At 72.3% G+C, this 115,089-nt stretch carries 99 protein-coding genes and 1 riboswitch (2 of these 100 running past the window's edge); of the genes, 56 read left to right on the top strand and 43 right to left on the bottom strand.

Features of this window, described 5'->3' with window-relative positions; genetic code table 11:
• Nucleotides 1–1,115, bottom strand: the beginning of a protein-coding gene (gene pepN / locus HJC40_RS20925) for an aminopeptidase N (protein WP_250002949.1). The gene continues 1,306 nt to the left of window position 1, outside the view; only the first 1,115 of its 2,421 coding nucleotides appear in the window; its start codon is at nt 1,113–1,115; its stop codon lies beyond the left edge, outside the window.
• A gap of 180 nt (nt 1,116–1,295) precedes the next feature.
• On the opposite strand from pepN, the gene HJC40_RS20920 reads away from it, so the two are divergent.
• Nucleotides 1,296–3,086, top strand: a complete 1,791-nt coding sequence (locus tag HJC40_RS20920) for an MDR family MFS transporter (protein WP_250002948.1) — start codon at nt 1,296–1,298, stop codon at nt 3,084–3,086.
• Nucleotides 3,087–3,114: 28 nt separating this feature from the next.
• Here the strand turns inward: HJC40_RS20920 and HJC40_RS20915 are convergent, their stop codons facing one another.
• The gene (locus HJC40_RS20915) at nt 3,115–3,945 is read right to left on the bottom strand and encodes a hypothetical protein (RefSeq protein WP_250002947.1); all 831 of its coding nucleotides are present in this window, start codon (nt 3,943–3,945) and stop codon (nt 3,115–3,117) included.
• A 316-nt stretch (nt 3,946–4,261) separates the two neighbouring features.
• Here HJC40_RS20915 and HJC40_RS20910 point away from each other — a divergent pair, with 316 nt between their 5' ends.
• A complete protein-coding gene (locus HJC40_RS20910; protein WP_374272313.1) occupies nt 4,262–6,223 on the top strand; it encodes a cellulase family glycosylhydrolase in 1,962 nt (653 codons plus the stop codon).
• Nucleotides 6,224–6,277: 54 nt separating this feature from the next.
• The gene (locus HJC40_RS20905; RefSeq protein WP_250002946.1) at nt 6,278–8,065 is read left to right on the top strand and encodes a glycoside hydrolase family 15 protein; all 1,788 of its coding nucleotides are present in this window, start codon (nt 6,278–6,280) and stop codon (nt 8,063–8,065) included.
• Here HJC40_RS20905 and HJC40_RS20900 read toward each other — a convergent pair.
• Entirely contained in the window at nt 8,025–9,818 is a 1,794-nt protein-coding gene (locus HJC40_RS20900) for an ATP-binding protein (protein WP_250002988.1), read from the bottom strand. The genes HJC40_RS20905 and HJC40_RS20900 overlap by 41 nt on opposite strands.
• A gap of 78 nt (nt 9,819–9,896) precedes the next feature.
• On the opposite strand from HJC40_RS20900, the gene HJC40_RS20895 reads away from it, so the two are divergent.
• Nucleotides 9,897–11,006 (top strand): Ku protein, encoded by a 1,110-nt coding sequence (locus tag HJC40_RS20895; protein ID WP_250002945.1) that lies wholly within the window; start codon nt 9,897–9,899, stop codon nt 11,004–11,006.
• Nucleotides 11,007–11,032: 26 nt separating this feature from the next.
• Here the strand turns inward: HJC40_RS20895 and HJC40_RS20890 are convergent, their stop codons facing one another.
• The 5 genes from HJC40_RS20890 to HJC40_RS20870 all read right to left on the bottom strand — a co-directional run bounded on the left by HJC40_RS20890 (nt 11,033) and on the right by HJC40_RS20870 (nt 14,024).
• On the bottom strand, nt 11,033–11,413 hold the full coding sequence (locus HJC40_RS20890; protein WP_250002944.1) for a hypothetical protein: 381 nt from the start codon (nt 11,411–11,413) through the stop codon (nt 11,033–11,035).
• Nucleotides 11,410–12,648: a WXG100 family type VII secretion target gene (locus tag HJC40_RS20885; protein ID WP_250002943.1), complete on the bottom strand. Its 1,239-nt coding sequence runs from the start codon at nt 12,646–12,648 to the stop codon at nt 11,410–11,412. Before HJC40_RS20885 ends, HJC40_RS20890 begins: the two co-directional genes overlap by 4 nt.
• Entirely contained in the window at nt 12,645–12,962 is a 318-nt protein-coding gene (locus tag HJC40_RS20880; RefSeq protein WP_250002942.1) for a type VII secretion target, read from the bottom strand. Before HJC40_RS20880 ends, HJC40_RS20885 begins: the two co-directional genes overlap by 4 nt.
• A complete protein-coding gene (locus HJC40_RS20875; RefSeq protein WP_250002941.1) occupies nt 12,952–13,344 on the bottom strand; it encodes a YbaB/EbfC family nucleoid-associated protein in 393 nt (130 codons plus the stop codon). Before HJC40_RS20875 ends, HJC40_RS20880 begins: the two co-directional genes overlap by 11 nt.
• Before the next feature lie 77 nt (nt 13,345–13,421).
• Nucleotides 13,422–14,024, bottom strand: a complete 603-nt coding sequence (locus tag HJC40_RS20870) for an acyltransferase (RefSeq protein ID WP_250002940.1) — start codon at nt 14,022–14,024, stop codon at nt 13,422–13,424.
• 298 nt (nt 14,025–14,322) lie between these two features.
• On the opposite strand from HJC40_RS20870, the gene HJC40_RS20865 reads away from it, so the two are divergent.
• The 8 genes from HJC40_RS20865 to HJC40_RS20830 are packed head-to-tail and all read left to right on the top strand — an operon-like array spanning nt 14,323 to nt 25,118.
• Nucleotides 14,323–15,393 carry a Gfo/Idh/MocA family protein gene (locus HJC40_RS20865; protein ID WP_250002939.1) on the top strand — a complete coding sequence of 357 codons (1,071 nt, stop codon included), beginning with the start codon at nt 14,323–14,325 and terminating at the stop codon, nt 15,391–15,393.
• Entirely contained in the window at nt 15,390–16,364 is a 975-nt protein-coding gene (locus tag HJC40_RS20860) for an NAD-dependent epimerase/dehydratase family protein (protein WP_250002938.1), read from the top strand. The genes HJC40_RS20865 and HJC40_RS20860 overlap by 4 nt, the downstream gene beginning before the upstream one ends.
• Nucleotides 16,361–17,482, top strand: coding sequence for a DegT/DnrJ/EryC1/StrS aminotransferase family protein (locus HJC40_RS20855; protein WP_250002937.1), 1,122 nt, complete (start codon nt 16,361–16,363; stop codon nt 17,480–17,482). Before HJC40_RS20860 ends, HJC40_RS20855 begins: the two co-directional genes overlap by 4 nt.
• Complete coding sequence (locus HJC40_RS20850; RefSeq protein ID WP_250002936.1) at nt 17,479–18,117, top strand: acetyltransferase; 639 nt, start codon at nt 17,479–17,481, stop codon at nt 18,115–18,117. Before HJC40_RS20855 ends, HJC40_RS20850 begins: the two co-directional genes overlap by 4 nt.
• Before the next feature lie 3 nt (nt 18,118–18,120).
• A complete protein-coding gene (locus HJC40_RS20845; RefSeq protein ID WP_250002935.1) occupies nt 18,121–19,206 on the top strand; it encodes a DegT/DnrJ/EryC1/StrS aminotransferase family protein in 1,086 nt (361 codons plus the stop codon).
• A 12-nt stretch (nt 19,207–19,218) separates the two neighbouring features.
• Complete coding sequence (locus HJC40_RS20840) at nt 19,219–22,857, top strand: DUF4082 domain-containing protein (protein WP_250002934.1); 3,639 nt, start codon at nt 19,219–19,221, stop codon at nt 22,855–22,857.
• Between the two features lie 15 nt (nt 22,858–22,872).
• Nucleotides 22,873–24,102, top strand: coding sequence for an MFS transporter (locus HJC40_RS20835; RefSeq protein ID WP_250002933.1), 1,230 nt, complete (start codon nt 22,873–22,875; stop codon nt 24,100–24,102).
• Nucleotides 24,099–25,118, top strand: coding sequence for a hypothetical protein (locus HJC40_RS20830; protein ID WP_250002932.1), 1,020 nt, complete (start codon nt 24,099–24,101; stop codon nt 25,116–25,118). The genes HJC40_RS20835 and HJC40_RS20830 overlap by 4 nt, the downstream gene beginning before the upstream one ends.
• On the opposite strand, the gene HJC40_RS20825 is transcribed toward HJC40_RS20830, so the two are convergent.
• A complete protein-coding gene (locus HJC40_RS20825; protein ID WP_250002931.1) occupies nt 25,111–26,265 on the bottom strand; it encodes a glycosyltransferase family 4 protein in 1,155 nt (384 codons plus the stop codon). The genes HJC40_RS20830 and HJC40_RS20825 overlap by 8 nt on opposite strands.
• Before the next feature lie 135 nt (nt 26,266–26,400).
• On the opposite strand from HJC40_RS20825, the gene HJC40_RS20820 reads away from it, so the two are divergent.
• A complete protein-coding gene (locus HJC40_RS20820; protein WP_250002930.1) occupies nt 26,401–27,465 on the top strand; it encodes a glycosyltransferase in 1,065 nt (354 codons plus the stop codon).
• On the opposite strand, the gene HJC40_RS20815 is transcribed toward HJC40_RS20820, so the two are convergent.
• From HJC40_RS20815 to HJC40_RS20785, 7 genes are read right to left on the bottom strand one after another with little or no spacing between them, the layout of a single operon-like run.
• Complete coding sequence (locus HJC40_RS20815; protein WP_250002929.1) at nt 27,462–28,562, bottom strand: glycosyltransferase family 2 protein; 1,101 nt, start codon at nt 28,560–28,562, stop codon at nt 27,462–27,464. The genes HJC40_RS20820 and HJC40_RS20815 overlap by 4 nt on opposite strands.
• A gap of 1 nt (nt 28,563) precedes the next feature.
• On the bottom strand, nt 28,564–30,036 hold the full coding sequence (locus HJC40_RS20810) for an oligosaccharide flippase family protein (RefSeq protein WP_250002928.1): 1,473 nt from the start codon (nt 30,034–30,036) through the stop codon (nt 28,564–28,566).
• Nucleotides 30,037–30,043: 7 nt separating this feature from the next.
• Nucleotides 30,044–31,222, bottom strand: coding sequence for a glycosyltransferase (locus HJC40_RS20805; RefSeq protein WP_250002927.1), 1,179 nt, complete (start codon nt 31,220–31,222; stop codon nt 30,044–30,046).
• Between the two features lie 59 nt (nt 31,223–31,281).
• A complete protein-coding gene (locus HJC40_RS20800; RefSeq protein WP_250002926.1) occupies nt 31,282–32,652 on the bottom strand; it encodes an O-antigen ligase in 1,371 nt (456 codons plus the stop codon).
• Nucleotides 32,649–33,584 carry a hypothetical protein gene (locus HJC40_RS20795; protein WP_250002925.1) on the bottom strand — a complete coding sequence of 312 codons (936 nt, stop codon included), beginning with the start codon at nt 33,582–33,584 and terminating at the stop codon, nt 32,649–32,651. Before HJC40_RS20795 ends, HJC40_RS20800 begins: the two co-directional genes overlap by 4 nt.
• A gap of 20 nt (nt 33,585–33,604) precedes the next feature.
• Nucleotides 33,605–35,467, bottom strand: a complete 1,863-nt coding sequence (locus tag HJC40_RS20790; RefSeq protein ID WP_250002924.1) for a DUF4082 domain-containing protein — start codon at nt 35,465–35,467, stop codon at nt 33,605–33,607.
• A gap of 22 nt (nt 35,468–35,489) precedes the next feature.
• Nucleotides 35,490–36,377, bottom strand: coding sequence for a glycosyltransferase (locus HJC40_RS20785; RefSeq protein WP_250002923.1), 888 nt, complete (start codon nt 36,375–36,377; stop codon nt 35,490–35,492).
• A gap of 130 nt (nt 36,378–36,507) precedes the next feature.
• Between HJC40_RS20785 and HJC40_RS20780 the strand changes: the two genes are divergently transcribed.
• The 3 genes from HJC40_RS20780 to HJC40_RS20770 are packed head-to-tail and all read left to right on the top strand — an operon-like array spanning nt 36,508 to nt 41,478.
• A complete protein-coding gene (locus HJC40_RS20780; RefSeq protein ID WP_250002922.1) occupies nt 36,508–37,320 on the top strand; it encodes a WecB/TagA/CpsF family glycosyltransferase in 813 nt (270 codons plus the stop codon).
• Complete coding sequence (locus tag HJC40_RS20775) at nt 37,317–38,294, top strand: glycosyltransferase family 2 protein (RefSeq protein ID WP_250002921.1); 978 nt, start codon at nt 37,317–37,319, stop codon at nt 38,292–38,294. The genes HJC40_RS20780 and HJC40_RS20775 overlap by 4 nt, the downstream gene beginning before the upstream one ends.
• A 13-nt stretch (nt 38,295–38,307) precedes the next feature.
• The gene (locus tag HJC40_RS20770) at nt 38,308–41,478 is read left to right on the top strand and encodes a N,N-dimethylformamidase beta subunit family domain-containing protein (RefSeq protein WP_250002920.1); all 3,171 of its coding nucleotides are present in this window, start codon (nt 38,308–38,310) and stop codon (nt 41,476–41,478) included.
• Between the two features lie 68 nt (nt 41,479–41,546).
• Here the strand turns inward: HJC40_RS20770 and HJC40_RS20765 are convergent, their stop codons facing one another.
• The 4 genes from HJC40_RS20765 to rfbA all read right to left on the bottom strand — a co-directional run bounded on the left by HJC40_RS20765 (nt 41,547) and on the right by rfbA (nt 45,892).
• Entirely contained in the window at nt 41,547–42,425 is an 879-nt protein-coding gene (locus HJC40_RS20765; protein ID WP_308200922.1) for an FAD-dependent monooxygenase, read from the bottom strand.
• Between the two features lie 192 nt (nt 42,426–42,617).
• Complete coding sequence (locus tag HJC40_RS20760; RefSeq protein WP_250002919.1) at nt 42,618–44,114, bottom strand: sugar transferase; 1,497 nt, start codon at nt 44,112–44,114, stop codon at nt 42,618–42,620.
• Nucleotides 44,115–44,393: 279 nt separating this feature from the next.
• Nucleotides 44,394–45,023, bottom strand: coding sequence for a dTDP-4-dehydrorhamnose 3,5-epimerase family protein (locus tag HJC40_RS20755; RefSeq protein WP_250002918.1), 630 nt, complete (start codon nt 45,021–45,023; stop codon nt 44,394–44,396).
• On the bottom strand, nt 45,020–45,892 hold the full coding sequence (gene rfbA / locus HJC40_RS20750; protein WP_250002917.1) for a glucose-1-phosphate thymidylyltransferase RfbA: 873 nt from the start codon (nt 45,890–45,892) through the stop codon (nt 45,020–45,022). The genes HJC40_RS20755 and rfbA overlap by 4 nt, the downstream gene beginning before the upstream one ends.
• 46 nt (nt 45,893–45,938) lie before the next feature.
• Here rfbA and rfbB point away from each other — a divergent pair, with 46 nt between their 5' ends.
• From rfbB to HJC40_RS20735, 3 genes are read left to right on the top strand one after another with little or no spacing between them, the layout of a single operon-like run.
• Nucleotides 45,939–46,901, top strand: coding sequence for a dTDP-glucose 4,6-dehydratase (gene rfbB / locus HJC40_RS20745; RefSeq protein ID WP_250002916.1), 963 nt, complete (start codon nt 45,939–45,941; stop codon nt 46,899–46,901).
• The gene (gene rfbD / locus HJC40_RS20740) at nt 46,901–47,725 is read left to right on the top strand and encodes a dTDP-4-dehydrorhamnose reductase (RefSeq protein WP_250002915.1); all 825 of its coding nucleotides are present in this window, start codon (nt 46,901–46,903) and stop codon (nt 47,723–47,725) included. Before rfbB ends, rfbD begins: the two co-directional genes overlap by 1 nt.
• A 59-nt stretch (nt 47,726–47,784) precedes the next feature.
• Complete coding sequence (locus HJC40_RS20735; protein WP_250002914.1) at nt 47,785–49,029, top strand: hypothetical protein; 1,245 nt, start codon at nt 47,785–47,787, stop codon at nt 49,027–49,029.
• 4 nt (nt 49,030–49,033) lie between these two features.
• Here the strand turns inward: HJC40_RS20735 and HJC40_RS20730 are convergent, their stop codons facing one another.
• Entirely contained in the window at nt 49,034–49,834 is an 801-nt protein-coding gene (locus tag HJC40_RS20730; RefSeq protein WP_250002913.1) for a hypothetical protein, read from the bottom strand.
• A gap of 198 nt (nt 49,835–50,032) precedes the next feature.
• On the opposite strand from HJC40_RS20730, the gene HJC40_RS20725 reads away from it, so the two are divergent.
• The 6 genes from HJC40_RS20725 to HJC40_RS20700 all read left to right on the top strand — a co-directional run bounded on the left by HJC40_RS20725 (nt 50,033) and on the right by HJC40_RS20700 (nt 58,591).
• A complete protein-coding gene (locus HJC40_RS20725; protein ID WP_250002912.1) occupies nt 50,033–52,288 on the top strand; it encodes an ATP-dependent Clp protease ATP-binding subunit in 2,256 nt (751 codons plus the stop codon).
• Between the two features lie 60 nt (nt 52,289–52,348).
• Complete coding sequence (locus HJC40_RS20720) at nt 52,349–53,227, top strand: patatin-like phospholipase family protein (protein ID WP_250002911.1); 879 nt, start codon at nt 52,349–52,351, stop codon at nt 53,225–53,227.
• 197 nt (nt 53,228–53,424) lie between these two features.
• Nucleotides 53,425–54,396, top strand: coding sequence for an HIRAN domain-containing protein (locus tag HJC40_RS20715; RefSeq protein ID WP_250002910.1), 972 nt, complete (start codon nt 53,425–53,427; stop codon nt 54,394–54,396).
• Nucleotides 54,397–54,450: 54 nt separating this feature from the next.
• A complete protein-coding gene (locus HJC40_RS20710) occupies nt 54,451–56,118 on the top strand; it encodes a sulfate permease (RefSeq protein WP_250002909.1) in 1,668 nt (555 codons plus the stop codon).
• Nucleotides 56,115–57,506, top strand: a complete 1,392-nt coding sequence (locus tag HJC40_RS20705; RefSeq protein WP_250002908.1) for an alpha-amylase family glycosyl hydrolase — start codon at nt 56,115–56,117, stop codon at nt 57,504–57,506. Before HJC40_RS20710 ends, HJC40_RS20705 begins: the two co-directional genes overlap by 4 nt.
• A gap of 8 nt (nt 57,507–57,514) precedes the next feature.
• Entirely contained in the window at nt 57,515–58,591 is a 1,077-nt protein-coding gene (locus tag HJC40_RS20700; protein ID WP_284043516.1) for an aminopeptidase P family protein, read from the top strand.
• On the opposite strand, the gene HJC40_RS20695 is transcribed toward HJC40_RS20700, so the two are convergent.
• Complete coding sequence (locus HJC40_RS20695; protein WP_250002906.1) at nt 58,588–58,854, bottom strand: hypothetical protein; 267 nt, start codon at nt 58,852–58,854, stop codon at nt 58,588–58,590. The two genes, HJC40_RS20700 and HJC40_RS20695, sit on opposite strands and share 4 nt — an antisense overlap.
• Before the next feature lie 138 nt (nt 58,855–58,992).
• On the opposite strand from HJC40_RS20695, the gene HJC40_RS20690 reads away from it, so the two are divergent.
• From HJC40_RS20690 to HJC40_RS20645, 10 genes are all read left to right on the top strand, one after another.
• A complete protein-coding gene (locus HJC40_RS20690; RefSeq protein WP_250002905.1) occupies nt 58,993–59,688 on the top strand; it encodes an alpha/beta fold hydrolase in 696 nt (231 codons plus the stop codon).
• Between the two features lie 49 nt (nt 59,689–59,737).
• Nucleotides 59,738–61,528 (top strand): thiamine pyrophosphate-requiring protein, encoded by a 1,791-nt coding sequence (locus tag HJC40_RS20685; RefSeq protein WP_250002904.1) that lies wholly within the window; start codon nt 59,738–59,740, stop codon nt 61,526–61,528.
• Nucleotides 61,529–61,537: 9 nt separating this feature from the next.
• On the top strand, nt 61,538–62,596 hold the full coding sequence (locus tag HJC40_RS20680; RefSeq protein ID WP_250002903.1) for a winged helix DNA-binding domain-containing protein: 1,059 nt from the start codon (nt 61,538–61,540) through the stop codon (nt 62,594–62,596).
• Between the two features lie 16 nt (nt 62,597–62,612).
• A complete protein-coding gene (locus HJC40_RS20675; RefSeq protein ID WP_250002902.1) occupies nt 62,613–63,797 on the top strand; it encodes a cytochrome P450 in 1,185 nt (394 codons plus the stop codon).
• A gap of 48 nt (nt 63,798–63,845) precedes the next feature.
• Complete coding sequence (locus HJC40_RS20670) at nt 63,846–64,193, top strand: hypothetical protein (protein ID WP_250002901.1); 348 nt, start codon at nt 63,846–63,848, stop codon at nt 64,191–64,193.
• A 491-nt stretch (nt 64,194–64,684) separates the two neighbouring features.
• Nucleotides 64,685–65,644, top strand: coding sequence for a glycosyltransferase family 2 protein (locus HJC40_RS20665; protein ID WP_250002900.1), 960 nt, complete (start codon nt 64,685–64,687; stop codon nt 65,642–65,644).
• 66 nt (nt 65,645–65,710) lie between these two features.
• Nucleotides 65,711–66,895, top strand: coding sequence for an esterase-like activity of phytase family protein (locus HJC40_RS20660; RefSeq protein WP_250002899.1), 1,185 nt, complete (start codon nt 65,711–65,713; stop codon nt 66,893–66,895).
• 442 nt (nt 66,896–67,337) lie between these two features.
• Nucleotides 67,338–67,898 carry a TetR/AcrR family transcriptional regulator gene (locus HJC40_RS20655; protein ID WP_250002898.1) on the top strand — a complete coding sequence of 187 codons (561 nt, stop codon included), beginning with the start codon at nt 67,338–67,340 and terminating at the stop codon, nt 67,896–67,898.
• Between the two features lie 65 nt (nt 67,899–67,963).
• Complete coding sequence (locus tag HJC40_RS20650) at nt 67,964–69,304, top strand: AMP-binding protein (protein ID WP_250002897.1); 1,341 nt, start codon at nt 67,964–67,966, stop codon at nt 69,302–69,304.
• A complete protein-coding gene (locus tag HJC40_RS20645; protein ID WP_250002896.1) occupies nt 69,301–70,044 on the top strand; it encodes a Pr6Pr family membrane protein in 744 nt (247 codons plus the stop codon). The genes HJC40_RS20650 and HJC40_RS20645 overlap by 4 nt, the downstream gene beginning before the upstream one ends.
• Here HJC40_RS20645 and HJC40_RS20640 read toward each other — a convergent pair.
• The gene (locus HJC40_RS20640; RefSeq protein ID WP_250002895.1) at nt 70,019–70,531 is read right to left on the bottom strand and encodes a C40 family peptidase; all 513 of its coding nucleotides are present in this window, start codon (nt 70,529–70,531) and stop codon (nt 70,019–70,021) included. The genes HJC40_RS20645 and HJC40_RS20640 overlap by 26 nt on opposite strands.
• 5 nt (nt 70,532–70,536) lie before the next feature.
• Nucleotides 70,537–70,686, bottom strand: a riboswitch (cyclic di-AMP (ydaO/yuaA leader).
• Between the two features lie 362 nt (nt 70,687–71,048).
• Between HJC40_RS20640 and HJC40_RS20635 the strand changes: the two genes are divergently transcribed.
• From HJC40_RS20635 to HJC40_RS20605, 7 genes are all read left to right on the top strand, one after another.
• A complete protein-coding gene (locus HJC40_RS20635; RefSeq protein ID WP_250002894.1) occupies nt 71,049–71,924 on the top strand; it encodes a xanthine dehydrogenase family protein subunit M in 876 nt (291 codons plus the stop codon).
• 4 nt (nt 71,925–71,928) lie between these two features.
• A complete protein-coding gene (locus tag HJC40_RS20630) occupies nt 71,929–72,420 on the top strand; it encodes a (2Fe-2S)-binding protein (RefSeq protein WP_250002893.1) in 492 nt (163 codons plus the stop codon).
• Nucleotides 72,417–74,810 carry an aerobic carbon-monoxide dehydrogenase large subunit gene (locus HJC40_RS20625; protein WP_250002892.1) on the top strand — a complete coding sequence of 798 codons (2,394 nt, stop codon included), beginning with the start codon at nt 72,417–72,419 and terminating at the stop codon, nt 74,808–74,810. Before HJC40_RS20630 ends, HJC40_RS20625 begins: the two co-directional genes overlap by 4 nt.
• A gap of 9 nt (nt 74,811–74,819) precedes the next feature.
• A complete protein-coding gene (locus HJC40_RS20620; RefSeq protein ID WP_250002891.1) occupies nt 74,820–75,824 on the top strand; it encodes an XdhC family protein in 1,005 nt (334 codons plus the stop codon).
• Nucleotides 75,825–75,866: 42 nt separating this feature from the next.
• On the top strand, nt 75,867–76,688 hold the full coding sequence (locus tag HJC40_RS20615) for a MoxR family ATPase (protein WP_250002890.1): 822 nt from the start codon (nt 75,867–75,869) through the stop codon (nt 76,686–76,688).
• Entirely contained in the window at nt 76,685–77,806 is a 1,122-nt protein-coding gene (locus HJC40_RS20610) for an SRPBCC domain-containing protein (protein WP_250002889.1), read from the top strand. Before HJC40_RS20615 ends, HJC40_RS20610 begins: the two co-directional genes overlap by 4 nt.
• A gap of 127 nt (nt 77,807–77,933) precedes the next feature.
• Nucleotides 77,934–79,205 carry a VWA domain-containing protein gene (locus tag HJC40_RS20605; RefSeq protein ID WP_250002888.1) on the top strand — a complete coding sequence of 424 codons (1,272 nt, stop codon included), beginning with the start codon at nt 77,934–77,936 and terminating at the stop codon, nt 79,203–79,205.
• Between the two features lie 55 nt (nt 79,206–79,260).
• Here the strand turns inward: HJC40_RS20605 and HJC40_RS20600 are convergent, their stop codons facing one another.
• Both HJC40_RS20600 and HJC40_RS20595 read right to left on the bottom strand, forming a co-directional pair.
• Nucleotides 79,261–80,220: a LysR family transcriptional regulator gene (locus HJC40_RS20600; protein WP_250002887.1), complete on the bottom strand. Its 960-nt coding sequence runs from the start codon at nt 80,218–80,220 to the stop codon at nt 79,261–79,263.
• A gap of 133 nt (nt 80,221–80,353) precedes the next feature.
• A complete protein-coding gene (locus HJC40_RS20595) occupies nt 80,354–80,740 on the bottom strand; it encodes a YbaB/EbfC family nucleoid-associated protein (protein ID WP_250002886.1) in 387 nt (128 codons plus the stop codon).
• Between the two features lie 112 nt (nt 80,741–80,852).
• Here HJC40_RS20595 and HJC40_RS20590 point away from each other — a divergent pair, with 112 nt between their 5' ends.
• The gene (locus HJC40_RS20590; RefSeq protein WP_250002885.1) at nt 80,853–81,497 is read left to right on the top strand and encodes a GntR family transcriptional regulator; all 645 of its coding nucleotides are present in this window, start codon (nt 80,853–80,855) and stop codon (nt 81,495–81,497) included.
• A complete protein-coding gene (locus HJC40_RS20585) occupies nt 81,487–82,503 on the top strand; it encodes a 1-aminocyclopropane-1-carboxylate deaminase (RefSeq protein ID WP_250002884.1) in 1,017 nt (338 codons plus the stop codon). Before HJC40_RS20590 ends, HJC40_RS20585 begins: the two co-directional genes overlap by 11 nt.
• On the opposite strand, the gene HJC40_RS20580 is transcribed toward HJC40_RS20585, so the two are convergent.
• The 3 genes from HJC40_RS20580 to HJC40_RS20570 all read right to left on the bottom strand — a co-directional run bounded on the left by HJC40_RS20580 (nt 82,482) and on the right by HJC40_RS20570 (nt 86,426).
• Nucleotides 82,482–84,326: a HAMP domain-containing sensor histidine kinase gene (locus HJC40_RS20580; RefSeq protein WP_250002883.1), complete on the bottom strand. Its 1,845-nt coding sequence runs from the start codon at nt 84,324–84,326 to the stop codon at nt 82,482–82,484. The genes HJC40_RS20585 and HJC40_RS20580 overlap by 22 nt on opposite strands.
• Complete coding sequence (locus HJC40_RS20575) at nt 84,323–85,036, bottom strand: response regulator transcription factor (protein WP_250002882.1); 714 nt, start codon at nt 85,034–85,036, stop codon at nt 84,323–84,325. Before HJC40_RS20575 ends, HJC40_RS20580 begins: the two co-directional genes overlap by 4 nt.
• A 76-nt stretch (nt 85,037–85,112) precedes the next feature.
• On the bottom strand, nt 85,113–86,426 hold the full coding sequence (locus HJC40_RS20570) for a GH1 family beta-glucosidase (protein WP_250002881.1): 1,314 nt from the start codon (nt 86,424–86,426) through the stop codon (nt 85,113–85,115).
• A 109-nt stretch (nt 86,427–86,535) separates the two neighbouring features.
• Between HJC40_RS20570 and HJC40_RS20565 the strand changes: the two genes are divergently transcribed.
• Nucleotides 86,536–86,898 carry a nuclear transport factor 2 family protein gene (locus tag HJC40_RS20565; RefSeq protein ID WP_250002880.1) on the top strand — a complete coding sequence of 121 codons (363 nt, stop codon included), beginning with the start codon at nt 86,536–86,538 and terminating at the stop codon, nt 86,896–86,898.
• Nucleotides 86,899–87,028: 130 nt separating this feature from the next.
• Nucleotides 87,029–87,400: an ATP-binding protein gene (locus HJC40_RS20560; protein WP_250002879.1), complete on the top strand. Its 372-nt coding sequence runs from the start codon at nt 87,029–87,031 to the stop codon at nt 87,398–87,400.
• A gap of 84 nt (nt 87,401–87,484) precedes the next feature.
• On the opposite strand, the gene HJC40_RS20555 is transcribed toward HJC40_RS20560, so the two are convergent.
• The 3 genes from HJC40_RS20555 to HJC40_RS20545 form a co-directional block, all read right to left on the bottom strand.
• Nucleotides 87,485–88,285: a SigB/SigF/SigG family RNA polymerase sigma factor gene (locus HJC40_RS20555; RefSeq protein WP_250002878.1), complete on the bottom strand. Its 801-nt coding sequence runs from the start codon at nt 88,283–88,285 to the stop codon at nt 87,485–87,487.
• Between the two features lie 214 nt (nt 88,286–88,499).
• On the bottom strand, nt 88,500–89,291 hold the full coding sequence (locus tag HJC40_RS20550) for an inositol monophosphatase family protein (RefSeq protein ID WP_250002877.1): 792 nt from the start codon (nt 89,289–89,291) through the stop codon (nt 88,500–88,502).
• Between the two features lie 30 nt (nt 89,292–89,321).
• Nucleotides 89,322–89,801 (bottom strand): isoprenylcysteine carboxylmethyltransferase family protein, encoded by a 480-nt coding sequence (locus HJC40_RS20545; RefSeq protein WP_250002876.1) that lies wholly within the window; start codon nt 89,799–89,801, stop codon nt 89,322–89,324.
• A 54-nt stretch (nt 89,802–89,855) separates the two neighbouring features.
• On the opposite strand from HJC40_RS20545, the gene HJC40_RS20540 reads away from it, so the two are divergent.
• On the top strand, nt 89,856–90,491 hold the full coding sequence (locus HJC40_RS20540; RefSeq protein WP_250002875.1) for a TetR/AcrR family transcriptional regulator: 636 nt from the start codon (nt 89,856–89,858) through the stop codon (nt 90,489–90,491).
• 184 nt (nt 90,492–90,675) lie between these two features.
• On the opposite strand, the gene HJC40_RS20535 is transcribed toward HJC40_RS20540, so the two are convergent.
• Entirely contained in the window at nt 90,676–91,506 is an 831-nt protein-coding gene (locus tag HJC40_RS20535) for a hypothetical protein (RefSeq protein ID WP_250002874.1), read from the bottom strand.
• A 232-nt stretch (nt 91,507–91,738) separates the two neighbouring features.
• Between HJC40_RS20535 and HJC40_RS20530 the strand changes: the two genes are divergently transcribed.
• Together HJC40_RS20530 and HJC40_RS20525 are read left to right on the top strand one after the other, a co-directional pair.
• A complete protein-coding gene (locus tag HJC40_RS20530) occupies nt 91,739–92,272 on the top strand; it encodes a sigma-70 family RNA polymerase sigma factor (protein WP_250002873.1) in 534 nt (177 codons plus the stop codon).
• Entirely contained in the window at nt 92,269–92,985 is a 717-nt protein-coding gene (locus tag HJC40_RS20525) for an anti-sigma factor (protein ID WP_250002872.1), read from the top strand. Before HJC40_RS20530 ends, HJC40_RS20525 begins: the two co-directional genes overlap by 4 nt.
• A gap of 41 nt (nt 92,986–93,026) precedes the next feature.
• Here HJC40_RS20525 and HJC40_RS20520 read toward each other — a convergent pair whose 3' ends face one another.
• Both HJC40_RS20520 and HJC40_RS20515 read right to left on the bottom strand, forming a co-directional pair.
• Nucleotides 93,027–93,644 carry an NADPH-dependent F420 reductase gene (locus HJC40_RS20520; protein ID WP_250002871.1) on the bottom strand — a complete coding sequence of 206 codons (618 nt, stop codon included), beginning with the start codon at nt 93,642–93,644 and terminating at the stop codon, nt 93,027–93,029.
• A gap of 124 nt (nt 93,645–93,768) precedes the next feature.
• The gene (locus tag HJC40_RS20515) at nt 93,769–95,043 is read right to left on the bottom strand and encodes a polysaccharide lyase family 1 protein (RefSeq protein WP_250002870.1); all 1,275 of its coding nucleotides are present in this window, start codon (nt 95,041–95,043) and stop codon (nt 93,769–93,771) included.
• Nucleotides 95,044–95,798: 755 nt separating this feature from the next.
• Here HJC40_RS20515 and HJC40_RS20510 point away from each other — a divergent pair.
• Entirely contained in the window at nt 95,799–97,958 is a 2,160-nt protein-coding gene (locus tag HJC40_RS20510; protein WP_250002869.1) for a hypothetical protein, read from the top strand.
• A 70-nt stretch (nt 97,959–98,028) separates the two neighbouring features.
• Entirely contained in the window at nt 98,029–98,775 is a 747-nt protein-coding gene (locus tag HJC40_RS20505; protein ID WP_250002868.1) for a hypothetical protein, read from the top strand.
• A gap of 19 nt (nt 98,776–98,794) precedes the next feature.
• On the opposite strand, the gene HJC40_RS20500 is transcribed toward HJC40_RS20505, so the two are convergent.
• Nucleotides 98,795–99,793 (bottom strand): LacI family DNA-binding transcriptional regulator, encoded by a 999-nt coding sequence (locus HJC40_RS20500; protein WP_250002867.1) that lies wholly within the window; start codon nt 99,791–99,793, stop codon nt 98,795–98,797.
• 133 nt (nt 99,794–99,926) lie between these two features.
• On the opposite strand from HJC40_RS20500, the gene HJC40_RS20495 reads away from it, so the two are divergent.
• Genes HJC40_RS20495 through HJC40_RS20480 form a run of 4 tightly spaced genes read left to right on the top strand, consistent with a single transcriptional unit; the run spans nt 99,927 to nt 103,712 of the window.
• Entirely contained in the window at nt 99,927–101,078 is a 1,152-nt protein-coding gene (locus HJC40_RS20495; protein WP_250002866.1) for a Gfo/Idh/MocA family protein, read from the top strand.
• The gene (locus HJC40_RS20490) at nt 101,075–102,178 is read left to right on the top strand and encodes a DUF993 family protein (RefSeq protein WP_250002865.1); all 1,104 of its coding nucleotides are present in this window, start codon (nt 101,075–101,077) and stop codon (nt 102,176–102,178) included. Before HJC40_RS20495 ends, HJC40_RS20490 begins: the two co-directional genes overlap by 4 nt.
• On the top strand, nt 102,175–102,978 hold the full coding sequence (locus HJC40_RS20485) for a sugar phosphate isomerase/epimerase (protein ID WP_250002864.1): 804 nt from the start codon (nt 102,175–102,177) through the stop codon (nt 102,976–102,978). The genes HJC40_RS20490 and HJC40_RS20485 overlap by 4 nt, the downstream gene beginning before the upstream one ends.
• Nucleotides 102,975–103,712 carry a PmoA family protein gene (locus HJC40_RS20480; protein ID WP_250002863.1) on the top strand — a complete coding sequence of 246 codons (738 nt, stop codon included), beginning with the start codon at nt 102,975–102,977 and terminating at the stop codon, nt 103,710–103,712. Before HJC40_RS20485 ends, HJC40_RS20480 begins: the two co-directional genes overlap by 4 nt.
• Here the strand turns inward: HJC40_RS20480 and HJC40_RS20475 are convergent.
• The 8 genes from HJC40_RS20475 to HJC40_RS20440 all read right to left on the bottom strand — a co-directional run bounded on the left by HJC40_RS20475 (nt 103,709) and on the right by HJC40_RS20440 (nt 113,841).
• On the bottom strand, nt 103,709–104,623 hold the full coding sequence (locus HJC40_RS20475; protein WP_250002862.1) for an endonuclease/exonuclease/phosphatase family protein: 915 nt from the start codon (nt 104,621–104,623) through the stop codon (nt 103,709–103,711). The two genes, HJC40_RS20480 and HJC40_RS20475, sit on opposite strands and share 4 nt — an antisense overlap.
• Nucleotides 104,624–104,661: 38 nt before the next feature.
• The gene (locus tag HJC40_RS20470; protein WP_250002861.1) at nt 104,662–105,048 is read right to left on the bottom strand and encodes a hypothetical protein; all 387 of its coding nucleotides are present in this window, start codon (nt 105,046–105,048) and stop codon (nt 104,662–104,664) included.
• Between the two features lie 304 nt (nt 105,049–105,352).
• The gene (locus tag HJC40_RS20465) at nt 105,353–107,251 is read right to left on the bottom strand and encodes a S41 family peptidase (RefSeq protein ID WP_250002860.1); all 1,899 of its coding nucleotides are present in this window, start codon (nt 107,249–107,251) and stop codon (nt 105,353–105,355) included.
• Between the two features lie 51 nt (nt 107,252–107,302).
• Complete coding sequence (locus HJC40_RS20460; protein WP_250002859.1) at nt 107,303–108,430, bottom strand: Gfo/Idh/MocA family protein; 1,128 nt, start codon at nt 108,428–108,430, stop codon at nt 107,303–107,305.
• Nucleotides 108,430–109,878 (bottom strand): mannitol dehydrogenase family protein, encoded by a 1,449-nt coding sequence (locus HJC40_RS20455; RefSeq protein WP_250002858.1) that lies wholly within the window; start codon nt 109,876–109,878, stop codon nt 108,430–108,432. The genes HJC40_RS20460 and HJC40_RS20455 overlap by 1 nt, the downstream gene beginning before the upstream one ends.
• A complete protein-coding gene (locus HJC40_RS20450; RefSeq protein WP_250002857.1) occupies nt 109,869–111,155 on the bottom strand; it encodes an enolase C-terminal domain-like protein in 1,287 nt (428 codons plus the stop codon). The genes HJC40_RS20455 and HJC40_RS20450 overlap by 10 nt, the downstream gene beginning before the upstream one ends.
• Nucleotides 111,152–112,558, bottom strand: coding sequence for a glucuronate isomerase (gene uxaC, locus HJC40_RS20445; protein WP_250002856.1), 1,407 nt, complete (start codon nt 112,556–112,558; stop codon nt 111,152–111,154). The genes HJC40_RS20450 and uxaC overlap by 4 nt, the downstream gene beginning before the upstream one ends.
• Nucleotides 112,558–113,841 carry a Gfo/Idh/MocA family protein gene (locus tag HJC40_RS20440; RefSeq protein ID WP_250002855.1) on the bottom strand — a complete coding sequence of 428 codons (1,284 nt, stop codon included), beginning with the start codon at nt 113,839–113,841 and terminating at the stop codon, nt 112,558–112,560. The genes uxaC and HJC40_RS20440 overlap by 1 nt, the downstream gene beginning before the upstream one ends.
• A gap of 222 nt (nt 113,842–114,063) precedes the next feature.
• Between HJC40_RS20440 and HJC40_RS20435 the strand changes: the two genes are divergently transcribed.
• On the top strand, nt 114,064–115,089 hold the 5' portion of the coding sequence (locus HJC40_RS20435; protein ID WP_250002854.1) for a LacI family DNA-binding transcriptional regulator. Its footprint extends 9 nt past the window's final position; only the first 1,026 of its 1,035 coding nucleotides appear in the window; it begins with the start codon at nt 114,064–114,066; the stop codon falls past the right edge of the window.

Below are 115,089 nucleotides of genomic sequence, written 5' to 3'. Positions count from 1 at the left end.
GCCGCCTCGGCCACGTCGGGCACGGGCTGGCGGATCGGGTGCGACACCGGGCCCTGGTCGGCCAGGTAGGCCACGAGCTTGTCGGCGGCGAGCAGGCCGACCCACGCGTCGGTGTAGCGGGTGGCGTGCTCGGCCGCCCAGTAGCAGGCGAACTCGGCGAACGCCTCGTTCAGCCACAGATCGTCCCACCAGCGCATCGTCACCAGGTTGCCGAACCACATGTGCGACATCTCGTGCAGCAGCACCACGGCCAGCATCTCGCGCTCGGCCGGGCTCGGCTCGGACCGGCTGAGGAACGAGTCCTCCCAGGTCACGCAGCCCCAGTTCTCCATCGCGCCGCCGAAGTCGGGCATGAACACCTGGTCGTACTTGCGCTGCGGGAACGGCAGCCCGAAGACGTCGCCGAAGAACGCCAGGCCCTGCTCGGTGACCGCGAAGATCTCGTCGGCGTCGCGGTCGAGCAGCGGGGCCAGCGAGCGGCGGCAGAACAGGCCGAGGTCGTGGCCGCCGGCCTCACGCCGCACCTCGTGCAGCGGCCCGGCGTTGACGACGGTGTTGTAGGTGGCCAGCGGCGGCGTGTCGGGGAAGGTCCACCGGCGTACGCCACCGAGGTCCTCGATCCGCGGGTCGCCGCTGTTGGAGGCCACCGTCCAGGCCGCGGGCGCGGTCACGGTGAACGCGTGCGGCACCTTGACGTCGGGCTGGTCGAAGCAGGCGAACAGATGGCGTGCCTCGTCGGGCGCGAAGGTCGTCCAGACGTACACCTCGCCGTCGGACGGGTCGACCGACTTGTGCACGCCCGCGCCGTCCGTGGTGTCGGCCTGCACCGTCTCGACGCGCAGGGTGTTGCGCCCGGCCAGCCCGGGCAGCGGGATCCGGCCGTCGACGGCCTCGGGCAGCGGCTCGCCGTTGAGGGTCGCCGAGATGACCGGCGCCACGCAGTCGGCGAAGGAGGAGGCCCCCGGCTCGTGACAGGTGAAGGTGACGGTCGAGACGCAGACCACGGCCGAGCCGGTGGGCAGGTCGGTGAGGTCGATCGAGATGTCGTAGCGCTCGACGGCGAGAAGGGCCGCGCGCTGCTCGGCCTCGACCTGGGTAAGACTCCGAGGGCTCATCCGCCCGATGGTAGGGGCCCGGGCCCGCCGGAGGCGCCCCGTTTTCAGCCGGCGGGCTGGGCAGCGCGGCGGCGGCCCCGGCTCCCGAAACAGGCTCGGTGGCGCCGCGTGACGGCGGTCGCACGTGACCCTCGTCCCTCGGGCGGAATACTCCCCGGGCGGTGGGTAGATGCTGCAGACATGAGCGCCGCCACCGCACCCGCCGCCCCCTCCGGGCTCACGCACCGCCAGGTGCTGCAGGTCCTCGGGGGCCTGCTGCTCGGCCTGTTCCTCGCCGCCCTCGACCAGACCATCGTCGCGTCCGCGATCCGCACCATCGGCGACGACCTGCACGGGCTCAGCGCGCAGGCCTGGGTCACCACCGCGTACCTGATCACCGCGACGATCTCGACCCCGCTCTACGGCAAGCTGTCCGACATCTACGGCCGCAAGAAATTCTTCCTGGCCGCGATCGCGATCTTCGTGGTCGGCTCGGCGGCCAGCTCGTTCGCGACCTCGATGTACCAGCTCGCCGGTTTCCGCGCCTTCCAGGGCCTCGGGGCGGGCGGCCTGTTCTCGCTGGCGCTGGCCATCATCGGCGACATCGTGCCGCCGCGGGAACGGGCCCGCTACCAGGGCTACTTCCTGGCCGTCTTCGGCACGTCGAGCGTCATCGGCCCGGTGGTCGGCGGGTTCTTCGCGGGCGCCCCGAGCATCCTCGGCATCACCGGCTGGCGCTGGGTCTTCCTGGTCAACGTGCCGATCGGCATCCTCGCGCTGATCGTGGTGGCCCGGGTGCTGCACGTCGACCAGGTGCGTCGCCACCACCGCATCGACTGGTGGGGCGCGGTCGCGCTGGTCGTCGGGCTGGTGCCGCTGCTGACGGTGGCCGAGCAGGGACGCGACTGGGGCTGGGGCTCGGCCCGCTCGGTCACCGCGTACGTCCTCGGAGCTCTGGGTCTGGCTCTGTTCATCTGGGCCGAGCGGCGGATGGGCGAGGACGCGCTGATCCCGTTGCGCTTCTTCCGCAACCGCACGTTCGGGCTCACGGCGATCGGCGGCTTCATCGTCGGCATGGGAATGTTCGGCGGGCTCGCCGTGCTGCCGCTGTACCTGCAGATCGTGCGGGGCGCGTCGCCGACCGAGTCGGGCCTGCAGCTGCTGCCGCTGACCGCCGGGCTGATGGTCGGCTCGATCGTCGCCGGCCAGCTGATCAGCCGCACCGGCCGCTACCGGATCTTCCCGATGCTGGGTGCGGCGCTGTCGGCCATCGGGCTCTACCTGCTGCACACGATCGGCGTCGACACTGCCTTCTGGCGTACGGGCATCTTCATGGCCATCCTCGGCCTGGGGCTCGGCCTGATCCTGCAGCCGATCACCCTGGCCGTGCAGAACGCCATGTCGCCCCGCGAGATCGGCGTCGCCACGTCGTCGGCCACGTTCTTCCGCCAGATGGGCGCGACGGCCGGCACCGCGGTGTTCCTGTCGCTGCTCTTCTCCACGGTGGGCGACAAGATCGCCGCCGCCTTCCGCACCGCCGGCCCGGCGTTCCAGCAGGCCGTGAACGACCCGGCCGTGGCCGCCGACCCGGCCAACCAGCCGGTGATCGCGGCGCTGCGCGACGGGGGCGGCCTGAACGCCTCGGCGGTCAACGACACGTCGTTCCTGAACCACGTGAACCCGGCCCTGGCCTACCCGTTCAAGGCCGGCTTCTCCTCGTCGATGGACATGATCTTCCTGGTGGCCGCCGCGATCATGGTGGTCGGCCTGGTGGTCTTCCTGTTCCTGCCGGAGATCCCGCTGCGGACCAAGGCGGGCGTGGACGCCGCCGAGGAGGCTGCTCCCGCGTCGCTCGCGGACGCCGGCGAGCCGGCCACCGTCGGCCCCGGCGGCTCCGACCCGAAGGCTGCGCCCGGCAACCCGCCGGCGGGTGTCGCCGGGCCGGCCGGGGACTCCCCGGAGGCGGAGACACCGGGCCGGACGAGGCTGTAGCGCGGCACGGCCCGGCTCACCGGTCGCCTCAGGAGCAGTGGCGGGTGACGGGGGAGAGCCAGCCGGTCAGGGTCGGGCCGAGGGTCTTGTTCACGTCCTTGGCCGTCTTGATGCCGTCGAAGAACTTGGCGTCGGTGGACTTGGCGTGCATCTGGTTCGCGGCCTGCTTGCCGGCCGCCTTGAGGTCGGGGTCGTCGCTCGTGGCGGTCGCCTCCTGGACGGCCGTGGCGAATGAGGCCAGTGACTTCTGGGCGCCGGCGATGGTCTTGCGGTCGGCCACGAGAGCGGTCAGGGACTCGGCCAGGGGAGCCATGTTGGCCTGGTAGGTCCGGCCCAGAGCCTCGCAGGTGGTGCGGATCGCGCCGGTGGCCGGCGCGCCGGAGGCGCCACGGGCCGCGCCCGATGCCGGCGCCCCGCCGGGAGCCGGGGCCGCGCCGGGAGGCTGAGCCGCCCCGGGGGTCTGGGACGAGCCGGGCGACTGGGCCGTTCCGCACGCCGCGGCGACCGACAACAGTCCCAGCGCCACGAGGCCCCGCAGGGCGCGGCCGACCGTTCCCTTCCGGCGGGGGCGGCCCCTCGGCGGAGCCCCACCGTGATCGGCGGGCGTGGGCCGAGTGGTGGGGTGGGCCGTCGCGGCCCGGTCGGCAGGATCCCGCGCCGGGTGGGTGTCGTGATTCCGGGCCGGGTGGGTCGCGTGGACCGATGTCCGGTGAGCGGCGTCATCGGGGATCGGGCCGGCGGCGGGTTCGTCACGGATCTCGTCGTCGACCAGGGTGGCGGTTTCGGCCGGAGCGTGCCGGACGCCGGTCGGGGCCGGTTCGGCGGGGAGGGCTTCGGTCGGCCGGACGGGGTGGCGCATGCGGGGGACCTCCTGGGGATGAGGTGGGACTGGTGGGAGCGCTCCCACAGACCCTGCACCCTACGGCCTCCAGGGAAGGTTGTCGATCAGTCGCGCCGTAGTCGCCGCGGAGGGAGCCGGAGCAACTCGTCGGGGCGCATCCGGGCGACCTCAGTGTCGCCGCCGTCTCCGCTGGTCTTGCCTTCGCGCGAACGCCTGCCTTGCCTTCGCGCGAAACGCCTGGCCTTGCCTTCGCGCGAATCGCATTGAATACTGCCGATGGGAGCGCTCCCAGCTGCCGCCACCGTGCAGCGCACTCCGATCCCCGGGAGTCCATGTGTTCCGTACCCGAGTGACCACCTGCCTGGCCGCCGTGCTGGGCCTGACCCTGACGCTGCCTGCCCTGGCCGCGCAGGCGGCATCCGATCCCCCGCTCCGGGCGGCGGCGCCGGCCGCCGCCGCCGTGCCGGCCACCGACTGGCTGCACGTCGACGGCAACCAGATCGTCGACGCCGCCGGCGACCCGGTCTGGCTGACCGGCGCGAACTGGTTCGGCTTCAACGCGTCCGAACGGGTCTTCCACGGCCTGTGGTCGGCCAACATCACCGACATCACGAAGTCGATGGCCCAGCGGGGCATCAACATCGTGCGGGTGCCGATCTCGACCCAGCTGCTGCTGGAGTGGAAGAACGGGCAGGCCGCCGTCCCCAACGTCAACACCTTCGCCAACCCCGAGCTGGCCGGGATGGACAGCCTCGAGATCTTCGAGTTCTGGCTGGACCTCTGCGAGACGTACGGGATCAAGGTCCTCCTCGACGTGCACTCGGCCGAGGCCGACAACTCCGGGCACATCCACCCGGTCTGGTACAAGGGCTCGGTCACGCCGGAGCTGTACTACCAGGCCTGGGAGTGGGTCGCGACGCGCTGGAAGACCAACGACACGCTCGTCGCCTTCGACCTCAAGAACGAGCCGCACGGCACGGCCAACGACACCACCCGGGCCAAGTGGGACAACACGACCGCCGTCGACAATTGGAAGAACACCGCCGAGACGGCCGCGCGGCGCATCCTCGCCATCAACCCCGACGTGCTCGTGCTGGTCGAGGGCATCGAGATCTACCCGCGGGAGGGCGAGACCTGGAGCTCGCCCAACACCGACCCCGACCTGTCGCCGAACTACTACAACAACTGGTGGGGCGGCAACCTGCGGGGCGTCCGGGATCACCCGATCAACCTCGGCGCCAACCAGGACCAGCTGGTCTACTCCCCGCACGACTACGGGCCGCTCGTGTACAACCAGCCGTGGTTCGACAAGCCGTTCGACAAGGCCTCGCTGACCGACGACGTGTGGCGGCCGAACTGGTTCTACCTGCACGAGGACGGCACCGCGCCGCTGCTGATCGGCGAGTGGGGCGGCCGGCTCGGCCAGGACGCGCGGCAGGACAAGTGGATGACCGCGCTGCGCGACCTGATCGTCGAGAACAAGCTGCACCAGACGTTCTGGGTGCTCAACCCGAACTCCGGCGACACCGGCGGCCTGCTGCTGGACGACTGGAAGACCTGGGACGAGCAGAAGTACGCGCTGCTCAAGCCCGCGCTGTGGCAGTACGGCGCCAAGTTCGTCGGCCTCGACCACCAGGTGCCCCTGGGCGGTACGGGCAGCACGACCGGCATCAGCCTGGGCCAGCGGTACAGCGACGGCGGCGGCGAGGCCGACACCACCGCGCCGAGTGTGCCCGGGCAGCCGGCCGCGACGAACGTGACGGCCACCGGAGCCACCCTCACCTGGGCCGCCTCGACGGACAACGTCGCAGTGACCGCGTACGACGTCCTGCGCGGCGGTTCGGTCGTCGCCACGGTGTCCGGGACGACGTACAACGCGACGGGTCTGACCGCGTCGACCGCCTACACGTTCAGTGTCCGGGCCCGGGACGCGGCCGGTAACGTCTCGGCGGCCTCGCCCGCGCGCACGGTGACCACGACGACCGGCGGTGGCGGCCCGTCCGACCAGGGCTGCACGGCCACCTACAAGACCACCACCTCGTGGACCGGTGGGTTCCAGGCCGAGGTCACCGTCCGCAACAGCGGCACGGCTGCCGGCGCGCGGTGGACCGTGACGTGGACGTACCCGAGCGGCACGACCGTCGGCTCGCTGTGGAACGGCGTGCTCACCACTCCGGCGGTGACTGTGCGCAACGCCGACCACAACGGTGCTCTCGCGGCCGGCGCGAGCACGTCGTTCGGGCTGGTCGGCAGTGGTCCGGCGGCCACCCCGGCGGTGAGCTGCACGCTGAGCTGATCTCCAGGGACGTCAACCGGTGCGACGGGGCGTTGCCCGGGCCCAGAATGGGTCATGAGCAACGTCCCGATCGCCGACCACGCGCTGCTGTCCGACTGCCACTCCGCGGCGCTGGTGACCCGCGACGGCTCGGTGGACTGGCTGAGCTTCCCGCGCTTCGACAGTCCGTCGGTCCTCGGCCGGCTGCTCGACGACGAGGCGGGGCACTGGCGCGTCAGCCCGGTGGCCGAGCACCGGTCGGAGCGGCGCTACCTCGCTCGTACGATGGTCCTGGAAACCCGGATGACCACCGCGACCGGGGCCGTGACGGTGACCGACGCCCTGGCCCTGGGCGCCGGGAACCGGGGACACGACCTCGGCGCCGGCTCGCCCCACCTGCTGATCCGGTCGGTCACGGGCGTCGCCGGCTCGGTCGAGCTGGCGATCGAATACCGGCCGCGACCCGAGTACGGCATCGTGACGCCGCTGCTCGGGCACGTGGACGGCGGCGTCACGGCCCGCGGCGGCGCGGAGTGGCTGGTGTTCTCCACGCCCGTACCCCTCGATCTCGACGAGTCGACGGCGCGGGCCCGTTTCGTCGTGCGCGAGGGTGAGACCCTCATCTTCGCGCTGCACCGGTCGACGCTCGAGGAACGACCGGCTCACGTCTGGACCCAGGGCGAGCTGGCCGAGCGCCTCACCGACACGATCGAGGGCTGGCGGTCGTGGTCCGGCCTGCACCAGGCCTATGACGGCCCGTGGCGCGATCTCGTGCATCGCAGCGGCCTCGTGTTGCAGGCCCTCACTTTCCGGCCCAGCGGCGCGATCGTCGCCGCGGCCACCACCTCGCTGCCCGAGTCCGTCGGCGGCGGGCGCAACTGGGACTACCGCTACTCGTGGGTCCGCGACGCCAGCTTCACGATGGAGGCGCTGTGGGTGGCCGCCTGCCCCGACGAGGCCGGCGACTTCTTCGCCTTCATGACGACCGCGTCGACCCCGTTGCAGATCATGTTCGGCGTCGGCGGCGAACACGACCTCACCGAGCGCGAGCTGCCCCACCTGCGGGGCTGGCGCGACAGCGCCCCGGTGCGGGTCGGCAACGGGGCCTGGCGCCAGGAGCAGATCGACGTGTACGGGGAACTGCTCGCGGCCGCCGACCGCCTGTCCGAGCAGCTCACGACCATGGACGACGACGTGCGGGCGTTCCTGGTGGCGATGGCCGACGCGGCCGCCGACCGGTGGCGCCAACCGGACCGGGGCATCTGGGAGATCCGGGGCGAGCCCCGGCACTTCGTCTACTCCAAGGTGATGTGCTGGGTGGCCCTGGACCGGGCGATCAGGCTGGCGCCGCTGATCGGCGTCGAGGACCCGGCGCGCTGGAAGGCCGAGCGGGACGAGATCCGGGAGACCGTCCTGCGCGAGGGCTGGGACGCCGCCACCGGGGTGTTCACCCAGTCGTTCGGCTCCACCGACCTGGACGCGTCGCTGCTGATGCTGCCGATCGTCGGGTTCCTGCCGGCCGACGACCCGCGGATGCTCGCCACCGTCGAGGCGATCGCCTCCCGGCTCACCGACGAACGCGGCCTGGTCTACCGCTACCGCGCCGGCGACGGGCTGACCGGCGACGAGGGTACGTTCCTGCTCTGCACGTTCTGGCTGGCCCAGGCGCTCGCCCTGGCCGGCCGGGCCGAGCGTGCGCGGGAGGTGTTCGAGCTCGCCGCCGGGCACGTCAACGACGTCGGTCTGCTGGCCGAGGAGGTCGACCCGCGCACCGGGGAGATGCTGGGCAACTTCCCGCAGGCGTTCAGCCACATCGGGCTGGTCAACGCGGCGTGGGCGATCGCGAATGCTCCGGCACGGTGAACCAGAAGACGCTGCCGCCCTCCGGGTTGGCGTCGACCCCGACCTGGCCGTGGTGGCGCTCGACGATGCGGTGCACGATCGCCAGGCCCAGCCCGGTGCCCTGGAAGTTCTCGCTGCCGGCCGCGCGGGTGAAGGCGTCGAAGACGGACGCCCGGTCCTGCTCGGGGATGCCGATGCCGTTGTCGCTGACCTCGCAGCACCACCGCCCGTCCTCGACCGGCCGGGCCACCACCCGCACGTGCGGCTCCCGGTCCGGCGGCGTGTACTTGATCGCGTTGCCGATGAGGTTGTCGAGCACCTGGCGCAGCAGGGTGGGGTCGCCGTGGACGGTCGGCAGGTCGCCCACCTCGATGCCGGCGGGCCGGTCGGCGGCCCGTTCGCGGGCCACCTCGTCGGCCAGGCGGCGCAGGTCGACCGGGACGTCGGCCATCGGCCGGTTCTCGGCGGTGGCGTAGTCGAGCAGGTCGTCGATGAGCACCCGCATGTTGTCGGCGCCCTTGCGCAGCCGGGCCAGGAAGTCGCGCTGCGTCCCGTCGAGCCGGTCGAAGGCCTCCTCGTGCAGGAAGTCGGCGTAGCCCATGATGCGGGCCAGCGGGCTGCGCAGGTCGTGCGCGACCACACCGGCGAAACCGACCAGCTCGGTCTCGCGCTGCCGCAGCCGGTGCTCGACCTCCTCCCGCTGGGCGATGTCGTGGCGCAGCGCGGCGGTGGCCTCGTCGACCCGCCGCAGGGCGCGGTTGCGGGAGGTCACGACGGTCCCGGTCAGCGCGACCAGCAGCGCGGTGAGCACGAGACCGATCAGCCAGGCGATCCGGTCGAGGCGCCGGTCGATGCCGGCGAGCAGCCGCTCGGTGGCCGCCACCCGCAGGTTCCACTCGCGCTGGGCGACCGGGACGGTGGTGTCGATGGCCGGCACCGACACGTCGAGCGGCTCGTCCGGCTGCCAGGCGGCCATCGGGATGGGGTCGCCGGACACCCCGTCGAGCAGCGTGACCGCCACCGCGTCATCGGCCGCCTCGGCGACCGCCTCGCTCAGGAAGTCCCCGCCGCGGGTGCCGAGCACCAGCCAGCCCCGGAACCGGCCGGCGTCCGCGGCGGTGGGCGAGGAGGCGAAGACCGGCGCGACGAAGACGAATCCCAGCTGGCGCCGCTCGGGTGGCAGGCTGGAGTCCTTGAGCAGCCGGTAGGTGCGGCTCACGGTGACCCGGCGGTCCCGCGTGGCGATGTCCATCGCCTCGACCGCCTGGGCCGACCCGGAGATGTCCATCCCGGCCGACGACCCGGTGTCGTCCAGCGTCTTGTTCAGCACCGCGATTCGGTGGGTGCCCTCACCGGTCGGGCTCACGAGCAGGTTCGGCGAGCCCAGCTTGCGCCACCGGTCCTGCACCTCGTCGACCTCCGAGTGCGCGACCGGCACGATGAGAGCCAAGCCGGTGGCCCCGGGCAGCCGGTCCCGGTCGACCGCGGTGGCGATCGCGTCGAACTCGGCCGTCTGGAGCTGCGAGTGGGAGCCGACGGCCGCGGCGAGGTCGGCCATCGAGGTCGCGTAGCGGTCGACCTCGGCCGTGATCGCCTGCGCGACGATCGCGGTCCGCTGCTTCAGGGCGCGGTCGAGGCGGTCCTCCTCGACCCGGCTCAGTGTGAGCGCCGACAGCGCCGTGCCGGCCAGCCCGACGGCGCCGACCAGCACCAGCGCCAGGACGGACCGGCGCATCCCGGCCCACCGGGCCCGGCGGTCGGCGGCGCTGCGCATCACATTTTCCGACGGTACGCCGGATATGCGCGTTCCACGGGCGGTTCGGTCAGGCCTTTCCCGGGTATTCCCGCCGGCATGGCACGACCGATCTGGACCGGCGCGATCACCTTCGGCCTGGTGTCCGTCCCGGTGGCGATGTATTCGGCCACCCACGAGCACGAGGTGAGCTTCCACCAGTTCGAGAAGGGCACGGCCGACCGCATCCGCTACCGGCGGGTCAACGAGCGCACCGGCAAGGAAGTCGACTACGACGACATCGTCAAGGGCGCCGACGTCGGCGACGGCGATTACGTGATGCTGGAGCAGGACGAGCTGGACTCGGTCGCGCCCGGCCGCTCCCGCAGCCTCGACATCCACCGCTTCGTCGAGCTGGCCGACATCGACCCGCTCTACTACCAGAAGACGTACTGGCTGGGCCCCGGAAGCGAGGAGACGGCCAAGGTCTACGGCCTGCTGCGCGACGCCATGGCCGACACCGGCCGGGCCGCCGTCGGCACCCTGGTCATGCGGGGCAAGGAATACCTGACCGCGATCCGGGCCGACGGCGAGCTGCTCGTGCTGCAGACCATGTTCTTCGCCGACGAGGTGCGCGACCCCCAGGAACAGCTGGACGACCTGCCCCGCCGCAACACGGCCAAGCCGGCCGAGCTGCACATGGCCCAGCAACTGATCGACTCGATGTCCGGCCCGTGGAAGCCCGCCGACTTCCGCGACACCTACACCGACCGCGTCAACGACCTGATCAAGGCCAAGGCCAAGGGCAAGGAGATCACCGCGGCCGAGCCCGCCCCCGAGCCCACCACCGCCTCCGACCTCTTCGAGGTCCTGCGCCGCAGCGTCGAGGCCGCCTCCCAGCGCCGCTCCGCCGCCGGCTCGTCGTCCCAGCCCGCGAAGACGACCAAGCCCGCGAAGACCACCAAGCCCGCGAAGACCACCAAGCCCGCGAAGGCCACCAAGCCCACGAAGACCACCAAGGGCACCGAGCCTGCGAAGGCCACCAAAGCCGCCAAGACCGCGCCGAAGAAGTCCGGCGCCGCCGCGAAGACCGGCGGCATCGACGTCAAGGGCATGTCGAAGACCGACCTGGTCAAGCTTGCCCGTGATCTCGACGTGCCCGGTCGCTCCTCGATGTCGCGGCCCGATCTGGAGAAGGCAGTCGGCAAGGCCCAGCGCAAAGCCGCCTGACGCCTACACGCCGCAGGGGGCATCGCTCACAACCGCGGATGAGCCTCTTCGATGGTGTCGGCCTTGAGGTAGGTAAGGAAGAGGTCGCGGTCGCCCGGCGGCAACTCCGCGAAGGCTTCGTACGCGGTCTGCCGAGCCTGCGGCGTTTCGGCCGCAAGTAGTCCGATGATTGCAGCCCAGGCCAACGAGACATAACCGTGCAGCCGGTCGCCTCGCAGAACCGGCAGACGGCTCAGCGCCCCGAGCGCGTTCGCCGCCACGTCGTCATTCCGAGCGCGGGCAGCCAGCTCGAAGACGGCCTTGGCGCGATAGACGTCCCGCCGCTCGACCAGGGTGCGCAGTTCCCCCACGGTCAGGTTCTGGACGGGAGGTTCAGGCGGAAGCGCCGGAGGCGGCGGGATGGTCACGGTGCCACTCCAAAGATGTACTCGTACTCCTGCCGCAACAGCTGGTGTAGCCGGTCCACCGATTCCTGGTCCCCGATAGACCGGGCATAGTCGATCTCTTGCTGGTAGGCGCGTGCTTCGTTCTCGTAGCGTGCCCGGGGATCGCCCATCGCACCGGCCATGCCCGCCCAGCCGGCGTCGCGGTCGTCGCGCAAGTGTGACATCTCGTGCAGGAGAGCCCCGTACGAGGCCTCGGGGTCGAGGATCATCTGTCCCGGATTGCCGGCCGAGGGCGCCGGTCCATACGCCATCGCGCCGTCCCGGACGACGACTTCCACGCCCGCCGCTTCGGCTTCGCGCATGGCGGCATCCCATTCCGCAGGGTGTGTCTGCCTGGCGGAGCCATGCCTGCGTAACGGGTCAGCCTCGGCGTGGAACAGGTGGGTGGCGCGTGCGGGTGCGGGCGCGCCTGTTTCGGCGTTCCGGCTGAGCCGGCGCAGGACGCCCTGGACGTCCTCGATGATCCGCTCGAGGCCGCGCATCAGCGGCGCCAGGCGGCGAAGGCTGCTGATCAGACCGTCGAGCAGCTTCGCTATGCGCGCCACCCACTTACCGGCCAGCGTGGTGACCTGTGCGATCACCCACGGCGTACCGAGGCCGAGGGTGACTCCGGCTTCGGCCAGCCATTCCCACAGACGCACGGCGAGGATGGAGACGAAGTCGGCGATCAGGTCGCGGACCATCATGCGAACCGTGGCCACGAGCATCCCGGCGCCGGCGGTGATCTGGCCGAGCGCAGCCGTCGCCTTGGCCAGCGCCTGCAGGGCGGCCTCGTGTTCGCCGGCGACGTGCTGGTACGACCTTGAGGCGGTGCCTGTCCACTCGCTGACCTGCCGCGCAGTCCCTTCATGCAGGCTCGTTCCCGCAGCGGCCATGGCTCCCGCGACGTTGTTCCAGGTCAGGGCGTACGCGTTGATCTGGTCGGGATCTCCGGCCAGCGCGTCGAGGGCGTCCGAGAGCGGCTTCACGTGTTCGATCAGCCAGCCCACGCCCCACGAGACCAGTTGTCCGAGCGGGTCGGTGACGAAGGCGAGGGCGTCGAGGCCGGCGGCAATGCTTCCGATGGCCGGATCGATCCACCCGCCGCCGTCGAAGGAAACCATCAGCGAATCGATGTCCTCAGCCAGGAAGACGCCGCTGAACCAGCGAGTGCTGTCCTCCCGCGGTGCGATCAGTGGGTTGGCGACATCGCTCATGGCCCGCGTCCGCCCCGGAAACCACTTGCGGTGCGATCGTCCGAATCCTGGTAGGCGCGCGCCGTGGAGCGCAGATCATCGGCCGATCGCTGCAACGAGTCGGTAGCCTCCCGCAGGGCGTCGACAGTCGCCTCCTGCAAGGGGGTGAGCAGCGTAGGGATGAGCTGACAGAGGAACCCGTAAGCATCTCGGCCGATGGTGACCGCGGAAGCGGCGGACCGCCCTTGAGCCACCTGATCGGCGATCTCGTCGACCGTCGTCGCCTGCCGGGTGATCGCGTCGGCCTGAACTTCGAAACCGGACTCAGTTCCCATGGTCGTCCTCGTCCGGATCGACGGGGAAGCGGCGCTCGAAGCTGGAGACAACCGCACGTCCGGTCGCACTGTCCACGCCGACCGTCTGCCCGGCGATCTCCGCTACCTGCCGGGTGAGGGCCACTTGCGCCTCGCGCATCGTTCGCATGATCACCTCGGCCAGCCGGGTCATCTCGAGGCGGGCGGCTTGCCGCTCGAGGCGCAGGTCGGTGAGGCCTCCGGATCCGTCGACCGTGACGGTGACGAGGCTTTCCGGGTCGGTGGCGGTGACAGCAAGCCGACTGACCTGATCCGAGAGGGATTGGGTCAGAGCCGCTTGTTCCGAGACGGAGGCCGACCAGGTTCGGACCCATTGCTCCGCATCGTCGGCAACGTCCGGCATGACCAACCTCCGTGTCTTCGCCCGGTCCACGACGGTATCGATGCCGGGCAACAGCTGTCATGTCGTCGCGAAGGGGATCAGAGCTCGCTGAGGCGACCGTCCGATTCGGCGTATCGCGTGCCGGTCGCCGGGCAGACGAACGTGCCGTCACCCTCGGGTGTCAAGGGGCGGCCGGCTCGGCCGACCCAGCCGACGCGGCGGGCCGGGACGCCGACCACCAGGGCGAAGTCGGGGACGTCCTTGGTGACGACTGCGCCGGCGGCGACCAGGGCCCAGCGGCCCACGGTGACCGGGGCCACGCAGACCGCTCGGGCGCCGATGGCCGCGCCCTCGCCGATCGTCACGCCGACCGCCGTCCAGTCGTCGCCGGACTTGAGGCGGCCCTCGGGGGTGACCGCGCGCGGGTATTCGTCGTTGGTCAGCACCGCGGCCGGGCCGATGAAGACGCCGTCGCCCAGGCGGGCGGGCTCGTAGACGAGAGCGTAGTTCTGCAGTTTCACGTTGTCGCCCAGGATCACGCCGGGGCCCACGTACGCGCCGCGGCCGATGGTGCAGCCGGCGCCCAGCGTCGCGTCCTCACGGATCTGGGCCAGGTGCCAGACCCGGGCGCCGGCACCGACTTTCGCCCGTTCGTCCACGTCGGCTGTCGGCGCGACGGTGACGCCGTCCTGGTTGGTCATGCGGGGTCCTCTCCGGACGTTCGGAACGGGCAAGCCTAATGACCGCAACGCGTCCCGCGACATCAGAACATCGACACTTCGGCTCACTCTGACCGATGGTCGTCGCCCGCCATGGCCGACAGGCGGAAGCCGGTGACCGAAGGTACCGGCGGCCCCTCCCGGCTTCCGACGGATTTCCATCAGGACTCTGGCGCCGGGCCCGGCGGCGTCGATAGCTTCCGGACGAACGAACCGTCCACCATGCACAAAGCGTGCCGTTCCCGCAGAAGCCGTGGCTTCCAGAACGAAACGGATGTCCGTGACCACTCCCACCGCTTCCAACGAGCCGATCGGCGTCGCCGTCATCGGGGCCGGCTACTGGGGTCCCAACCTCGTCCGCAACTTCCAGGCCGCTCCGGCCTTCCGCCTGCGCCGGCTGTGCGACCTCGACGTCGAGCGCGCCCACCGGGTCCTCGGCGACTACTCGACCGTTCAGGTCACCGCCAGCCTCGACGAGGTGCTGGCCGATCCCGAGGTGCACGCCGTCGCCATCGCCACCCCGGCGGGCACGCATCTGAGCGTCGCCATGGCCGCCCTGCGCGCCGGCAAGCACGTCCTGGTCGAAAAGCCGCTCGCCGCCACGTACGAGGAAGGTCTGCGGCTGGTCGACGAAGCCGACCGGCGCGGTCTGACGCTCATGTGCGACCACACCTACTGCTACACGCCGGCCGTGCTGCGCATCCGCGAGATGCTGCACTCGGGCGAGCTGGGGGAGCTGCACTTCCTCGACTCGGTGCGGATCAACCTCGGCCTGGTGCAGCGCGACATCGACGTCGTTTGGGATCTGGCGCCGCACGACCTGTCCATTCTGGACTTCGTGCTGCCGCCGGAGGTCACCCCGGTGGCCGTGGCCGCGCACGGGGCCGACGGCATCGGCGCCGGCCGGGCCTGCGTCGCCTATCTGACGCTGGAGCTCAGCAACGGCGCCATCGCCCACATCCACGTCAACTGGCTGTCGCCGGTCAAGATCCGTACGACGATCGTCGGCGGGTCCAAGCGCACCCTGGTCTGGGACGACCTCAATCCCAGCCAGCGGATCGCCGTCTACGACCGCGGGGTCGACGTGGCCTCGCCCGACGAGCTGGGCGACGAGCAGCGCCGCGACATGCTGGTGTCCTACCGGTCCGGCGACATGGTCGCGCCCGCCCTCCTCGAGCGTGAGGCGTTGCGGACGATGGTGGACGAGTACGCGCGGGCCATCACCACCGGGACCCCGGCCCTCACCGACGGCCGCTCCGGCCTGCGGGTGCTGGAGATCCTGCGAGCCGCCTCGGTCAGCCTGGCCGAGGGCGGCACGATGATCAAACTCGACGAAGGGCACATGGCGTGACGGGCGTACAGATCGAGGGCTCACGGGTCCTGGTCACCGGCGGGGCGGGCACGATCGGATCGCACGTCGTCGACGAACTGGTTCGCGGCGGCGCCGCCGAGATCGTGGTGCTCGACAACTTCGTCCGTGGCCGCCGGGCCAATGTGGCCTGGGCGACCGGCAACGGGCCGGTCACGATCACGGAGGGCGACATCCGCGACCGTGCCCTGGTGCGCGGTCTGACCCGGGACAAGGATCTGGTCTTCCACCTGGCCGCCATCCGCATCACCCAGTGCGCCGAGGAGCCCCGGCTGGCCAACGAGGTGCTGGTCGACGGCACCTTCAACGTCGTCGAGGCGGCCGCCGAGGAGGGCGTGCGCAAGCTGATCGCCTCCTCGTCCGCGTCGGTGTACGGCCTGGCCGAGCAGTTCCCGACCACCGAGCGCCACCACCCGTACAACAACGACACCTTCTACGGCGCCGCCAAGGCGTTCAACGAGGCCACGCTGCGCAGTTTCCATGCCATGCAGGGCCTCGACTACGTGGCCCTGCGGTACTTCAACGTGTACGGCCCGCGGATGGACATCCACGGCCTCTACACCGAGGTGCTGATCCGCTGGATGGAGCGCATCGAGTCGGGCACCGCGCCGCTGATCCTGGGCGACGGCCTGGCCACGATGGACTTCGTGCACGTGGCCGACATCGCCCGGGCCAACATCCTGGCCGCCCGGGCCGACGTCACCGACGAGGTGTTCAACGTGGCCAGCGGCACCGAGACCAGCCTGCGCGATCTGGCCCGGGCGCTCAGCGAGGTCATGAAGTCCGACCTCGAGCCCGAGTTCGGCCCGGCCCGCTCGGTCAACGGCGTCACCCGCCGTCTGGCCGACACCGGCGCCGCCGCCGAAAAGCTGGGCTTCCGGGCCTCCCTGAGCCTGCACGAGGGTCTCGAGGGCCTGGTCGACTGGTGGCGGACCTCCCGGGAGGCGCGATGATCCCGGTCATGATCCCGCTGCTGGGGGAGGAGGAGGCCCAGGCCGCGGCCGAGGCGGTCCGCTCCGGCTGGGTCGCCCAGGGGCCCCGGGTCAAGAGCTTCGAGCAGCAGTTCGCGGCCACCGTCGGGGCCGGCCACGGCGTGGCCACCAGCTCCTGCACCACGGCGCTGCACCTGGCGCTGGTGCTGCTCGGCATCGAGCCGGGCGACGAGGTGGTCGTGCCGTCACTGTCGTTCATCGCCACCGCCAACGCGGTTCGCTACGTGGGCGCGACCCCGGTGTTCGCCGACGTCGACCTGACCACCGGCAACGTCACCGTCGAGACGGTCGACGCGGTCCGGACCCCTCGCACCCGGGCGGTGATCGCCGTGCACCAGGGCGGCGTCCCGTTCGACACGGCCGCGCTGCGCAAGGCTGCCGCCGGCTGGGGGGTCGAGCTGGTCGAGGACGCCGCCTGCGCGGCCGGTTCCACCGCGTACGGGCAACCGGCGGGCACGGGCGCGGCGGTGGCCGCCTGGTCCTTCCACCCGCGCAAGCTGCTCACCACCGGCGAGGGCGGCATGGTCACCGTCGACGACGCCGCACACGCCGCCCGGCTGCGCCGGCTGCGCGAGCACGGGATGAACGTCTCCGCGGCCGACCGGCACGCCAGCTCCCAGCCGGTGCTCGAGGCCTACCTGGAGACCGCCTACAACTACCGGATGACCGACATCCAGGCGGCGATCGGGCTCGTCCAGCTCGGCCGGCTCGCCGGTCTGGTCGCGCAGCGCCGGCAGCTCGCGGCCCGCTACCACGAGCTGCTGGCCGGCCTCGACGGTCTCGTGCCGGTCCGCGACCCGGCCTACGGGCAGACCAACTACCAGTCGTTCTGGGTGCTGCTCGACGGCTTCCGGGTGGGCCGCGACGAGGTGCTGAGCGAGCTGGCCGCCCAGGGCGTCTCGGCCCGGCGCGGCATCATGGCGGCTCACCTCGAGCCCGCGTACGCCGACGTCCGGCCGGCGCCGCTGCCGGTGACCGAGCGGCTGACGCGCGACTCGCTGATCCTGCCGTTGCACCATGCTCTGACCGCCGACGACCAGCAGCACATCGTCTCCGTCCTGCGCCGGCTGGCCCGGTGAAAGACCTCGTCATCGTCGGCGCCGGCGGTTTCGCCCGCGAGACCGCCGCAGCCGCCCGAGCGGCCTGGAACGTCCTCGGCTTCCTGGACGACGACCCGGCGCTGCACGGCGCCATCCGCACCGGGCGGCCGATCCTGGGCGGCACCGAGCTGGTCCACCGGATGCCGGACGCCGCCGTCGTGGTCTGCGTGGGCAACCCGCGCAACTTCACCGCCCGGCGCCGGATCGTGGAGCGGCTCGATCTGCCCGACGAGCGGTACGCCACCGTCGTGCACCCGCTCGCGTCGGTCGGCGCGGGCAGCGAGGCCGGCCCCGGCACGGTGCTGCTGGCCGGCACAGTGCTGACCGCCGACGTCAGCATCGGTTCGCATGTGGCCGTCATGCCGCAGGCCGTGCTCACCCACGACGACCGCGTCTCCGACTACTGCACCATCGCCTCCGGCGTGCGCCTCGGCGGCGGCGTGGTGCTCGACGAGGGCTCGTACGTCGGCGCCGGCGCGCTGGTCCGCGAGAGCGTCAAGGTCGGCGCCTGGTCCCTCATCGGCATGGGCTCGGTCGTGCTGCACGACGTGCCGTCCAACGAGGTCTGGGCGGGCAACCCGGCCCACCTGATCCGCCCCCTCCTGAGGAGCTGACCCATGTCCCGGATTCCCCTGGTCGACCTGGCCGCCGCCCACGCCGAGGTGGCCGAGGAGGTCGAGGTCGGGTTCAAGCGCGTGATCGCCGAGACCGCGTTCGTCGGCGGCGCCGAGGTGGCCGCGTTCGAGCAGGAGTACGCGGCGTTCAGCGGCGTGCGCCACTGCGTCGGCGTGGCCAACGGCACCGACGCCCTGGAGCTGGCGTTCCGGGCCGTCGGCGCCGGCCCCGGCGGCGAGGTGATCCTGCCGGCCAACACGTTCATCGCCACGGCCGAGGCGGTCGCCCGCACCGGCGCCCGGGTCGTGCTGGTCGACTGCGACCCCCGGACGTCCCTCATCGACGTCGAGGCCGCACTGGCCGCGGTCACCCCGGACACCCGGGCGATCGCCCCCGTCCACCTGTACGGCCAGATGGCGGACGTGGCGCGTCTGCGGGCCGGCGGCGTCCCGGTCGTGGAGGACGCCGCTCAGAGCCAGGGCGCGACCCGCGACGGCCGGTCCGCGGGCGCCGGCGGCATCGCGGCCACCAGCTTCTACCCCGGCAAGAACCTCGGCGCGTACGGCGACGCCGGCGCGGTGGTCACCGACGACGAGGGGCTGGCCACCGCCGTACGGACGCTCGGCAGCCACGGCGGCCTGGCCAAGTACCGGCACGACGTGATCGGCGTGAACAGCCGCCTCGACGGCCTGCAGGCGGTCGTCCTGCGGGCCAAGCTGACCCGCCTGGCCGACGGCAACGCCCGCCGCCGGGCCGCCGCCGCCCGCTACGGCGAGCTGCTGGCCGGCCTGGACGTCGTGCTGCCGGAGACCGACGAGGGCAACGAGCACGTCTGGCACATCTACTGCGTCCGCGTGCCGGGCGGCCGTCGTGACGAGGTGCTGGACCGGCTCAACGCGGCCGGCATCGGCGCGGGCATCCACTATCCGGTCCCGGTGCACAAGACCGGCGCCTTCGCCCACCTGGGCGGCGTCCACCCGAACGCCGAGGCGCTCGCCCAGCAGATCCTGTCGCTGCCCCTCTATCCCCAGATCACCCCGGACCAGCAGGCCCGCGTGGCCGAGGTTCTCGCCACCGCAATTCGTTAGGGAGCATCGTCGATGATCACGGGGTTCCGCCGGAGCCGGGTGCTGACGGCCGCGGCCGTCAGCCTGGTCCTCACCGCCACCGCGCTGGCCGGCACCGCCGGCGCGGCGGCCGCCGACTGCTCGGCGAACCCCGTGGTGTGCGAGAACGCCGAGACCGGAACGTCCTCCGACGAGTGGGAGGTGCACGGCGCCGGTGACGGCTCGATCCAGGGCTTCGCCACCGACATCAGCGCCGACGCCGGCGAGACCGTCCACTTCAAGGTGCGGGCCGAGCACGCCTACACCATCGCCATCTACCGGCTGGGCTATTACGGGGGCGCCGGGGCGCGCCGGATCACGACGCTGGACGGCGCCTTCCCCGCCCAGAACGAGGAGACGCCCTGCGTCACCGACGACGAGACGCAGATCTACGACTGCGGGACCTGGGCCGAATCGGCGAGCTGGCCGGTGCCGGCCACAGCCGTGTCGGGCGTCTATCTCGCCAAGCTCACCCGCACGGACGACACGCAACGGGCCAGCCACATCACGTTCGTCGTCCGCGACGACGCCGGGCAGTCCCGGGTGCTGTTCAAGACCTCCGACGCGACGTGGCAGGCCTACAACTCGTACGGGGGATCGAATTTCTACGGCGGGCCGGGCGGGCGGGCCACCAAGGTGAGCTACAACCGGCCGTTCGCCACCCGGGACGCGTTCTGGGGCCGTGATTTCCTCTTCAGCAACGAGTACCCGATGATCCGCTTCCTGGAACGCAACGGGTACGACGTCAGCTACACCACCGACGTCGACGCCGACCGGGACGGCGACCGCATCGCCGACCACGACATCTTCCTGTCGGTCGGCCACGACGAGTACTGGTCGGGCGCCGAGCGCGCCTCCGTCGAGGCCGCCCGGGACGCCGGCACCCATCTCGCGTTCTTCAGCGGCAACGAGGTGTACTGGCGGACCCGCTGGGAGAACAGCAAGGACGGCGCCGGGGAGTCCCACCGGACCCTGGTCTGCTACAAGGAGACCTGGGACGGCACCAAGAGCGACGACAGCTCCGAGGAGTCCACGGCCACCTGGCGCGACCCGCGGTTCAGCCCGCCCTCGCAGGGTGGCGGGCTGCCGGAGAACGCCCTGACCGGCACGCTGTTCATGGCCAACAGCGACGACCTGACCCTGGCCGTGCCGGCCGCGCAGGGCCGCAACCGGTTCTGGCGGCACACGGACGCGGCCGGCCAGGATGCCGGGGAGACTCTGACCCTGGCCCCGCACACCGTCGGCTACGAGTCCGACGAGGACGTGGACAACGGCTTCCGCCCGGCCGGCCTGATCCGCCTGTCCACGACGACCGGCCCGACCCCGGAATACCTGCAGGACTTCGGCAAGGAGGTCAAGGCCGGCACGACCACCCATCACCTGACCCTCTACCGGGCCCCGAGCGAGGCGCTGGTCTTCGGCGCCGGGACGGTCCAGTACGCCTGGGGGCTCGACGCCGAGCACGACAGCGCGCCCGGGCAGGCCGAACCGGCGGATGAGCGGATGCAGCAGGCGGTGGTGAACCTGTTCGCGGACATGGGCGTGCAGCCGGCCACCCTGATGGGCACGCTGCACCCGGCGACGGAATCGACCGACACCACCGGGCCGGCGGTGGCCATCACGTCGCCCACGGCCACCGCCTCGGCCGCCAACGGCGCGAAGGTCACCGTCTCGGGCACCGCGAGCGACACCGGCGGCGGCGTGGTGGCCGGCGTGGAGGTCTCGCTCGACAACGGCGCCACCTGGCACCCGGCCTCGGGCACCACGACCTTCTCGTACGCCGGGAACGTGACCGGCGACGGCGCGGTGACCGTCAAGGCCCGGGCCACCGACGACAGCGCCGTCACCGGGCCGGTCGCCGCCCGGACGGTGACGCTGACCGGCTCGGCCAGCCTGTTCGGCGCCCGGGTGCCGGCCGTGCCCGCGGCCGCCGACGCCGCGGCCGCCGAGCTCGGTGTCAAGGTCGTCCCGCAGGCCGACGGCTTCGTCAAGGGCGTGCGCTTCTACAAGGGCGCCGGGAACACGGGCGCCCACGTCGGCACGCTCTGGTCGGCCGACGGCGAGCTGATGGCTTCGGGCACGTTCGACGACGAGACCGCGACCGGATGGCAGACGCTGCTGTTCCCCTCGCCCGTGCCCGTCGTCGCCGGCCGCACCTACGTCGCCTCCTACAGCGCGCCTCAGGGGCGCTACGCGGCTCAGGCGTGGGCGTTCGCCTACGGCGCCCACGGAGCGTCGCCGCTGACCGCGCCGATCGGCGTGCACGGTCCGATCGGCGAGTTCCCAAAGGAGTCGTACGAGAAGACCAACTACTTCGTCGACGTGGTCTACGACTCGCTGGCGCGGACGGCGCCAGGGGTGTCGGCCGTGTCGCCCAAGCCGAACGCCCGCTACGTGCCCGTCTCGGCGCATCCGGCGGTCACCTTCAACAAGGCGGTCGACGCCTCCACGGTCCAGTTCACCGTGACCGGCGCCGCGGGCCCGGTGGGCGGATCGGTGGCCGGCTCGGCCGCCCTCGACCCGGCCACCCGGAAGGCGACCTTCGTGCCCGCGGCGGCGCTGCCGGCCGGGCAGAAGCTGACCGTCTCGGTGACCGCGACCGACACCGACGGCAACGCCCTGCCCGAGGCCGAGACCTGGTCCTTCCACACCGATCCGGGCTCCACCACGGTCGCGAGCCTGTTCGCGGCCACCGACGTCCCGCCGCAACCCGCGGTCGACGAGGCGGCGCCGGTCACGCTCGGCGTGCGGTTCACCCCGCAGGTCTCCGGGACAGTGTCCGGCGTCCGCTTCTACAAGGGGCCGGGCAACGGCGGGACGCATTCCGGCAGCCTGTGGTCGTCGGCCGGCTCCCGGATGACGTCGGCGACCTTCGTCAGCGAATCGGCCGACGGCTGGCAGGAGGTCTGGTTCGCGACGCCGGTGAAGGTGACAGCGGGCGCGACCTACACCGCCTCGTACTTCGCCTCGCGGGGGCACTACGCCGCTGACGACGGCTACTTCGAGGCGGCCCGCACGACCGGGCCGCTGAGCACGCCGGCCGGCGCGGGCGTCTACGCTTACGGCTCGGACACGTTCCCCGAGACCTCGTGGTCGGGCAGCAACTACTGGGTCGACGTCATGTTCGTCGCCGACCCGGCGCCCACCCAGCCGGTCGTCCCGGCCGGCGCGACGACCGTCTTCGCACCCTCGGCCACGCCGGCCAATCCGAGCTGGAACGACCCGGACGAGATCGAGGTCGGCCTGGCCTTCACCTCGGACGTGGCCGGCCGGGTCGACGGGGTGCGCTTCTACAAGGGCGCCGGCAACAGCGGCCCGCACACGGCCACCCTGTGGTCGGCCGGCGGCGCCCCGATCACCAGCGGCGGCTTCATCAGCGAGTCCGGCGCCGGCTGGCAGACCATGCTCTTCGACGACCCGATCACGATCACCGCCGGAACGCAGTACGTCGTCTCGTACTCGGCGCCCAACGGCCACTACGCCGTCGACGTCGGCGGGCTCTCCGCGCCGGTGGTGCGGGCCCCGCTGAGGTCGGTGGCCAACGGCGGCCGGTACGCGTACGGCAGCACGTTCCCGGGCACCGCGGTCGGCCACAACTACTGGGTCGACGTCGTCTTCACGCCGGCCGGCTGAGCGGCCGGAGCAACCGTGTACGTATCCCTGCGCGACCGGCCCGGATCGGACGAGGACCGGTCCGGCCGCGCGCTGCGGCGGGTGTCGTCGACCGTGTTCCTGCTGGGCACGGTGAGCCTGCTGACCGACGTCTCCTCCGAGATGGTGGCGTCGGTGCTGCCGCTGTACCTCACCGCGTCGGTCGGCCTCAGCCTCTTCGCGTACGGCTTCCTGGACGGCATGTACCAGGGCGTCAGCGCGGTCGTCCGGATCGCCGGCGGCTTCGCCGGCGACCGTGGCGGGCAGCCCAAGTGGATCGCGGTCCTCGGGTACGGGGTGTCCGCGCTCAGCCGCCTGGCCCTGCTGCCCGCGGCCGGGTTCGCCGCGATCACCGCGGTGGTGACGGCCGACCGGCTGGGCAAGGGCCTGCGGACGGCCCCGCGCGACGCGCTGATCGTCGAGGCGTCCGACCCGGCCCTGCTCGGCCGCTCGTTCGGCGTACACCGGGCCTTGGACACGGTCGGCGCCGCCCTGGGCCCTCTGGTGGCGTTCGCCCTGCTGGCCAGTGTGCCCGGCAGCTACGACTCGATCTTCGTGGTGTCGTTCGCGTTCGCGGTCGTCGGGGTCGCTGTCCTGGTCCTGTTCGTGCCGAACCTGCGGACCGCCGGCGGGGCCGCCCGGATCGGGCTGCGCCTGGCCCTGCGCGAGGTGTCCGGCCGGCGACTGCGGCGCCCGCTGCTGGCCGCGGGCGTGCTCGGCCTGCTGACCGTCGGGGACGGCTTCCTCTACCTGTCCCTGCAGGAGCGCGACAACCTGGCCGCGGTCTACTTCCCCCTGCTGTACGTCGGCACGAACGTCGCCTATCTGGCGCTGGCCGTGCCGCTGGGCCGGGTGGCCGACCGGGTGGGACGGGCCCGGGTGCTCGTGGCCGGGCACGGCGCTCTGCTCTGCTGCTACCTGCTGGCGGCCTGGCCGGCCGGCGGTCCCGCGCTCACCGTCGGTGTCCTGGTGCTGCTCGGGGTCTTCTACGCGGCGACCGACGGGGTGCTGCCGGCGCTGATCGGCCGGCTGGTCCTGCCCGAGGCGCGCGGCAGCGGCATCGCGGCCGCCCAGACCGTGGTGGCGCTGACCCGCTTCGCCGCCTCGCTGCTGTTCGGGCTGCTGTGGACGGTTCAGGGTCCCGGCCGCTCGCTTCTGCTGTTCGCGGCGCTGCTGACGGCGGCCGTCCCGGTGGCGGCCTGGCTGCTGCGCGGGAGCGACCGGTGAACGCCCGGCTCCGCGTCCTCGTGTTCGCCGCGATCCTGGTCGTCGCCGGGCTCGGGGCCGGCGGGTTCGTCTGGAACGAGCGGCAGGGCCAGGCCCGGACCCGGGCCGCGGCGCCCGTCGTCGCGCAGGGCGGTGACCTCACGTCGCTGCGTGCCCGGCCGCATCTGGTCTTCCGCAGCACCGCGCTGGGCGACGGCTACGGCAAGGTGGCGGTCGTGCCCCTGTCGGCGCCGGACGGCCCCCGGACCTTCACCCCGGCGTCCTGCGAGCGGGTGCACGCCACCGCCGGGGACGCGGTCTGCCTCTTCGCGGACCGCGGGCTGGTCACCACCTACCACTCCCGGCTGCTCGACAGCTCCTGGCGACCGGCCCGCGAGTTGCCGCTGACCGGCCTGCCCAGCCGGGCCCGGCTGTCCCGCGACGGCTCGCTGGTCGCCACCACCACGTTCGTCCACGGCGACTCCTACGCCGATCCCGGGCAGTTCTCGACGCGTACGGTGGTGACCCGCACGGACGGCGACGTGGTCGGCGACCTGGAGAAGTTCCAGCTGGTCGTCGACGGCAAGGTGGTCAAGGCGGCCGACCGGAATCTGTGGGGCGTCACCTTCGCCGACGACGACAAGTTCTACGCCACCGCCGCCTCCGGGGGCCGGACGTGGCTGGTCGAGGGCAGCCTGAGACGACGTACGGTCAGCGCGCTGCACGCCGACGTGGAGTGCCCGTCGCTGTCGCCCGACGGCACGCGCATCGCCTACAAGAAGCACGGCGACCTGGCCCCCGGCAGGTGGCGCCTGGCCGTCCACGACCTGCGTACCGGCGAGGAGACGCTGCTGGCCGAGACCCGCAGCGTCGACGACCAGGCCGAGTGGCTGGACGACACCACGGTCCTGTACGGCCTGCCCCGCACGGCCGGCAACGGCGCCGCCACGAGCGACGTGTGGCGCGTGCCGGCCGACGGCGGCGGCCGGCCCGAGGTTCTCGTTCCCGACGCGTGGTCCCCGGCCGTCGTCAGATGACCTGGCGGTAGCAGTCGAGCAGCGCGCGGCCGGCCTCGTCCCAGGACAGGAACGAGCGTTGCGCCGTGCCGCGGGCCGAGAGCCGTGCGAGTTCCGCGGGGTCGCGGTGCAGCATCGTGAGCTGGCCGGCGAGCGTCGCGACGTCCGCGACGTCGTGCTCCAGGTAGTCCAGGCCGGGCCGGCCGAGCGGGCCGCACGCCGTACTGACCAGGGGGACACAGCCGCTGGCCTGGGCCTCCAGGGTGACCAGGGCGCTGCCCTCGGTCCACGACGGCAGCAGCAGGACGTCGGCCCGGGCCAGCAGCGACGGCACGTCCGACACGAAGCCGAGAACGCGCACGCTCGGATCGGCCAGCCCGTCGCGCAGAACGTCGGCGTAGTCGTCCTCGACGCGTCCGGCGACGAGCAGTTCGGCGTTGTCGAGCCCGGCCGCCCGCCAGGCCGCCAGGGCCACGTGCAGGCCCTTGGTGGCGTCGCCGCGACCGACGAAGGCGGCGGTGAACGGCCGGTCGGCCGGACGCTGCGCCGGTCTGGGCGCGAAGGCCTGTACGTCGCAGCCGTAACGATGCCGGAGGAGACGGTCCTCGGGAAAGCCTTCGCGGACGAACTCCCGCCACGCGTACGACGAGGGCACCAGCACGCGGGTGGCGCTCAGGTACTCCGCGATCTCGCGGTCCAGGACGGCGTGGTCGGACGCGTGCGAGTGGTCGCCGCGAAGTCTCACCCCCGCGTGCCGGACGGCCGCCTCGGATTCGCGGAAGACGCTGGCGGTGTGGGCGTTCGGCGACTCCCGCAGTGCCGGGATCCCGGCGGCGGCGGCCGCCCGAAGCGTATGCAGGCAACCGCGCGGCCAGGCGTGCACCACGTCGACGTCACCCGCATGCCCGCGTAGCCACCAGGCCGTGAGGCGATCGTGCAGCGTGTACGCCCGCTGCACGCCGAGGGCCCGGTGCGGGATGCGCCGGCCCGCGAGGGCGAGCGTCTCATGGACCCGGACGCTCGCCGGCAGAACGGCCGAGCCCACGGACGCGCAGAAGAGCGTGACGTCGGCGCCGAGGGCCGCGACGCCACGGATCTGGCTCAGCGCGGTCAACGCGATGCCGGGCCGATCGAGCACGTGCGGAAAGCTGTAGAGCAGCCTGACCATCGGACGGTCTCTCCTTCTCCGGTGGGCTCCCCGCATTCTCCGCGATGCGGCGCGTGAGGTGGTCCCGCCGACCGGCCGGTCCTCCTGCCTCTTTGGACGGTGTGACCCGGCCGCGCCGATTGCTTTACTCCTGAGGTGAAGGAGCGCGTAACAGAGCCGATCCGCCGAGCCGTCGCCGCCTACCGGCGCAGCACGGATCTGCGGATCCGCCAGGTTCCCGACTTCCGCGCCGGTGCGCCCACCGCGTCCCGGCCCACTGCGTACTATCTGGCGCCGCACGGCAGCGCTCCGAGCGGTGGCGTACGTGTCATCTATCGCCATGTCGACCTGCTCAACGAGCTGGGATTGCCCGCGACAGTCGTGCACGAGAAGGCGGGCTTCCGATGCGCCTGGTTCGCGAACGACACCGCGGTCGCGGCGGCCGCCGACGTGACGCCCGGCCCGCGCGACGTGCTGGTCGTGCCCGAGTGGTACGGCCCGACGCTGCACCGGGCGCCCGGCGAGCCACGCCTCGTGGTCTTCAACCAGCGGGCCTACGACACGTTCGACGCGGTTCCGTACGGCACCACACCGGCCGGGGCGCCGTACGCGAGCCCACGGCCGTCCGCGGTGCTGGCTGTCTCCGAGGACAACGCCGACCTGCTGCGGTACGCGTTCCCCGAGATCCCGGTGCACCTGACCCGCAACGTCATCGACGACCGGGTGTTCTTCCCGGCGTCCGGCCCGCGCCGCCGCCGCATCGCCTACGTCCCGCACCGCCGCCAGGCCGAGCGTGAACAGCTGCTGCACATCCTGCGGTCGCGGGGGGTGCTGCGCGACTGGGAGCTGACGGCGATCAGCGGCCGCACCGAGAACGAGACCGCCGACATCATGCGCGACAGCGCCATCTTCCTCAGCTTCAGCGACCGTGAGGGCTTCGGATTGCCACCGGCCGAGGCGATGGCCTGCGGGTCCTACGTGGTGGGCTATCCCGGTCTGGCCGGCCGGGAGTTCTTCGACGCGGCGCACTGCTCGCCGGTGGCCGACGGCGATCTGCTGGCCCTGGCCCGCGCCGTCGAGGACGCGTGCGCCACCGATGCCGCGTTGCTGGCCAAGAAGGGCGAGATCGCGTCGCGGCAGGTGCTCTCCCGATACTCACCGGCCAACCTGCGCGAAGACCTGACGGCCTTCTATCAGCCGCTGCTCCAGGGAAAGTCCTAGACCCCTCGCTCGATCCACCGGCGGTAGTTCGCGTCGTTGCGCAGCCGCCGGTAGACCTCCCAGGCGAAGAACGTCGGCACGACGGGGGACAGGCGAGGCCCGAGCCGCCGCCGGGCCTCGAGCCGCCGCCAGTCCTTCAGCTCGCGCGCCGCCGGATAGGTCTCGAGCGCGAAGGCCACGTACTCGTCGATCGGCTCGACGCCGGTGAGCCTGCGGTCGTAGGCGTGATAGCAGGCCTCGAGGGCCTCGGTGGCCAGAGCCCGCCGAGCCCGCTCGTGCAGCTGCGTGGCCTGCGCCAGCTTGCCGCCCGGTCCCTCGAAGACGGCGTCGAAGGCGACCCGCCTCTCGCGCAGGTCGAGCAGGCGCCCCGAGCCGGCGTTGACGCTCAGGCTGGCCGAGTGCTCGCGGTGCAGGGCCTGGTCGGCGCCCTCGATACGGGCCACGTCGGCGACTGCCGACACCCGCATCCAGGCCTCCATGTCGCACGCGTAGCGCATCCGGGTGTCCCAGGGGCCGACCTCGGCGTAGACGCTCGCCCGCACGACCGCCTCGGGTGTGGTGATGCAGTTGACGCCGGTCCGGCAGCGCTCGGCGAGCCAGTCCTCGCCGGCCCACACCGTCCAGCCGGTGGCCTCCGTGCGCGCAGCCGGCGGGTTGTCGCTGTGGAAGTGGACGGGATGGCCGTAGACGAGCCCGACGTCGGGGAAGGTGTCGAAGACCCGTACGGCGCGTGCGAGGCTGCCCGGCGTCAGCAGGTCGTCGGCGTCGAGGCGCACGACGAACTCGCCGGTGGCCCGCTCCAGCCCGTCGTTGAAGGCGGCGCAGGGCCCGTGGTTCGCCGGGTTCTCCACCACGATCACCCGATCGTCGCCGTGGGCCAGCTCCCGGGCCACGGCGCGGCTGTCGTCGGTGGAGCAGTCGTCGACCACGACGACCTCGACCTCGACGCCCTCCTGGGCGAGAACACTGCCGACGCTCGACGGCAGAAACCGACCGTAGTTGTAGGTCGGGATCACGACCGACACCCGGGCCGTCGTGCGGGTGGACGCCTCGCTCCGCGGCGGCGCCACAACTGTCCGGGCACGTAGCTTGTTCATCTCAACCCTTCGCCGCGACGGCGAGCGCCGCTTGGTCGATCTCGGTGGTGACCGCCGGGTCGCTCGCGATCCCGCGCAACTCGGCGAGCCGGCGTCGCAGCCACGGCAGCAACGGGACGACGTAGACGGCCGCGGTGACGGCGCCGCCCAGCAGCAGACGCGGGAACGCGCCGGAAACGACGGTGACCGCCCATCGCCCGGCCAGGACGGCGGGCACGGCGAGCAGCGCGGGGGCCAGCAGGCGCAGGGCGAAGGTGCCGAGCGGCACGTGATGGCGGCGCAGGAAGACGGCGTAGAGCGGCAGCACCAGAACCGCGCAGACGATCACCTGGGCCCAGCCGGTGCCGGCCAGTCCGAACTCGCGCTGGCCGACGATGACCGCGGGCAGGAGGACGACGAGCCAGACGGCCTGGACGACCAGGACCGGGCGGCTAGCGCCGACCGCGATGAGGAACGTCGCGATCAGGTCGAAGAGCACCCGGAGGGCGCCGAAGACCGCCAGCCCGGCCAGGGCGGCGGCGGCCGGTGACCAGCGTTCGCCGTACAGCAGAGGGACGATCACGGGGGCGAGCGCGGACAGGCCCACCCCGACGAGCAGAGCCACACCCCAGGTGAGGGCCGCGGCCGCCACGAACCCGTCGGCTCGGCGGGCGTCGTCCCGGGTGCCGGCGAAAGCGGGCAGCGCGACGACCCGGATGGCCATGCCGAGCGCGCTCATCGGCCACGTCGAGATGTTGAAGGCGAGGGTGTAGAGACCGAGCATCACCGTGCCGGCCACGGCTCCCACGGTCAGGTGCCCGGCGTTCATGACGACCCAGGACAGCACGTTGGCCGCGGCCAGCGGAACCCCGAAGACGAGAAGCTGACCGGTGACGCCGCGGTCGAACCCGAAGACCGGCCGGGTGCGCGTGAGGATGAACTGGAACACCGTCACGACCGCCTGGGCGATGACCCGGGACAGGGCCAGGGCCATCGCGCCCATGCCGAGCAGGACGAAGCCGACGGTCAGGGCCGTGCCGAGCACGAAGCTGGTCGTGTCGAGACCCATCTGGGCCGACTGCCGGTACTCCCTCTGCATGATCGCGTAGGGCACCACCGACAGGCCGCTGAGCAGCAGCGTCAGCGACATGACCCGGACGACCGGCGCCGCCTGCGGGCTGCCCATGGCGTCCGACACCGGACCGGCGGCGAGCCACATGCCGGCGGTGAGCAGCGCGCTGGTGACCATCGAGATGGTGGTGACCGTGCCGGCTCGCCCCTGGACGCCGTGCCGGACGATGTCGGCGCTCATGCCCAGATCGGCGAGCGCCATGACGATCGCGAGGGCCGTCATCGCCACCGCGAAGACACCGAACTCCTCGGGCGACAGGAGCCGGGCGAGCAGAATGCCCACGGCCAGGTTGCTGACGCGCAGGACGACGTTGTTGACGGTGCTCCAGGCGAGCGCCCGCTTGACCTTGTGAGCCGTGGCCATGAGGTTCCTATCGCGCCCGGCGCTGACGCGCCAGGTGAGCTTTGAAATTGATCAGGTGCGCCGTCGGATGAGCCAGCGCCGCCGCTCGGCGGAGCCGGCCGGCGGGACGGCGCACAGCGTCCGTGTAGATGTCGAGTTGGCGCTGCGCCGCGGCTGCCAGGCTGAACCGGTCGACGACCACCGACCGGCCCAGCTCGCCCAGCCCGGCCCAGCGGGCCCGGTCACGGCTGAGCTCGTCGAGCGCCGCGGTCACGGCCGGGGTGCCGTCCGAGCCGTCGCCGACGCCGTAGAAGCCCTGCTCGAGGAAGACCGGCAGCGTTGCCGGCGTCAGCGTGAGCCAGAAGCCGGCTTCACCCTGCACGATCAGGGGCTTGGCGAAGGACATCGAGCGCAGCGCGGACATGCCCATGCCGATCATGAGGTCGGCGGCGGCGTACGCGTCGTGCGGATCGAGCATCGCCCCGGTCAGCGTCACCACCTCCGCGCCGCGATGGGCGTTCACCTCGTCCGCGGCGGCCTGGATCTCGGCGCGGCAGGGGCCGTCCCCGACGATGAGGAGCCGGACCCGCAACGCCGGGTCGAGCGCCCCCACCGCGCGGGTCGCAGCCAGCAGACCTTCCAGCTTGAGCGCCGCGGCCAGCCGGGACACCGACACCACGGCGATCTCGTCGTCGGCCAGGCCCAGGTTCTTGCGGGCCTGCCGGTTGTCGGCGACCGGGGCGTTGGCCTCGGTGTCGACGGGCGGCTCGATGACGTGGACATCGGGACGCAGGCCACGCTCGCGCTCGGCGATCTCGTGGGTTCCCACGATCAGCGGCAGGTGCCTGGGCACCCAGGCCGGCACCTCCATGGACAGGACGGTGGAGACGAGCGGCACCCCATCGCGCAGATAGGCGCCATAGGCCGATTCCAGGGTGGGTGCCCACTCGTACGCGTGGACCAGGTCGATGTCGCGCCCGCGCACGACCTCGGCGATGGCAGCCACGTTGCGCCGGGACGGCGGTTCACCCTTCGGCGGGGCCGGCACGAACTCCAGGCCCAGGCCGGCCACCATCGGGCGCAGCTCGCCGTCCGGGCCGTAGATGATCACCTCGTGCCCGTGCCGGGCCACGCTCGCGGCGATCTCGATGGCGTTGATCTGGCTGCCACCGATCTCCAGGGTGTGCAGGCAGGTGAGGATGCGCATCGTCGGCCTCCGTCGGGTCGGCCGGGCGGGGGCCGCGCGGCCAAGGGCAGGAAACACGGTCATCGGTCGGCCCGGAGCGGCGCCGAGGTGCGGACGGCTCGGGCCGGGTGGGTGAAGCGCCAGACGGCCCCGCACAGGCCGAGCATCAGCGCCAGCACCGTGGAGTACGTGCTGAAGCCGAGGGCGTCGAAGGTGGCGTTGGCCAGGATGCCGGTCAGGGCCACGGCGATCAGGCAGGCGCAGAGATGCCGCTCCGCGGCCACGGTGGTGCGCCGCAGGGCCAGGCCGGCGAGCCAGACAGCGCCGATGTACAACGTCGCCAGGGCGGCGACCCCGACCACGCCGTTGGACAGGGCCGTTCCCAGCCACTGGTTGTCGAGGTACTGGTACTGGGGGGAGACCCAGGTGCCGGTGCCCCGGCCCAGCCACGGCGTCTGCGAGAAGTAGTGGCCCACCATCTCGTACCGTTTGGTCCGCGCGGTGATGCTGGGGTCGTTCTCGGCGTCGAGGAAGATGCCCGAGATCGTCGACGCCACGTTCGGCTTGGCCACCGCCATCGCGACCAGCAGACCAGTGCCGATGACGAGCATGTTGTAGCGCAACCGCCACCCCCACACCGGGACCAGCACGGCCAGCACGACGCCGAGGGCCAGGAAGCCGGTGCGGGACATCGTCACCGGTACCGCGCCGGCGATCAGCAGCGCGGCCACCGCGAACAGGTGCCGTTGCCGCGGGGTCGGCGCGAAGCGGGCGAAGTGGATGGCGAACGGCAGGGCCATCACCATGATGAGGCTGAACTCGATGTAGTGGAACGCGGTGCTGGCGACCCGGACGCCGCCGCCGCGCAGCTCCAGGCCGACGATCCAGCCCTTGGGCTGCAGGCCGGGGATCATCAGCCGCTGCGTGAGGTCGATGTAGAGCAGGGCCTGGACCAGCCCGATGACGGCCATGAAGCAGGCGCACCAGACGAAGACCCGCAGAACCCCCTGCAGCCGGGCCCAGTTCGGGATGCCGTCGGCGGCGATCAGCATGACGCCGAGGAACGCGATGGCGCCCAGCATGGCCCGGTCCGCCGAGTTCATCTCCATCGTCGTCAAGCCCCGCAGGAAGCCGACGGCGTACGACACCAGGAGCGACAGGACGTAGACCAGCGCGATCCACCGGGCCGGCTGCGGGCCGACCATCATCAGCCGCGGGCTCAGCCGGGCGACCAGCCACCAGCAGCCCAGCAGGAAGGCCCCGATCAGGGCGGGCCGTCCGAGGTCGGTCAGGCCCGGGACGATGAGATAGGCGGGGAAGAGGGTCAGCAGGCCGATCGTGAGCGACAGCACCGCCGGCGCGTCGACCGTCGTGAATCGCCGCCGGGTGAGATACGTCCGGTCGGCGATCAGGGACGGATCGAAGTCGGCGAGGTGGGCGCTCGACGTCAAGGCCGCGGGTCCTTGCCGTTGTGCCCGGCGCCGGACTCGCTCGGCCGGCTGCCGGGTGTGGGCAGCACGATCGTCGCCTCACCGGGAATGCGTAACGGGGAGGACTTCTGGGCCGGCCGGATCTGGACGGTGCGGTCCCCGGGTTCGTCGTCGAGCGCGGAGGACGCGTACTCCCGACCGGCGGGCCGGGGCGCCGGCGCGGGCGCGGAGGCGGGGACGGGGGCAGGGCTCACCGGCACGACCGCTGTTCCGGCCGGTGGGCCGCTGGTGGGCGTCGTCCCGGCGTCGTCCGCGGCGCGGGCCGCCTTGAGCCGGGAGCGGCGCCGCAGCAGGGCGTCCACCCCGATCGTCACGGCCGTACTGGCCAGCACACCGGCCCCGAGGACGGCGACCAGCGCCCGCTTGACCTTGGAGTTCTTCTCCACGATGTTGGTGCCCTGGTCGAGGCGCCGCGTCGTGGCGTAGCTCGTCTTCTTGGCCCCGTACTCGGCCTGCAGCTCTCGGACGCTCACGTCGAGGCGCTTGACCACCTCTTCGGTGGTGGCCGCGGCCTGCTCCTTGGTGGTGCCGATGGCCTCGATCGTCACCACGGGCGATTGGTCGTCGAGGGTGATCAGGACGGTGTCGGACAGGCCCTGCGCCTTGAGCTGTTCGAGCACGGTGGTGTCCTGCACCGTCAGCACGGCAGCCTGACCCAGGGCGTTGTAGCCCAGGGAGAGCCACGGGTTGATCGGGCCCGGATTCTTCTTGGGTACCCCGGTCTGCGGCTCCTCCGGGGCGGTGGGCGGGACAACCTGGACGTACGACGTGGCGACGTAGTCGGGCTGGATGGTGGAGCCTGTCCAATAGGCCGCATAGGCCGTCAGCAACAGGAACGGCACGGTGAGATACCACCGCCGCAGCAACACCTTCGTGAGATCCCAGAAATCCACGTCTTCCTCTCAGTTTGCTCTCACGGAACGACTCGGTAGATGTGGTAGGAAGACTCACTACCGAAGGTGTCACGCAGGTGGCCGCCGGTGATCGGGACGGTTCTGTTCTCGAACATGACCTCGGCCCGGGCCCCGGTCAGACCGGGCGGCAGCGCCAGGGTCTGCTCGCCCGTGCCGCCTTCGCGGCCGGGCATCGCGAAGATGTAGTACGACCCGTCGTGCGCCTTGAGCATGGTGTCCAGGGCCGGGTTGAACGTCCACTGGTACGACTGGGTGTTGAGCACGGGCGCCAGCCGGGTGATGCGCCGGTTGACCTCGGTCACGGCCGGGCGCACCGCGTCACCGCACTTCTCCCGCAGGACATGCTGGGAGACGCAGGGGCCGCCGAAGTTGTGATTGAAGTAGATGATGCCGCGGGCCTCGTGGATCAGCGAGCTCATCACCGCGCCGGCCAGTTGCTCGCCGGTGATGGTGGGCAGGGCCGCGTCGCTGCCGGGGTGGCTGACCTCGACGAAGTTGAAGACGGGCTGGCGTTTGCCGTCGGCCGCGTCGAGGGTGCGCATGCGGTCGACGGTCAGCCCGTAGTTCGCGGCCCGCCGGCAGAACTCCTCCTTGACTCCCAGGACACGACCCTCGTGGTCGGCCCGGCAGACGTTGCCGTCGGTGTACCAGTAGATGTCGTTGGACACGACGGCGGAGTAGCTGTTGACGAGCTTCGCGGCATCCGCGTCGGACTGCCAGAACATGACGCCCTTGCCGTAGTTGGCGTAGGCCATGCGGCCGTCCTTGGGCAGCTTGCCGTGCAGCGTCGCCTGGATGTCCTTGCCGCAGCCCGACCCCTTCGGCGTGCAGACCTCGCCCTGACCGGGCCACTTGCCGGTCCAGCGGCCGTCGCCGGCGCCGCCCCACATGTCGGCCTCGTCGGCGAGGACCCACCCGACGCTCTCGTCGCCCCGGTCCTTGTGGTCCTCGGCGATCATCGCGGACATCCCGTTGCGGCGGATCAGCTCGAGGTCCGAATCGCCGGTCAGCATGATGTAGGTGTTGAGGCCCATCTTCTTGTCGAGGTCGACCTCCTGCTGGCGGCCGACACCCTCGTACCAGACGGCGACGGGGAAGAACGAATCCTTGTCCCAGCCGGAATTGCGGGCCGGCGCGAACGACTTGTAATACGACGGGCCGCCCTCCCAGGGGATGCGGGGCAGGCTCAGCGCCGCCGCTGCGGCCGCGCCGGACGAGGGCGTCGCCGCGCCCGGCGCCGCCGCGCTCGCCGCCGCCGCCGGCTGGAAGACGACGTCCACCCAGTAGTTGCTGGCCTGATAGGACAGGGCGGGCAGGGTTCCCTTGTCGTAGGCGAAGACACCGGCGTCGGCGACCGCGCTCAGCGGCCCGGCCTGCGCCGGTTTGCGGAAGAATCCCGTGCTGGCCCGGTAACGGTCGGCCTGGTACGAGACGACGTACTGCTCACCGGCCTTGATCGGCACCGGCGACGACAGCGGCACGTCCTGCCAGCCGGTGAGGGTCGCGCTGGAGGTCGCGCCGGCCAGCTTCTTGCCGCCGCGCACGCTCCAGACGGTCACCGGGTGGCTGCTGCTGTCGTTGTGGGCGCGCAGGAAGCGCACGGCCGACAGGACGCCGTCGCTCCGGGACGAGAAGCGCAGCCCGATCTCGACCGGCGCCTCCTCCTGGGTGGTCTGCACGCCGGTGATGTCGTCGCCGGCGAAGAAGGAGAACGTCTCGGCCGCGGCGGGGGCGGCGGCCGGCCGGGGCGTCTCGGTCGTGCCGCGGTTGACCACGAGCGCCACGATCACCGCCACGATCAGCAGCGTGACCGCGGCCGCGACGGCGATCAGGCGGCGCCGGTCGGTGGTTGTCACTCGCACAGGTCTGTCCCTCTCACCGTGGTCAAGGCGTGTCGCGCGCGGGCACGGGGTCGGCCGGTGTCCGCTGTCGCGGGACCGGGACGGCCGGACGTCCCCACCCGGAGCGGACGTCCCAGGAGGCCGAGCGCCTCGTCCGCTCGGCCAGCAGCACCACCGTGACGTAGACGACGGCCGAGGGCAGCAGCCACGGTCGCCGCAGGACCACGTCACGCAACCACGATGCCGGGTCGGCCGTCGCCGGCGTGGCGACGACCTCCGGGTGGGCCCGCAGGTAGCGCTCGAACTCGGCGTTGCCGTCACGGGCGCGGGCGACCCGGCGGATCAGGTCGCCGGCCGTGCGGGGCGCCACCACGCGCACCGGGACGTCGATCTCGGCCTTCTCGCCGTCGGGCACGACCGCGTCGAGAAACATGTCGTCGGCGGTGATCTCGGGGAACCGGACGAAGCGGGACCGGGCGTGCGACGAGACCGCGATGATCCCGCGGCCGAACAGGCGTCCCCGGAACACGGGCAGGCGGCTGTTCACCGCGTAGAAGGCACGGACCGGCCACGTGCTGGCCGACGTGTCGACGGCCGGCCGCGGCACGGCCGCCTCGATGCCGGGCCGGTTCACCTCGTCGGCCAGCCGGCGCAGCACGCCGGGGTCGGCCGGGACGTCGGCGTCGAGGTAGACGCGGACGTCGCCGGTGGCCACCTCGTCGGCCGCGTTGAGCGCGGCCGTCTTGGAGGGAGCGCCGACCTCGACGACCCGGACCCCGAACGAGCGGGCCACTTCGGCCGTCCGGTCGGTGCATCCGTTGGCCGCCACGATGATCTCGATGTTGTCGTCGGCGTTTCCCGTCAATGTCCGCAAAGTCGGGCCGATGCCGGCTTCCTCGTTGAAAGCGGGCAGGATGACGCTGATTCGCACACCGTGATGCTTCCGGCCGGGCGGGCCGGCAACAACCGGTCGAATGGACGAGCCGCTATCGCGTTCTCGACACACCTGAGGGCCATTCGGGTCTCCGTCCACAGAGTCGCGGGTCGGTAACTTCCAGAGCATGCAGGCGTCTCGAAGCGTCCCGGAAACCGTTGTGGCTCAACGGAAGACCGTCGACCTGGCCGGTGTCCATTTTGATCCGTTGGCTGAACAAGAGGTGATCGCACGGGTTGTGGCGGAGTTGTCCGGCGGGCGGGGCGGGCAGATAGTCACCCCCAATGTGGACATCCTGCATCGAGTCGTGCGAGATCCCGAGTTGAAGGGACATCTGGCGGCATCCGAGATTGTGGTGGCTGACGGGAAACCTCTCATTTGGGCCTCGCGCCTGGCCGGCGATCCGTTGCCGGCCCGGGTTCCGGGCTCGGATCTGATCTGGAGCCTGTCCGCCGCGATGGCCGAAGCCGGGCGGTCGGTGTATCTGCTCGGCGGCGAACCGGGGACGGCGGAGCGGGCCGACGAGGTCCTGCGCGAGCGGTTGCCCGATCTCAAGCGGGCCGGCCATCTCAGCCCCTCGATCGGTTTCGACGCCCGCCCCGAGGAGTACGACGAGGTCTGTGACGAGGTCGCCGGCGCCGCCCCGGATCTGGTCTTCGTCGGCTTCGGCTTTCCCAAGCAGGAGCGCGTCATCGCCCGGCTGCGGCCGCGTCTGCCGCACACCTGGTTCCTGGGCTGCGGCGCGGCCATCGGCTTCGTCGCCGGGGTGCAGTCCCGGGCGCCCGGCTGGATGCAGGACAGCGGCCTGGAATGGGTGCACCGGCTCCGGCTCGAGCCGCGCCGGCTGATGCGCCGCTACCTGGTCGACGACCTGCCCTTCGCCGTGCGCCTGCTGGCCGGCAGCGCGGGCCGGCGCCTGCGGGGCGGAGCCGTCCGATGAGCCGTCCCGACGTTTCGGTCGTCATCGTCTCGTACAACACCCGCGAGCTCACGCTGGACGGGCTGAAGAGGCTGTCGGCCAGCCGCACCGACGACGTCAGCTTCGACGTCACGGTGGTGGACAACGCCTCGTCCGACGGTTCGGCCGACGCCGTGGCTGCGGAGTTCCCGGAGGTACGGCTGGTGCGGCTGCCGGTCAACGTGGGCTGGGGCCGCGGCGTCAACCGGGGCGTGGTGGCCGGCACGGGCCGCTACGTCCTGCTGCTCAACCCGGACGCGGCCCCGGTCGGGCACCCCGTGGCCGAGCTGTTCCGTTTCGCCCGGGCCCATCCACGGCACGGCATCTACACCGGGCGGACCCTTCACCCCGACGGGACCGACGACAGGTATTCCTGCTGGGGCCTGCCCAGCCTGCGCGGCTACGTCGGGTTCGCCACCGGCCTGGGCTCGGCCATCGGCTGGTTCGACCCCGAGGGCCTTCCCGGGTACGACCGCCGCAGCGTCCGTGAGGTGCCGGCCGTCTCCGGCTGCTGCATGCTCGTCGAGCGCGACCTGTTCGACCGGCTGGGCGGGTTCGACCCGGTCTACTTCCTCTACAGCGACGACATCGACCTCTGCACCCGGGCCGCGGCGCTGGGCGCCAGCCCGGTCGTGGTGCCGGACGCCGCCGTCATCCACGTCGGCGGCGCGTCGTCCAGCTCCGAGGGCCAGCGCATCAAGATCCTGCGGGGCAAGGCGACCTACGTCCGGCGGCACTGGTCGCCCGGTCGTGCCCGCGTGGCCCTCGGCCTGATGACGACCGGGGTCGGCCTGCGCGCGGTCGGCAAGACCCTGCTCGGCCGCGACCGGGCCCGCGGCGTCGACTGGACGGCCGTCTGGCGCGAGCGCCGCACCTGGCGGGCCGGCTGGCCCGAGGTCGACGAGCCCCGGCCCCCGCACAGCGCTCTCCTCGAGAACGTCCCGACGGCCCGGTAAGGCGGTACCCACCATGCCCCGATCGTTGCGGCCCCTTCTCGCGCTCGTCCTGGTCGTGGCCGGCCTGTCCGTGCCGGCCCCGGCCCGGGCCGCCGATCCGTGCGCCCCGCTGGTCAATCCGGTCGCGTGCGAGAACAGCAAGCCCGGCACCCCGTCCTCGACGTGGGACGTCGCCGGGTCGGGCAGCGCGGCGATCCAGGGCTTCGCCACCGAGATGAGCGTCAACGTCGGGGGGACGCAGCGGTTCAAGGTGAAGACCACGGCCGCCTCGTACCGGCTGGACATCTACCGGATGGGCTACTACGGCGGGGCCGGGGCCCGGCTGATCACGACCGTGAACCCGGTCGGGCGGCAGACCCAGCCGGACTGCCTCACCGCCCCGGCGACCGGGCTGGTCGACTGCGGCAACTGGGCGGTCTCAGCCTCCTGGCCGGTGCCCGCGACGGCGGTGTCCGGCATCTACTTCGCCCGGCTGACCCGCACCGACGGCACCTCGGGCGCGAGCCTGGTCGTGTTCGTCGTACGCGATGACGCCAGCCGCTCCGACCTGGTCCTGCAGACCTCGGACACGACCTGGCAGGCCTACAACCAGTACGGCGGGAACAGTTTCTACGCCGGGTCGCCGGCCGGGCGGTCGTACAAGGTCAGTTACAACCGGCCGGTCACCACGCGCGGGACCGGCCCGGAGGACATGGTCTTCAACGCCGAGTACCCGATGGTGCGGTGGCTCGAGGCCAACGGCTACGACGTGAGCTACCTCGCCGGCGTCGACACCGACGCCCGCGGCTCGTTGCTGACCAACCACAAGGCGTTCCTGTCGGTCGGCCATGACGAGTACTGGTCGGGGCGGCAGCGGGCCAACGTGGAGGCCGCCCGGGACGCCGGCGTGCACCTCGCCTTCTTCAGCGGCAACGAGGTGTTCTGGAAGACCCGGTGGGAGACGTCGATCGACGGCTCGGGCACCCCGTACCGGACCCTGGTGTCGTACAAGGAGACCCACGCCAATGCCAAGATCGACCCGGCCGCGGAGTGGACCGGCACCTGGCGCGACCCGCGGTTCAGCCCACCGGCCGACGGCAACCGTCCCGAGAACGGGCTGACCGGCACCCTCTTCAAGGTCAACGCGGGCACGGTGAGCCTGCGGGTGCCGGCCGAGGACGGCCGGATGCGGTTCTGGCGCGGCACCTCGGTGGCGACGCAGGCGGCTGGCGCGACCGCGACCCTGGGCACCGGCACGGTCGGGTACGAGTGGGACGAGGACGCCGACAACGGGGCCCGGCCCCGCGGCCTGATCCGGCTCTCCACGACCACCGCGAGCGGACTCGACGTCCTGCAGGACCACGGCTCGACCTACGCGACCGGCAGCGCCACCCACCGCCTCACGATGTACCGCGCGCCCAGCGGCGCGCTGGTCTTCGGGGCCGGGACGGTCCAGTGGTCGTGGGGTCTCGACAGCACCCACGACCGCGGCTCCGGCGCGGCCAGCACCCCGATGCGCCAGGCCACCGTCAACCTGTTCGCCGACCTGGGCGCCCAACCGGCCACGCTCCAGTCCGGTCTGAGCGCCGCCACGCGGTCCACGGACGCCACCGGTCCGAGCGCCGCCATCACCGCGCCCGCCGCCGGCGCGAGCGTGCAGGCCGGCTCCCCGGTGACCGTCGCCGGCACGGCCACCGACGCCGGTGGCGGCGTGGTCGGCGGGGTCGAGGTGTCCACCGACAACGGCGCCACCTGGCATCCGGCCACCGGCCGGGCGACCTGGACGTACGCGTGGAACCCGACCGCGAGTGGCCCGGCCACGATCCGGGTGCGGGCCACCGACGACAGCGCCAACGTGGGCGCGGACACGGCGGTGGCCGTCACCGTCGGGGCCCGGTCGTGCCCGTGCAGCCTCTGGGGACCGGGCGCCACCCCGGGGATCGCCGCGGACCCCGACTCCACCGGCACCGAGGTCGGCACGAAGTTCCGCGCCGACGTGGCCGGCCGGGTGACGGCGATCCGGTTCTACAAGAGCCCGGCCAACACCGGCACCCACGTCGGGCGCCTGTGGACGGCCTCGGGCACGCTGCTGTCGACCGTCACCTTCACCGGTGAGACGGCGTCCGGCTGGCAGCAGGCCACCCTGTCCACCCCGGTGTCGCTGGCCGCTGGCACGACGTACGTGGTGTCGTACTACGCGCCGAACGGCCGCTACGCCGCCGACCCGACCTACTTCGCGGCCCGAGGCTACGACAACGCCCCGCTGCACGCCCCGCGGGACGGGGCCGACGGAGCCAACGGCGTCTACCGTTTCGGGCCGGGCTTCCCCACCCTGGCCTGGGAGTCGGCCAACTACTGGGTCGACGTCATGTTCAGTCCCGGCGGCGGCACGCCCGACACGACCGCGCCGGCGGTGGTCGCGCGGACCCCGGCGGCCGGCGCCACCGGCGTGGCCCGGACGACCGCGGCGACCGCGACCTTCAGCGAACAAGTGTCCGGCGCCGTCGTGACGCTCACCGGTCCGGCCGGCGCTGTCGCGGGCGCCACGGCCTACGACGCCGCCACCTCACGGGTGACCTTCACCCCGGCGGCCCAGCTCGCCGCGTCGGCTCAGTACACGGTTGCGGTCAGCGGCGCGCGGGATGCCGCCGGCAACGTCCTGCCGGCCACCTCCTGGTCGTTCACCACCGCGGCGAGCGCGCCCAGCGGCTGCCCCTGTTCGATCTGGGCCGCCTCGGCGACGCCCGGCACCCCGGCCGAGCCGGACACCGACGCCGTCGAGGTCGGCACGAAATTCCGGTCGGACGTGGCCGGGCTGGTGACCGGCGTGCGGTTCTACAAGGGCAGCGGCAACACCGGTACGCACGTCGGCCACCTGTGGAGCGCCGCCGGGGCCGGCCTCGGCACGGTCACGTTCACGGGTGAGAGCGCCACCGGCTGGCAGACGGCGACGTTCGCCACGCCGGTGCCGATCAGCGCCGGCGCCACGTACATCGTCTCGTATTACGCGCCGGCCGGCCGGTACGCCGCCGACAGTGGCTACTTCACCACCGCCGGCGCCGACAACGGTCCGCTGCACGCCTTGCGGGACGGCCTCGACGGCCCCAACGGCGTCTACCGCTACGGGGCCGGCGGCGGCTTCCCGTCCGCGAGCTGGCAAGCCAGCAACTACTGGGTCGACGTCCTGTTCGAGCCGGCCACCTGAGGAGAGCCGCATGCGCCGACGCGCGATGGGTTGCCGTCGGTCGACGCTTCCCAGCGGACCGGCAGGAATCAGGCGGGCAACCCGAACCAGCGCGCGAGGTGATCGTCGAGGTCGGACTGATCGTCGCCGGCCAGCAGCACGCGCCCGGCCCGATACCGTTCGGCCAGCCGGGTGGTGTCGGAGAAACGCGACAGCCAGCGCGGGGAGTGCACGCCGAGATCGGTCCCGGTGATCGTGCGCAACTGTTCCCGGAAGTCCTCGACAGTGGGCGTCGCACGGTCGCCGGCTCCGGCCGCGGGGACGATGACGCGATAGACGCCGTTGCCGAACGGCTGGAGGCTGACCCGCCGGTCGGTCCGGCCGATCTCGGCCATCGTGGCGGCGACCTCCTCCGGCGGCACGCCCACTTCCATCTCGCCCATCAGCGTCGCGGTCCGCGCGGGCTCGCCGGGGAAACCGATCCCGGCCAGTTTGCGCACCGTGCTGCGCCCACCGTCACAGCCGACGAGATAGCGGGCGCGTAGTCGTTCGCCGCCGGCCAGCTCGACCGTCACACCCTCGTCGTCCTGCTCGAGACCGGCCACCGCGCAACCGTGGCGGACCTGAGCCCCCAGTTCGATTGCCCGCTCCTCGAGCAGGCGCACGATGACCGGCTGGGGGATGCCCACCAGGTAGGCGTACCGGGAATCCAGGTTTCGCGGCGCGGGCTTGGCGATGGCGGCGAAGAAACCGGCGGCCGGCCGTCGCCGGCCGTGTTCGAGGACCCGGTCCAGGAGCCCGCGCATGGCCAGCAACTCGAGGGTGCGGATGTGCAGGCCGACGATGCGGACGAACGAGGCGGGCTCGGTCTCCTTCTCGAGAACGAGGACCCGCACATCGTGCAGTCGAAGCTCGGCAGCCAGCATGGCGCCGGCCGGTCCGCATCCGGCGATGACAACGTCGTACATGGGTGTGGCCTTTCGGGAGCGTCGGTCAGGCGCTCCTGGCGACACCTACGTCGATCGCCCGACCGCGACGGCCGGCGGGAGCACCCACATCGATACAGCGTTCATGGGGCTCACCTCCTCGGGCGTCGTCGCGGTCGGCTGCAAGCTACAAGGCCGGGCCTCAGCGCGTCCAGTTCTTTCCGGCCCACCGGGTCAGTAGGCGCCGGAGCTCCGGACCACCGCGCTCACCGTCCGGGCCAGGATGGCCAGATCCATGGACAACGACCAGTTCTCGACGTACGTCAGGTCGAGCCGGATCGACTCCTCCCAGGACAGGTCGGAGCGGCCGGACACCTGCCACAGCCCGGTCAGGCCGGGCTTGACCACCAGGCGCCGCAGCATGTCGGACGGGTAGCCGGCCACCTCGCGGGCCAGGGGCGGCCGCGGGCCGACCAGCGACATGTCGCCCTTCAGCACGTTCACCAGCTGGGGCAGCTCGTCGAGGGACAGGCGGCGCAACCACCGGCCGACCGGCGTGACCCGCGGGTCGTCGCGCATCTTGAACAGCTCGCCGTCGGTGTCGTTGAGGTCGCGCAGCTGGGTGAGGCGCTGCTCGGCGTTCACGACCATGGTGCGGAACTTGTAGAGCACGAACAGCCGCCCGTCCTTGCCGACCCGCTCCTGCCGGAAGATCGCCGGGCCACGGCCGCCGGGGCCGAACATGACCAGGGCGGCCACCACGGCCAGCACCGGCGCGCCGAGCAGGAGCAGGGTCAGGGCGCCGACCCGGTCGAATACCGCCTTGACCAAGCGGGCGCTGCCCTTGAGGCGCGGATGGTCCACATGCAGCATCGGCAGGCCGTCGACCGGGCGGATCGTCGTGCGGTCACCGGCGACGTCGACGAGCGTGCTGGCCACGATGAGGTCGGTGTCGTCGCGTTCCAGCTGCCAGGCGAGCCGGCGCAGCGCGGCGCCGTCGATCTCGGGGCAGGCCAGCACGACCACGGTGTCCGCCCCGGCCCGGCCGACCGCCGCGGCCACCCCGTCGAAGGTGCCGTAGACCGGGGGCATGCCGGCGTCGAAGCCGGAGCGGCTCGCACCCGGCGGCAGGCACGCGCCGATGACACCGAGGCCGTGGTGCCGTTCCCGGCGCAACCGGCGGGCCATGTCGGCGACGGCCCGCGCGTGGCCGACCAGAATGACCCGGTGGAGCCGTTCGCTGCGGGCCCACGAGCGGTGCAGCCGCTGCCGCATCACATAGCGCGCGGCCAAATTGGCCGTCACCGCCAGCGGCACCGCGACAATGACGTATCCCCGGGCCAGGCGGAGGTCGAACGAGAACGACACAATCGCCAGCACGGCCGTCAATGCCAGACCGGATCGGAATACCCGGGCGTACTCGTCGGTGCCCACGAACAGGTGCCGGGTCTCATACGCGCGATTGAGCGCCAGGCAGGCCATCCAGATCGCCGGGAACACCAGGCTCATCAGCAGATAGCCACCGATCAGCGGCTCCCGCACGGGTGAGCCGAAGCGCACCACCAGGGCCGCCGACGCCGCGCCGAGGCCGGCCACCGCGTCGATGAGGTAGAGCGCCCGGACGTATCTGCTCTGCCAGCCGACCCGGGTGGCACCGGGCGGAATCCGAGTGTCGAGCGGGCTTTTCCGGGCAGCGAGGTCGAGGGTGGATGCTGATCCGACTGTCTGCACGGGGTGCCTCCGTCAGCGACCGAGCCTGAACTGTCCGAGTTGCGGACTTCGATGCACAATCGGTGTCCCGGCGGTCACTCACGAGGACTCCTCGCCAAGACTGGCAACCCGGAGACCCGGTGCGCTAGGCCTTTCCGTGCGGTGCGAATTGGAGGATCGGGTGAGTCTGAGAACCGTTCGCGTCCAATGTGTTCACATCGGACTATCGGCATTACCGGCGCACACCGTGCCGCAATAGCCGTCGCCGCTCCGAACGCTTACTACAGCGGATGTCGGCGGTCAATCATCTGTGACGGAAACGGGGCTGTCAGCATCACGACGAAGTGTTTTCACGTACTGTCCACACTCTTCATAAGTCGGCAGCAATCCGGTCGCCCGAGCCTCGGCCAGCGAAGGCGCCGCACTGTCCTTCGTGGACATCAGCGGTACCGCGGCCGGCCAGACGATGCCGAGTTCGGGATCGAGCGGGTCGACGCCGTGCTCGTGCCCGGGGCGATAGGTGCTCGAGCAGAGATAGGCCACGGTGGCGCCGTCGGTGAGCGAGCAGAACGCGTGCCCCAGCCCCTCGGCCAGGTAGACCGCCCGCCGGTCGGCGTCGTCGAGCAGCACCGACTCCCAGGCGCCGAACGTGGGCGAGCCGACCCGCAGATCCACCACCACGTCCAGCACGGCCCCGGCCACACAGGTGACGTACTTGGCCTGTCCCGGTGGCACGTCGGCGAAATGGATGCCCCGCACCACATCGCGGGCCGAGGTGGACAGGTTGGCCTGGGCCAGATCGAGCGGGTGACCGACGGCGGCGGCCAGCGCGTCGAAGCGGTACCACTCGAGGAACACGCCGCGGGCGTCGCCGTGCTGGGCCGGCGTCACCTCGTACGCGCCCTCGATGGACAGCGGACGGACCTTCATCGCACACCGCCGTCGAGCAGCCGGACGAGGTACTCGCCGTACCCGCTCTTCATCAACGGGCCGGCCAGGCCGCGCACTTCTTCGTCGGAGATGAAGCCCAGCCGCCAGGCCGCCTCCTCCACGCAGCCGATCTTGAGGCCCTGCCGCTCCTCGATGACGCGGACGTACTCCGACGCCTGCACCATCGACTGGAACGTGCCGGTGTCGAGCCACACCGTGCCCCGCTCGAGGACGGTCACGTCGAGCCGGCCGCGCCGCAGGTACTCCTCGTTGACCGCGGTGATCTCGAGCTCGCCGCGGGCACTGGGCTCGAGCTTGTCGGCGATGGCGACCACCTCGGCATCGTAGAAGTAGAGCCCCGGCACCACGTACGTGCTCTTGGGCTTCTCCGGCTTCTCCTCGATCGAGACGACCCGCCGGTCGTCGTCGAACTCGACCACCCCGTACCGCTCGGGGTCGGCCACCGGATAGGCGAAGACCCGGCCGCCGGCCGGATCGCGGAACCGGGCGAGCTGCCGGCCCAGACCGACGCCGTGGAAGATGTTGTCGCCCAGGATCAACGCGACCGGTTCGTCGCCGATGAAGTCGGCGCCGATCCGGAAGGCCTCGGCGATGCCGTTCGGTTCGGCCTGCTCCGCGTACGACAACGACAGCCCGAAGCGGCTGCCGTCGCCCAGCAGGCGCCGGAAGAGCGGCTGGTCGTCCGGTGTGGTGATGACCAGGATCTCCCGGATGCCGGCGGACACGAGCGTGGTCAGTGGGTAGTAGATCATCGGTTTGTCGAAGATCGGCATCAGCTGCTTCGACGTCGCGATGGTAAGGGGCCAGAGTCGCGAGCCGGTTCCCCCGGCGAGCAGAATTCCGCGCACGACCGAAGGTTACGCAGCGCTCCCACCCTGTCTACACTCGCCAGCCGTGCACATTTTTGTGACCGGTGGCGCCGGTTTCATCGGATCGGCTTATGTCCGTGGCCTCCTGGACGATGACAAAACGACGGTGACCGTCCTCGATCTACTGTCCTATTCGGGCAATCGAGACAACCTCCCGCAGGAACACCCCCGTTTACGGTTCGTCCGTGGCGATATCGCCGATGACCACCTGGTGCGCGAGCTTCTTCCCGGTCACGACGCGGTTGTCCACTTCGCGGCCGAATCGCACGTGGATCGGTCGATTACCGGCGCGATGCCCTTCGTGCGAACGAACGTGCTCGGCACCCAGGCGTTGCTCGACGCGGCGCGGGCCGCCGGCGTCGGGCGTTTCGTGCACGTCTCCACCGACGAGGTGTACGGCTCGATCGACGAGGGCTCGTGGACCGAAACCTGGCCGCTGGACCCGAATTCGCCCTACGCGGCGTCCAAGGCCGGCTCCGACCTGCTCGCCCTGGCCGCCCACCGGACCCACGGCCTGGACGTCGTCGTCACCCGGTGCTCCAACAACTACGGACACCACCAGTTCCCGGAGAAGGTCATCCCGCTCTTCATCACCAACCTGCTGGACGGCGAGCAGATCCCGCTCTACGGCGACGGCGGCAACGTGCGCGACTGGCTGCACGTCTCCGACCACTGCCGCGGCATCCAACTGGTGCTGGAGAAGGGCCGCGCCGGCGAGGTCTACAACATCGGCGGCGGCACCGAACTGACCAACCGCGAACTGACCGGCCGTCTGCTCGAAGCCTGCGGCGCCGGCTGGGACCGGGTGCGCCCGGTGGCCGACCGCAAGGGCCACGACCGCCGCTACTCACTGGACATCACGAAGATCAGCGAGGAGCTCGGCTACGCCCCGCGGGTCGGCCTCGACGAGGGACTCGCCGCCACGGTCGCCTGGTATCGCGACAACCGAGCCTGGTGGGAGCCGCTCAAGGCCCGGGGCGCGGCCTGATGCGCTGGCTCGTCACCGGGGCCGGCGGCCTGCTCGGCCACGACCTGTGCGCCGCCCTGGCCGAGGCCGGCGAGACCGACGTGGTCGCGGCAACCCGGGCCCAGCTCGACATCACCGACCCGGCCGCGGTGCGCGCCGCGATCGACGGCGACCGTTTCGTGCTCAACGCCGCGGCGTGGACCGACGTCGACGGCGCCGAGACCGCCGAGGAGGCGGCCACCGCGATCAACGGCCACGCCGTCCGCCATCTGGCCTCGCCCCGGCTGATCCACATCTCCACCGACTACGTCTTCGACGGCCGAGCCACCACCCCGTACGCCTCGGACGCACCGCCGTCGCCGGTCAACGCCTACGGCCGCGGCAAGGCCCTGGGGGAGCGCCTCGCCCTCGAAGCGGGCGGCTCGGTCGTCCGCACGGCCTGGCTGTACGGTGCCCACGGCCCCAACTTCGTCCGGACCATGCTGCGGCTGGCCGCGGAGCGCGACACGGTCGACGTCGTCGACGACCAGACGGGCCCGCCCACCTGGTCGTGGGCGCTGGCCCGGCAGGTGGTCGCCCTGGCCCGTTCCGGCGCCCGGCCGGGCGTCCACCACGGCACGGCGGCCGGCTCGACCACGTGGTTCGGCCTGGCCCGAGCCGTCTTCGAACAGGCCGGCCTCGACCCGGCCCGGGTCCGCCCGACCACCAGCGACCGTTTCCCCCGCCCGGCCCGCCGCCCGGCGTACAGCGTCCTGTCCCACGACAGCTGGGCCGCCACCGACGTCGCCCCCCTGTCCGACTGGCGCCCGATGCTCACCGAAGCCCTGCCCACCCTGCCCCGCTGAGACCGGCGGCCGGTCACGCGAAAGGGGGACACGATCGCCGCGCTGGCTAGGATTCTTCGATGCCCGTGTCGCGTAAGCGCAAGACCAAGACGAACCGGCGTCGATCCTCGTCGAAGCAGACGAGCGCGGCCCGTGACCTCCTCGACGTCCTCGACGGGGCCGGGCGCGTCAGAACCAGACGGGTCGAGCTGGGTCGTCCCGTGGCGGACGCGCTGATCGGTGAACTCGCAGCGGGCGCCGCGACCAGGGACCAGGACGCTCTCCAGGATGAGCTCTGCGCGCGGCTCGGGCCGGTGCTCCACGAGTTGGTCCAGCGGCCCGTCGAGCAGTACGTCGGGGCCGAAGACTTCGCCGTCTCCCTGGTCGGGTCCGCGGCCGCGGCCGTGAAGGCCGCGCTACTGGGCGGTGAACCGGTCGCGGCAGCGTGGAAGATTCTGGACACCACGCTCTCGACCGTGCCGGTCGGGTTGATCGAGCGCATGGGCACGCCGGTCGACGATCTTCGCCGGCTGCCCGGTGGCGGCGGTCTGCCGGCGCTCACCGAGGTGGCTCCGGCGACCGGCGACGTCCGGTGGGCCCGGGACCGCTACGGCAGCCGCATAGCGGTGCTCGCTCGGTTCGGGGAGCGCTGGTATCTGTGGGACATCGACGTCTGCACGTACCGCCCGATCACCGTGCACAGCGGCTTCCACAGCTCACCCGCGGAGGCGCTCGACGCGTGGCGAGCCGGCGTCGGAGACTTCGCGGCCGGTGACGCCGAGTGGGCCGGTATCGACGACGGGCTGCTGCTCGAGAGCATCCTGCCCCGCGTCGAAGGACTACTGGCCGTCGGCGCCGAGACGATCGCCCAGCACGCCGAGTACTTCCGCAGCCGCCGGCTGGCCGAGGCTCTGCTCGACGATGCCTCGTCCTACCCGGTGCGGCCGGCCGTCCCCGGCCGGCCCGATGCGGCGGACTTCGTCGCGTGGCAGCGGAACCGCCCGGCCGAGGCCGCCCCGGACGATCTCGACGACCTGGCCGAGGCTTTGGCCGAGATCTGGCCCGCCGACGTGTCGGAGCTTTATCACTGCTGTTCACCGCACCGGGTGGCGCACGTCCGGCTGATCTGCGGTGAGGAGTTCGAAGCGGGCTACGCCGACCGGGTGGCCGCCCTGCTGCCGGACTGGGTCACCTGGCTCGCCGACCGGGCCGGCACGCCCGCCGACCTGCTGCAGCACGCGTTGCCGTACGCCGCCGGAGAGATCCACCCGGCCCTCGGTGACGTTCCCCGGCTGGCCGATTACCAGGCCCGGGTGATCGAGTAGCCGGTCAGACCCCGATCGGCTCGTCCTGGTCGGCGGGGTCGGCCGGGACGACGCGCGTGGCCGGGCCGGTCTCGTCACGGACCTCGTAGGCGACCGGTGGGCCGGTGACCGGCCAGCGGACGCCGACCACGGTGGCCGGGCGGCCTCCGGCGCGGATCCGCGCGCCCGGCGTCGGCCCGTGGAAGGGCCCGACGAGCACCGCGTCCAGCGTCTGCCGGGCGCCGGGCACCGAACCCCGCAGGCTGACCGCGCGCAGCTCCCGGCCGAGGGTGATCGCCGCGTCCCGTACGCGCCGGTCGTCGCCGTTCTCGCCGGCCGTCAGGGCGGCCTCGACGCGGTTCCACAGGCGCCAGGAATCCTCGTCGAGCAGCCGGCGGGCCGCGCGGTCGAGCGCCCCGCAGGTGATGTCGACGGCGGCCTCCTCGCCCAGCTCGGCCACCCACGACAGCTCGTCCGGCGCGGGCTTCAGCGCCGGCGACTCGTGCAGGAGCACGGCGTAGAGCATGGCCAGGACAGTCTCCCGGTGACCACCGTCGTAGACCACCCCGGCCGGGGTTCGCAACCGCGGGAAACGAGCCGTCAGGTGAGCCGCCCGGCCCAGGGGAAGCTGCACCGCCTCGCGCGTGTCGCGGACCCGGGCGTGGAACGGGCGCTGTTCGCGCTGGGCGAACAGCGACTGCCGGTGGTCGTCGGCCAGCAGGCGCGCGGCGACCGAATAAGCCACTCCGAGCTGGGCGGCCAGCGCGCGGACGGCCCGGCGGCGAGCACGGTCCCCGGCTGGTCGGCGTCGTGTTGTCCCGGTCATCGCGTCCTCCTTCCGGTCATCGTAGGACCACCCGTTGTATCGTGAGGGGGCAGCCGCGCCTGCACGAGCGTCGCGAGGCCCCCCACGCGGGCCCCGCCTTCACGCCAAGAGGCTTCGACTCAGCGCACTCCACCCGATCGCGTTTCCGCGCGCCTGCCGGTGGGGTGCGTGGGCCCTCGCCGCGAGGACGTGATTGTCGTGTTCGAACGATTCACCGACCGTGCCCGTCGAGTGGTGGTGCTCGCCCAGGAGGAAGCCCGCCTTCTCAACCACAGCTACATCGGCACCGAGCACCTTCTGCTCGGCCTTCTCCACGAAGGAGAGGGCGTGGCGGCCAAGGCCCTGCAGACCGCCGGGGTCACCCTCCCGGCCGTACGGACGAGGGTCGAGGACAAAGTCGGCCTGGGCGCGTCATCGCCGGGCGGGCACATGCCGTTCACGCCACGGGCCAAGAAAGTGCTCGAACTGGCATTGCGGGAAGCCCTGCAACTCGGCCACAACCACATCGGCACCGAACACCTTCTGCTCGGCCTGATCCGTGAGGGCGAAGGCGTCGCCCTGCAGGTTCTCGGAGCAGACCCTTCCCGCGTACGCCAGGAAGTGCGCACGCTTGTGGCCGAGGCCCCGTCGTCGGAACCGGCGGTCGCCCCGGCCATTCCCTCGACGCTGCTCGAGCAATTCGGCGAGAACCTGACCCGGCGGGCCCGGGACGGAAAGCTCGACCCGGTCATCGGCCGCGACCGCGAGATCGAACGGGTCATGGTGGTGCTTTCCTGCCGCACGAAGAACAACCCGGTCCTGCTCGGCGAGCCCGGTGTCGGCAAGACCGCCGTGGTGGACGGTCTGGCCCAGCTGATCGCCCGCGGCCGGGTGCCGGAATCGTTGCGCGACAAGCAGGTCCACACCCTCGACATGAGCTCGCTGGTGGCCGGCTCGCGCTATCGCGGAGATTTCGAGGAACGGCTCAAGAAGGTCGTCAAGGAATGCCGCACCCGGGGCGACATCATCCTGTTCATCGACGAGATCCATCAGCTGGTCGGGGCCGGCGCCGCCGAGGGCGCGATCGACGCGGCCAGCATTCTCAAGCCGATGCTGGCCCGGGGTGAACTGCGCACGATCGGCGCCACCACCACGACCGAGTACCGCAAATACTTCGAGAAGGACGCGGCCCTGGCCCGGCGCTTCCAGGCCGTGCCGATCGAGGAGCCCACGTACGCCCAGACGATCGAGATCCTCAAGGGCCTGCGCGACCGGTACGAGGCCCATCACCGGGTCACCTACACCGACAGCGCGCTGACCGCGGCCGTGACCCTGGCCGACCGGTACGTCGCCGACCGGTTCCTGCCCGACAAGGCGATCGACTTGATCGACGAGGCCGGCGCCCGCCTGCACATCCGGCCGCCGGACACCGGGGAGACCCGGGAGGTCGGGGACGAACAGATCGCCGAGGTGCTGGCCGGCTGGACGGGTCTGCCCGTTCGCAAACTGACCGAGGAGGAATCCACCCGGCTGCTCGGCATGGAGGACGAACTGCACAAGCGGGTCATCGGCCAGGACGCCGCGGTCGCCGCGGTGTCGCGCGCCATCCGGCGTACCCGGGCCGGTTTGAAAGACCCCAGACGGCCCTCCGGCTCGTTCATCTTCGCCGGCCCGTCCGGGGTCGGGAAAACGTCGCTGGCCCGGGCACTGGCCGCCTTCCTGTTCGACTCCGAGGACGCGCTGATCCAGCTCGACATGTCGGAGTTCCACGACCACGCGACCGTTTCCCGCCTGGTCGGGGCGCCACCCGGATATGTCGGCCACGACGAGGGCGGCCAGCTCACCGAGAAGGTGCGGCGCAAGCCGTTCTCGGTGGTGCTCTTCGACGAGATCGAGAAGGCCCACCCCGACGTCTTCAACACGCTGCTGCAGATTCTCGAGGACGGCCGGCTGACCGACGGCCAGGGCCGGATCGTCGACTTCAAGAACACGGTCATCATCATGACGACCAATCTCGGCATGCGCGCCGCCGCGTCCGGCCCGGTCGGCTTCCAGTCGTCGAACGGCGCCACCGCGACCTACGACCGCCTGAAGAATCAGGTCGGCGACGCCTTGAAGGAGCATTTCCGCCCCGAATTCCTCAACCGCGTCGACGACACGATCGTCTTCCCGCAACTGACCGAGAACGAGGTGCTCCGCATCGTCGACGTGCTGATGGCCCGCATCGACGCCCAATTGCGCAACAAGGACCTGACGCTGGAACTGACCGACGCGGCCCGCGCCTATCTGGCCCGGAAGGGCTTCGACCCGTCGATGGGCGCCCGGCCGCTGCGCCGCACCATCCAGCGCGAGGTCGAGGACGCCCTGGCCGAGAAGATCCTCGTCAACGAGCTGCGCCCCGGCCAGCGGGTCGTGATCGACGCCGGCGACGACGAGCTTCTGTTCGGCGAGCCCATCAGCGCCGTCCCCGCCTGAAACTGCAGGTCCGGGGCGCTACCGAGGTTCGTGGCGCCCCGGACCCGCTAGCATCGGGGCATGTCACGGCGGGTGGCGCTGGCCCTGGGGTCCGGTGGGGCGAGAGGTTTCGCGCACATCGGCGCCATCGAGGTGCTCGAGGAACGCGGCTTCGAGGTCTCCGCCGTCGCCGGCTCCTCGATGGGCGCGCTGGTCGGCGGGGTCATGGCCGCCGGCCGCCTCAAGGCGTTCAAGGACTGGGCCGTGGCCCTCAAACAACGCGACGTCCTCCGCCTGATCGACCCCAAGTGGGCCGCCGCCGGCGCGATGGGCGCCGACCGCCTGATCAACCACCTGAACGAGTTCCTCACCGACATCGAGATCGAGAACCTCCCCATCCCGTACACGGCGGTGGCCACCGACATCGAAGCCCGGCGCGAGGTGTGGTTCCAGAAGGGCCTGCTGCGCACGGCGATCAGAGCCTCCGTAGCCATCCCCGGCGTCATCACCCCGGTCGTGGTCGACGGCCGCCTGCTCGCCGACGGCGGCCTGCTCAACCCCGTCCCCATCGAGCCGACCGCGGCCTCCGGCGCCGACCTCACCGTCGCCGTCTCCCTGCAGGCGCCGCGCCCGGCTCAGGAGCCCGCCAGCCCCGTACGCGCCGCCGCGGCCCCGCAGTGGGTCGAGGACTGGCGGGGCCGCCTGCGCCAGGTGCTGCACACCCGCGAGCCCAAGGCGGCCGCGTTGCCCGAGGACCTGCGCATCGGCACCGTGCTCGGCCTGTCGCTGGACGCCATGCAGGACTTGATCGCCCGCTACCGGATGGCCGGCCTGCCCCCGGACATCCACATCGCCGTCCCGGTCAGCGCGAGCGGCATCCTGGACTTCCACCGAGCCGCCGACCTGGTCGTCCTGGGCCGATCCTTGACGACGAAGGCCCTGGACGACGCCGGCTACTGAGCGCGAAGCAGGTGGCGCCTGGCTCACTGGGCGGCCTGTTCGTAGACCGTTTCCAGGCCGCGAGTACACGATTCGTCAGCTCGATCGCGCCATTGAGAAGCGCTGTTGTCGCACGTTAAGCAAACTCGGATGATCGGCGTTCACCTGCCGTCCGAAGGCCCCAGGCCGCAGTGCACCTGAACCCCTACGGTTCGCTGATGGCCATCGCTTTTGAGCTGTGGGGACAGCGCGGCTACCCGCACGCGGACGTCGCCGGGGAGTCGCATCGGGCGACCGCGATCCGAGCCCTGTTCGGCAAGGACTTCAAGCCGCACGGGTCCGAGATCTTCGAACCGGCCCTTCTGGTGCCCGAGCCGGGCAACCGCCACGACAGCAATGCGGTCGGCGTCTGGATCCGGGGAGGACTCGTCGGTTACCTGCCGCGGGAGGAGGCCGCCCGGTATGCGCCGGTCCTCACTCAACTGGTCGACAGCGGGTGGGCGCCGCAGGTCACCGCGCGGGTGTGGGGCGCCGAGTGGGACGACTTCGAGGGCCGGCGACCGACCTTTCGTGGCTCGATACAACTCGACCTGGCCGAGCCGCACCTGATCGTGCCGGCCAACCTGCCACCGAGCGAGGCCCACCGGCTGCTGCCGGCCGGGAACGCCATCCAGGTGGCCGGCGAGGAGAAGCATCTGGCCGAGCTGACGCCCTACCTGCGTCCCGAGGGGGAGTGCTGGGTCCACGCCACCCTGCACGAGATCACGGAGCAGACGGCCCGCACCTCGAAGGCCCTCGTCGAGGTACGGCTCGACGGGGTGCGCGTCGGTCAGCTGAGCCCGAAGATGAGCAGCGAGCTGCTGCCGGCTGTCCATCACCTCGCCGAGCTCGGCTCGACCACGGCGGTGCGGGCCAGGGTCAAGGGCAACCGCATCAAGACCGAGGTCGTCCTGTACGTCGTCCGCGCCCACGAACTGCCGGAGAGCTGGCTCGGGGAGCGCGTTCCGGTCGTCCTGGGCAAGAGGGAACACGGTCCCGTCCCGCCGGCTCCCACGGGTGTCCGTTTCGCCGTGCCACCGGGCTGGCCGGCCCCGCCGGCGGGCTGGACACCCCCGGCCGGCTGGCTGCCGGACCCGTCGTGGGAGCCCGCACCGGACGGCTGGCAGTGGTGGGAACTGGTCTACGACTGACGCGATGAAGGCGGACGAAGCAGCCCGGGGGTGATCACCCCTTAGGGTGGCAGCGTGCGCGGTGCTGAGTGGGTTCCGGGGATCCAGGCCGCTGCGAGCTATCAGGTCCGCTGGCTGCCCCGCGACGTCGTCGCCGGGCTGGTGCTGACCGCGTTGCTCGTGCCGCAAGGTATGGCGTACGCGGAGCTGGCCGGGCTGCCGGCCATCACCGGGCTCTACACGTCGATCCTGTGCCTTCTCGCGTACGCCGTCTTCGGACCTTCGAAGGTGCTCGTGCTGGGGCCCGACTCGGCGCTGGGGCCGATGATCGCGGCCGTCGTGGTGCCGGTCGTGCTGGCCGACGGGGATCCGGGCAAGGCGGTGGCGCTCGCCTCGGTGCTGGCGTTGCTCGTGGGGTTGTTCATGACGGTGGCGGCCGTGGCCAGGCTGGGCTTCGTCGCCGATCTGTTGTCGCATCCGACTCAGCTGGGTTACATCAACGGGCTCGCGGTCACCATCTTCTTCGGGCAGCTGCCCAAGCTGTTCGGCTTCTCCGTCGAGGGGGACGGGCTTTTCGCCGACATCGCCGGCTTCGTCACGGGGCTGGGGGACACCGTGCCGGCGGCAGTCGCCATCGGCGCCGGGGGACTGGCCGTCATCCTGGTGCTGCAGAAGTTCCTGCCCAGGGTGCCGGGCATCCTGGTGGCCGTGGCCGGAGCCATCGCGGCGGTCACGCTGCTCGGGCCGGCCGACGTCGACGTGGTCGGGCCCCTGCCGCAGGGGTTCCCGCCGTTCACGTTTCCGCTGGTCTCGATGGGCGAGCTGGGGATGCTCGCGGCGGCGGCGGTCGGCATCACGCTGGTCTCGGTCACCGACACCATCTCCACCGCCTCCACCTTCGCCGCCCGGGCCGGCGAGGAGGTGCGCGGCAACCAGGAGATGGCCGGCATCGGAGCGGCCAACCTGGCCGCCGGGCTGTTCCAGGGTTTCCCGGTCAGCACCAGCGGGTCGCGTACGGCCGTCGCGGCCGCGGCCGGGGCCAAATCGCAGGTCACGGGGCTGGTCGGGGCGGCGGCGATCACGTTGCTGCTGCTGTTCGTGCCGGGGTTGCTCAAGGACCTGCCGCAGCCCATGCTCGCGGCCGTGGTCGTCGCGGCCTCGCTCGGGCTGCTCGATGTCCGGGGCATGGTCCGGCTCTGGAAGCAGCGGCGCGTCGAGTTCGCCCTGGCTGTGGCCGCGTTCGTCGGGGTGGCAGTGCTGGGGGTGCTGCCGGGCATCGCCGTCGCCGTCGCGCTCTCGGTGCTCAACGTGTTCCGCCGGGCGTGGTGGCCCTACCGTACGGTCCTCGGAAAGCCGGACGGCGTGGACGGTTACCACGACCTGCGCCAGTACCCGGCCGCCGTCCAGACCGAGGGTTTGATCGTCTGGCGGTTCGACGCGCCGCTCATCTTCGCCAACGCCCGCACCTTCCGCGAGGAGGTCCGCCGCCTTGCGAAGCAGTCACCACGCTGGATCGTCGTCGCGGCCGAGCCGATCACCGACGTCGACACGACGGCGGCCGACATGCTCGAGGAACTCGACGAGGAGCTCAACGCCCAGGGCATCTCTCTGGTGTTCGCCGAGCTGAAGCATCCGGTCCGGGAGAAGATCGACCGGTACGAGCTGACCCGCACGATCGACCCGGCGCATTTCTACCCGACGGTGGACGACGCGGTCGAGGCGTTCAAGGAGCTGACGAGATGACGGCGGTCTACGAGATCAACACGTGGCCCTGGCTGGCCGGGCTGGGGGTGCGCGGCCTGGCCGACGTGCCCGCCGAGGTGTGGGACAGGCTGATCGGCTTCGACGCCGTCTGGCTGATGGGGGTCTGGGAGCGCAGCCCGGCCGGGGTGGCTGTCGCTCGTGGCGACGCGGGCCTCCAGCGGGACTTCCGCGCCGCGCTGCCTGATCTGTCCGGGCAGGACCTCGTCGGTTCGCCCTACTGCGTCCGCCGCTATCAGGTCGACGAGCGTCTCGGTGGGGCCGGCGGGCTGGCCGCGGCCCGCGCCGAGCTGCGCAAGCGGAACCTCAAGCTGATCCTCGACTACGTTCCCAACCATGTCGCGCCCGACCACCCGGCGGTCACCGAGCATCCCGGCTGGTTCATCAACGGCACCGCCGAGGACCTGGCCGCCGATCCTGGGGGCTGGTTCGCCGCGGGCGACCGTGTCATCGCGCGCGGCCGTGACCCGTACTTCCCGCCCTGGCCCGACGTCGCGCAGCTCAACGCGTTCGACCCGGGGCTGCGCGAGGCGACCGCGGCGACCCTGCTCGACATCGCCGGGCAGTGCGACGGGCTGCGCTGCGACATGGCCATGCTGGTCTTCAACGACATCTTCGGCGGGACCTGGGGTGACCGCGCCGGCCCGCGCCCGGAGGCCGAGTTCTGGCCCGGCATCATCGCGGCGCTGCGGGCCGAGCACCCGGGGTTCCTGCTGATCGCCGAGGCCTACTGGGACACCGAGTGGGAGTTGCAGCGGCAGGGCTTCGACCTCTGTTACGACAAGCGCCTGTACGACCGTCTCGCGCACGAGGACGCCGCCTCGGTCCGCGACCACCTGCGGGCCGGGCTCGACTACCAGAACAGGCTCCTGCGTTTCGTCGAGAACCACGACGAGCCGCGCGCCGCCACCGCCCTGCCCGGCCCGCGCGGGAAGGCCGCCGCGGTCGCGATCGCCACACTGCCGGGCTCGACACTCTGGCACGACGGGCAGTTCGAGGGCCGCCGCGTCAAGCTGCCCGTCTTCCTCGGCCGCTACCCGGACGAGCCGGTCGACGAGGACCTGCGCGACTTCTACGACCGGCTCGTCGTGCTGAAGGACGCGGGACGGTGGCACCTGCTCGACACGCCGGACGTGCTGGCCTGGACGTGGGAGGGCCGCGACTCCCGGCACCTGATCGTGATCAACTTCGCGGCGGCGGAGATCTGGACCCGCGTACGGCTGCCGTGGTCGTCGGCGGGGGAGCGGTGGCGCCTGACCGATCTGCTCGACGGGCGCGTCTTCGACCGGGACGGTGACGAGCTGGCGCGGGACGGTCTGGTCGTCGGGCTGCCCGCCTGGGGTTTCCACGTGCTGGAGGTGCGATCGTGAACGAGCGGATGCGACACGCTGTGCGGCAGGCCACGGAGGCCGGCCTGGACGGGCTGCTGATCACACCCGGCCCCGACCTGGTCTACCTCACCGGGCACCGGCCGCCGGTCACCGAGCGACTCACGATGCTGCTCCTGCTGGCCGGGGTGCCAGGCCCGGCTCCCACCACGAAACCGGCGCTGGTCGTGCCCGCGCTCGAACTGCCCGGCGACCAGCCCGATCTCGAAGTCGTCGCCTGGCCGGACGGCGAGGACCCGTACGCGATCGTCGCCGGGCGGCTGCGGGACGGACGCCATGCCATCTCGGACTCGGCGTGGGCCATGCACCTGATCGCCCTGCAGGAGGCGGCGCCGGGAGTCCGCTACACGTCGATGACCGCGACGCTGCCCATGCTGCGGGCGGTCAAGGACGAGGCCGAGGTCGCGTTGCTGGCCGCGGCCGGCGCGGCGGCCGACGCCACGTACGAGCAGATCCTTTCCGTACGCTTCGCCGGGCGCACCGAACGGCAGGTCGCCGCCGACCTGGCCCGCCTGCTGCGCGAGCACGGCCACGAGCAGGTCGACTTCACGATCGTCGCCTCCGGCCCGAACGGCGCCAACCCGCACCACGACATCGGCGACCGGGTCCTCCGCGAGGGCGACATGGTCGTGCTCGACTTCGGCGGCCTCAAGGACGGCTACGGCTCCGACACCACCCGCACCGTCCACGTCGGACCGCCGTCCGCGCCCGAGCAGGAGGTCTTCGACGTCGTGCGGGCCGCCCAGCAGGCCGCCTTCGAAGCCGTACGCCCGGGGGTCGCCTGCCAGGAGATCGACCGCGTGGCCCGGCAGCTCATCGAGGACGCCGGGTACGGGGAGTTCTTCATCCACCGCACCGGGCACGGGATCGGGCTGACCACCCACGAGCCGCCCTACCTGGTCCGCGGTGAGGAGCGGCCGCTCGTCCCCGGCATGTGCTTCTCGATCGAGCCGGGGATCTATCTGCCCGGCCGGTTCGGCGTGCGCATCGAGGACATCGTCACCGTCACCGAGACCGGTGGCCGGCGGCTCAACACCACCGGCCACGGCCTCGCGATCGTCGGTTAGGCGCCGGAGCGGCGCTTGTCGGCCTCGAGGTCGTCCTCGCCCACGGGGACGCCGTCGGAGTCGCGATGGGCGTCGCCGGAAGCGCCGCCGAGCAGGCCGCCGTCGGTGTCGGCCCCCGAGCGGGCCGCGTCGGCCTCGGCGTCGTCGGCGCCCACGGTGGGCCCGCTGCGCTCGGCGCCACTCGCCTCCTTGTTGTCCTCGCCGAACTCGCCGGCCACAGCCGCCGCGACCGGCAGACCCTGCGGACTGTTGGGATTCGTCATGACGTGCTCCTTTCGCCCAGGCGTACGTCCGAGTGATACCCGGCACGTTCGTCGATAACCAGTGGATGTACGGATCCTTTCGCCGCGCCGGCGGGGCAGGGTGAGGGGGTCCGATCGCGGAACCTGGGGGAGAAGCTCATGAAACCGACCATCGTCCTCGTGCACGGCGCGTTCGCCGAGTCGGCCAGCTGGGACGGCGTGATCAAGCTGCTGCGGGCCGACGGCTACCCGGCGGTGGCGCTGGCCAACCCGCTGCGCGGCGTCAAGTACGACTCCGACTACCTGCGGGCCACGCTCGCGTCCATTGCGGGCGACATCGTGCTGGTCGGCCACTCGTACGGCGGCATGCTCATCACCAACGCCGCCACCGGCGTCCCGAACGTGAAGTCGCTCGTCTACGTCGGCGCGTTCGCGGCCGACGCGGGGGAGAGCGCCGCCGCCCTGTCCGGCCAGTTCCCGGGCAGCACGCTGGGCGAGACGCTCAACCCGGTCAAGCTGCCCGACGGCAGCACCGACCTGTACATCAAGCAGGACGTCTACCACCACCAGTTCGCGGCCGACTCGTCCGCCGACGACGCCGCCGTCTGGGCCGTGACCCAGCGGCCGATCACCGAGGGCGCGCTCAACGAGGCGTCCGGCGAGCCGGCCTGGAAGTCGATCCCGTCCTGGTTCCTGTTCGGCAGCGACGACCTCAACATCCCCGTGGCCGCGCACCGCTTCATGGCCGAGCGGGCCGGTTCGCGCCGCACGGTCGAACTGGCCGGGGGCTCGCACACCGTGGCGATCCCCGAGGCGGCCGCGCTCGTCACGCTGATCGCCGAGGCCGCCGCGTAGATCACCCGATCGAGGGTAGCCATGCCGTCACGCGAGGAAGGGTGGCGGCATGGCTGACGAGCGGACGGTCTCGGACCTGGTGGTGGAGCGCCTGTCGGCGTGGGGGGTCGACCGGGTCTTCGGGTACTCCGGCGACGGGATCGACGGCGTGATGGGGGCGTTGCGCCGGGCCGGTCGCCCGGTGTTCGTGCAGGCCCGGCACGAGGAGAACGCGGCGTTCATGGCGGTCGGCCACGCGAAGTACACCGGCGGCCCCGGCGTCTGCCTGTCCACCCAGGGCCCCGGCGCGGTGCATCTGCTCAACGGGCTCTACGACGCCAAGCTCGACGGCAAGCCGGTGGTCGCGATCGTCGGTCAGCAGGCCTCCAGCGTGCTCGGCAGCGCCTACCAGCAGGAGATCGACCTGCAGCGGCTGTTCGGCGACGTGTGCGCCCAGTTCGTCCAGACGGCGCACGCCCCCGAGCAGCTGCCCATGCTGCTCGACCGGGCCTTCCGTACGGCTCTGTCCACGCGCAGCCCCACGTGCGTGATCCTGCCGCACGACGTGCAGACCGCCCCGGCCCCCGACGAGCAGGCCCAGGAGCACGGGGTGATGGTGACCAGCCCTGGTCTGCGCCCGGCCCGGGTGGTGCCCTACGACAGCGACCTGCGGGCCGCCGCCGAGGTGCTCTCGGCCGGTGAGCGGGTGGCCGTCATGGTCGGCCAGGGCGCGTACGCGGCGGCGGGCGAGATCCTCGAGCTGACCGACCGGCTGGGGGCGGGCCTGACCAGTTCGCTGCTGGGCAAGCCGGTGCTCGACGAGACCCTGCCCTTCCACACCGGCGTGATGGGCCACCTCGGCACCACCGCCAGCGCGCAGCTGCTGCAGGAGTGCGACACGCTGCTGCTGATCGGCACCAACGACCCGTGGACCGAGTTCTATCCGAAGCCGGGACAGGCCCGGGCGGTGCAGATCGACATCGACGGCCGCCAGCTCGGCGTGCGCTACCCGGTCGAGGTGCCGCTGGTCGGGGACGCCGCCGAGACCGTGCGCGCGCTGATCGGCCTGGTCAAGCCGGCCGGCCACCGGGCCTGGCGCGAGCGCGTCGAGGGCTGGGTGACCCGCTGGCACGACATCGCCGCGTCGCGCGCGGCCGCCGAGGCCGAACCGCTGAACCCGCAGCACGTGGTGCGCTCGCTCAACGGCCGGCTGCCGGACGACGCACGGGTCGCCGTCGACGTCGGCTCCGTCGTCTACTGGTACGCGCGCCACCTCCGGCTGCCGCGCGGGGTGCCGGCCCATCTGTCGAGCACGCTCGCCTCGATGGGCTGCGGGATCCCGTACGGGATCGCGGCGAAACTGGCCGCGCCGGGGAGCCCGGTCGTCGTGCTCAGCGGTGACGGCGCCCTGCAGATGACCGGCCTGGCCGAGCTGGTCACCGTGGCCGCCCGCTGGCGCGACTGGCCCGACCCGCGGTTCGTGGTGTGCGTGCTCAACAACCGCGACCTGGCCGAGGTGAGCTGGGAGCAGCGCGAGATGGAGTCCGAGCCGCGGTTCGCGACCTCGCAGGAGCTGCCCGACGTGCCCTATGCGGGATACGCCGAGCTGCTCGGGCTGCGCGGCCTGCGGGTCGAGTCGCCGGCCGAGATGGACGCGGCCTGGGAGACGGCGCTGACCGCGGACCGGCCGGTGGTCATCGACGCCCGGACCGACCCCGCCATGCCGCTGCTGCCGCCCAACCAGCCGTCCGAGAAGGTGCAGGGCATGTACACCGGCCTGGCCGCCGAGGAGGGGCCGCTGGCCCGCCGGGCCGAGGTCCACCTGCGCCGCGAGCGTGCCGACGAAGGATTCGACGACTAGTTTCCTCGCATGGATGTGCTCGGCAACCGTGCGCTCAACCGGGCCCTGATGGCGCGGCAACTGCTCGACGAACGCCGGGCCCGGCCGGCCGTCGAGGCCGTCGCCCAGCTCATCGGCATTCAGGCCCAGGAGCCGCAGGAGCCGTACATCGGTCTGTGGTCCCGGCTCGACGGGTTCCGGCCGGCCGAGCTGGTCGGGCTGCTCGAAAGCCGTCAGGTCGTCCGCACGCTGCTCATGCGGCGCACGATGCACCTGGTCACGGCGGCCGACTGCCTCGAGCTGCGCGGGCTGCACCAGCCGATGCTCGAGGCCCGGATCCGGGCCGTCTACCGCCGCGACCTCGAGGGCGTCGACCTCGACGAGCTGGCCGCCGCGGGGGAGCCGCATTTCGCCCGCGCCCCGAGCACGCTGCCCGAGGTGGGGCGCGCGGTCGGCGGGCGCTGGCCCTCGGTGCCGGCCCGGGTGCTGGGCGACACGCTGAGCTCGCTCGTGCCGCTCGTGCAGGTGCCGCCACGCGGGGTCTGGGGTCAGGTGGCGCCCGCCCGCAACACGACGATCGCCGCGTGGCTGGGCCGCCCCGTTCCGCCGCCGTGCGTCGCCGACGACCTCGTGCTGCGCTACCTGCGGGCGTTCGGCCCGGCGTCCTCGGCCGACATCCGGGCCTGGTCGGGGCTGAGCGGCCTGCGCGAGTCGATCAAACGGCTGCGGCCCCGGCTGCGCAGCTTCCGCGACGTCCGGGGTCGCGAGCTGCTCGACGTGCTCGACGGCCCGCTGCCCGATCCCGATCAGCCGCTGCCGCCGCGCTTCCTGCCCGCCTTCGACAACGTGGTGCTCGGCTTCGACGACCGCAGCCGGGTCATCGACAACGCGCACCGCGGGCTGAGCGTCGAGGGCGCCCGGTTCGTCCTGGTCGACGGGCGCGTCGCGGGCCGATGGACCATCTCGGACGACACCCTGCGTGTCACCATGTTCTTTCCGGTGGACCTCGATCCCGTGGTCGCCGAAGGGGACAATTTGCTCGCCTGGCACGGGATCGCGGGGCGTACTGTCATAGATGTCCGTGAATGACGGGAGGAGCGCAGGCATGTCGCAGAGCGTCCGGGACAATCTGGCCGACCCGAGGTTCCACGCCGATCCCCATCCCGCGTACGCGACGTGGCGGCGCGACGGCCCGGTCCGCGAGGTCCGGATCGCCAGCGGCGCGGTCGTCTGGCTGGTGACCCGCTACGACGACGCGCGGCAGGCGCTCACCGACCCCCGGTTCTCCAAGACCGGCCGCAACGACGGCCACCCGTCGAGCGAGATCGAGCGGGCTCTGTCCCGCCACATGCTCGCGGTCGACCCGCCCGACCACACCCGCCTGCGCCGGCTGGTCTCGGCCGCCTTCACGGCCCGCCGCATCGAGGCGCTGCGCCCGCGCATCACCGAGATCACCGACGCGCTGCTCGACGCCTTCCCCGCTGCGGGCGAGACGTTCGACCTGATCGACGCGTTCGCCTTCCCGCTGCCCATCCAGGTGATCTGCGAGCTGCTCGGCATCCCGGCCGACGACCGGGACGCCTTCCGCCGATGGTCGAACGTCATCGTGGGCGGCGTCGCCTACCAGGCCGACTTCCCGGCCGCGGCGCAGGCGATGGTCGCGTACATCAAGGAACTGGTGGCCGATCGCCGCGCCCGGCCCGGCGCCGATCTGCTGTCCGGCCTGATCGAGGTGCGCGACAGCGAGGACCGGCTCAGCGAGGACGAGCTGATCTCGATGGTCTTCCTGCTGTTGATCGCCGGTCACGAGACGACCGTCAACCTGATCGGCAACGGCGCCTACCTGGTGCTCAGCGAGCGGGAGCGCTGGGAGCGGCTGTGCGCGCAGCCCGACCTGCTCCCCACGGCCATCGAGGAGTTCCTCCGGTACGAGTCCCCGGTCGAGACAGCCACGTTCCGCTTCACGACCGAGCCCGTCACCCTGGGCGGCCGGCGCATCCCCGCGTACGCCCCGGTGGTCATCGGCCTGCTCTCGGCCAACCGTGACGAGGACCGCTTCCCCGACCCGGACGACCTGCGGCTCGACCGCGCGCAGAACCCGCACCTGGCCTTCGGTCACGGCATCCACTACTGCCTGGGCGCGCCGCTGGCCCGGCTCGAAGCGCAGATCGCCTTCGGGGCCCTGACCACCCGGTTCCCGTCGCTCCGCCTGGCGGTCCCGGCCTCCGAGCTGACCTGGCGCCCCGGTCTGCTCCTGCGCGGCCTGTTCACCCTGCCCGTGTCGCGGTGACCCGACCCGGATGAGCCGGGGAGGGCGGGCTTTGGCAAGCTTCCGGGGGTGGAAGCACTCCGGTTGATCCTGCTCTTCATCCACCTGGTCGGCTTCGCGCTGCTGCTCGGCGGGGCGGTCGCCCAGTTCCTCACCGGCAAGTTCCGGATCAACCCGGCCGTGCTGTGGGGTTCGGTGATCCAGCTGCTGTCGGGTCTCGCGCTGGCCGCCCCGCTGCGCGGCGGCGGCGACGCGGAACCCAGCCCGATCAAGCTGGGCGTCAAGCTCCTGCTGGCCATCCTGATCTTCATCATGGTCTTCGTCCCGCGCAAGCGCGAGGCCGTGGACAAGGGCCACTTCATCGGCATCATCACGCTGACCCTGGCCAACGCCGCGGTCGCCGTCTTCTGGCGCTGATCGTCGCCGCGGTCCGCTCCTGCGGGTCCCGGTAACAACCGTGCACGGCTCATTCTCGGCCATTCCTGTGTCCGTGCACAGCTCGCGGTCCGGAACAGAATCGGCCGAACTGGTGATGATGCCGGGACGAATGGCCGTCGACGCTTTCCCGCTTCCCGTAGCGGCCGGTCCACCTCACCGTGAACAGCCTCGGATCGGACTACCCGCTCATCCGTACCCCACCACGCTGGGCAAACGAACCAAGTGCCCCGCTGGTTTGCTTTACGTGGCAACTAGGTCAGCTTGATCCGGTTTCGGCCCGCGCGTCGATGAAAGCGCCCTTGTCCGAAGCATTTCCGGGACCGAAACAATGGCGCCGGAACTGTAAATGATCGCCGGTCACACTCTTATCGCATTCATAGCTTCGATGTGTAGCTTCCGCATCGCCGGTTGAACGAGCCGGCTTGCGAACGCCCACACCTCCGCTTTTTCTCTGTCCGGGAGAGCCCGCCATGACCGACAGCATCGACGCCAGCGTCATCATCCCTACGCACAGCGAGCACCGCTGGGCTCCGCTGCGGCGTACGGTCGCGTCGGCCCAGGCGCAGAAGGCCGCCCCGGCCGAGATCATCGTCGTGGTCGACCACAACCCCGCGCTCCTCGAGCGGGCGCGGGCCGAGTTCACCGGTGTCACCGTGCTCGAGAACGCGTCGGTGCGAGGCGCCTCGGGCAACCGCAACACCGGTGCCTTCCACGCCCGCTCCGAGCTGATCGCCTTCCTCGACGACGACACGGTCGCCCACGACACCTGGCTGAGTCACCTGGCCGCCCCGTTCGACGACCCGGCGGTCCTCGGCGCGGGCGGCCTCATCGTCCCGGCGTGGGAGCGCAGCCGCCCGGCCTGGCTGCCGGACGAGCTCCTGTGGACCGTCGGGGTCTCGTACGCGGGCCTGCCCACGTCGGTCGCCGAGATCCGCAACGTCTGGTCGGCCGGCATGATGGTCCGGCGCGACGCGTTCGAGCGGGTGGGTGGCTTCCGGGCCGGGTTCGGCAAGCTCGGCGACCGGAACCGTCCCGAGGACACCGAGCTGTGCCTGCGGATCAGCGCCCAGCTCGGCGGCCACTGGATGTACGTCCCCGACTCGGTCATCGAGCACGACGTCCCGCTCGGCCGCTCGACGTTCGGGTTCTTCCTGCGCCGCTGTTACGCCGAGGGCCGCGGCAAGGTCCAGATGGCCGGCCTGCTCCCGCGCGGCCAGAAGCTGGGCGCCGAACAGGACTACCTGCGCCGCACCCTCCCGCGGGCGGTGGTCCACAACCTCAAGGCCGCCACCCGGCGCCACGGTGGCCACCACGCTCTGCGCGCCGCCACGGTGATCGCCGGGGTGGCCGCGGCCGGCTTCGGCGGTGGCGTCGAGACGATCGCTGCCCTGAGCGAGTCCGAGACGGCGGCCCGGCAGCTCACCTTTTGACCATTGCGCCCGCCCGCGCAAGCCGTTCGTCGATCCCGCTTAACCCGCGGTCCCTAACCTGCGGCCATGCGAAAGATCGTCCGCCTTCTGGCCGGGACCGGTGTCCTGGCGCTCACCGTGTCGCTGGCCGGCACCGCCTCGTACGCCGGCGGCCACCGGGTCACCACGCCCACGCTGACCGGGTGGGCCGCGCTGCCCGCCGGCACGTTCGTCCCGGGCAGCGAGCAGTCCGGCGCGCTGGCCACCGGCAACCTCAACGGCTTCACCGTCCCCTTCGCCGACCAGCCGATCCAGGGCTTCTCGGGCATCGTCGACAACGGCGACGGCACCTTCGACGTGCTCTCCGACAACGGGTACGGCAACCAGGCCAACTCGGGCGACTTCCTGCTGCGCATCCAGAGACTGGCGCCCGTCTTCCGTACCAAGCAGGTCGACGTCGTCGGCGGCATCAACCTGACCGACCCCGACGGGCTGATCCCGTGGACCCTCACCCGCACGGACCGGGTCCTCACCGGCGCCGACTTCGACCCCGAGTCGATCGTCCGCGCGGCTGACAACTCGTACTGGATCGGCGACGAGTTCGGCCCGTACCTGCTGCACTTCGACCGGGCCGGCCGTCTGCTCGACGCCCCGGTCGCGCTCGACGGCGTGGTCGCTCCCGAGACCGCCGCCCGCACCGGCGTCACCGCGACCGCGCGCAGCAGCAAGGGCTACGAGGGGCTGGCCCAGTCACCCGACGGGCGTTACCTCTACGGGCTGCTCGAGGGCACGGTCACCGGTGACCCGGCCGGCGAGCTGCGGCTCAATGAGTTCGACGTCCGCGCGAAGAAGTACACCGGCAAGCGCTGGACCTATCAGCTGGACAACCCCGACCTCGCGATCGGCGACGCGATCTCGGTCGACCGCAACCGGTTCCTGATCATCGAGCGGGACGGCGGGCAGGGCGCCACGGCCGTCGTCAAGAAGATCTACCTCGCCGAGAAGCGCGGCACCAAGCTCCAGAAGACCCTGCTGGTCGACCTCATGAACGTGGCCAACCCGCGCCGGGTCGGCGGCTTCGGCCCCACGTTCACGTTCCCGTTCCAGACCATCGAGGACGTCGTCATCCTCGACGACCGCACGATCGCCGTGCTGAACGACAACAACTTCCCGTTCTCGACCGGCCGCAGCGCCACCGCCGCCGACAACAACGAGTGGATCACCATCGCGCTGCCCAAGCCCCTCAACGTGGACAAGCGCCTGCTGAAGTAGCGCCCCACGTACCTGCCCGACGAGCGCCCGGCCGTTTCCGAACGGTGCCGGGCGCTCGTTCTTTTGCGCCATGGAAGTCACCTAGCCTCCTAGGATGCCGGAAGCGACAGGGGCGAGGTGCACGTCACGGCAGGTGCGGCCTTGCTCACTCTCCGACGGCCTTCGCTCGGCGCGGCGCAGCGTTTGAGTCGCCCCGCGTATCCGCCCGAGCCCGGACGTCCCGGCCGAGGTGGCGTCGTCCGTCTGCCCTGGTGGGCGCGGACAGTCGAGACAGGTCCGGCGGTGTCCGGGTCCCCGGGGGAGGCCCCGCCGGGGGCGGGGAGGCAGACTTTTCTCGGCCTTGAATGTCTAAAGTGGAGTGATCACTCCGTTACAAAGGGGACGCTAGGCTGATGAACGGTCAACCGGCGGTGAAAGCCGCAAAGCGGACGGGGAGTGAACCATGGCTGCACGCGCGCCGCGTGCTGATGCGTTACGCAATCGGTCCCGCGTGCTCGCGGCGGCCGAGCAGGTGTTCGTGGCGCGAGGCACGGCAGTCTCCACCGAGGAAGTGGCCCGCGCGGCGGGTGTCGGCATCGGCACCGTCTTCCGGCACTTCCCGACCAAGGCGGCGCTGATCGAAGCGGTCTTCCGCGAACGGCTACGGCGCTTCGGCGAGGAGGCCGACCGGCTGGTGCGATCCGAGGAGCCGGGCGAGGCGATCTGGGTCTTCCTGCACCGGGTGGCCGAGGTGGCCGCGGGCAAACAGGACTGGGCCGACGCCTTCGCCGCGGCCAACCTCAGCGAGGCCCTGTCCCCGGCCCGCGAGCAGTTGCCCCGCGCGCTGAGCTCCCTCCTCGCCCGCGCTCAGCAGCAGGGCGCCGTCCGGCCCGACGTGACCGTCCCCGAGCTCGTCGCGCTCATGCTGGCCGTCTCGCGGGTGCCCGAGCTCGACGCGGACGGCGCCGCGCTGCGGGCCCGCGTCCTGTCCATCGTCTTCGACGGGCTGAAAGCCAAGGCCTAAAGTGGGCGGATGGCTTCGCTGACCGTCGCTCTCGTCGTCCCTCCGGTGACCCGGTCGGCGGCTCGGTGACGAGGCTGCTGCGGGCGCTGCACGACGACGCCGACCAGCCCGCCGCCGTCCGCGACGCGCAGTCGGCGATCTCCCGGCACGACCTGCTGGGCCGCGCCTCGGCCCTGGCCGCCGGGCTGGCCGGGCGCCGCATGGTGGCCGTGCATGCCACCCCCACGATCGACACCGTCGTGGCGATCACCGCCGCGCTGCTGGCGGGCGTCCCCGCCGTACCCGTCCCGCCCGACGCCGGCGAGCTCGAGCGGGCCCACATCCTGCGGGACTCCGGCGCCGAGCTGATCGATCCGGCGGCGGCGGGCACCGGTCAGGCCGTGCCGGACGAGCCCGATGCCGACGCGCCCGCGCTGGTCCTCTACACCAGCGGCACCACCGGGCCGCCCAAGGGCGCCGTCCTCTCGCGCCGGGCCCTCGCGGCCGACCTGGACGCGCTGGCCGAGGTGTGGCAGTGGACGGCGGACGACACTCTCGTGCACGGTCTCCCGCTCTTCCACGTGCACGGCCTGGTGCTGGGCGTCCTCGGTCCGCTGCGGCTCGGCTCACGACTGGTCCACACCGGCCGGCCCACCCCGCAGGCGTACGCGGCCACGCCCGGATCGATGTACTTCGGCGTCCCCACCGTGTGGTCGCGCGTCTGCGCCGCCCCCGCCGAGGCCCGCGCGCTCAGCCACGCCCGCCTGCTGGTCTCCGGCAGCGCGGCGCTGCCCGTCCCGGTCTTCGACGACCTGGTCGCGCTGACCGGTCAGGCTCCGGTCGAGCGGTACGGCATGACCGAAACGCTGATCACCGTGAGCGCCCGGGCCGACGGCGAACGGCGTCCCGGGCACGTCGGCGTGCCGATTCCCGGCGTCGAGACCCGCCTGACCGGGGAGGCCGGCGAAGACGTGCCCACCGGCGAGATCGGCCACCTGCAGGTGCGCGGGGCCACCCTGTTCGACGGCTATCTCGGGCAGCCCGATCACGCGAGGCCGCTCGATCCCGGCGGCTGGTACGCGACCGGCGACGTGGCCACGATCGGCCCGGACGGCTGGCACCGCATCGTCGGCCGTGCCTCCACCGACCTGATCAAGACCGGCGGCTACCGGGTCGGCGCGGGCGAGGTCGAGGACGCGCTGCTGCTGCATCCCGCGGTGCGCGAGGCCGCCGTCGTCGGCACCCCGCACCCGGATCTCGGCGAGCAGATCACCGCGTACGTGGTGGCCGACGGCGCCCGCGAGGGTGACCTGATCGCCTGGGTCGCCGACCGCCTGGCCGCCCACAAGCGGCCCCGGGCGGTGCACCTGGTCGACGCGCTGCCGCGCAACGCGATGGGCAAGGTCCAGAAGGGAGCGCTGCGGTGAGGGTGGGACTGACCGCGCAGTTCTGGCTGCGGGTGCTGATCGTCGGCTCCGGCCTGACGGGTCTGCTTCTCGGGGAGCACCGGCTCGCCTTCTACACCAGCCAGAGCAACATCGTGACGCTCGGCTACTTCGGCGGCGTCCTCTACTGGATGATCCGGCGGCGCACGACCGGCCCGGCGGCGCCCCGACTGCGCGGCGCGGTCACCCTGTGGATCGTCATCACCGGGCTGATCTCGCATTTCATGCTGCAGAACGGCGAGAACCCGCTGCCCGGCCTGGCTGTCGACGACCCGGGCCGGCAGATGCTCAACTGGTCGCGGTTCCTGGTCCACTACGTCGTGCCGGCGCTGGTGCTGACCGACTGGGTCGCGTTCGGGCCGCGGCGGGCCTCGCCCTGGCGCGACCTTCCGCTGTGGATCCTGTTCCCGCTCGGCTACGGCGCGACCTCGGTGGTCCGGGCGGTCGTGTTTCCCACGGTCAGCGACCGCTATCCCTACTTCTTCCTCGACCCCACCTCCCAGGGGTACGGGTGGGTGGCCGGGCAGTTCGTGAAGCTGGGCGTCATCTTCGGCGTCCTCGGGGCGGTGCTGCTGGCCTACGACCGGCTCGCCGCCCGGGTCGGGGCCCGGTTCGGCCGCGCGGAACCCGGCGCCGGGGCACCCGATCCGGCGGGCGCGGCCGGGACCGCACCCGCCGGGTCCGCGGAGACTGCGGTCAGCTCCCGATCCGGCCGAACCTGACCTGGCTCCACGACCAGATCGGGGCCAGCTTCACCCGGTCGCCGGGCTTGGGCGCGTGCCACACGCGGCCCGCGCCGGCGTAGACGGCCACGTGGTAGGCGCGGCTGCCGGACATCCAGAACACCAGGTCGCCCGGCCGGGCCACCGCGCTGGAGATCTTGCGTGCCGCGGTGTACTGCGCCTGTGCCGTGCGGGGCAGCCGGAGGCCGACCTTCGCGTACGCGAACCCGGCCAGCCCGGAGCAGTCGAACGCACCGGGCCCGCGGGCCCCGTACCGGTAGGGCTTGCCCTGCTGGGCGCGGGCGACGGCGACGATCTTGTTGCCGCGGATGATCGCCGCGGCGACCGGGGTCGCCTTCGGGACGGCCGGCGCGGCGGCGGTCCGGGTGGTGGCCTGAGCGGCCGACGGAGTGACGAGCAGGGTGGTGGCGATGGCCGTCGCGGCGATGAGGAGCAGCAGGCGGCGCAGCGTCGATGGGAAAGACAAGACGATCCTCGGTCCTTCAACCGCCTGCGAGGTTAGCTGTCGGATTAGGCCTGAAGGCGGCCCGTCGCTCGCGCGACCTCACCCCGAGCCGGCCTGTCGGCCGGCGATCTGGTTCCCCCGTTCCCGCCCACTGAAGTTCCTGTCGGTGTCAGGTCGGGCCGCCCCCAGGTGGGCGGGACTCGGCGTCCCGGGGCGGCACGTGATGACGATCGGCCGGATCCGGCGAACCTGACCCTTTCTCAGCTGTCCCATCGGCACCGAAAGTCCCGGATCGGAATCCCGGTCCGATCTCTTTCCGGACATCCGGGAGCACCAGCCGGTTCCGGGCGCGATATCCGGCGCGCCGGCCGGTGAGGCTCGTCACCCGATTGGTCCGCCGTGGCCGCCGGGATCGCCGGCGTCCGCTCCCGGCGCGGACCGCCGGCGACTACGCCGAGCAACCTAAGGCATCCCTTAGGTAGCTGTTGACTTTGGATCGCGCTCAGGAAAGATGCTCGTCAATCGCAGGAGGTGCAGCGTGCAGGTGCCGGCCCCGTTCGAATACGAGCGTGCCACCAGTGTGGACCAGGCCATCGGACTGCTGGAACGTCTGGGCAGCTCAGCGCGGCTGGTGGCGGGCGGGCACAGCCTGCTGCCGATGATGAAGCTGAGGCTGGCCACGTTCGACTACCTGATCGACATCAACCCGCTGCACGCCGAGCTGGGCTACATCCGGGTCGGCGCCGGCGAGGTACGGATCGGGGCCCTGACCCGCCACCGCGAGCTGCTCGAGTCCGACGAGCTGGCCGCCGCCTTCCCGATCTTCCGGGACGCCGAGCGGGTGATCGCCGACCCCGTGGTGCGCAACCGGGGCACGCTGGGCGGCTCGCTGTGCCAGGCCGACCCGTCCGAGGACCTGTCCGCGGTCTGCACGACGCTCGACGCGAGCTGCGTGATCCGCGGTCCGGGCGGCGCCGAGCGGGTCGTGTCGATGGGGGAGTTCCACGTCGGGCCGTACGAGACGGCGGTCGGCGACGGCGAGATGCTCACCGAGGTGCGTCTGCCGGTGCGGCCGGGTGGCGGCAGCGCGTACGTGAAGGTCGAGCGACGGGCCGGGGACTGGGCCGTCGTCTCGGCCGGCGCCGCGGTCTGGCTGGCCCCCGACGGCACGATCGCCGACGCGCGCGTGGGCCTGGCCGCGGTCGGGCCCAACACGACCGGCATCCCCGAGATCTCGGCCGCCCTGCGTGGCCGCGAGCCCGCCGAGAAGCTGTACGAACAGGCCGGCGCGATCGCGGCGCGCAGCTGCGACCCGGCCACCGACCAGCGGGGCAGCGCCGACTACAAGCGCCACCTCGCCGACGAGCTGACCAGGCGGACGCTGCGGACCGCCGTCGCACGGGCGAGGAGCTGAAGTCATGCAGGTCACGATGATCGTCAACGACGCCGAGGTCACCCGCGAGATCGAGGGCCGGCTGCTGCTCGTGCACTTCCTGCGCGACGTGCTCGGCCTGACCGGCACGCACTGGGGCTGCGACACCAGCAACTGCGGCACCTGCGTGGTGTGGCTCGACGGCGAGCCGGTCAAGTCGTGCACGGTGCTCGCCGCCATGGCCGGCGGCCATGAGGTCCGTACGGTCGAGGGCCTGGCCAAGGGGGCCGAGCTGGACCCGATCCAAGAGGGCTTCATGCAGTGTCACGGCCTGCAGTGCGGCTTCTGCACGCCGGGCATGATGATGACCTGCCGGGCCCTGCTGGACAAGAATCCCGACCCGACCGACGCCGAGATCCGCGAGGCCATCTCGGGTCAGATCTGCCGGTGTACGGGCTATTCGACCATCGTCCGCTCGGTGCGCTGGGCTTCCGTGCACGAGGCCGCCGCGGCCCAGACCGAGGGAGCGCAGGCATGACCGCCGTGCAGGAGCCGCGCACCAGCACGTTCGACGACAACGATCAGAAGCCCGTCGGTTTCGGCCGGATGCTGCGCAAGGAGGACCCGCGCCTGCTGCGGGGCCGCGGCCGTTTCACCGACGACGTCCAGCTCCCGGGCATGCTGCATCTGGCCATCCTGCGCTCGCCGTTCGCCCACGCGCGGGTCGTCAGCGTCGACACCAGCGCCGCCGAGGCCGCGCCCGGGATCCGGGCCGTGGTCACCGGGGCCAAGCTGGCCGAGCTGGGCCTGGCCTGGATGCCGACGCTGTCCAACGACGTGCAGGCCGTGCTCGCGACCGACAAGGTGCGCTTCCAGGGGCAGGAGGTCGCGTTCGTCGTCGCCGACGACCGGTATTCGGCCCGCGACGCGCTCGAGCTGATCGACGTGGAGTACGAGGTCCTCGACCCGGTCATCGACGTGCGGCAGGCGCTGGCCCCGGGCGCGCCGCTGATCCGCGACGACCTCGACGGCAAGACCGACAACCACTGCTTCGACTGGGAGACCGGCGACGCCGACGCCACCGCGGCCGTCTTCGCCCGGGCCGACGTGGTCGTCCAGCAGGACATCGTCTATCCCCGGGTGCACCCGGCGCCGATGGAGACGTGCGGCGCCGTCGCCGACTTCGACGCGGTCGAGGGCAAGCTCAAGCTGTGGTCGACCACCCAGGCCCCGCACGCCCACCGCACCCTCTACGCCATCGTGGCCGGCCTGCCCGAACACAAGATCCAGGTGATCGCGCCGGACATCGGCGGCGGCTTCGGCAACAAGGTCCCGATCTACCCCGGCTACGTCTGCGCGATCGTCGGCTCCATCGTCACCGGCAAACCGGTGAAGTGGATGGAGGACAGGTCGGAAAACCTGATCAGCACCGGGTTCGCCCGCGACTACATCATGCGCGGCGAGATCGCGGCCACCCGCGACGGCAAGATCCTGGCCATCCGCACCAACGTGCTGGCCGACCACGGCGCGTTCAACGGCACCGCGGCTCCGGTGAAATACCCGGCCGGCTTCTTCGGCGTCTTCACCGGCAGCTACGACCTCGAAGCGGCCTACTGCAGCATGACTGCCGTCTACACCAACAAGGCGCCGGGCGGGGTCGCCTACGCGTGCAGCTTCCGCATCACCGAGGCGGTCTACCTGGTCGAGCGCATCGTCGACTGTCTCGCCGCCGAGCTCGAGATGGACCCGGCCGAGCTGCGCCTGAAAAACTTCATCCAGCCCGACCAGTTCCCGTACGAGACCAAGACCGGCTGGGTGTACGACTCGGGAAACTACGAGCCGACGATGCGCCAGGCCATGGACATCGCCGGCTACGCCCAGCTGCGCGCCGAGCAGGCCGAGAAGAGGTCCCGGGGCGAGCTGATGGGCATCGGCATCTCGTTCTTCACCGAGGCGGTCGGCGCCGGCCCCCGCAAGAACATGGACATCCTCGGCCTCGGCATGGCCGACGGGTGCGAGCTGCGGGTGCACCCCACCGGCAAGGCCGTCGTCCGCCTGTCGGTCAAGACGCAGGGCCAGGGCCACGAGACGACGTTCGCGCAGATCGTGGCCGAGGAGATCGGCATCCCGCCGGCCGACATCGAGGTCGTGCACGGCGACACCGACCAGACGCCGTTCGGCCTGGGGACGTACGGCAGCCGCTCGACGCCGGTGTCGGGAGCGGCCGCCGCCCTGGTCGCCCGCAAGGTCCGCGACAAGGCGCAGATCATCGCGTCGGCCATGCTCGAGGTGACCGTCGCCGACCTGGAGTGGGTGAAAGGCTCGTTCCAGGTCAAGGGCGACCCGGGCAAGTCGGTCACCATCCAGCAGATCGCGATGCGGGCCCACGGGGCGGGCGACCTGCCCGAGGGCATCGAGGGCGGTCTCGAGGCCCAGATCTGCTACAACCCGTCCAATCTGACCTATCCACACGGGGCCTACATCTGCGTCGTCGACATCGACCCGGGCACCGCCCAGGTCAAGGTGCGGCGCTTCATCGCGGTCGACGACTGCGGCACCCGGATCAACCCGATGATCATCGAAGGCCAGGTGCACGGCGGGCTCACCGACGGCGTGGGCATGGCCCTGATGGAGATGATCGCCTTCGACGAGGACGGCAACTGCCTGGGCGCGTCGCTGATGGACTATCTGATCCCGACCGCGCTCGAGGTGCCCGACTGGGAGACCGGCTACACGGTCACGCCGTCACCGCACCACCCGATCGGCGCCAAGGGGGTGGGGGAGTCCGCGACCGTCGGCTCGCCACCGGCCATCGTCAACGCCGTGGTGGACGCGCTCAAGCCGTACGGGGTGCGGCACGCCGACATGCCGCTCACGCCCTCACGGGTGTGGGACGCCATGCGCGGCCGGGCCACCCCGCCGATCTGAGGCCGGCCCATGACCACCAGAGACGTGACCACCAGAGACGTGACCACCAGCGTCACCTCCCGTGCGGCCGAGCTCGTGACCCAGCGGCGCCCGTTCGTGCACGCCACCGTGGTCCGCGCTCAGGAGCCCACCTCGGCCCGGGCCGGCGACGACGCGGTCATCCTCGACGACGGCTCCATCGAGGGCTTCGTCGGCGGGGTGTGCGCCGAGAGCTCCGTCCGGGCGGCGGCGCTCGACACGCTCAAGGACGGCAACACCATGCTGCTGCGGGTGCTGCCCGACGACGCGTCCGCCTTCCCCGAGACTCCCGGCGCGCTGGTCGTGGTCAACCCGTGCCACTCCGGCGGGGCGATCGAGATCTTCCTGCGCCCGATCCTGCCCCGGCCCCTGATCGGCGTCGTGGGCAGCACCCCGATCGCGCGCGCGGTGGTCACCCTGGCCGCGTTCCTCGACTTCGACGTGCCCGCCCCATCCTCCTTCGAGGGCGCGACCGCGGTCGTGGTGGCCGGCCTGGGTCGCGACGAGGAGCGGGCGATCCGCTCGGCCCTGGACGCCGGGGTGCCGTACGTCGCCCTCGTCGCCAGCCGCACGCGCAGCGCCGTCCTGCTCGACGGCATGGGCCTGACCCCGGCGGAGCGGGCCCGCGTCCGGCCGCACGCGGGCCTCGACATCGGCGCGCGCACGCCGCAGGAGATCGCCCTGTCCCTGCTCGCCGAGGTGGTCCGCGAGCTCCGCTCGAACGGCTCTCCCCTGCCGGCGCCCTCCCAGCCCGCGCCGACGCCCTCCGCTCCGACGCCGTCCCCGGTCTTGTCGTTGCCATCCCTGCCCACGTCGGCGGCGTCCGTCGACGGTCCCACGGTTGTCGCGCTCTCGTCGTCGCCGCCGCGGAGCGCGGTCGACCCGGTCTGCGGGATGACGGTGTTCATCGACGACGACACGCCGCACGCCGTGGTCGACGGGCAGGATCACTGGTTCTGCCGGGTGGGATGCCGCGACAGCTTCGTGGCGGCCTGACCGGTGAAGTCGGCCGCCGAGGTGCGCGCGAGGCTCGATGTCGTGGACTACCTGGTCGACGACGGGCTGGCCATGGCCGTCTTCCTCGCCTTGCGGCTGGGCAAGCCGCTGCTGCTCGAGGGCGAGCCCGGGGTCGGCAAGACCGCTGCCGCCAAGGCGCTGTCGCTCGCGCTCGAGACCCCGCTCATCCGGCTGCAGTGTTATGAGGGGCTGACCGCCGGCGAGGCCCTCTACGAGTGGAACTACCAGCGGCAACTGCTGGCGATCCGGTTGGCCGAGGCCCGGCAGGAGAAGCTGACCGACGCCGACCTGTTCACCGCCGAGTTCCTCCAGGAGCGGCCCATCCTGCGCGCCGTGCGGCATGCCGGGCCGGTCCCGCCGGTCCTGCTGATCGACGAGATCGACCGCGCCGACGACGAGTTCGAGGCGCTGCTGTTCGAGTTCCTCGGCGAGGCCGCGATCACCGTGCCCGAGCTCGGCACGTTCACCGCGTCGCGGCCGCCGGTCGTGGTGCTCACCTCCAACCGCAGCCGCGACCTGCACGACGCGCTGCGCCGGCGCTGCCTCTACCACTGGATCGAGTTCCCGGCCCCGGCGCGCGCGGCCGAGATCGTCCGCCGGTCCGTTCCCGGCGCCACCGAGCCGCTCATCCGCAGCGCCGCCGAGTTCATCGGTCGCGTACGCGGTCTGGAGCTCGACAAGGCACCCGGCCTGGCCGAGACGATCGACTGGGTGTCGGCCCTGTCGGCGCTGGGCGTCACCGACCTCACCGACGCCGCCGTCGTCAGCACGCTCGGCACGATCGCCAAGACCCCCGACGACCGGACAGCCGTGGCCCTCGCCGCCCACCAGGAGACCCCATGAAGATCACCAACGAGTTCACGGTGCACACCCCGATCGACCGCGCCTGGCAGGTGCTGACCGATCTGCCGGGCATCGCCCCGTGCCTGCCCGGCGCCCAGCTGACCGGGGTGGACGGCGACGTCCACCAGGGCAAGGTCAAGGTGAAGGTCGGCCCGGTCATCTCCGACTTCAGCGGCACGGCCCGATTCACCGAGAAGGACGACGAGGCCCACCGCGCGGTCATCGACGCCAAGGGCCGGGACGCGCGCGCCGGCGGCAACGCCTCGGCCCTGGTCACCGCCGTTCTCCGACCCGACGGCGACAGCACGGTCGTCAGCGTCGACACCGACCTGAAGATCAGCGGCAAGCTGGCCCAGTTCGGCAGCGGCATGATCAAGGAGATCTCCGGAAAGCTGCTGGCCCAGTTCGTCACCAACCTGGAGGCGAAGCTCGCGGCCGACCAGTCTCCGGTGAACGGCGGCCCGGCCGACTCCCCGGCGAACGGCGACGTGCGGGCCGAGTCACCGGCAGGCAGCGACGCGCGGGCAGAGTCCCCGGCGAACGACGGCGCGCCGGCCGCCGCCGCGACCACGCCATCAGCCGCCGCCGCGACCACGCCATCGGCCGCCGCTACGACCACGCCATCGGCCGCCGCGGTCGAGACGGTTCCGGCGACAGCCGCGGTCGTGGCGCCAGGCGTCCCCGGGCCGAAACCGGGCCCGCAAGCGCCGAGCGCCGCCTCCCTCACCGCCGACCTGGTGCCCGCCGATCCAGGCGCGGCCGAGCCGGCGACCCCCGCCGTCGCCGGAAGCGAACCCCTGGCCGCCACCACGACCGACCCGTCCGGCGTCACGTCGCCCCCCGCGACCACCAGCCCGCCGGCGCCGCCGACCGCGCCTGCGGACCCGGGCGCCCCGATCCGGGACCCGCACGAGGCGGCGTCCCCGGAAAACGCCCGGGCCGGGCGCGCCACCACCACCGTGGCGGCGCCCCGATCGGCCGTGCCCGCGACCGAGGAGCCCGAAGCCCTCGACCTGCTGGCCGTGGCCGGCGGCTCGGTCTACAAACGACTTGTCCCGCTCGGGGTCATCGTCGCCGCGCTTGTCGCTCTCATCGCGTGGCTCGTTGGCCGCCGCTGAGCTCCCCTCCGGCGCGGCCCCTGGGCCCCTCGGCGCGGCGCCCGGGGATTCCGGGGCGGCACCGCGGTCCTCCGGCGCGGCCCCCGGGGACTCCGGGGATTCCGGCCCGGCGCCGCAGCACCCCGGCATGGTGCTCCCACCGCCGATGCGACCGGCCGTCCCGCTGCCGGCCGTCCCGCCGCCGGCCGTGCCGCCGCCCGCCCGGCCGGTGTTGCTCCGTGGCACCGACCGGGCCGCGCTCGCCGTGGCGCTGGTCGATCGGCTGCGCCGGGCCGGGCTGCCCACCGGCCTGACCGAGACCGGTGATCTGGTCCACGCGCTCGAGGTGAGCCCGCCCCTCTCGGTCGACGCCCTCTACTGGACCGCCCGCGTCGCCCTGGTCCGCCGCCAGCCCGACCTCGCCGTCTTCGACCAGGTGTTCGCCGCCGTCTTCGCGGACGCCCCGCCGTTGCCCCTGACCCGCACAGCCGGTGGCCCGGCGGCCCGCCGTGACGACGTCCACGTGCCTGTTCCCAGCCGGGCCGACGACGTGTCCGACGGCGGCGGCCTGCCCTGGGCGACCCGTCCGCCCGTCGTAGCCCCCGCGGAGCCGGGTGACGAAGCCCTGCACCTGCCCGAACGCCGCCCCAGCGCCCTGGCCGCCCTGGCCGAGCAGCCCTTCGAGGACCTCGACGCCGCCCAGACCGAGCACCTGGCCGACGCCTTGCGGGTCACCCTGACCCGCTGGCCGACCCGCCGGAGCCGCCGGCACACCGCCGACCCTTCCGGCCGCCGCACAGCTCTGCGGCCCACCATCGCCCGCGCCCGCCGCACCGCCTGGGAGCCCGTCACCCTGGTGCGCGAACGCCCGGTCCGCCGCCCCCGCCGGGCCGTCCTGCTCTGTGACGTCAGCGAATCCATGCGGGCCCAGGCCACCGCCTATCTCCACCTGATGCGCGCCTTCACGCTGGTGACCGACGCCGAGGTCTTCGCCTTCGCCACCACGCTGACCCGGCTGACCCCCGCGTTGCGCCACGCCTCGGCCGCCGAAGCCGTCGCCCGCGCGGGCGCCCTGGTGACCGATCGGTTCGGCGGCACGAGGATCGCCACCAACATCGCCGCGGTCCTCGACTCGCACCACGGCAACGCCCTGCGCGGCGCCCTGGTGATCGTCGCCTCCGACGGCTGGGACAGCGACCCACCGGACCACCTGGCGGCCGCCATGGCCCGGCTCCGCCGCCGCGCCCACCGCATCCTCTGGCTCAACCCCCGGGCCGGCGCTCCGGGTTTCGTCCCGCGGGTCGCCGGGATGGCCGCCGCCCTGCCCTACTGCGACCGCCTGCTCCCGGCCGCGACCTTCCACGACCTGACCCGAGCCGCCCACCTCCTCCAGGACCTGACCGCTCCACCTCGCTGGTGAAGCCGCCCCGAGAACGCCTGATCAGTTCCCGACCGTCGCGGCCCGGCTCGCGTGATCAGCTCCAGAGCGTGACGTGCACCGACGGGCGGAAGTGGCCGACCTTGGCCCCCGCGCCGCGCATCATGGCCTGGATGGCCCGTGGCGTCGAGGCGAAGCGGGCCAGTTCCGCGGCGGCCGACGGGGCCCGCTGATCGGCCAGGGTCAGGGCGTGCCAGCCGGCCTCGAGCGCGGCCTGCGGGCCGGGAAGCTGCACGAGGGTGCCGTTGCGGATGTCGGGGGCCACGGCGAACGACAGGGCCGGCGCCAGCCCCTTGCCCCGCTTGGCCTCCTCGAGCGCGGCCGCGTTGCTCTGGTAGATCTGCTGGCGTTCCTCGGGGACACCCAGGCGGGCCAGCAGGTCGGGGATCGCGCCGGCCGTGGCCGTGGCCGACGGGCCCAGCATCCAGGTCTGGTCGCGCAGCTGGGCCGCCGACGGGCGCAAGTGGACGATCGGGTGGTCGGGGCCGGCCACGACCACGATGCGGTAGTTCATGACCGGGCGGGCGGCGAACGCGGGCCCGGGCACGGCCGGCGGGGGCGGGCCGATCGCGATGTCGATCGTGCGGCTCAGCAGCAGCGCCTCGAACGACCCGGGGTCGCGGACGCTCAGCTCCAGGTCGAGGTCGTCGGCGCGCGCGGCGAACCGCTCGATCAGGCCGGGCGCGGCGTGCTCGGCGAACAGGCTGGAGGCGCCCACCCGCAGCAGGCGGCGGCCACGGCCGGCCGCGCTGACCTCGAGCACGGTGATGTCCTGCAGGCCGAGCAACTCGATGGCCCGGCCGGCCAGGCGCAGACCGCCGGGGGTGAAGGCCAGACCCGCGGCCGTACGGGAGAAGAGCTGATCGCCGAGCTCGCGGCGCAGCTGACCGACGTGCAGGGAGATCGCCGACTCGGAAACCGACAGGTGAGCCGCGGCCTGTTTGACCGAGCCGAGCCGGACGACGGCGGCGTAGGCCCGCAGTTGCGTCGGCGTCATCACCGGCCTGCACCGCGTCGAGCCATGATCGCCCCCCATGCCGTCACGAGCCTTTCCCGCAATCTATCCCGGCGACCTGGGCGTACGCTGCCTGTCCACAGCCGCACGCGGCACCGTCGTCAGGGGACGGTGCTCACCGCTCGGGTGGGGCGTCGTCGTCCTCCGGCGGCTGCGGGAACTGCTCCGCGTACGCCTCCCCGATGAAGCCGGCCGTTTCCGACCCGTCGCCGTAGATCTCCGTGACCAGATCGTTCATCCGCGACGCGAGCCGGGACTGCGCCCGCCGGCTGGCCTCCAGGATGGTCCGGGACAGCTCATCGGGCGACAGGCGCAGCGCCCGCTCGGTGAGCTCGAGCCCGGCCAGCCCGCCCGCGTGGTCGACGGTCACCTCGACCTCGCCCCCCGCCGCCGAGGCGCTCGCGCGCACGTCGCGCATGCGCCGGCTCAGCTCGGTGGTCTGGGCCGTCTGCCGCTCGACCCGGCGCTGCCAGTCGGTCAGGAAGTCCTCGGGATCCGGCACCGCGCACCCTTCGCAGAGATCGAAGCCCGCATCGTATCCAACCGTCCCCGAGCGCACGGCCCCGAAAAACCAGCCCTTGCCCGCCCCGAACCTGACATCTAACATTTCAGTCGTGGAACGGGTGGAACGGCGGCTGCTGCGCACGACCGCGTACGAGTCGATCCGCGACGCCGTCGTCCGGGGTGATCTGGCTCCCGGCGCCGTGCTCAACAGCGCCGACCTGGCCGGCCGGCTGGGCCTGTCGCGTGCCCCGGTGCGCGATGCCCTGGCCCGGCTGGCCGACGAGGGCCTGGTCGAGATGAAGCCCCAGAGCTACACCCGGGTCACCCCGGTGCTGCCGCGCGAAGTGCGGGACGCCGTGGCCGTCGTCCGCGCGATGCACGAGCTGGCCGCCAGTGCCACTGCGGGCGCCCTGTCCGGCGACGACCTCGAGGCGATGGGCGAGGCCAACCGGCGGTTCGAGGCCGCTGCCCGGCGCGGCGACATCGACGCCGCCATGGCCGCCGACGACGACCTGCACGGCGTGCTCGTCCGGGCCAGCGGCAACCGCGCCCTGGCGGCCACCATCGAGCGCTACACGCCGCTGATCCGCCGGCTCGAGCGCCTGCAGTTCGCCCGCAGCCACGCCCGCCGCTCGGTCGAGCGGCACGACGACCTGATCGCCGCCTGCGCCGCCGGCGATGCCGCCACCGCAACTCATTTGACCGGCCTCATCTGGCGGTCTTTGGAAGACCTGGGAGTCGACGATGTCGATTGAGTTCGAGCGTTACCCGCTGCTGTTCGGGCCGTCGCCGGTGCACCGGCTCGACCGGCTCACGGCCCACCTGGGCGGCGCCGCCGTCTGGGCCAAGCGCGAGGACTGCAACTCGGGCATCGCGTACGGCGGCAACAAGACCCGCAAGCTCGAATACCTGGTCGCCGACGCGCTCGCCCAGGGCTGCGACACGCTGGTCTCGATCGGCGGCGTGCAGTCCAACCACACCCGCCAGGTCGCCGCGGTCGCCGCCCGGGCCGGTCTCAAGTGCGTGCTCGTGCAGGAGAGCTGGGTCGACTGGCCGGACCCGGTCTACGACAAGGTCGGCAACATCCTGATCAGCCGGCTCGCGGGGGCCGAGGTGCGTCTCGTGCGCTCCGACTTCGGCATCGGGTTCAAGGAGAGCTGGGAACAGGCTCTGCGCGACATCGAGGCCTCGGGCGGCAAGCCGTACGCCATCCCGGCCGGCGCCTCCGACCACCGGCTCGGCGGTCTCGGCTTCGCCAACTGGGCGTACGAGCTTCAGGCGCAGGAGGAGGAGCTGGGCGTCTTCTTCGACACGATCATCGTCTGCTCGGTTACCGGCAGCACCCAGGCCGGCATGATCGCCGGTTTCGCCGCCCTGCGCGACGCCGGCGCCCGCCCGCGCCGCGTGCTCGGCATCGACGCGTCGGCCAAGCCGGCCGAGACCCGCGATCAGGTGGCCCGGATAGCCCGCGCCACCGCGTCGCTGATCGGCCTCGAGCGCGACCTGACCGAGGACGAGATCCTGCTCGACGAGCGCTACCACGCCGGCGTCTACGGCATCCCCGACGAGGCCACGCTGGACGCCATGCGCCTGGCCGCCCGCACCGAGGGCATGGTCACCGACCCGGTCTACGAGGGCAAGTCGATGGCCGCCCTGATCGACCTGGTGGGCCGGGGCGAGATCGCCCGCGACTCGACCGTCCTGTACGCCCACCTCGGTGGCCAGCCGGCCCTGAACGGCTACAGCGCGCTGTTCTCCTGAGCGGACGGCCCGAGTGCGTCCAGGCTCGCCGGCAGACGGAGCGTGAAGGTGGCGCCCTCGCCCGGGGTGCTCTCGACCGTGAGGGTGCCGCCATGGGCCTCGGCCAGCTTGCGGGCGATGGGCAGGCCGAGCCCGCTGCCGCCGGTGGCCCGGCTGCGCGACTCGTCGGCGCGCCAGAAACGGTCGAAGACCTTGGGCAGGTTCTCCGGCGCGATGCCGATCCCGGTGTCGCGCACGGTGACGGTGGTGTCGTGGGCCTCGACCGTCACCGTGCCGCCGGGCGGGGTGTGGCGGATCGCGTTGGACACCAGGTTGCCGACGAGCTGACGCAGGCGTACGGGGTCGGCGGTGACCACCGGATCGCCCTCGATCCCGGTCCGCAGCCGCACCCCGGCGGTGTCCGCGGCCGCCCGGTGACCGTCGGCCACCTGGGTCAGCACGTCGGCCACCGGGGTCGGCGCCGGATGCACCCGCAGCGTGCCGGCGTCGGCCGCGGCCAGGTCGCTCAGGTCGTCGATGACGTGCTGCAGCAGCATCGCCTCCTCGTGCAGGAGGGAGAGCAGTTGAGCGTCGGTCGGCGCCAGGTCGTCCTGGGCCGCCTCGAGCCAGCTGCGGATGTTGGTCAGCGGGGTGCGCAGCTCGTGGGCCACGTCGCTGACCATCGCGCGCCGCTGGGTCTCGGCCCGGTCGCGGCGTTCGGCCGAGTCGTTGAGGGCCCGGGCCAGGCGGCCGATCTCGTCGTGGCCGGACACGGGCGCCGGCGTGTGCCGGTCGGCCGCCTCGGTCAGCGCCCGCAGCGGGCGGACCAGCCGGCGCCCCACCAGCACGGTGACGACGATGGTGACCAGCAGCACCGCCCCGGTGGTGGCCACGATCCGGGTCGTGTTCGCCGGGGACAGGGTGAAGCGGGTCCGGTCGGCCCCGGTGCCGGGGTCGGTCACGAACAGCAGGGCGGGCGGGGGCACGTGCGGCCGGAGCATGGCCCGCCGCGACTTCTCGACGCAGCCGCGGACACGCGCGGCGCCGGCCGCGTTGGTGGGCTCGAAGAGCGCCAGCATCGGCACGACCTCGTCGCCGACCCGCGCGCTGTCGCTCCTGGACTTGGCCAGCGTGGTCTCGAAGCCGGGGCCGACCTGCACGGTGAAGGTCGCCGGCATGTTCAGGCAGCGGGCCGCCGACCGGCCCAGCCGGTCCAGCGCCTTGCGCTCACCGGGCGTCGTCGCCGATCGGAGGTCCGCCCCGCAGCGGGGCGCGATGCCGTCGGGGTCGGCGGTGGTCAGGGTGACCGTCGGGCGGCCGTTCGGCAGCTGCTCGACCTTTCCGCCGACGCTGTTGCGGCGCAGGCACGACAGCTCCGCGGTCGCCATCTTGCGCAGCATCGGGCGTTCGGCCGGCGTCACCCGGAACGGCCCGGCGGCCCGGGGGTCGATGCGCTGGTCGCCGCCGGTCAGGCCGAGGTCCAGGTCGAGCGGGTCGATCCGGGCGGACGGCCGGGCGGTCCGCAGCGACGGGCCCGTGCCCGAGTCGGCGATCAGCGCGCGGTCCTCGGTCGTCAGGGTGATGCGGCGGCCCAGCTCGGCCGCCCGCTTGTCGATCAGGGGCGCGGCGCCCTTCCAGTCGGCGTGCGTGGCCGCATAGCCCACGAGCAGGTCGTAGACGCCCTTCTCCTCGGTGAGGGAGCGGCCCTGCTCCTGGGTGATCGCCCGGGTGGCGGTCCGGGTGGCCAGCCACGCGGTCGCGGCGATCGCGGCCACGGCGATCAGCACCGAGGTCACCAGCAGCCGGGTCACCAGGCTGTGCCGCAACGGCACCCGGGTGCTCACGACGCGTCGCCGGTCGGCGGGCCGGCGGACAGCTTGTAGCCGACCCCGTAGACGGTGAGCAGCTGGACCGGCCGCTGCGGATCGGTCTCGATCTTGCGGCGCAGGTTGAGCACGTGCATGTCGATGGTGCGCTCGGTGGAGCTGCGGTCGATGCCACGGGTGTGGTGCAGCAGCTGGGCCCGGGTGAACACCCGGTCCGGCTGGCCGGCCATGGCGGCGAGGATCGCGAACTCGCCGCGGGTGCACTCGACCTCGGCGTCCTCGACGCTCACGCGGTGCCGGGCCGGGTCGACGGTGACCCGGCCGATCCGCCGTTCCCGCGTACCGGCCGGCGACGGGGCCGGCCGGGAGGAGCGCCGCAGCAGCGTCCGGACCCGGGCCATCAGCTCGCGCGGGCTGTACGGCTTGGTCAGGTAGTCGTCCGCGCCGAGCTCGAGACCGAGCAGCAGGTCGTCCTCGGCGGCCCGGGCGGTCAGCATCAGGACCAGCACGTCCGACTCCTCGCGCAAGGTGCGGCACACGCGCAACCCGTCCAGGCGCGGCATCATCACGTCGAGCACGAGCAGACCCGGCTGCCACCGCCGGGCCTCGTCGAGCGCGGCCCGGCCGTCGTGGACCACGAGCGTCTCGTGCCCCTCGGCCACCAGGTAGCGCCGCACCACCTCGGCCTGCCGGGGGTCGTCCTCGGCCACCAGGACCTTCGCGCACATGGCGGCGATGATAGGACGGCCGGGAAAGGGCGGACCCCGACGCCGCGATACCTGACAGGATTCTGACGAGCGCGGGTCAGGAGCCGGTCAGGGCGGCCCGTAGCCAGTGGTAGGAGTCCCTCGGCGTACGGGTCAGGGTCTCGAAGTCGACGTGGACCAGCCCGAAGCGCTGGCTGTAACCCTCGGCCCACTCGAAGTTGTCGAGCAGCGACCACACGAAGTAGCCGCGCACGTCGACGCCGGCGGCGATGGCGTCGTGCACCGCTCGCAGGTGGGCGTCGAGGTAGTCGATGCGGAACTGGTCGTGCAGGCCGGGATCGGTCGAGCAGCCGTTCTCGGTGACGTAGACCGGGGGCAGCGCGTCGCCGTAGATCTCCCGCGACCCGGTGAGCAGGTCGGTGAGCCCGGCCGGCACGACCGGCCAGCCGAACGCGGTGGTCGGGTAGCCCTCGATCGGCCGCAGCTCGAAGGGCAGCGGCGACTCCCCGGACGGGGCTCCGACGGCGGTGGGGTTGTAGTAGTTGATGCCCAGCGCGTCGAGCGGCGTGCGGATGATGTCGAGGTCACCCTCGCGCACCACGTCGCCCAGGGCGCCGGTGAGGAGATCGGGATACGAGCCGAGCAGCACCGGATCGTTGAACAGCCGGTTGTGGAAGGCGTCGTAGACGGCCGCGGCGGTGACGTCGCCCGCGTCCTCGCCGACCGGCCGGACCGGCGTGCAGTTGTTGGTGATCATCACTTCGGCGGCGCCCGCGGCCCGGAGAGCCCGGGTGGCCAGCCCGTGCGCCAGCAGCTGGTGGTGCGCGACCGGCAGCGCGTCGAGCAGCAGGGCGCGGCCCGGGGCGTGCGTCCCGTACGCGTACCCCTGCGCCATGTGGACGACCGGCTCGTTGAGCGTGATCCACCGGCGTACGCGATCGCCGAGCCGGGTCACCACGTGCGAGGTGTAATCGGCGAAATACGCGGCCGTGTCGCGGGACAGCCAGCCACCCCGGTCCTCCAGCGCCTGCGGCAGGTCCCAGTGGAACAGCGTCGGCACGGGAACGATGCCCCTTGCCAGCAGCCCGTCGACCAGCCGGTCGTAGAAGTCGAGGCCCGCCGTGTTCGGCCCGCCGGACCCGGTCGGCTGCACCCGCGGCCAGGCGATGGAGAACCGGTAGGCCCCGGCCCCGAGCCCGCTCAGCAGGTCGAGGTCCTCGGCCGAACGGTGGTAGTGGTCGCAGGCCACGTCGCCGGTGTCGCCGTTCAGCGTCCGGCCGGCGGTGTGCGAGAAGGTGTCCCAGATGGAGGTCCCACGCCCGTCCTCGTGCACCGCCCCCTCGATCTGGTAGGAGGCCGTGGAGCAGCCGACGAGAAAGCCGTCCGGGAAGCGGGGCAGCGGGTCCACCATGCCCCGAGGCTAATGCCGGCGCCCGAGCCTCGGGCACCACCGCCCGCGGCCGGTGTGGTCGAACGGCAACGTCTGGACGCCGCCGGTTGATCCGTGATCTTCTAGCCCGATGAGCACTGTCGCTGACCTCGCCCGTCGCAACCTGCTGGGCGTCTTCGCCGAGCGTGACCCCGGCCGGCGGGCGGCCGTCATCGAGGAGCTGTACGCCGAGGACGTCACCTTCTCCGACCCGGACGAGGTCGTCGTGGGCCGCGACGCGCTCAACGAGAAGGCCCAGCGCCTGCTCGACCAGGCCCCCGAGTTCGTGTTCACCCCGGCCGGCGAGGTGCGGGTCAGCGGCAACCTCGCGATGCTGGCCTGGCATCTCGGCCCGGCCGGGCAGCCGCCCGTCGCCAGCGGCATGGACATCTCGATCATCGAGAACGGCCGGATCGCCCACCTCTATACGCTGCTCGACCCGCCGGTGACCTGACGGGGGAGCCGCGCGGGCCACTCGACGAGCCAGTACATTGGGTCAGCTGTCGAACGCATCGAGCGACCGCCGCCGCCGGCCACGGTGGGCCGGGGCGTAAGTCGTGGGAGAAAGGGTAGATAGAGCCGCTATGGAATCGCTGCGGTTGCCTTTCACCGACCGCACGGACCTGCGCTCCCTGCGGGGCGGCGCCCGCCAGGTCCTCGGCCAGCTGCAGAGCCCCGACCTCGTCGAGGACGTGCTTCTGGTGATCACCGAACTGGTGGAGAACGTCATGCAGCACACCGACGACGGCGGTGAGCTGGTGGTCCGCCGGCGCGACGACGCCGTACGGATCGAGGTCGCCGACTCCAGCCCCGAGCCGCCCCGGCAGTATCCTCCGGACCCCCGCCGCATCGGCGGACGCGGCATGTTGCTGGTCGCGGCGATGACCCGCGAATGGGGCACGCACCCGCTCGACGGCGGCAAGGTCGTCTGGGCCGACGTGCCGCTCAGCCAGTGACGTGCCGCTCAGCCGGTGACGTGCCGCTCAGCCGGTGACGTGCCGCTCAGCCGGTGAGGTCCACCGGCTGAGCGGTCGCGGTGACTACTGGTCGCCGAGCTGCCCGCGCAGCTTGACCAGGGCCTTGGTGAGCAGCCGGGAGACGTGCATCTGGGAGATGCCGACCTGCTCGGCGATCTGCGACTGCGTCAGGTTGCCGTAGAAGCGCAGGTGGACGATCCGCTGCTCGCGCTCGTCCAGCGTCGCCAGGGCCGGGGCCAGCGCGACGCGGAACTCGGCCACCTCGAACTCGCGGTCCTCGCCACCCAGGGTCTCGCCGAGCTCGGTGTTGCCGTCGGCGCTGACCGGGGTCGAGAGGCTCGTCGCGTTGTAGGCGCGGGCGCCCTCCAGGCCTTCGAGCACCTCCTCCTCGGTGATCCCGAGGTGCGTGGCGACGTCGGCGACGGTCGCGGACCGGCCGAGCTGGTGGCTCAGCGTCGCGTTGGCGGCGGTGATGGCCAGGCGCAGTTCCTGCAGGCGGCGCGGCACCCGGATGGACCAGGTGCGGTCGCGGAAGTGGCGCTTGATCTCGCCGACGATCGTCGGGATGGCGTAGCCGGCGAAGTCGACCCCGCGGTCGGCCTCGAACCGGTCGACCGACTTGATCAGCCCGACGACGGCCACCTGGAACAGGTCGTCGGCCGGTTCGCCCCGACCGGCGTAGCGCTGCGCGAGGTGACGGGCCATCGGAAGCCAGGCCTCGATCGCGCGGTCGCGCAGGGCCGGCCGCGACGGGTGGCCGGCGGGCAGGGCGGCCATCGCGGTGATCAGTTCACTCGCGGTGTCCGTGCTGGTCAGATCGACCTTGCCGGTGCCGGCGGTGCGGGTCGAGGTGGTGACGGTCATGTACGAGGCTCCTTCTCCACGGACGGCCGGTTCGGCCGCCTGCATCGCCGCCTCTTGTGCCCGCCACCCAGGTGGACCCAAACTCACCCGAACAGGTGGGACATGCCGACTTTCGGCCGATACCGGTTCCTCCTTATGAGTCGTTGGCGTACCTACTAGCGGCCGGGCGTTGCCTGCTGTCCGCGGGTCGCCTTGCCGGGCGTCGGCCCACCTGCTAGCCGGCGTCCGGCCGGAGAGTCCCGCGCACCCGCTCGGCCAGGGCGGACCACAGCGCCGGGGCGGCCCCGACGGTGAGCTCGGTGGTGAAGTCCGGACCGTGGCCGCCGAGGACCACGCCGGCCTCCCGCGCGACGAGGGCGCCGGCCGCGATGTCCCACAGGTTCGTGTCGAGGGCGAGGCCGCCGTCCAGCCGCCCGGCCGCCTGATAGACCAGGTTGAGCGCGGCCGGCAGCCGGCGGATGTCGCCCGCCACCGGGAGCAGGTCCCGGATCACCCGGCCCGCGCGCTCCTTGGTCGCCGGTCCGGGCTGGAAGCTGACACCGATCAGCGCCTCGCCCAGCGGTGGTCCGCCCGACACCGTGATCCGCTCCCCGTTCAGGAACGCCCCGCCACCGTCGACGGCGCTGAACGTCTCGCCGGCCACGGGCTCGTGCACGACCGCCACCCGGGCCTGGTCGCCCTGATAGAGCGCGACACACACCGACCAGGGGCCGGTGCGGCTGATGTAGTTGCGGGTGCCGTCGAGCGGGTCGACGACCCACGTCCAGCCGCTCGTGCCGGACCGGCCGTGACCCTCCTCGGCCTGCATGGCGTCGTCGGGCCAGTGCTCGTGGACGGCGTCGACGATGAGGCGTTCACTGGCGATGTCGACGTCGGAGACGACGTCGTTGGCGTGCGCCTTGGGGGCACCCACGCGCAGCGTGTCGCGCCGCTCGATCTGCAGCCGGCCGGCCCGGACGGCCAGGTCGGCGGCCAGCTCACGGGCTACTTGAAGATCACGATCCATTCGGATCACCCTATCGAACGCGCCGTTCCGCTAGAGCCATCGGCGTACCCGGCGCTGGTAATCGGTGTAGGTGCGGCCGAACCGCCGGGTCAGGTAACGCTCCTCGGGACGGATGACCAGCCGGTGCACGGCCATGATCACCAGCGGCCCGAGGACGGCCGGCCACCAGGAGCCGATCATCAGCGTCAGGCCGAGGTAGAGCACGGCGAGCCCGGCGTACATCGGGTTTCGCGACAGCCGGTAGACCCCGCCGGTCAGCAGGGTGCCGACCGGGTGGTGCGGCACCAGGGTGGTGCGGTGCCGCACCACTGTGGCGACGCCGGCCGAGGTCAGCGCCAGGCCGGCGACCGCGATCACCCCGCCGGCGACGAGGGTGGCGGGCCGCGCGCCGATCGGGAGCGCGACCGCTTGGTCGAGCAGGACGCCGGCGGCCAGGCCGGCGGCGTAATACAGCGGCGGCGGGATGCGCATCACTTCGGCGCCTTGTCGCGGTTCTGCCGTGGCCGACATCGGTACCCCTTAGATAGAGTGAGACTCTAACCAATAGAGCACTACACTCACCTCGTGGCTGTCAAGAGACGGTACGAGTCGGCACATCGACAGGAGCAGGCCCGGCAGACCCGGCAGGCGATCCTGGAAGCGGCGTCGGCCCTGTTCGTCGAGCCGGGCTACGCCGCCACTCCGCTGACCGCCGTCGCGGCCGGGGCCGGCGTGGCGATCCAGACCGTCTACAAGGTCTTCGGCAGCAAACAGGCGTTGCTGTCCGCGCTGGTCGATGTCACGGTCGCCGGCGACGACGAGCCCGTGGCGCTGCCCGATCGCCGATTCGTCGACGAGATCCGGGCGCTCCCCGGCGTGCGGTCCAAGCTCGAGCGCTACGCCCGCCACCTGGCCGGCGTCCACGACCGGCAGGCCCAGGTGATGCTCGCCCTGGCGGCCGCCGCGACCGCCGATCCCGAGGCGGCGGCGATCTGGCACAAGAATCTGGACGACCGCCGCCACGGCATGACCATGTTCGCCGCCGAGCTCCTCGCCACCGGCGAGCTGCGGCCGGACCACACCGTCGACACCGCGGCCGACGTGCTGTGGCTGGCCATGGACGTGCGCAACTACGACTGGCTCGTGCGGCAGCGCGGCTGGCCGGCCGAGCGCTTCCACCGCTGGTATGTCGACACGGTCAGCGCGGCCCTGCTGCCCTGACCGGGGCCGGGGCCGGGGTCGGGGTCGGGGTCGGGGTCGGGGCCAGGGTCGGGGTCGGGGTCGGGGTCGGGGGCCAGAGCCAGAGCCGGAGCCAGGGCCGCAGCCGCGGTCGGGGCCGGGTACGAACACAGTCGCGCCCGGCGGTCGGATGACCGCCGGGCGCGCCCCCGATGGGTGCGAGCTGCTATTTGGTGGTGCCGCTGGAGGCCAGCGGCCCCGGGATCGCGGCGGTCTTGCCGCCGTCGGGCTTGATGGCGAACCACTTGCCGTTCAGGCCCTGGCCGTTCAGGTCGCCCGCCTTGGCGTCGGCGACGAAGTAGTAGACCGGCCAGCCGTTGATGGTCACCTGGCACGTCCCGTCGCCGCGCTCGACGAAGCCGACCGTCTTCGGGTCGACGCCGTCCGGGAAGATCTTGCCGGGGGAGCGGATCAGCAGCGGCGGCCAGGCGGTCGCGCAGTCGCCCTTGCAGGTGGTCTTGGGCGGCTTGTTGCTGTCGTTGTCGAAGCGGTAGAGCGTGCGGCCGGCGCCGTCGGTCACGTAGGTGCCGATCTGCCCGTTGTCCTGGGTGTTCAGCTCGACCGTCTTGCTGCCGGCGGTGCGCGACTTCGGCGGCGTGATGTCCGCCTGGGACGGGCCGCTGAAGATCTTGACCCAGCGCTGCGTCTTGGCCACCGTGGGCGAGGCGTCGGGCTCCGGGGCGGCTTGCTGCTCCTCGTCGACCTGGGCGTCCTCGTCGGCGACCGGGACGCTCGCGGTCGGCGCGGCGGTGGGTTCGGCAGTGGGTTCGGCAGTGGGTTCGGCCGTCGGGGCGACCTCGTCGACCTGCGCGCCGGCCAGATCGGGCAGCTCGCCCGGGCCCTGCGGGTTCAGCGGCGCCTCGGAGGCCTGCACCGCCACCGGCACCGGCAGGTCGGCCGCGGCGTCGGTCGGCGCGGCCTGGTTGCCGCAGGCCGCCACGCTCGCCAGACCGGCCAGCATGGCCACGACGTACATCGTCCTGCTCCGCTTGATCATGGCTCGCTCCATCTCAGTACCCGTTCGCCGGTGCCCGTCCAATGGGGATGCCCTCCACACGCCCGGCTCCTCGGAGCGGTTCACCGGGATGTGCCACTTTCCGGAAAATCTTGATCCGGGGAGGCGATGGGGCGCGTACTCCCGGTAGCCGCGGCGCAGTACTTTCATCGATGTCGTCATACGCCTGCGAAGCAGACGGCACCGGAGAAAAGTGCCGCGGGGAGAGAAACGGATGCCGTCGAGCAGACAGAGACCACACCGGGAGGTGGCCGATGAGGCGCTGGTCAGATCGTTGTTCCAGGAACACGGCCGGGCCATGCTCGCGTACGCCACGCAGCTGACCCGCGACCGCGCCGCCGCCGAGGACGTTGTCCAGGAGGCGCTGGTGCGCGCCTGGCGGCACCCCGACAGCCTCAACAACGGCAAGGGCTCCGTCCGCGGCTGGCTGCTCACGGTCTGCCGCAACATCGTGCTCGACCAGATCCGCGCGCGGAACAGGCGGCCGCCCGAGGTGGCCGAGAGCCCGCCCGACGCCGCGGTCGAGCAGGACCACTCCGATCGGGTGGTCACGTCGATGGTCGTCGTCGACGCGCTCAGCCGGCTCTCGTCCGAGCATCGTGAAGTGCTCGAACAGGTCTATCTGAGAGGCAACACGGTGGCCGAGGCCGCCGAGGTGCTCGGCATCCCGCCGGGCACCGTGAAGTCGCGGTCCTTCTATGCGCTGCGGGCCTTGCGCGAGGCCGGCACGGAACGGTTGGCATCATGAGCACGCCGGAGAGCGCGCCGATCAACGACCACGTCGACCTGGCCGGTTACCTGCTGGACATGCTGTCCGAGGAGGAGAAGGCCCGAGCCGACGAACACCTGTCCGGCTGCTCCGAGTGCCGGGCCGAGCGGGACTCGCTTCGGCAGTGGTCCGACCAGCTGGGCGCGGTGCCCGAGGAGATGCTGCTCGACGGCCCGCCCGAGGACGCCGATCTGGTGCTTCAGCGCACGCTGCGTCAGGTGCGGCGGGAATCGTCCGGCCACCGCTATCGCCGGCTGGCCGCGGTCACGTCGATCGCCGCCGCGGCCGCCGCCGTCGCGATCGCCGGCGGGGTGCTGGTCGGGCGGGGAACGGCGCCTCCCGCGGAGCCGGTGGCCCAGCCCACGGCGACGCTGTCGGTGCCCGCGGGCGCCCGCCTGGGGTCGGCCACCGACGCCTCCACCGGGGCGCGCATGCAGGTGGCGATGACCCCGGCGGCCGGCTGGGTGCGGGTGACGGCCACCGTCGGGGGCATCCCGGCCGGGGAGAAGTGCGTGCTCGAGGTGGTCGCCCGGGACGGGACGACGGCCTTCGCCGGCAGCTGGCTGGTGTCGCCGGCCGGCGAGTCGGGCGGCACGACGCTCAACGGCAGCGCCCTCATCGATCCCGAGCAGGTCCGGTCCGTACGCGTCGTCAACACCAGCGGCAAGCAGTTCGTCACGGTCGACGTCTGAGCCCGTCCGCCGGGCTCAGCCCGCTCAGCTTGTACAGCAGCTCAGCGCAGGGTGACCAGGGCTTCGGCCAGGGCGTCCTTGGCGTGGAAGACGTCGATCTCGGTCCTCTGCAACGGCCCGCCGGGCTCGGTGAGGCGGGCCGCCTCGGCCCCGCCGGCGTAGAACGGCGCGAAGCCCATGTCGCGGATCAGCGTCGAGGCGGCCTGACGGGCGTCGCGCAGGTCGGTGCAGACGAACTCGGCCAGCAGCGGGTCGTGCCCGCGCCGGCGCTGCAGCACGTTGGCCGGCAGCGTGTTGAGCGCCTTGGCCCAGTGCGCCTTGGGCGCCAGGTGCATCAGGCTCTCGAACCCGCTGGGCGCGCCGTCGAGCAGCGGACCGGTGGGGTTGGTGGCGTCGATGACGATCTTGCCGTCGAGTGTCGTGCCGGCCAGCTCGATCGCCTCGGGCGCCGACTCCCAGTTGGGCGCGAAGAGCACCACGTCGGCGAACTCGACCGCCGCCGGCACCGGCAGCGCCGTCCCGTGCCCGCCGAGGTGACTCACCACGTCGCCGAGCCGCTCCGGATGCCGCGAGGTGACCGCCACGTCATGGCCGCCCTCCACACACCACTCGGCGAGGGTTGCGCCGAGCTGTCCTGCCCCGATCACGCCGATGTGCATGCCCACAGCGTGCCCGGTCCCGGCGGCCGGCGAGGGCCGAACTGTCATTTTCGCCGGCCGTGATCCGGGGCCTGACCTGCGTCGTTTCGCTAAACAGCCGGTACCGGCCGCGTCGGTTGGCGGCTCAGCGCAGCACGCGGCGGATGCCGGCGCCGGCACTGACGAGCGCCGGCACGGAAGCGGTCGGATCGACCCCCGTACGCAGGACCGGGGTCCAGCCGGCGTCCGGGGCGAGGTCGGGGTCGTGGGCCGCGTTGTAGGCCGCCACCAGGTCGACCGGGCGAGGCGCGTTCCCCGAGACCTGCACGAGCGAGCCGCGCTCGGTGATCCGGGTTCCCTTCCAGTACGCGATCACGTCCGACGCGGGCACGTCGGCGCTCAACCGGAAGTAGTTGTTCTCGGCGTAGATGCTCGACTCGACGCCCACGCCGAGCGAGTAGCCGTACTCCTCGTCCGTGGCCACATAGAGGTTGTTGTAGACGTCGACCTGCCCGAACCGCACCCGCGGCGCGCGCTGCACGACGTTGCCGAAACGGTTGTGGTGCACGGTGACGCGCAGCTTGCCGACGTCGACGCCCGGCGTGTCCGTCGAGCCGATCAGCATCGTCTTGTCGTGGTCGTAGTAGTCGTTCCAGGACACCGTGATCAGGTCGGAGCCGCGGATGAAGTCGGTCGCGCCGTCGTGCACCTGGTAGGGCCGGCCGAAGTACAGCGGCTGGTCGGCGTCGTGGTTGTTGCCGTCGCTGAAGGTGTTGTGGTCCAGCCACACGTTGGTCGCGCCGCTGAGCGACACCAGGTCGTAGAGCGAGTTCCAGTTGCCGGCCGAGCCGTCGGTCGGGTCCCAGGCCGGGAAGCAGTCCGCGGCGTCGGTCACCTCGAGGTTCCGGACGATCACGTTGCTCACGTTGGTCAGCACCAGGCTGCCGTGCTCGAGCCGGCCGCCGTCGAGACCGATGATCGTCGTGTTGCTGCCCACGACGACCCGGATCTGCTCGGACTGGGCGCGGGCCGAACGCACCCGGGCGTCCTCGACCGGGCCGGTGGGACGGGTGGTCCAGCCCTCGTACGCGGCCAGGAAGGCGTCGAGCGAGTATTCCGGGTCGGCGAAGTCCTGGCAGCTCCGGCCCTCACGCAGGTCGATCCGGCCCCGCACGAAGACGATCTTCGGGGTGTTGCCGGCGACGGCGGCCACGAGCTCGTCCCGGTCGCGGGCGACGAACACGTCGGCGTCGCCGGCCGCCGAGCCACCGGTCGTGCCCGCGCCGGCCGACGCCCAGCCGTCGCCGGGCGAGATGCCCTGCCGGGCCAGGGCGAGCGCCGCCGGAGGGACGGCAGGCGCCGCGGGTGGGGGAGCGAAAGCCAGCAGAACAGCGGCGACAAGTGACGTGGCAATGGGCATGGCGGATCCTCTCGGCGATCGCCTGACGTGCGGGTAAGCGCTTGCCGCCACGGTCACACGCCGGTCGACCACCGTCAATGGATGGAGTGACGCAGGAAATTTGCAGACGGAACTCTGAAATAAGCGTCTCTTGAACGAATATTTCACAACGGGGTAGATCGAAGCCCTTCGTCCGTGATATCCACTGAGGACGCAACACCGATCGCGCGCGCGGGAATGCCGGGAGACTCGTCCCTGGCCCCGCCGACGGGCTGAGGACCGGGGTGCGTCGACCCGCCAGTCGGCGCACCCCTCCCGCCGCGGGTCGGGACCGGGGTGGCCGCCGGTGCCACCGGCAGGCCGGAAATAGATCAACCAAATTGGCACACGCCTATTTCGGATAACTGTCCTACGTGGCCGGACGGGCGCGTAATCTACCGACGCTCGTCGATACGGGGGCGACGATCCAGCCGACTTGGCGCAGGTAGGGGCCGATCTATGGCTCGTGTCCTCGCTATCGTCGGTTCCTGGTTGGTGCGCTCCCGCCGTTTCCGCACGCGATAACGGGAGGTCACGTGCACCACTACCATTCACCGCGAGACAGAAAGATCGTCGGCGCCGCCTTGCTGGCCCTGGCCGCCGGCGCCTTCGGGCTTCCGGCGCCGGCTGCCGCAGCCCCACCGACCGCAGCGCCACCAACCGCAGCTGTGCCCGCCGCGGCCGATTGCGATTCGGCGCCCTCGGAATGGACCCGCTGCGCCACGGTCGGGGCGACGTTGAGCGCGGCCCCGGCCGTCGGGCAGAAGGCCCGGCTGAGCTTCACGGTCGACGCTCAGATCCCCCTGGACGACCTGACGGTGCGGGTCGCCCTGCCGGCGCCGCTGACCTGGGCCGAGGTCCCGGCCGGGTTCACCGCTGCCCGGACGGCGTCCAAGCTGCCGTCCGACCTGGGCGCGGTCAGCACGATCACCGCCGGGGTGGCCGCCGTTCCGGGCCGTACCCTGCGGTTCGAGGCCGACGTCACGGCGGTCGCGGCCGGAGCGACCGTGCTGCGCGTGCAGGCGACGTCGGCGCGAGGCCCGGAGTACGGCAGCAACGAGTTCCACCTGCCGCTCACGATCGGCGCCTCGGCGCGAGAGTCGCGGCTGGGACTGGCCGACGGTGACGTGGCGAAGTCCAGTCCGCCGGGCACCGTGCGGGTGCCGGCCAACCCCTCGGTGCCATATCGGCCCGCCAGCAAGGCCGGCCTGCCCAAGCCGTTCAGCGACGACCCGGCCTCGCCCGGTGCGGCCGTCGAACAGCCGACGTGCGTCACCGCGACGCTCGAGTACCTGGACAACAACGGCGTCCCCCACCCGTCCAAGAACCTGCAATACCAGGTCTGGGACGAGGACACGTTCGGCGACGACCTGCTGGCCTCCGGGCTGGCCGACGGGCAGGGCTCGTTCCGCGCCTGCTTCGACAACAACGACGGCCTCGGCGGTGGAGGTCAGGACGTCTACCTCCGAGCCGTCACCGAGGGCTCGCAGTACAAGGTCGAGAACGACGACGACGACCCGTATCAATACGACACGGCGACGCGGAACAACGTCGGCACCGGCCGGACGATCGGGTTCGGCACCCTGCGGCCCACCAACGCCGCGCAGATGCCCGCCTACCACGCGTTCGACACGGCCGACACCGCCGCGGCCTGGACGCCGGGCGACTGCTGGGACGAGCGCGACACCAACTGCCAGAACATCGACATCGAGTGGGAAGCGGGCATCAACCGCGGTGCCTTCTACGATCCCCGCGACGACGAGGTGCGGCTGGGCGCGCCCGACCCGGGTGAGCCGTGGGTGGTCGTCCACGAGCTCGGGCACGGCGTGATGGACGACGTCTACGAGGACAACATGCCGCCGAGCGAGCAGCCGGCCTGCCGCACCCACTTCGTCACCCGGCAGTCCGGGCCGATCTGCGCCTGGGTCGAGGGCTTCGCCGACTGGTACGGCACGGCGGTGCTCAACAACCCCGACATCTCCGGCGGCCGGGGCAACATCGAGACCGCGACCTGGGGCACGCCCGGCTGGGACAACGGCGATCAGGTGGAGGGCCGCGTCGCCGGCGCCCTGTGGGATCTGGTGGACACGGCCGACGACGGCACCGACACCTACAACGACAGCCTGACGAACGTCTGGGACACCTTCCTCAACGCCCGCGTGACCACGTTCGCCGGCTACTGGGCGACCCGGGGCCAGGAGAACAAGCAGGTCGGCGATCCCGCGCTGGGGTCGCTGTTCCAGAACACGATCGACTACGGCTACCGCCAGCCGCTCACCGACGGCGCGGCGGTCCGGGGCACGTCCCCGCCCGCCGAGCACAACTACCGCTACGACACCCGGCACCAGGCCTGGTCGGTGGTGGCGGTGCGACCGCCGACGGGCGCCGACGACGACCTGCGCCTCTACGACGACCGGGCGCTCACCCAGTTGCTCGGCACGAGCGCGATCGGTACCGACACCGTCGACTTCGTCGCGGTCAACTCGTCGCCCGGGCACCGGCCGCTCGGCGACTACTACCCGCAGGTCCGCCGGCTGGCCGGCACCGGCGAGTACGTCGTCCAGCTCTCCGACAACGGCGAGCTGCTCACCGGCACGGCGACCCGGCAGCTGGGCGCGGGGGACGTGGTCACGTCCTGGACCTCCTGTCTGACGGCCGGCCAGCAGGTGACGTTCACGGTCACCCCGGGCGCCGCCGCGCAGGACCCGGAGTTGTTCCTGGTCGAGTCCGGCGGCACCGAGCCGGACGTCAAGGCCCGTGGCGCGGCCATCGCCGCGACCCCGGCCGGCCCGGGTCAGCCGGAGCAGGTCGGCTACACGGCGCCGGCGGACGGCTGCGTCGGCGTGATCGTGGTCAACAAGGCCGGCGCCGGCACGTACACGGTGGCCCGGTCCTGAGTTGAGGGTTCCGGTGGGTCTCGCGAGGGGCCCATCGGAACCCGTTCACCCCGGAGAGCGTCCGACAACGATGAACCGCAGACTGCCGCTGTACGCCGGCCCGATCCTGTTGTTGCTGTCGGCGTGCGGCTCGGATGAGCCTCCGCGCCGGCCGACGGACCCGGCGACCGCGATCGTGACGGTGGACCGGGGCGGTGGCCTGGCGCCACCCGTCGAGCAGTGGACCCTGCCGGATTTCACGCTCTTCGGGGACGGAACCGCGGTGGTGCGGGGCGAGACCCGCGGCGCGGTGCTCAGCGGCGTCCGGCGCACCGTCCCGGCCGACCGGATCACCGAGTTGTACCGTCTCGCGCAGGAGGCCGGTCTCTTCCAGGGACGCGTTCACGACAGCGACATCGTGGACGGCGACGTGCTCACCGTGCGGATAGCCGACGAGGCGGGCACCCACGAGACCACTGTGGCCGGCCCGGATGCGGACGACGGCGGTGACCGGGGGGAGGTGGTGGCGTTCGCCGACGCCGCGCTCGGCAGCGGCGCCGACGCCGGCGAATACCGGCCGGAGCGGTACGCGGTGCTGGTCCCGGCCGGGTCGGACGGTCGAGGCGAGGCCCGGCCGTGGCCGCTCGCCGTGCCGTTGTCCGGGCTCGCGGGGGCGCCGTCGCAACCCTGCCAGGTGCTCGGGCCGGCCGAGGCGGGGCCGGTGCTCGCCGCGCTGGGCGACGCGGGCCCCGACACCCGCTGGGAGTCCGAAGGCCGCCGGGTCGCACTGGTGATCCGCCCGTTGCTGCCCGACGAGCGGACGTGCGCCGATCTGTGAGCCCGGCCGTGCCCGGCTGCTACGGGGCGGCCCAGGTGCTGTCCCGGCGGATCAGCTCGGCGCCGACGTGCTCGATCCGGGGCGGTGACCCCGGCGGCGGCGGGTCGAGGGCCAGCTCCATGGCCCGCTCGCCCAGTTCGGTCAAGGGCAGTCGTACGGAGGTCAGCGCGGGCGTGACGTCGCGGGCCACGGGCATGTCGTCGAAGCCGACGACGCTCAGGGCGCGGCCCGCGCCGCGCAGGGCGGCCAGCGCGCCGACGGCCATCGAGTCGTTCAGCGCGGCCAACGCGGTCAGGCCGGGCTCGTCGGCCAGCAGCCGCGCGGCCGCCGCCTCGCCGCCGTCGCGGGTGAAGTCGGCGTGGACCACGCGCAGCGTCCGGTCGTGGGCCGCGGCGGCCCGTCGCAGACCGGCCAGGCGGTCGGCGGTGGTGGTCAGCGCGGCCGGGCCGGCGATCACGCCGACCGCCGTGTGGCCCAGCTCGAACAGGTGCTGCCCGGCCAGGAAGCCGCCCTCCTCGTTGGCCGGCAGCACGGCGTCGGACGTGTGCGAGTGGCGGCCGATCACCGCGATGCGCCCGCCGGTCGTCTCGAAGGCGGTCAGGCGGTCGTGCAGCTCGGTCTCGGCGTCGGAGGAGAGGTATCCCGAGCCGGCCACCACGATGGCCGCGACCTGGTGGGCGTGCAGCAGGTCGATGTACTCCAGCTCCCGCGCGGGCTCGCGGAAGGTGTTGCAGATGATGACCAGGCGGCCGTGGGCCGTGGCGACGCGCTGCAGGCCGCGGGTGATCTCCGCGAAGTACGGGTCGGAGACGTCGTGCACCAGCACGCCGACCGCGTTGCGGTTGGAGCGGGCCAGCATCTGGGCGTGCGCGTTGGGCACGTAACGCAGCTCGGCCACGGCGGCCAGCACGCGCGTCCGCAGCTCCTCGGTGACCGGCTTCGAGCTGCCATTGATGATCCGCGATGCGGTTGCGGTGGACACCCCGGCCCGGCGCGCCACGTCGGCCAAGGTCGCCACGCCCACCCCCACGAGAGTCCCGATGTCGGTCGGAGGATACCGCCGCCGGTCTTGCCCGCCCGGCGGCACGCCCGTACGGTATCAGGAAAGCGCTTACCTCAACGTTTTCCAGCTCCGAGCCGGAGGCATACCCATGGACCGCACCCCCCTCGGCATCGTCCTCAACGGCGTCACCGGCCGCATGGGCCTGCGACAACACCTGATCCGCTCGATCTTGGCCATCCGGGCCGACGGCGGTCTGCCGCTGCGCGACGGCACCGTCCTGTGGCCCGAGCCGGTGCTGGTCGGCCGGAGCGAGGCCAAGCTGCGCGCGCTGGCCGAGCAGCACGGGCTGACCGACTGGACGACCGACCTGCCCGGCGCGCTGGCCCGCCCCGACGTGCGGATCTACTTCGACGCCCAGGTCACCTCGGCCCGGGTCAAGGCGCTGCGCGCGGCGATCGAGGCGGGCAAGCACATCTACACCGAGAAGCCGGTCGCCGAGAGCCTCACCGAGGCGGTCGACCTGGCCCGCGAGGCCGACGCGGCCGGCATCAAGCACGGCGTGGTGCAGGACAAGCTCTACCTGCCGGGTCTGCAGAAGCTGCACCGGCTGGTGCGCAGCGGCTTCTTCGGGCGCGTCCTCTCCGTACGGGGGGAGTTCGGTTACTGGGTCTTCGAGGGCGACTGGCAGGGCGCCCAGCGTCCGTCGTGGAACTACCGGGCGGCCGACGGCGGCGGCATCACGCTCGACATGTTCCCGCACTGGCACTACGTCCTCGAGCAGATCTTCGGTCCGGTCAACGCGGTCACCGCGCGCTCGGTCACGCACATCGACCGCCGCTGGGACGAGGCCGGCGAGCCCTACGCGGCCACCGCCGACGACGCCGTCTACGGGCTGTTCGAGCTCGACGGCGGGGTCATCGCCCAGATCAACTCGTCCTGGGCCGTCCGGGTCAACCGCGACGAGCTGGTCGAGTTCCAGGTCGACGGCACCCACGGCAGCGCGGTCGCGGGCCTGCACCACTGCCGCATCCAGCCCCGCGGGGCCACCCCCAAGCCGGTCTGGGACCCGGACGTGCCGACCGCGCAGCGCTTCCGCGAGCAGTGGCAGGAGGTGCCCGACAACGAGGTCTTCGCCAACGGCTTCCGCGCCCAGTGGGAGCAGTTCCTGCGGTACGTCGCCGAGGACGGCCCGTACACCGGCGACCTCTGGGCCGGCGCCCGCGGCGTGCAGGTGGCCGAGCTGGGCCTCCGGTCGTCCCGCGAGGGCCGCCGCCTGGAGATCCCGGAGCTGAGCCGATGACCGTCGAGTTCAGCGGTCACGGCGCTCAGTACCGGGCTCAGGGCGCCTTCACGAGCCGCATCGCGTACGCCGCCGCACCGGTCACGGCCGACCCGCACGCCGAGAACATCCCGGGCGCGCCGGCCGCGCTCGACTGGGACGCGACGCTGCGCTTCCGTCACCACCTCTGGTCGTACGGCTTCGGGGTGGCCGAGGCGATGGACACCGCCCAGCGCGGCGCCGGGCTCGACTACCCGGTCACCCGCGAGCTGATCCGGCGCAGCGCGGCCGAGGCCCGGTCGGCCGGCGGGGCCGTCGTCGCCGGCGTGGGCACCGACCAGCTGCCGCCCGGCCCGGCCACGATCGACGAGATCACCAAGGCCTATCTGGAGCAGCTGCACGACGTACGGGACGCCGGCGCGACTCCGGTGCTGATGTGCAGCCGGCACCTGGCCGCGGCCGCCCGCGACGCCGATGACTACAAGCGGGTGTACGGCGAGCTGCTCGCCCAGTCCGACAAGCCGGTGCTGCTGCACTGGCTGGGCGAGGCGTTCGACCCGGCGCTGGCCGGCTACTGGGGCCGGCGCGAGACGGTGCTCGAGATCATCGACGAGCACCGCGACCGTGTCGAGGGCATCAAGCTGTCGCTGCTCGACGCGGAGTACGAGATCGAGATGCGGCGGCGGTTGCCGGCGGGCGTTCGCATGTACACCGGGGACGACTTCAACTACCCGTCGCTGATCCTCGGGGACGACCACGGCCATTCCGAGGCGCTGCTGGGCGTGCTGGCGGTCATCGCGCCGCCCGCCGCGGCTGCGCTCCGGGCACTCGACGAGGGCGACGTCCCGGCGTACGAGCGGATCCTGGGTCCCACGCTGCCGCTCGCCCGGCACCTGTTCGCCGCGCCGACCTACCACTACAAGACCGGCATCGTCTTCCTCAACTGGCTGGCCGGGCACCAGGACCACTTCACGATGGTCAACGGGGCCCAGTCGGGACGGTCGCCGCGGCATCTGCTGACCCTCATGAGACTGGCCGACGAAGCCGGGCTGCTACCGGACGCCTCGCTCGCGGCCCACCGGGCCGGCGCCTGGCTGACGACGGTGGGGCTGGACGCATGAGGGGCTTCTCGCTGAACCAGGCCACCACCAAGCGGTGGCCGCTCGACGACCTGGTGGCCGGGTGCGTCGAGGCCGGTGTGGGCGCGGTCGGGCTGTGGCGTGAAGAGGTGTCGGAGTACGGGACCGACAAGGCGGCCGCGCTCGTCCGCGACGCCGGCCTGACCGTCTCGTCGCTGTGCCGGGGTGGCTTCTTCCACGAGAGCCACTGGTACGACGAGAACCGGCGCGCCATCGAGCAGGCGGCCACCCTCGGCACCGACACGCTCGTGCTCGTCAGCGGCGGCCTGCCCGGCACCAGCCGCGACCTGGACGGCGCCCGCCGCCACGTCGGCGACGCCATCGGCGCGCTGGTCCCCGACGCGCTGGCCGCCGGCGTCCGTCTGGCCATCGAGCCGCTGCACCCGATGTTCTGCTCCGACCGGTGCGTGGTGGCGACCCTCGACCAGGCGCTGCAACTGGCCGCGCCGTACCCCGCCGAGGCGGTCGGCGTCGTCATCGACACCTATCACCTGTGGTGGGACGACAAGGTGTGGGACGGCATCGCCGAGGCCGGCCGGCAGGGCCGCCTGGCCGCCTTCCAGCTGGCCGACTGGATCACGCCGCTGCCGGCGGGGGTCCTGCTGGGCCGCGGGCTGCCCGGCACCGGGTCGGTCGACCTGCGCCGGTTCGCCCGGGCGGTGCGCGAGACCGGCTACGACGGCCACGTCGAGGTCGAGGTCTTCCACGAGGACGTGTGGGCCCGGCCGGGCGCCGCCGTCCTGGCCGAGGCGATCGCCGGCTACCAGGCGGCCGTCGCGTGAAGTCGCTGCAGGTCGGCGATGTCGAGGTGGCCACCTACGTCGTCGACCCGCCCCTCGACATCCGCCTGGCCCCGCGCCCCTACCTGCATCCCGTCCGCACCCTCGGCGGCACGGTCGTCACCGACGAGTTGTGCTTCGACCACCCGTGGCACCTGGGCGCGTCGGTGACGCTGGCCGACGTGAACGGCCGGAACTTCTGGGGCGGCCGCACCTTCGTCCGCGACCGGGGCTACACGTGGCTCGAGGACCACGGCACCGTCCGGCACGACCGCTGGGACGGCGACACCGAGCTCCTGCGCTGGTGCGACGGCGACGAGCGCACGGTTCTGACCGAACGCCGCCGGATCGCGGCCTCGCCCGCGCCCGGCGGCTGGGAGCTCTCCTTCCGGTACGCCCTCACCGCGCCCGACGACCAGCCGGTCACCCTGGGCAGCCCGGCGACCAACGGCCGCACCGGCGGGGCGGGCTACGGCGGCTTCTTCTGGCGCTGCCCGAGCGCGGACACGGCGGTGGCGGACGCGGAGCACGGCAGCGCCGCCCCGGCCCTGACGCTGACCGTCGGCGACAACTACGCCCTGACGTTCCGGGGCCTGGCCGCCGACGACCGCTGGTTCGTCCGCACCGGCGACTACGTCGGCGTCTGCGCCGCTCTCGCGTACGAGAAGCCGCTCCTGATCCCGGCCGGCGACACCCTGACCCGGCATCTGCGGGTGCTCGTCCGCGACCTCCGCTAAGACGCCCGGATCCGCGCCGCGATGGGGAGGTGGTCGCTGCCGGTGCGGGGGAGCGACCACAACGACGTCACGGTCAGCCCGCGGCCGAGGATGTGGTCGATGCGGGCCACGGGAGCCCGGGCGGGCCAGCTGAAGGCGAACGCCGCGTCGGTGTGCACGAGCTCGGTGACCGGTCGCAGGCCGCGGTCGTCCACCGTGCCGTTCAGGTCGCCCAGCAGCAGCACCCGGTCGTGCGGCTCGGCCGCCAGCGCCGCGCCGAGCCGGTCCGCGGCCTCGTTCCGCGGTCCGGTGGCGAAACCCTTGACCCCCATCCGTACGGACGGCAGGTGCGCGACGAAGACGGCGATCTCGCCTCGCGGGGTGCGGACCACCGCGCGCAACCCCCGGTTCCAGTCGGCCCCGAAGGCGCGCGGCCGGATGTCGAGCGGCCCGACCGAGGCGAAGGGATGCCGCGACCAGAGGGCCACGGTGCCGTGCACGGCGTGGTACGGGTAGGCGGCGCCGAACGCCGCCTCGTACGCCGGAACGCTCTCGGGCAGCACCTCACCGAGCGCCACCAGATCGGGTGACACCCGCAGCAGCTCGCGCACCGTCCCGGCCGGGTCCGGGTTCTCGTCGCTCGCGTTGTGCTGCACGGCGATCAGGTCGTGCCCCCGGTCGTCGGGCCACAGCGCCGGCCCGAACACGACGAGCCAGGCGGTCAGCGGCAGCAGCACGGCCGGCAACGCCACCGCGGGCCGTCGCCACCAGCCGAGCACCGCGAGCACCGGAACGCTCAACCCCAACCACGGCAGGAACGTCTGCACCATGCTTCCCGGGTCGCCACCGACACGGGGGATCAGGCTGTGCCCGGCCAGCACGGCCGCCACGAGCACCGCCAGCACCACGATCACCCATCCACGCCGCCGCACCGATGGATCGTCGCAGGCCGGAGCAACCCGGCTCGGCCCTACTCCGGGAACACGCCGGGCGCCGGATCCTTGCGGAGCCGGTCGCTGATCTCGTGGCCGAGAGCGGTGGTGAGGGGACCGGACGCTTGCTCGGCGAGCGCCGGCCCGTAGAGGTCGGCGGCGGTCTCCACCAGATCACCGACGGTGGCGGTGGCGGCCCGGGCCCGCAGCACCCCGACCCCGCCCAGCACGGCGCCGATCGCCACGGCGGGCCACCACACCACGCCCAGTGCGCCGTACAGCACGGCCCAGCCGGTCAGCGTGGACGCGGATGTGTAGGCGAGCTGGGCGGTGGAGATGTCGGTGCGCAGGTGGTCCGGCAGGACGGTCCAGAGGCGGGGCCAGACGACGGTCGGATCGAGGCCGTACGCACGGTGGACGCGCACGAAGGCGGCCCGCCAGCGGTCCCCGATCCAGGTGGGCGGTCGGGGAACTCCAGGGCGATCGCGTCGCGGCGGGCCAGGGCCTCCGCGATCGCGGGCCTGGTCACCACCTCGGCCGTGGCGCCGGACGTAGCTCCCGCCGTGGTGACGGCCTCGGCCACCAGCGCGTCGACCCGCCGGGACACGCGCTGCCACCGCTCTGCACCACGCCGTCCGCGCCCACCGCGCCCGCCGTCCCGCGCTGCCGACGCAATGGGCCGCCCACGTGCACCACGGCCGCTGACCCGGGCCGCGATCGGCTCCCGCGTCAGTCGGCCAAAGTCTCGAGCGGCCGCAGCGCGTCACCCCGGCGGACGAAGGTGCGGAGCGCGACGCACGTGCCGGCGTCGAAACCCCGTACGCGAACCAGCTCCGCGCCCCCGCAGTTGGCCACCTCGACCGGGCCGGCTCCGTCCGGGCCGGCTCCGTCCAGGTCGGCGCTGTAGCGCGGCCGCCCGTCCACCTCGAAGTCGGCCCGGTCGACGCCCAGCACCTCGAAGACCGCGGTGATCGAGCCCTCGTCCTCGGAGAGCGTGACGTCGAAGCGGCGCGGCGGCGACTTCTCCAGCAGGCCGGCCGCCGCGGTCAGCAGGTCGGCGTCGTCGTGCAGGATGTCGCGGCGGGTGGTGTGGTGGCGTGCGTCGGGCACGACGCCGTAGTCCTCCAGGGGCGTGCCGGCGTTGGCGCCCACGCGGAGCACGCGCCGGATGACCAGCGACAGACCGGCGCCCAGGGGCAGCGGCTTGAACGGCCCGTCGGAGCGGCCGGCCAGCGCGCCGATGAGGTCGCCCAGCTGCCAGACATTGCCGCCGCCGGCGCCGGTGTTGCCGTCGGTGCCCAGCACCGGGCCGATCCCGTTGTCCTGGAAGCCGGCGGCGAAGATGTCGGTGGCCGAGTAGCAGCGGGCGTCGGTGAGCAGCACGACCGGGCCGAAGTAGGCCTGCGGGACCGCCTCGAGCCATTCCCGCTCGGTGAACGGGATGCCGGCCGAGTACGGCGCACCGGACTCCAGCGACTGCTCCATCGACCGCAGCCACGGCCGCAGGTTGTCGTTGCTGCGGCACAGGCGCAGGTTGAGCGACGTCACCGCGAACTGGGCCGGCTCGGGCTCGACCGGACGGGCGGTGAGCGCCTGCAGGCACAGCTCGGAGGCGACGACCGCGCCACCGCCGTTGCCCCGCACGTCGAGCACGAGGCCGTCCGGCGGGAGCACGGCCAGCAGGCGGGCGAACTCCCGGACGAAGCCGACGATGCCGCTCGCGGTCGGCAGGAACGTGCGGATGCGCAGATGTCCGACGGCCCGGCCGCCCACGGTGACGCGCCGCGCCTCGAAGACGGTGGTCAGCTCGGGGGTGACCGGAACACTCTCGGGCCCGGCGGCGGCCGGCCGACCGGCCAGCGCTTCGGGGGCGAACAACTGGGCGCGCAGGTGGGCCAGCTGGGCCCCTTCGACATCGAGCCCCAGCGGCGTGTCGGCCGACGGCGATGCGGAAGACGCGGTCGCGGTCTCGATCGGCGTCGCGCTCCACGTCAGCCGGATCTCGCCGGGCTGCCCGTCCTCGCCCCGGTAGCCGAGGGTGATCCACTCCTCGTCGGGCGGCGCCGCGAACGCCAGCGAGCGGACGGTGAACATCTGCACGGCCCGCGCCCGGCGGGCTTCGGCGTTGGCGCCCGGCAGCCGCTCGGCGAAGCGCTCGACGGCCCGCGCGACGGGCACGCCGTTCCAGTGCGTCACCTCGACGCCGAAGCGGAACCCCCGGTCGTCCAGCTCGGGCTGGCCGGCCTGGCGGCGGCTGACCAGGTAGCGCCGGCGGCCGTCCTCGGTGAACTCCTTGAGCAGGAACGGCAGGAACACGGCGACGCCGTTGAACGGCTGCGGCAGCGTGTACCGGGTGTGCAGGTCGCGCAGCGAGTTGAAGACCTCTAGCAGTTCCCGGTGCGTCGCCCACTCGAGCTCGGCGTCGCCGTCGCGGCCGAGGCGCTGCAGGAGCAACCGCAGGCGCTGCAGCGGGTTGATGCCGTAACGGGCCACTTTGAACGGCAGCAGCGCGTAGTTCTGCTCGAGCAGCAGCAGCGCCTGCTCGACGATCAGCCGCCGCTGATCCGCGGTGAGCCGGCCGACCTCGGTCGTACCGAGGAAATCGGCGAGTGACGTCGTCTGTGTCATCTCCGCAGCGTAGGACGCCCGGGCGGCGACGGCCCTGTCCGATCCGCGACCCTAGGTGGCGGGCAAACGGCGACGGTACGGGGTGACCGCCCAGGGCACGCCGAGCTCGGACGGCAGCGCCGGTGTCGCCGCGGCCCGGCGCAGCAGCGCGTTGATGCCGGTGATCGTCCGGTCCGGCCCGTCGACCCGGACCGTGTCCGAGTTGAGCAGGTGTGGCTCGGGCGCGTCGGGCAGGGTCAGCGCCTCGAGCACGACGGTGAAGTCGGCTGTCGCCTCGAGCGGCACGAGCAGCGGCGTGCCCTCCCGGCGGTGCCGCAGCAGATCGGTGAGCAGGTCGGTGCGGCCCGGCACGTCGGTCAGGCCGGCGCCGGGCAGCGCCAGCCGGTCGGTCGGGTATTCGAGCAGCGCCCGCCCGTCCGGCCCGCGCGCCTCGATCTCGCCGGCGATGAAGTCCTCGCCGGCCAGGGTCACCGCGACCAGCAGCGGCAGCCCGTTGTCGAAGGTGATCCGGGCGAACGCGGTGTCCTCCACGTCGATCCGCCGCACCCGGTAGCGCTCGACCTCCAGCTGCCGGGGCCGGCCCGCGCCGGCCGCCGCGCCCGCGGCCAGGGCCTGCATGACCGCGTGGGCGAGCGGGTTGACGAGGGCGCCGTCGACGACCGGCCGGCCGCCGACGACCCGCCGCCCGGCCCACGGCGAACGGGCGTAGTAGGCGTCGTCGCGTTTCCACGAGGCCACCGCGGTGAGCCCGGTGACCGGCGACGGCAGCGCCTCGCGGAACCGGGACCAGGCCACCGATCCGAGCGCCTGGAAGCCCACCTGACAGGCGCGACCGGTGGACCGCAGGGCGGCCAGCAGGGTCTCGTGGGCGGCGACCGAGGTGACCGGCGGCTTCTCCAGCAGCAGGTCGCATCCGGCCGCCAGGGCGTCCAGCGCGATCGGCAGATGAGTGTGCGGCGGCGTGCAGATCACCACCACGTCGGGCGCCGTGGCCGCCAGCAGCTCACGGTGGTCGGTGAAGGCCGGTACGTTCGGTGCCGGGTCGATCGGCTGGGGATCGGCCAGCCCGGCGAGCGACGCGATCCCGTCGGCCGACAGCTCGGCGATCCGGCGCCGGTGCCACCGGCCGTGCCCGTTCGCCCCGATCAGCGCCACCCGCGGCGCTCCTGCCGTCGTCATCACACACCGGCCAGCGTCGCGGCCGCGCCGTGCTTCTCCAGGGCGGTCAGCCACTCCACCAGGGCGGCCCGCAGCTCCGCGTCCTCGGCCAGCGCCGGGTGGAAGACCGTGTCCAGGCCGAGCAGCGCCTCGACCACCCCGTCCGGGGTGGCCGGCGACGCGGCGAGCCGTGCCCGGATCCGGTCAGCCAGCGGGTCGTCCAGCGGCAGCGGGCTTCCGTCGTCGGCGACGCCCTGGACGAAGCGCATCCACGCGGCCACCACCAGCGCGGCCCACCGGGGCACCGCACCGGCCTCCCGCCGGTTCTGGATCGTGTGCAGCACGCGCTGCGGCAGTTTCTGCGTGCCGTCCATCGCCACCTGCACGGTCCGGTGCCCCATGGCCGGGTTCGCGAACCGGGCCAGCACCTCCTCCCCGTACGCGACGGTGTCGACGCCGGGCGGCGGCACCAGGCTCGGGGCGATGTCCTCGGCGATGAACCGGCGCATCGCCCCCTCCAGGCCGGGCATCGCCAGGGCGGCGGCGATGGTCTCGTGCCCGGCCACCGCGCCGAGGTAGGCGATCGCCGAGTGCACGCCGTTGAGCGTCCGCAGCTTGAGGCTCTCCCAGGGCCGGGGGTCGCCGGTCAGCACCGCCCCGGCGAGCTCCCAGGTGGGCCGCCCGGCGGGGAAGTCGTCCTCGATCACCCAGGCCGAGTACGGCTCGGCGCTGACCGCGGCCCGGTCCCGTACGCCCAGGGCCCGCGCCGCCACCGCCAGGGTCTCGGCCGTGCTGGCCGGCACGATCCGGTCGACCATCGTGCCCGGGAACGTGACGTTCTCGCGCACCCAGTCGCTGATCGCGGTCGCCGCCGCCAGCGTGGTGATCAGCCCGCGCATCCGGTGCCCGTTGGCCGGCAGGTTGTCGCAGCTCATCAATGCGATCGGCCCGGCGTCGGCCCGCCGGCGGGCACCCAGCCCGCGGATGAGCAAGCCCGGCACCGTACGCGGGGACCGCCCGGTCTCGAGGTCGGCGCGCAACTCGTCGTCGAGCAGCAGGCGCCCGGTGGCCGGGTCGAGCTTGTAGCCCTTCTCGGTCACGGTCAGCGTCACGATCCGGATGGCCGGGTCGGCCAGCAGGGCCACCACGACGTCCGGGTCGGCCGCGGCGTGCAGCTGCCCGGCCGACGACCCGACGACCCGGGTGCTGCTGCCGTCCGGGCCGAGCGTGGTGACGCTGAACAGCCCGTCCTGCGCCCGCAGCGCGTCGACGACCTCCCGGGAGCGTGGCGCGACGCCGACGATGCCCCAGTCGCCGCCGCCCGCGGCCATCGCGTCCTCGGTGAAGACGGCCTGGTGGGCCCGGTGGAAGGCGCCCATCCCGAGATGGACGATCCCCGGGGCGGGCGGCGCGATCCGGGGGCGGCAGCCGGCCGGCACACCGGGCAGAGCCGAGCGGGTCAGCTCCATGCCGGACCGTCCGGGAACGAGAACTCGGCGATCGAGGCGGGCAGCATGTCGGAGCTGTAGCCGGGCCGCTCCGGCACCAGGTAGCGGCCGTCGCGGGTGCGCACCGGATCGGCGAAATGCTCATGGAGATGGTCGACGTACTCGACCATGCGGCCGTCGAGCGACGTGCCGACCCGCAGGTAGTCGAAGATCGCCAGGTGCTGCACCAGTTCGCACAGGCCCACCCCGCCGGCGTGCGGGCAGACCGGCACGCCGAACTTCGCGGCCAGCAGCAGTTCGGCCAGCACCTCGGGGATGCCCGCGACCCGGCAGGCGTCGACCTGCAGCACGCCGATCGCCTCGGCCTGCAGCAGTTGCTTGACGATGACCCGGTTGGCGGCGACCTCCCCGGTGGCGACCCGGACAGGGGCCACCGCCCGCTGGACGCGCGCGTGGCCGAGCACGTCGTCGGGGTGGGTCGGCTCTTCGATCCAGTACGGGTCGAACTCGGCCAGCCGGGCCATGGTCGCGATCGCCTCGTCGACGCCCCAGATCTGGTTGGCGTCCATCATGAGCAGCGCGTCGGGGCCGATCTCGGAGCGGATGATCCGGGCCCGGCGCACGTCGTCCTCGACCGGGCCGCCGACCTTCATCTTCATCGCCCGCCAGCCCTCGGCGTACGCGGCCCGGGTCAGCTCGCGCACCTTGTCGTCCGGGTAGCCCAGCCAGCCGACGCTGGTCGTGTACGACGGGAAGCCGTCGCTGCGCAGGGTGGCGAGCCGGTCCTCGAATCCCACCCGGCCCTTGTCGAGGATCGCGGCCGCCTCGGCCGGCGTCAGCGCGTCGTCGATGTGCCGGAAGTCGACACAGGACACCAGCTCGTCGGTCGGCAGAAGGGCCAGCAGCTCCCACATCGGCCGGCCGGCCAGTTTGGCCCGCAGGTCCCACACCGCGTTGACCAGCGCGCCGGTCGCCATGTGGAGCGCGCCCTTCTCGGGACCGAGCCAGCGCAGCTGCGGGTGGGCGGTGAGCGAGCGCAGGAACGCGAGCGGCTCGGCGGCGAAGGCGTCCATCGACAACCCGACGACCTGCGGGGCCAGAGCCCGTACGCAGGCGCAGGTGATCTCGTTGCCCTGCCCGTTGGTGAACGTGAAGCCGGTCCCGGTCACGCCCTCGTCGGTGCTCAGCTCCACGTAGGTCGCGGAGTAGTCGCCCCGGTTGATCGAGTCGGAGCCGTCGCCGGCCGCGGCGGTGGGGAACCGGACGTCGTGCACCTCGACACCGGTGATCGTGGTCATGAATGGGCGCCCTTCTCGAGCTTGAAGATCCGCTTGGGCAGGTGGTACGCGAGGTCGGCCATCGTCTCGGCCGCCTCGTCGAACGGCAGGCGGTCCTGCGCCACCAGCGAGGCGAGGTGGGCCGCGTCGACCCGCCGCGCGACGTCGTGGCGTACCGGAATGGAGCAGAACGCCCGGGTGTCGTCGACGAAGCCGGCGGTGTTGTAGAACCCGGCCGAGTCGGTGACCGCCTCGCGGAACCGGCGCATCGCGTCCGGGGTGTCGAGGAACCACCACGGCGCGCCCAGGAACAGCGCCGGATAGCCGCCGGCCAGCGGGGCCAGCTCCCGGCTGAACGCCGTCTCGTCCAGCGTGTAGAGCACCACCCGCAGGCGGGGGTCCATCCCGTACGCCTCCAGGAGCGGCCGTAGCGCGTGCACATAGTTGGTCGGCTGGGGGATGTCGCCGCCCACGTCCCGTCCGTGCGTCGCGAAGAGCGCCCCGTTGTAGTCGCGCGACGCCCCGGGATGCAGCTGCATGACGAGACCGTCGTCGATCGACATCCGGGCGAACTCGAGGATCATGTGCCCGCGGAACGTCTCGGCGTCGGCCGCCGACGCTTCCCCGCGCAGCCCCCGCTCGTACAGCAGGGCCGCCTCGGCCGGGGACAGGGCGACCGTCCGGGCCGTCGGGTGGCCGTGGTCGGACGAGGTGGCGCCGGCCTCGATGAACGCCTGCCGGCGGCTGCGCAGCGCGGCCAGATAGCCGTCGTACGTGCCCGTGTCCTCGCCGGCGAGCTCGCCCATCCGGGCCACGTTGCCGGCCCAGCCCTCGCGCTCCAGGTCGACCACGTCGTCCGGGCGGAACGTGGTGATCACCCGGCCGCCCGGGCCGCCCCACCCGTCGGCGGCCAGCTTGGCGTGCCGGGCCAGGTCGTCGGTGGGGGACTCGGTGGTCGCGAGCACCTCGATGCCGAACCGCTCGAACAGGGCCCGGGGGCGGAAGCCGGGCTCGGCCAGCCGCGCGGCGATCGCGTCGTACACCTCGTCGGCGGTGTCCCGGCTCAGCGGGGTCTCGACCTCGAACACCGTACGGAAGGTCTGCTCCAGCCACAGCCGCGAGGGCGTGCCCCGGAACAGGTGCCAGTTCGCCGCCAGCAGCCGCCAGATCACCCGCGGGTCGCTCTCGACCGGACCGCCGTCGCGGCGCGGCACGCCCAGCCGGTCCGGCGGGATGCCCTGGCTGAGCAGCATGCGCGTGACGTAGTGGTCGGGGACGATGAGCAGCCGGGCCGGGTCGCCGAACGGCTGGTCGTCGGCCAGCAGCGCCGGGTCGACGTGGCCGTGCGGGCTGATCAGCGGCAGGTCGCGCGCCACCGCGTACAGCTCGCGGGCGAGGTCCGTCGTGAGAATGGGATCCGGCACTAGTCGGTCACCTTCCGGGTCAGCAGTTCGGTCACCCGCACCGGCCCGCCGGTGCGCAGGCTCTCGTTGGCGGCCAGGCCGGTGAGCAGGGCCAGCGCGCCGTCGCGGGCCGTCGCCGACCGGTGCATGGGGTCGGTCTCGCCGCCGAGCAGCACGGCGGTCATCCGCTTGTCGGCCCCACCGTGCCCCGCACGGTCCACGGGCGGCAGCTCCACCGCGTACGGGGAAGACCAGAACGGCCGGACGGTCAGCGTCACCGACCCGGCCTCGGGGCTGGCGCCCTGTTTCACCATGCCGGCCGCCGCCGGGCTGACGTGGTCGCTCTCGATCACCTCCAGCTCCAGCCGGCCCCGGCTGCCGTTGACCATCAGCCGGTAGCCCTCCCACGGCGCGTACGCGGTGAGGTGGTAGCTCATCGTGGCCCCGGTGTCATAGCGGACCAGCACGGCCAGGTCGTCCTCGATGGTGATCCCGGGCGCGAACACGTTCTGGTCGCGGCGGTAGCCGTCCTCGGCCGCGGCGTCGAGATACAGCGCCCGCAGCTTCGGGTCGGCGGCGAGATCGAGGGCGAACCGCTCGTCCGGGTGCCCGTGCCGCCGGCCCTGCTCGCCGTAGAAGAACAGCCGCCCCGACGCGTAGACCTCGGCCGGCGCGGCACCCAGCCACCAGTTCACCAGGTCGAAGTGGTGACCGGACTTGTGCACCAGCAGACCGCCCGAGTTCGCCTTGTCGCGATGCCAGCGCCGGAAGTAGTCGGCGCCGTGCCGCACGTCGAGCAGCCACTCGAAGTGCACCGAGCCGATCTCGCCGATCTCGCCGCCGGCCAGCAGCGTGCGCACCACCTCGTGCACCGGGTTGAAGCGGTAGTTGAAGGCGACCCGTACGCGGTGACCGGTGCGTTCGACGGCGTCGAGGATGCGCTCGCAGCTCGGCGCGTCGACGGTCATCGGCTTCTCGGTGATGACGTCGCACCCGGCCTCGAGGGCGGTGACGATGTGCCCGGCGTGGGTGCTGTCCACACTGGTCACGATCAGCTCGTCGACGCGCTCCCGGGCCAGCATGGCGGCCAGGTCGGCCGCCTGGTAGGTGGGCACGGGCGTGGTCAGCCAGCCGTTGTGGGCGTCCATCCGGGACTGGTTGACGTCGGCCAGCGCGACCAGCTCCGACGTGCCGGCGTGGTCGCCGGTGACCGCGCGGATGAACATCTCGGCGCGCGAGCCCGTGCCGACGACCGCGAACCGGCGTCGGCCAGGTGTGCGGCCGTCAGATCTGTGCTTGTCCATGATCACTCCCGGTTCGCCGGGCGGCAAAGGTTTGCAGCGAAGTTAGGACGATCGATCCCACGGCGTCAATAACCTCAGCCAGTTGACGCGTATTTGCCCGGCTAAGAGCGGGTATCGAGATGCGGTTCGCAACCTCGCCGCAACAGAACGGCATTGACAGCAGTGCAACCGCTTGCATTAATGGGCGTCATCACGTGACCGGGGCCACAAAGGAGGCTGGGCATGGCTGTCACCATCCGCGATGTGGCCCGGGCGTCCGGCGTGCACATCTCCACGGTGTCCCGCACGTTCTCGGCGCCCCACCTGGTCAACCCCGACACCCGCAGCCGCGTGCTGGCCTGTGCCGAGCAACTGGGCTACCGCCCCAACCGGGCCGCCCGCGCGCTCATCACCGGCCGCACCTACAACATCGGCCTGATCGTGGCCGACATCGCCAACCCGTTCTTCCCGCCGCTGATCAAGGCGGCCGAGAGCCAGGCGCGCAAGCACGACCACCACATCTTCGTCGCCGACACCAACGAGGACGCGGCGCTCGAGGAAGAGGTGGTGCGCGCCCTGGCCAAGCAGGTCGACGGCGTGCTGCTGGTCAGCCCGCGCATGAGCAACACGCTGATCGAGCAGCTCAGCCGCGAGGTGCCGCTGGTCGTGGTCAACCGGCAGATCGCCGGCATCCCGGCCGTGGTGATGGACGTCGCCCGCGGCGCCCGCATCGCGATCGAGCACCTGACCGCGCTCGGGCACCGCCGGGTCGCGCTGCTCGGCGGTCCGCGCGGCTCCTGGACCAGCCGGGAGATCCGGCGCTCGGCCGGCGCGACGGCCCGCAGCGCCGGGGCCGAGCTCGTCGTCATCGGCCCCAACCCGCCGACCGAGGTCGGCGGCCTCACGGTCGCCGAGGACGTGCTGCGATCCGGCTCCACCGCCGTGCTCGCCTACAACGACCTCATGGCGATCGGTCTCATCGAGGGTCTGCTGGCCGCCGGGGCCCGCGTGCCCCAGGACGTCAGCGTCGTCGGGGTCGACGACATCATGCTCAGCCGGCTCACCCGCCCGAAGCTGACCACGGTGGCGACTCCCACCGCCGCCGCTGGTCGGGCGGCCGTCGACATGCTGCTCGCGCATGGCGACGACCGCCGCACCAACGCACATATCCATCTGCAGACCGAACTGGTCATCCGCGACTCGACGGGGCGGGGCCCGGGTCCGCACAGCCCTGCGGACCCGGGCGACGTGATCGCCCACGGAGGTGTC

Origin of the sequence: Actinoplanes sp. M2I2, assembly GCF_023544445.1 — a bacterium.
Lineage (GTDB): Bacteria > Actinomycetota > Actinomycetes > Mycobacteriales > Micromonosporaceae > Actinoplanes.
Note: the sequence above shows the minus strand (reverse complement) of the source record. Positions and strands in the feature narration are given on the sequence as shown.

Excerpts from the sequence above, each read along its gene's own strand:
- HJC40_RS20465 (WP_250002860.1), bottom strand. The coding sequence starts at position 107,251 with ATGACACAGACGACGTCACTCGCCGATTTCCTCGGTACGACCGAGGTC.
- HJC40_RS20810 (WP_250002928.1), bottom strand. The coding sequence starts at position 30,036 with ATGGCCACGGCTCACAAGGTCAAGCGGGCGCTCGCCTGGAGCACCGTC.
- HJC40_RS20675 (WP_250002902.1), top strand. The coding sequence starts at position 62,613 with ATGTCGCAGAGCGTCCGGGACAATCTGGCCGACCCGAGGTTCCACGCC.
- HJC40_RS20525 (WP_250002872.1), top strand. The coding sequence starts at position 92,269 with ATGAGCACGCCGGAGAGCGCGCCGATCAACGACCACGTCGACCTGGCC.
- HJC40_RS20755 (WP_250002918.1), bottom strand. The coding sequence starts at position 45,023 with ATGAAGGTCCGTCCGCTGTCCATCGAGGGCGCGTACGAGGTGACGCCG.
- HJC40_RS20655 (WP_250002898.1), top strand. The coding sequence starts at position 67,338 with ATGGCTGCACGCGCGCCGCGTGCTGATGCGTTACGCAATCGGTCCCGC.
- HJC40_RS20895 (WP_250002945.1), top strand. The coding sequence starts at position 9,897 with ATGGCACGACCGATCTGGACCGGCGCGATCACCTTCGGCCTGGTGTCC.
- HJC40_RS20585 (WP_250002884.1), top strand. The coding sequence starts at position 81,487 with ATGTCGATTGAGTTCGAGCGTTACCCGCTGCTGTTCGGGCCGTCGCCG.
- HJC40_RS20805 (WP_250002927.1), bottom strand. The coding sequence starts at position 31,222 with ATGCGCATCCTCACCTGCCTGCACACCCTGGAGATCGGTGGCAGCCAG.
- HJC40_RS20575 (WP_250002882.1), bottom strand. The coding sequence starts at position 85,036 with ATGTGCGCGAAGGTCCTGGTGGCCGAGGACGACCCCCGGCAGGCCGAG.
- rfbD (WP_250002915.1), top strand. The coding sequence starts at position 46,901 with ATGCGCTGGCTCGTCACCGGGGCCGGCGGCCTGCTCGGCCACGACCTG.
- HJC40_RS20455 (WP_250002858.1), bottom strand. The coding sequence starts at position 109,878 with ATGGAGCTGACCCGCTCGGCTCTGCCCGGTGTGCCGGCCGGCTGCCGC.
- HJC40_RS20880 (WP_250002942.1), bottom strand. The coding sequence starts at position 12,962 with ATGGGAACTGAGTCCGGTTTCGAAGTTCAGGCCGACGCGATCACCCGG.
- HJC40_RS20870 (WP_250002940.1), bottom strand. The coding sequence starts at position 14,024 with ATGACCAACCAGGACGGCGTCACCGTCGCGCCGACAGCCGACGTGGAC.
- HJC40_RS20735 (WP_250002914.1), top strand. The coding sequence starts at position 47,785 with ATGCCCGTGTCGCGTAAGCGCAAGACCAAGACGAACCGGCGTCGATCC.
- HJC40_RS20900 (WP_250002988.1), bottom strand. The coding sequence starts at position 9,818 with ATGCGCAGCGCCGCCGACCGCCGGGCCCGGTGGGCCGGGATGCGCCGG.
- HJC40_RS20720 (WP_250002911.1), top strand. The coding sequence starts at position 52,349 with ATGTCACGGCGGGTGGCGCTGGCCCTGGGGTCCGGTGGGGCGAGAGGT.
- HJC40_RS20875 (WP_250002941.1), bottom strand. The coding sequence starts at position 13,344 with ATGCCGGACGTTGCCGACGATGCGGAGCAATGGGTCCGAACCTGGTCG.
- HJC40_RS20625 (WP_250002892.1), top strand. The coding sequence starts at position 72,417 with ATGACCGCCGTGCAGGAGCCGCGCACCAGCACGTTCGACGACAACGAT.
- HJC40_RS20815 (WP_250002929.1), bottom strand. The coding sequence starts at position 28,562 with ATGAACAAGCTACGTGCCCGGACAGTTGTGGCGCCGCCGCGGAGCGAG.
- HJC40_RS20460 (WP_250002859.1), bottom strand. The coding sequence starts at position 108,430 with ATGACGACGGCAGGAGCGCCGCGGGTGGCGCTGATCGGGGCGAACGGG.
- HJC40_RS20520 (WP_250002871.1), bottom strand. The coding sequence starts at position 93,644 with ATGCACATCGGCGTGATCGGGGCAGGACAGCTCGGCGCAACCCTCGCC.
- HJC40_RS20765 (WP_308200922.1), bottom strand. The coding sequence starts at position 42,425 with ATGTACGACGTTGTCATCGCCGGATGCGGACCGGCCGGCGCCATGCTG.
- HJC40_RS20845 (WP_250002935.1), top strand. The coding sequence starts at position 18,121 with ATGTCCCGGATTCCCCTGGTCGACCTGGCCGCCGCCCACGCCGAGGTG.
- HJC40_RS20685 (WP_250002904.1), top strand. The coding sequence starts at position 59,738 with ATGGCTGACGAGCGGACGGTCTCGGACCTGGTGGTGGAGCGCCTGTCG.
- HJC40_RS20565 (WP_250002880.1), top strand. The coding sequence starts at position 86,536 with ATGAGCACTGTCGCTGACCTCGCCCGTCGCAACCTGCTGGGCGTCTTC.
- HJC40_RS20780 (WP_250002922.1), top strand. The coding sequence starts at position 36,508 with ATGCAGGCGTCTCGAAGCGTCCCGGAAACCGTTGTGGCTCAACGGAAG.
- HJC40_RS20660 (WP_250002899.1), top strand. The coding sequence starts at position 65,711 with ATGCGAAAGATCGTCCGCCTTCTGGCCGGGACCGGTGTCCTGGCGCTC.
- HJC40_RS20560 (WP_250002879.1), top strand. The coding sequence starts at position 87,029 with ATGGAATCGCTGCGGTTGCCTTTCACCGACCGCACGGACCTGCGCTCC.
- HJC40_RS20440 (WP_250002855.1), bottom strand. The coding sequence starts at position 113,841 with ATGGACAAGCACAGATCTGACGGCCGCACACCTGGCCGACGCCGGTTC.
- HJC40_RS20920 (WP_250002948.1), top strand. The coding sequence starts at position 1,296 with ATGAGCGCCGCCACCGCACCCGCCGCCCCCTCCGGGCTCACGCACCGC.
- HJC40_RS20490 (WP_250002865.1), top strand. The coding sequence starts at position 101,075 with ATGACCGTCGAGTTCAGCGGTCACGGCGCTCAGTACCGGGCTCAGGGC.
- HJC40_RS20600 (WP_250002887.1), bottom strand. The coding sequence starts at position 80,220 with ATGACGCCGACGCAACTGCGGGCCTACGCCGCCGTCGTCCGGCTCGGC.
- HJC40_RS20530 (WP_250002873.1), top strand. The coding sequence starts at position 91,739 with ATGCCGTCGAGCAGACAGAGACCACACCGGGAGGTGGCCGATGAGGCG.
- HJC40_RS20505 (WP_250002868.1), top strand. The coding sequence starts at position 98,029 with ATGAACCGCAGACTGCCGCTGTACGCCGGCCCGATCCTGTTGTTGCTG.
- HJC40_RS20515 (WP_250002870.1), bottom strand. The coding sequence starts at position 95,043 with ATGCCCATTGCCACGTCACTTGTCGCCGCTGTTCTGCTGGCTTTCGCT.
- HJC40_RS20665 (WP_250002900.1), top strand. The coding sequence starts at position 64,685 with ATGACCGACAGCATCGACGCCAGCGTCATCATCCCTACGCACAGCGAG.
- HJC40_RS20485 (WP_250002864.1), top strand. The coding sequence starts at position 102,175 with ATGAGGGGCTTCTCGCTGAACCAGGCCACCACCAAGCGGTGGCCGCTC.
- HJC40_RS20555 (WP_250002878.1), bottom strand. The coding sequence starts at position 88,285 with ATGACCGTCACCACCTCGACCCGCACCGCCGGCACCGGCAAGGTCGAT.
- HJC40_RS20715 (WP_250002910.1), top strand. The coding sequence starts at position 53,425 with ATGGCCATCGCTTTTGAGCTGTGGGGACAGCGCGGCTACCCGCACGCG.
- HJC40_RS20550 (WP_250002877.1), bottom strand. The coding sequence starts at position 89,291 with ATGGATCGTGATCTTCAAGTAGCCCGTGAGCTGGCCGCCGACCTGGCC.
- HJC40_RS20630 (WP_250002893.1), top strand. The coding sequence starts at position 71,929 with ATGCAGGTCACGATGATCGTCAACGACGCCGAGGTCACCCGCGAGATC.
- HJC40_RS20705 (WP_250002908.1), top strand. The coding sequence starts at position 56,115 with ATGACGGCGGTCTACGAGATCAACACGTGGCCCTGGCTGGCCGGGCTG.
- HJC40_RS20915 (WP_250002947.1), bottom strand. The coding sequence starts at position 3,945 with ATGCGCCACCCCGTCCGGCCGACCGAAGCCCTCCCCGCCGAACCGGCC.
- HJC40_RS20825 (WP_250002931.1), bottom strand. The coding sequence starts at position 26,265 with ATGGTCAGGCTGCTCTACAGCTTTCCGCACGTGCTCGATCGGCCCGGC.
- HJC40_RS20450 (WP_250002857.1), bottom strand. The coding sequence starts at position 111,155 with ATGACCACGATCACCGGTGTCGAGGTGCACGACGTCCGGTTCCCCACC.
- HJC40_RS20495 (WP_250002866.1), top strand. The coding sequence starts at position 99,927 with ATGGACCGCACCCCCCTCGGCATCGTCCTCAACGGCGTCACCGGCCGC.
- HJC40_RS20855 (WP_250002937.1), top strand. The coding sequence starts at position 16,361 with ATGATCCCGGTCATGATCCCGCTGCTGGGGGAGGAGGAGGCCCAGGCC.
- HJC40_RS20620 (WP_250002891.1), top strand. The coding sequence starts at position 74,820 with ATGACCACCAGAGACGTGACCACCAGAGACGTGACCACCAGCGTCACC.
- HJC40_RS20680 (WP_250002903.1), top strand. The coding sequence starts at position 61,538 with ATGGATGTGCTCGGCAACCGTGCGCTCAACCGGGCCCTGATGGCGCGG.
- HJC40_RS20730 (WP_250002913.1), bottom strand. The coding sequence starts at position 49,834 with ATGACCGGGACAACACGACGCCGACCAGCCGGGGACCGTGCTCGCCGC.
- HJC40_RS20840 (WP_250002934.1), top strand. The coding sequence starts at position 19,219 with ATGATCACGGGGTTCCGCCGGAGCCGGGTGCTGACGGCCGCGGCCGTC.
- HJC40_RS20885 (WP_250002943.1), bottom strand. The coding sequence starts at position 12,648 with ATGAGCGATGTCGCCAACCCACTGATCGCACCGCGGGAGGACAGCACT.
- HJC40_RS20545 (WP_250002876.1), bottom strand. The coding sequence starts at position 89,801 with ATGTCGGCCACGGCAGAACCGCGACAAGGCGCCGAAGTGATGCGCATC.
- HJC40_RS20535 (WP_250002874.1), bottom strand. The coding sequence starts at position 91,506 with ATGATCAAGCGGAGCAGGACGATGTACGTCGTGGCCATGCTGGCCGGT.
- HJC40_RS20695 (WP_250002906.1), bottom strand. The coding sequence starts at position 58,854 with ATGACGAATCCCAACAGTCCGCAGGGTCTGCCGGTCGCGGCGGCTGTG.
- HJC40_RS20570 (WP_250002881.1), bottom strand. The coding sequence starts at position 86,426 with ATGGTGGACCCGCTGCCCCGCTTCCCGGACGGCTTTCTCGTCGGCTGC.
- HJC40_RS20690 (WP_250002905.1), top strand. The coding sequence starts at position 58,993 with ATGAAACCGACCATCGTCCTCGTGCACGGCGCGTTCGCCGAGTCGGCC.
- HJC40_RS20700 (WP_284043516.1), top strand. The coding sequence starts at position 57,515 with ATGCGACACGCTGTGCGGCAGGCCACGGAGGCCGGCCTGGACGGGCTG.
- HJC40_RS20775 (WP_250002921.1), top strand. The coding sequence starts at position 37,317 with ATGAGCCGTCCCGACGTTTCGGTCGTCATCGTCTCGTACAACACCCGC.
- HJC40_RS20770 (WP_250002920.1), top strand. The coding sequence starts at position 38,308 with ATGCCCCGATCGTTGCGGCCCCTTCTCGCGCTCGTCCTGGTCGTGGCC.
- HJC40_RS20605 (WP_250002888.1), top strand. The coding sequence starts at position 77,934 with ATGGTGCTCCCACCGCCGATGCGACCGGCCGTCCCGCTGCCGGCCGTC.
- HJC40_RS20905 (WP_250002946.1), top strand. The coding sequence starts at position 6,278 with ATGAGCAACGTCCCGATCGCCGACCACGCGCTGCTGTCCGACTGCCAC.
- HJC40_RS20610 (WP_250002889.1), top strand. The coding sequence starts at position 76,685 with ATGAAGATCACCAACGAGTTCACGGTGCACACCCCGATCGACCGCGCC.